At 69.6% G+C, this 86,185-nt stretch carries 68 protein-coding genes, 1 tRNA gene and 3 pseudogenes; 38 read left to right on the forward strand and 34 right to left on the reverse strand.

Translation table 11 applies throughout. The annotated features are described in order from the left end of the window. Positions 1–230 precede the first annotated feature (230 nt). The 3 genes from ACFYZJ_RS20535 to ACFYZJ_RS20545 form a co-directional block, all read right to left on the reverse strand. Positions 231–1,109 carry a metallophosphoesterase gene (locus ACFYZJ_RS20535; protein ID WP_388570022.1) on the reverse strand — a complete coding sequence of 293 codons (879 nt, stop codon included), beginning with the start codon at positions 1,107–1,109 and terminating at the stop codon, positions 231–233. A gap of 105 nt (positions 1,110–1,214) precedes the next feature. Then, a complete protein-coding gene (locus ACFYZJ_RS20540) occupies positions 1,215–2,108 on the reverse strand; it encodes a hypothetical protein (RefSeq protein ID WP_388570025.1) in 894 nt (297 codons plus the stop codon). Positions 2,109–2,459: 351 nt separating this feature from the next. Continuing rightward, the gene (locus tag ACFYZJ_RS20545; protein WP_388570028.1) at positions 2,460–2,804 is read right to left on the reverse strand and encodes a MerR family transcriptional regulator; all 345 of its coding nucleotides are present in this window, start codon (positions 2,802–2,804) and stop codon (positions 2,460–2,462) included. Between the two features lie 643 nt (positions 2,805–3,447). Between ACFYZJ_RS20545 and ACFYZJ_RS20550 the strand changes: the two genes are divergently transcribed. Beyond that, positions 3,448–3,822, forward strand: coding sequence for a hypothetical protein (locus ACFYZJ_RS20550; RefSeq protein WP_388570031.1), 375 nt, complete (start codon positions 3,448–3,450; stop codon positions 3,820–3,822). Between the two features lie 135 nt (positions 3,823–3,957). Here the strand turns inward: ACFYZJ_RS20550 and ACFYZJ_RS20555 are convergent, their stop codons facing one another. From ACFYZJ_RS20555 to ACFYZJ_RS20565, 3 genes are all read right to left on the reverse strand, one after another. Continuing rightward, positions 3,958–4,158, reverse strand: coding sequence for a hypothetical protein (locus tag ACFYZJ_RS20555; protein ID WP_388570033.1), 201 nt, complete (start codon positions 4,156–4,158; stop codon positions 3,958–3,960). 180 nt (positions 4,159–4,338) lie between these two features. Next, entirely contained in the window at positions 4,339–4,542 is a 204-nt protein-coding gene (locus tag ACFYZJ_RS20560; protein ID WP_388570036.1) for a cold-shock protein, read from the reverse strand. Positions 4,543–4,999: 457 nt separating this feature from the next. Further along, positions 5,000–5,659, reverse strand: coding sequence for a PadR family transcriptional regulator (locus ACFYZJ_RS20565; RefSeq protein WP_388570039.1), 660 nt, complete (start codon positions 5,657–5,659; stop codon positions 5,000–5,002). Positions 5,660–5,886: 227 nt separating this feature from the next. Here ACFYZJ_RS20565 and ACFYZJ_RS20570 point away from each other — a divergent pair, with 227 nt between their 5' ends. Continuing rightward, the gene (locus tag ACFYZJ_RS20570) at positions 5,887–7,083 is read left to right on the forward strand and encodes an FAD-dependent oxidoreductase (protein ID WP_388570042.1); all 1,197 of its coding nucleotides are present in this window, start codon (positions 5,887–5,889) and stop codon (positions 7,081–7,083) included. Between the two features lie 311 nt (positions 7,084–7,394). Further along, positions 7,395–8,009 (forward strand): hypothetical protein, encoded by a 615-nt coding sequence (locus ACFYZJ_RS20575; RefSeq protein ID WP_388570045.1) that lies wholly within the window; start codon positions 7,395–7,397, stop codon positions 8,007–8,009. Between the two features lie 269 nt (positions 8,010–8,278). Here the strand turns inward: ACFYZJ_RS20575 and ACFYZJ_RS20580 are convergent, their stop codons facing one another. After that, positions 8,279–9,145 (reverse strand): trypsin-like serine peptidase, encoded by an 867-nt coding sequence (locus ACFYZJ_RS20580; RefSeq protein ID WP_388570047.1) that lies wholly within the window; start codon positions 9,143–9,145, stop codon positions 8,279–8,281. Between the two features lie 361 nt (positions 9,146–9,506). Next, the gene (locus ACFYZJ_RS20585; RefSeq protein ID WP_388570050.1) at positions 9,507–11,300 is read right to left on the reverse strand and encodes a cellulose-binding protein; all 1,794 of its coding nucleotides are present in this window, start codon (positions 11,298–11,300) and stop codon (positions 9,507–9,509) included. A 243-nt stretch (positions 11,301–11,543) separates the two neighbouring features. Here ACFYZJ_RS20585 and ACFYZJ_RS20590 point away from each other — a divergent pair, with 243 nt between their 5' ends. From ACFYZJ_RS20590 to ACFYZJ_RS20600, 3 genes are all read left to right on the forward strand, one after another. After that, positions 11,544–12,518, forward strand: coding sequence for an expansin EXLX1 family cellulose-binding protein (locus ACFYZJ_RS20590; protein ID WP_388570053.1), 975 nt, complete (start codon positions 11,544–11,546; stop codon positions 12,516–12,518). 146 nt (positions 12,519–12,664) lie between these two features. Further along, positions 12,665–13,195, forward strand: coding sequence for a SigE family RNA polymerase sigma factor (locus ACFYZJ_RS20595; RefSeq protein ID WP_388570056.1), 531 nt, complete (start codon positions 12,665–12,667; stop codon positions 13,193–13,195). After that, positions 13,192–13,977 (forward strand): hypothetical protein, encoded by a 786-nt coding sequence (locus ACFYZJ_RS20600; protein WP_388570059.1) that lies wholly within the window; start codon positions 13,192–13,194, stop codon positions 13,975–13,977. Before ACFYZJ_RS20595 ends, ACFYZJ_RS20600 begins: the two co-directional genes overlap by 4 nt. Here the strand turns inward: ACFYZJ_RS20600 and ACFYZJ_RS20605 are convergent. Beyond that, positions 13,868–14,353 carry a hypothetical protein gene (locus ACFYZJ_RS20605; protein ID WP_388570061.1) on the reverse strand — a complete coding sequence of 162 codons (486 nt, stop codon included), beginning with the start codon at positions 14,351–14,353 and terminating at the stop codon, positions 13,868–13,870. The genes ACFYZJ_RS20600 and ACFYZJ_RS20605 overlap by 110 nt on opposite strands. Between ACFYZJ_RS20605 and ACFYZJ_RS20610 the strand changes: the two genes are divergently transcribed. Further along, positions 14,308–16,758 (forward strand): non-reducing end alpha-L-arabinofuranosidase family hydrolase, encoded by a 2,451-nt coding sequence (locus ACFYZJ_RS20610; protein ID WP_388570064.1) that lies wholly within the window; start codon positions 14,308–14,310, stop codon positions 16,756–16,758. The two genes, ACFYZJ_RS20605 and ACFYZJ_RS20610, sit on opposite strands and share 46 nt — an antisense overlap. Before the next feature lie 563 nt (positions 16,759–17,321). On the opposite strand, the gene ACFYZJ_RS20615 is transcribed toward ACFYZJ_RS20610, so the two are convergent. Together ACFYZJ_RS20615 and ACFYZJ_RS20620 are read right to left on the reverse strand one after the other, a co-directional pair. Continuing rightward, entirely contained in the window at positions 17,322–17,744 is a 423-nt protein-coding gene (locus tag ACFYZJ_RS20615) for a PIN domain nuclease (protein ID WP_388570067.1), read from the reverse strand. After that, a complete protein-coding gene (locus ACFYZJ_RS20620; protein WP_388570069.1) occupies positions 17,741–17,956 on the reverse strand; it encodes a type II toxin-antitoxin system VapB family antitoxin in 216 nt (71 codons plus the stop codon). The genes ACFYZJ_RS20615 and ACFYZJ_RS20620 overlap by 4 nt, the downstream gene beginning before the upstream one ends. Before the next feature lie 1,418 nt (positions 17,957–19,374). On the opposite strand from ACFYZJ_RS20620, the gene ACFYZJ_RS20625 reads away from it, so the two are divergent. Further along, positions 19,375–20,901, forward strand: a complete 1,527-nt coding sequence (locus tag ACFYZJ_RS20625; RefSeq protein ID WP_388570071.1) for an SDR family oxidoreductase — start codon at positions 19,375–19,377, stop codon at positions 20,899–20,901. 14 nt (positions 20,902–20,915) lie between these two features. Beyond that, positions 20,916–22,283 carry a cryptochrome/photolyase family protein gene (locus ACFYZJ_RS20630; protein WP_388570073.1) on the forward strand — a complete coding sequence of 456 codons (1,368 nt, stop codon included), beginning with the start codon at positions 20,916–20,918 and terminating at the stop codon, positions 22,281–22,283. 47 nt (positions 22,284–22,330) lie between these two features. Here ACFYZJ_RS20630 and ACFYZJ_RS20635 read toward each other — a convergent pair. After that, positions 22,331–22,401, reverse strand: a tRNA-Gly gene (locus ACFYZJ_RS20635). Between the two features lie 553 nt (positions 22,402–22,954). Here ACFYZJ_RS20635 and dcd point away from each other — a divergent pair. Continuing rightward, on the forward strand, positions 22,955–23,530 hold the full coding sequence (gene dcd / locus ACFYZJ_RS20640; protein WP_263231017.1) for a dCTP deaminase: 576 nt from the start codon (positions 22,955–22,957) through the stop codon (positions 23,528–23,530). A 7-nt stretch (positions 23,531–23,537) separates the two neighbouring features. Then, positions 23,538–24,038, forward strand: a complete 501-nt coding sequence (locus ACFYZJ_RS20645; protein WP_388570075.1) for a phosphoribosyltransferase — start codon at positions 23,538–23,540, stop codon at positions 24,036–24,038. A gap of 22 nt (positions 24,039–24,060) precedes the next feature. On the opposite strand, the gene ACFYZJ_RS20650 is transcribed toward ACFYZJ_RS20645, so the two are convergent. After that, a complete protein-coding gene (locus ACFYZJ_RS20650) occupies positions 24,061–24,201 on the reverse strand; it encodes a hypothetical protein (RefSeq protein WP_388570078.1) in 141 nt (46 codons plus the stop codon). Positions 24,202–24,639: 438 nt separating this feature from the next. Between ACFYZJ_RS20650 and ACFYZJ_RS20655 the strand changes: the two are divergent. Then, positions 24,640–24,756, forward strand: a pseudogene (locus ACFYZJ_RS20655) (hypothetical protein); the annotation flags it as partial. 267 nt (positions 24,757–25,023) lie between these two features. On the opposite strand, the gene ACFYZJ_RS20660 reads toward ACFYZJ_RS20655, so the two are convergent. Then, complete coding sequence (locus ACFYZJ_RS20660) at positions 25,024–26,001, reverse strand: YIP1 family protein (RefSeq protein WP_388570082.1); 978 nt, start codon at positions 25,999–26,001, stop codon at positions 25,024–25,026. 713 nt (positions 26,002–26,714) lie between these two features. On the opposite strand from ACFYZJ_RS20660, the gene ACFYZJ_RS20665 reads away from it, so the two are divergent. Continuing rightward, positions 26,715–28,436, forward strand: coding sequence for a sialidase family protein (locus ACFYZJ_RS20665; protein ID WP_388570085.1), 1,722 nt, complete (start codon positions 26,715–26,717; stop codon positions 28,434–28,436). 158 nt (positions 28,437–28,594) lie between these two features. On the opposite strand, the gene ACFYZJ_RS20670 is transcribed toward ACFYZJ_RS20665, so the two are convergent. Continuing rightward, positions 28,595–29,347, reverse strand: coding sequence for a WecB/TagA/CpsF family glycosyltransferase (locus ACFYZJ_RS20670; protein WP_388570088.1), 753 nt, complete (start codon positions 29,345–29,347; stop codon positions 28,595–28,597). A gap of 91 nt (positions 29,348–29,438) precedes the next feature. Beyond that, the gene (locus tag ACFYZJ_RS20675; RefSeq protein WP_388570091.1) at positions 29,439–30,566 is read right to left on the reverse strand and encodes a glycosyltransferase family 4 protein; all 1,128 of its coding nucleotides are present in this window, start codon (positions 30,564–30,566) and stop codon (positions 29,439–29,441) included. 286 nt (positions 30,567–30,852) lie between these two features. On the opposite strand from ACFYZJ_RS20675, the gene ACFYZJ_RS20680 reads away from it, so the two are divergent. The 3 genes from ACFYZJ_RS20680 to ACFYZJ_RS20690 all read left to right on the forward strand — a co-directional run bounded on the left by ACFYZJ_RS20680 (position 30,853) and on the right by ACFYZJ_RS20690 (position 34,799). Next, complete coding sequence (locus ACFYZJ_RS20680) at positions 30,853–32,235, forward strand: O-antigen ligase family protein (protein WP_388570094.1); 1,383 nt, start codon at positions 30,853–30,855, stop codon at positions 32,233–32,235. Positions 32,236–32,348: 113 nt separating this feature from the next. Continuing rightward, the gene (locus ACFYZJ_RS20685; protein ID WP_388570097.1) at positions 32,349–33,218 is read left to right on the forward strand and encodes a class I SAM-dependent methyltransferase; all 870 of its coding nucleotides are present in this window, start codon (positions 32,349–32,351) and stop codon (positions 33,216–33,218) included. A gap of 138 nt (positions 33,219–33,356) precedes the next feature. Further along, complete coding sequence (locus ACFYZJ_RS20690; RefSeq protein WP_388570099.1) at positions 33,357–34,799, forward strand: lipopolysaccharide biosynthesis protein; 1,443 nt, start codon at positions 33,357–33,359, stop codon at positions 34,797–34,799. 22 nt (positions 34,800–34,821) lie between these two features. Here the strand turns inward: ACFYZJ_RS20690 and ACFYZJ_RS20695 are convergent, their stop codons facing one another. Further along, the gene (locus ACFYZJ_RS20695) at positions 34,822–35,100 is read right to left on the reverse strand and encodes a hypothetical protein (protein ID WP_388570102.1); all 279 of its coding nucleotides are present in this window, start codon (positions 35,098–35,100) and stop codon (positions 34,822–34,824) included. Positions 35,101–35,185: 85 nt separating this feature from the next. Here ACFYZJ_RS20695 and wecC point away from each other — a divergent pair. Further along, positions 35,186–36,364: pseudogene (gene wecC, locus ACFYZJ_RS20700) on the forward strand (UDP-N-acetyl-D-mannosamine dehydrogenase); the annotation flags it as partial. On the opposite strand, the gene wecB reads toward wecC, so the two are convergent. Then, positions 36,266–37,582, reverse strand: coding sequence for a non-hydrolyzing UDP-N-acetylglucosamine 2-epimerase (gene wecB, locus ACFYZJ_RS20705; protein WP_388570320.1), 1,317 nt, complete (start codon positions 37,580–37,582; stop codon positions 36,266–36,268). The pseudogene wecC and the gene wecB overlap by 99 nt on opposite strands. Before the next feature lie 274 nt (positions 37,583–37,856). Between wecB and ACFYZJ_RS20710 the strand changes: the two genes are divergently transcribed. Both ACFYZJ_RS20710 and ACFYZJ_RS20715 read left to right on the forward strand, forming a co-directional pair. After that, a complete protein-coding gene (locus ACFYZJ_RS20710) occupies positions 37,857–40,127 on the forward strand; it encodes a bi-domain-containing oxidoreductase (RefSeq protein WP_388570104.1) in 2,271 nt (756 codons plus the stop codon). Further along, on the forward strand, positions 40,127–42,034 hold the full coding sequence (locus ACFYZJ_RS20715; RefSeq protein WP_388570107.1) for an asparagine synthetase B family protein: 1,908 nt from the start codon (positions 40,127–40,129) through the stop codon (positions 42,032–42,034). Before ACFYZJ_RS20710 ends, ACFYZJ_RS20715 begins: the two co-directional genes overlap by 1 nt. Here the strand turns inward: ACFYZJ_RS20715 and ACFYZJ_RS20720 are convergent. The 3 genes from ACFYZJ_RS20720 to ACFYZJ_RS20730 form a co-directional block, all read right to left on the reverse strand. Next, complete coding sequence (locus ACFYZJ_RS20720; RefSeq protein WP_388570109.1) at positions 42,013–43,275, reverse strand: hypothetical protein; 1,263 nt, start codon at positions 43,273–43,275, stop codon at positions 42,013–42,015. The two genes, ACFYZJ_RS20715 and ACFYZJ_RS20720, sit on opposite strands and share 22 nt — an antisense overlap. A 15-nt stretch (positions 43,276–43,290) precedes the next feature. After that, positions 43,291–44,763, reverse strand: coding sequence for a sugar transferase (locus ACFYZJ_RS20725; RefSeq protein WP_388570112.1), 1,473 nt, complete (start codon positions 44,761–44,763; stop codon positions 43,291–43,293). A gap of 237 nt (positions 44,764–45,000) precedes the next feature. Further along, on the reverse strand, positions 45,001–47,268 hold the full coding sequence (locus tag ACFYZJ_RS20730; protein WP_388570115.1) for a (Fe-S)-binding protein: 2,268 nt from the start codon (positions 47,266–47,268) through the stop codon (positions 45,001–45,003). Positions 47,269–48,136: 868 nt separating this feature from the next. On the opposite strand from ACFYZJ_RS20730, the gene ACFYZJ_RS20735 reads away from it, so the two are divergent. Next, positions 48,137–48,898, forward strand: a complete 762-nt coding sequence (locus ACFYZJ_RS20735; RefSeq protein WP_388570118.1) for a glycosyltransferase — start codon at positions 48,137–48,139, stop codon at positions 48,896–48,898. An 803-nt stretch (positions 48,899–49,701) separates the two neighbouring features. Here ACFYZJ_RS20735 and ACFYZJ_RS20740 read toward each other — a convergent pair. The 4 genes from ACFYZJ_RS20740 to gmd (ACFYZJ_RS20755) form a co-directional block, all read right to left on the reverse strand. Next, positions 49,702–50,493 carry a class I SAM-dependent methyltransferase gene (locus tag ACFYZJ_RS20740; RefSeq protein ID WP_388570121.1) on the reverse strand — a complete coding sequence of 264 codons (792 nt, stop codon included), beginning with the start codon at positions 50,491–50,493 and terminating at the stop codon, positions 49,702–49,704. Positions 50,494–50,496: 3 nt separating this feature from the next. After that, positions 50,497–51,531: a GDP-mannose 4,6-dehydratase gene (gmd, locus tag ACFYZJ_RS20745; protein ID WP_388570124.1), complete on the reverse strand. Its 1,035-nt coding sequence runs from the start codon at positions 51,529–51,531 to the stop codon at positions 50,497–50,499. Between the two features lie 150 nt (positions 51,532–51,681). Then, a complete protein-coding gene (locus ACFYZJ_RS20750) occupies positions 51,682–52,698 on the reverse strand; it encodes a glycosyltransferase family 4 protein (RefSeq protein WP_388570127.1) in 1,017 nt (338 codons plus the stop codon). A gap of 372 nt (positions 52,699–53,070) precedes the next feature. Continuing rightward, complete coding sequence (gmd, locus tag ACFYZJ_RS20755; protein WP_388570130.1) at positions 53,071–54,099, reverse strand: GDP-mannose 4,6-dehydratase; 1,029 nt, start codon at positions 54,097–54,099, stop codon at positions 53,071–53,073. A gap of 355 nt (positions 54,100–54,454) precedes the next feature. Between gmd (ACFYZJ_RS20755) and ACFYZJ_RS20760 the strand changes: the two genes are divergently transcribed. Beyond that, a complete protein-coding gene (locus ACFYZJ_RS20760; RefSeq protein ID WP_388570133.1) occupies positions 54,455–55,450 on the forward strand; it encodes a GDP-L-fucose synthase family protein in 996 nt (331 codons plus the stop codon). Between the two features lie 8 nt (positions 55,451–55,458). Here ACFYZJ_RS20760 and ACFYZJ_RS20765 read toward each other — a convergent pair whose 3' ends face one another. Next, the gene (locus ACFYZJ_RS20765; RefSeq protein ID WP_388570135.1) at positions 55,459–55,623 is read right to left on the reverse strand and encodes a transposase; all 165 of its coding nucleotides are present in this window, start codon (positions 55,621–55,623) and stop codon (positions 55,459–55,461) included. Positions 55,624–55,898: 275 nt separating this feature from the next. Here ACFYZJ_RS20765 and ACFYZJ_RS20770 point away from each other — a divergent pair, with 275 nt between their 5' ends. Together ACFYZJ_RS20770 and ACFYZJ_RS20775 are read left to right on the forward strand one after the other, a co-directional pair. Next, a complete protein-coding gene (locus tag ACFYZJ_RS20770; RefSeq protein ID WP_388570138.1) occupies positions 55,899–57,374 on the forward strand; it encodes a polysaccharide biosynthesis tyrosine autokinase in 1,476 nt (491 codons plus the stop codon). Then, positions 57,371–57,937: a low molecular weight phosphatase family protein gene (locus ACFYZJ_RS20775; RefSeq protein WP_388570140.1), complete on the forward strand. Its 567-nt coding sequence runs from the start codon at positions 57,371–57,373 to the stop codon at positions 57,935–57,937. The genes ACFYZJ_RS20770 and ACFYZJ_RS20775 overlap by 4 nt, the downstream gene beginning before the upstream one ends. Before the next feature lie 124 nt (positions 57,938–58,061). Here the strand turns inward: ACFYZJ_RS20775 and ACFYZJ_RS20780 are convergent, their stop codons facing one another. Then, positions 58,062–59,933 carry a DUF4012 domain-containing protein gene (locus tag ACFYZJ_RS20780; RefSeq protein ID WP_388570143.1) on the reverse strand — a complete coding sequence of 624 codons (1,872 nt, stop codon included), beginning with the start codon at positions 59,931–59,933 and terminating at the stop codon, positions 58,062–58,064. Positions 59,934–60,712: 779 nt separating this feature from the next. On the opposite strand from ACFYZJ_RS20780, the gene dnaK reads away from it, so the two are divergent. Genes dnaK through ACFYZJ_RS20800 form a run of 4 tightly spaced genes read left to right on the forward strand, consistent with a single transcriptional unit; the run spans position 60,713 to position 64,876 of the window. After that, positions 60,713–62,560 (forward strand): molecular chaperone DnaK, encoded by a 1,848-nt coding sequence (dnaK, locus tag ACFYZJ_RS20785; RefSeq protein WP_388570146.1) that lies wholly within the window; start codon positions 60,713–60,715, stop codon positions 62,558–62,560. Continuing rightward, positions 62,557–63,216: a nucleotide exchange factor GrpE gene (gene grpE, locus ACFYZJ_RS20790; RefSeq protein ID WP_388570149.1), complete on the forward strand. Its 660-nt coding sequence runs from the start codon at positions 62,557–62,559 to the stop codon at positions 63,214–63,216. Before dnaK ends, grpE begins: the two co-directional genes overlap by 4 nt. A gap of 39 nt (positions 63,217–63,255) precedes the next feature. Further along, on the forward strand, positions 63,256–64,419 hold the full coding sequence (dnaJ, locus tag ACFYZJ_RS20795) for a molecular chaperone DnaJ (protein WP_388570151.1): 1,164 nt from the start codon (positions 63,256–63,258) through the stop codon (positions 64,417–64,419). A 4-nt stretch (positions 64,420–64,423) separates the two neighbouring features. After that, positions 64,424–64,876, forward strand: a complete 453-nt coding sequence (locus ACFYZJ_RS20800) for a heat shock protein transcriptional repressor HspR (RefSeq protein ID WP_388570153.1) — start codon at positions 64,424–64,426, stop codon at positions 64,874–64,876. Positions 64,877–64,939: 63 nt separating this feature from the next. On the opposite strand, the gene ACFYZJ_RS20805 is transcribed toward ACFYZJ_RS20800, so the two are convergent. After that, the gene (locus ACFYZJ_RS20805; RefSeq protein ID WP_388570155.1) at positions 64,940–66,637 is read right to left on the reverse strand and encodes a PA14 domain-containing protein; all 1,698 of its coding nucleotides are present in this window, start codon (positions 66,635–66,637) and stop codon (positions 64,940–64,942) included. Between the two features lie 449 nt (positions 66,638–67,086). Here ACFYZJ_RS20805 and ACFYZJ_RS20810 point away from each other — a divergent pair, with 449 nt between their 5' ends. Together ACFYZJ_RS20810 and ACFYZJ_RS20815 are read left to right on the forward strand one after the other, a co-directional pair. After that, entirely contained in the window at positions 67,087–68,193 is a 1,107-nt protein-coding gene (locus tag ACFYZJ_RS20810) for a sugar ABC transporter substrate-binding protein (RefSeq protein ID WP_388570157.1), read from the forward strand. 366 nt (positions 68,194–68,559) lie between these two features. Beyond that, positions 68,560–69,597, forward strand: a complete 1,038-nt coding sequence (locus tag ACFYZJ_RS20815; protein WP_388570322.1) for a LuxR C-terminal-related transcriptional regulator — start codon at positions 68,560–68,562, stop codon at positions 69,595–69,597. Between the two features lie 58 nt (positions 69,598–69,655). Here ACFYZJ_RS20815 and ACFYZJ_RS20820 read toward each other — a convergent pair whose 3' ends face one another. After that, entirely contained in the window at positions 69,656–70,666 is a 1,011-nt protein-coding gene (locus tag ACFYZJ_RS20820; RefSeq protein WP_388570160.1) for a helix-turn-helix transcriptional regulator, read from the reverse strand. A 156-nt stretch (positions 70,667–70,822) separates the two neighbouring features. Between ACFYZJ_RS20820 and ACFYZJ_RS20825 the strand changes: the two genes are divergently transcribed. Together ACFYZJ_RS20825 and ACFYZJ_RS20830 are read left to right on the forward strand one after the other, a co-directional pair. Further along, entirely contained in the window at positions 70,823–70,981 is a 159-nt protein-coding gene (locus ACFYZJ_RS20825; RefSeq protein ID WP_388570163.1) for a hypothetical protein, read from the forward strand. After that, complete coding sequence (locus ACFYZJ_RS20830; RefSeq protein WP_388570166.1) at positions 70,978–71,313, forward strand: hypothetical protein; 336 nt, start codon at positions 70,978–70,980, stop codon at positions 71,311–71,313. Before ACFYZJ_RS20825 ends, ACFYZJ_RS20830 begins: the two co-directional genes overlap by 4 nt. A gap of 160 nt (positions 71,314–71,473) precedes the next feature. On the opposite strand, the gene ACFYZJ_RS20835 is transcribed toward ACFYZJ_RS20830, so the two are convergent. Beyond that, positions 71,474–71,887 (reverse strand): pyridoxamine 5'-phosphate oxidase family protein, encoded by a 414-nt coding sequence (locus ACFYZJ_RS20835; protein WP_388570168.1) that lies wholly within the window; start codon positions 71,885–71,887, stop codon positions 71,474–71,476. A 132-nt stretch (positions 71,888–72,019) separates the two neighbouring features. On the opposite strand from ACFYZJ_RS20835, the gene clpB reads away from it, so the two are divergent. Beyond that, on the forward strand, positions 72,020–74,617 hold the full coding sequence (gene clpB / locus ACFYZJ_RS20840; protein ID WP_388570171.1) for an ATP-dependent chaperone ClpB: 2,598 nt from the start codon (positions 72,020–72,022) through the stop codon (positions 74,615–74,617). Between the two features lie 147 nt (positions 74,618–74,764). Then, positions 74,765–75,289, forward strand: coding sequence for a YbjN domain-containing protein (locus ACFYZJ_RS20845; protein ID WP_103837862.1), 525 nt, complete (start codon positions 74,765–74,767; stop codon positions 75,287–75,289). 13 nt (positions 75,290–75,302) lie between these two features. Here ACFYZJ_RS20845 and ACFYZJ_RS20850 read toward each other — a convergent pair whose 3' ends face one another. The 3 genes and pseudogenes from ACFYZJ_RS20850 to ACFYZJ_RS20860 form a co-directional block, all read right to left on the reverse strand. Next, the gene (locus ACFYZJ_RS20850; protein WP_388570174.1) at positions 75,303–76,505 is read right to left on the reverse strand and encodes a mannosyltransferase family protein; all 1,203 of its coding nucleotides are present in this window, start codon (positions 76,503–76,505) and stop codon (positions 75,303–75,305) included. A 373-nt stretch (positions 76,506–76,878) separates the two neighbouring features. Next, a pseudogene (locus ACFYZJ_RS20855) lies at positions 76,879–77,013 on the reverse strand (ATP-binding protein); the annotation flags it as partial. Positions 77,014–77,375: 362 nt separating this feature from the next. Next, complete coding sequence (locus tag ACFYZJ_RS20860; protein ID WP_388570177.1) at positions 77,376–78,107, reverse strand: MerR family transcriptional regulator; 732 nt, start codon at positions 78,105–78,107, stop codon at positions 77,376–77,378. A 54-nt stretch (positions 78,108–78,161) separates the two neighbouring features. On the opposite strand from ACFYZJ_RS20860, the gene ACFYZJ_RS20865 reads away from it, so the two are divergent. After that, positions 78,162–78,467, forward strand: coding sequence for a hypothetical protein (locus ACFYZJ_RS20865; RefSeq protein WP_388570180.1), 306 nt, complete (start codon positions 78,162–78,164; stop codon positions 78,465–78,467). A gap of 177 nt (positions 78,468–78,644) precedes the next feature. Here ACFYZJ_RS20865 and ACFYZJ_RS20870 read toward each other — a convergent pair whose 3' ends face one another. Next, complete coding sequence (locus ACFYZJ_RS20870; protein ID WP_388570183.1) at positions 78,645–79,880, reverse strand: pyridoxal phosphate-dependent aminotransferase; 1,236 nt, start codon at positions 79,878–79,880, stop codon at positions 78,645–78,647. A gap of 231 nt (positions 79,881–80,111) precedes the next feature. On the opposite strand from ACFYZJ_RS20870, the gene ACFYZJ_RS20875 reads away from it, so the two are divergent. From ACFYZJ_RS20875 to ACFYZJ_RS20890, 4 genes are all read left to right on the forward strand, one after another. Next, positions 80,112–80,894: a hypothetical protein gene (locus tag ACFYZJ_RS20875; protein WP_388570186.1), complete on the forward strand. Its 783-nt coding sequence runs from the start codon at positions 80,112–80,114 to the stop codon at positions 80,892–80,894. A 1,822-nt stretch (positions 80,895–82,716) separates the two neighbouring features. Further along, positions 82,717–83,274: a DUF2617 family protein gene (locus tag ACFYZJ_RS20880; protein ID WP_388570189.1), complete on the forward strand. Its 558-nt coding sequence runs from the start codon at positions 82,717–82,719 to the stop codon at positions 83,272–83,274. Between the two features lie 199 nt (positions 83,275–83,473). Beyond that, the gene (locus tag ACFYZJ_RS20885; protein ID WP_388570192.1) at positions 83,474–85,129 is read left to right on the forward strand and encodes a polyamine aminopropyltransferase; all 1,656 of its coding nucleotides are present in this window, start codon (positions 83,474–83,476) and stop codon (positions 85,127–85,129) included. A gap of 75 nt (positions 85,130–85,204) precedes the next feature. Next, positions 85,205–86,062, forward strand: coding sequence for an SRPBCC family protein (locus ACFYZJ_RS20890; RefSeq protein ID WP_388570195.1), 858 nt, complete (start codon positions 85,205–85,207; stop codon positions 86,060–86,062). The last annotated feature ends 123 nt before the right edge of the window (positions 86,063–86,185 follow it).

The following is an 86,185-nucleotide window of genomic DNA, read 5'->3' on the forward strand; positions in this document are numbered from 1 at the left end:
CCCCGCGTCCGGCCCGACGGCTCTGGCCGTGACCTGCCGCCGGGGCCCTGGCCCGCGCCGCGCCGGTCACGGCGGACGGCCGCATTCCGCCCGCCGCGCCTGGCCTGGCCTTCCTGGCGGGTGCCTCTTGCCGACCGGGTGCCGCGCGACCCGGCGTTCGACAGCGCTCGCATGGCCGACAGGACAGCGCCGAGCGAGCGCGTCTGGCGCGCCGGTGAGGTCGAGAGCACTCAGTTCAGGGCCGCAGGAGCAGGGCCGAGCCTTTCGATGACCTCGCGCATCTCCTCCTCGTCGGCCTCGTAGACCGTCTCGCCCATGCGCGGGTCTCGTGCGTGGAGCGTATGGATGAGTGGCCCGTGGGGCGCTCCCAGGTGGACGAGGGAGGCTGACGGACCGTGGACGGCGCGCTCGGTGCCGGGGCGGGCGGTCAGGTCGATACGGCTGACGACGCCGGGCGTGACCCAGACGGTCGCTTGTTCAAGGCGGGCCAGTATCTGCAGGTGGAAGTGCCCGCACAGGATGAGCTGGACGTCGGTCCCGCGGATCGTTTCGGCCAGCTCCGCGCTGTTCTGCAGGCCGAGCGCCCGCTGAACGTCGACGTCCAGGGCAACCGGTGCGTGGTGGAAGGCCAGGACGGTGCCCCGTGGCGCCGGAGTGACGAGTAGTGCGCGGAGCCAGTCGAGTTGGCCGTGGTCGAGTCGACCGTAGCCCTTGCCCGGGACGAGCGTGTCCAGCGTGATCAGTCGCCACCCGTCGACGGTGGTTGCCCCCGCCCGCTCACCCGCGGCTCCTTCGTACACCGCCTCGGGCTGAACGTGACCGCTGCCGAGCACGTCGGCGAATGCGGTGCGGTCGTCATGGTTGCCGGTCGCGTCGAAGACGCTCGCCCCTCGTCGGTCGGCGTAGCGGGACAGGAGTTCACGCGCCCGCGTGTACGCCTCGTGGGAGCCGTCGTCCGCGACGTCGCCGGTGACCACCACCGCGTCGAGGTCGTCCAGATGGCCCGGTTCGCCGAGCAGGCGGCAGAGCGCCGCAGTGCCATCGGCCCCGTCCGCGTCGGGTCCGCCGGACCGATCCAAGTGGGTGTCCGAGAGATGCAAGATCCGCATCGTCCGACGTCAGCCGCCGGCATCGGCGCCGAGCCATGGCCATTCTCGCCATACGGTCCCCTGCGTCCGACGACCCCGGTCACACGCCCGGGGCCAGGTTCACGGTCAGCCTGCCTGTCGGGTGACCGGGTCTTTTCCCGGCCGGGCAGCGGTCCGGCGCTCCTGCACCTGGGAGTAGGCCATCAGAACGAACAGGATGGCGAGCAGGACGGCCGACGAGCCGGCCGTACCCAGGTCCAGGCCCCCCTTGGCGACCGGCTTGGTGAGGAAGTCGCCCGCAGTGGCGCCGAGCGGACGGGTGAGGACGAAGGCGATCCAGAACAGCAGCACGTTCGGCACCGCGGGCACCTTCATCAGTGCCACGAGCACGGCGAGCGCCCCGGTCACGAGTAGCGCGCCGCCGGCGTAGCCGAGGCCGGAACTGTCGGACAGGAAGTCGCCCATCGAGGTGCCGAGGGTGTTCGACACGAGGATCGCCGACCAGAACAGGGCCTCGCCCTTGAAGGTGACGATGTCGCGGATCTGGAACGTCATGCCGCTCAGCTTCCAGACGAGGAAGATCGCCAGGAGGATCGAGACGAGGATCGCCGCTCCGGCGGGGTAGCCGATGCCGAGGCCCTGCGGCCCCCACCCGAGCGAAGTGGCACCGTGCGGCAGGTACTTGGCGCTGGCGTCACGGTTCATGAAGTCGGACATCGTGGTGCCGGCCATACTGGTCGACAGGATCACGGTCCAGTAGAAGAACGGGTTGTAGTGACTGGACCGCAGCTGGACCACCAGCGTCACCACGAAGACCAGGAACAGCGCGACCGTGGTGATGAAGTAGCCCAGCTTCAGGGTCTGCGCGAAGAGGTCGCCCGCCGTCTCGCCCAAGGTCGTCGCGGCGATCTTCATGACCCAGAACGCCAGGGTGACTTCGGGCAGCTTCTTCATCACTGACGTGGTCGTACTCGACGTGCCCGCCACGTCGAGGTCGGTGCGGACCTCCGGTTGCTCCAACTCGACTTCTCCTGTCCGGCCGAACGACAGGACGCTCGCCCCCGTAACCGGGACGAGCGCCTTGTGAGGTGAGCCGGCCGCCGACGACGGCCGGTGTTCCCGACCGTGGCACAGAGAGCCCGGGGCATCCTCGATCTGGCCCCGGCGGCAGGTCAGGCCGCGTGTCGGGCGGTCCGCTCCGGTCGGCCGGGAGAGGTGGTCGCCGATCGACGCACCGGCCGGACGGGTGAGTTCTCGCGGCGCGCCGCGACCGACACGCCGGTGGCCGGATGGCTGCGGCGCCCGTGAGGACGCGGCGGCATTCCCCTGAACGGACGCGAAGGGCGTACAAGGGCGGCCCCGCCCGCGTGTTCAGCCGGAGACGGAACTGCCCGCCGATTCGCCGACAGCACGGCGGTACTCGGCGTTGATGCGCTGCGCTTCCTCCAGCTGGTCCTCGAGGATGACGATGCGGCACGCGGCCTCGATCGGGGTCCCCTTGTCGACGAGCTCGCGGGCGCGCGCGGCGATCCGCAGCTGGTAGCGGGAGTACCGGCGATGTCCGCCCGCCGAGCGGAGCGGAGTGATCAGACGAGCCTCACCGATGGCTCGGAGGAAGGCCGGGGTGGTGCCGAGCATCTCGGCTGCCCGGCCCATCGTGTACGCGGGGTAGTCGTCGTCGTTCAGACGACCGTTCAGAGGGTTGTCCGATGTCATGTCACCTCGCTGTGCAACGCGTCGAGGGGCCCTGGTGCCATACGGCACCAGGGCCCCGAAGGAAATTCAACACCATCTGTCGGCCCTATTGCTGTGCCGACCTTCTGTGTCCGCTACCCGGCCCGACAGGGCGGAGCGGGGGATCGCAGCTGCGTGACCGGGGACCACCATCCATTCCGGGGTCTTGCGGTACCCGGGCCGAGTGCCGCTCGGGCCGGGCGATCCTGATGGCGTCTGCTCCTCCGTTCCTCTCGGCACCAACCATTGAATGAACCGGTACCGCTGCCGGCGGCTCCTCGACGTGCGAGCCGCCCAGTGCGGCTCTCGGTCCCGTCACCGTTCTGGGAACGTTGTGGCTTCGAGGCTCGAAAGCCGCACTGGCCTGCGTACTTCGTATTCAGCCACCCGCCGGTTCGTGTCTGGCGGGTCTCGTTCGACCGTTTCTACGAGAAGAAGCGTATCCACGCCAGAACGAAAATCTGCTCCGGCAAGAGCAGATTTCACTCTTCCGGTGGAGGAAGAACCCTCTCGCGCCTGTCGCGACCGGCATTCACCGGTCGGCGGCCCGCCTCGTGTCGCGCGCGCAACCGTTTCCGCCCCGCGGGGGGTTCGGGTACGGGTGGGCCGCATAAGCTCTGCTGTCATGTCGAACCCTGATGAGCTGCTCGTCGCCATCTCCGCCGCGGTGGAGTCCGAGCGAAGCAATCAGATGTCGCTGACCGTGGTCGTCGGCGGCGCCGTCATCACCGGCCGGCTGGCTCCCGAGGCCGTGTGGAGGGAGCGGGTGGCGGAGGTCCTGAAGGACTCGGACCGTCTCGGCCCGTTCTCGGACGTCTTCACCCGCGGCCTGCGAGGCAACCGGCCCGGTCGCGGCGAGGCGCCCACGCATCTGCACTTTCATCTCGCCCGGATCCTCCAGGGAAGCCTCGGCATCCCGGAGACGGGCGGCATGTACCGCGTCGCGATCAAGGACGTCAGCGCCTGGACCGTAGGTGATCTCAGCTACGTCGACCGGTGACGACCGGTGAGACGCTGTCTCGCTCCGTGGCCCGCCGGCGGTTTCCGAGCGGACGGCGACACAGCGGTGGGGGCCCTGCCGACGCGCGTCGGCAGGGCCCCCACCGGGATCCTGAAGGCGGTTTCCCGCCCGTCCTCATACGGCCACGAGGCCGGTGCCGCCGAGCGGTGCCGATGCGGTCCGGAGCGGAGTGGGCGCGTCCAGGCCCACGGCCGCGGCCCCCGGGCGGTCGTGGCAGGCGAAGCCGAGCCGCGTCACGGCCCGCCTGCAGTGCGAGAGGGTGAGTACACCCGCAACCCGCCCGTACTCACCGATGCCGCCGGGGCGGGCGCGCATGCTCCGGCGCGAGCACGTCCGGGACCTGTCAAGGAATTTCCGCAGCAGAACCAGCGGCGCAGAGAATCGCGACAACGGGCCGAGATTGACAGGGTCGAATCACCCTGGGAATGAAGCGAGCCGGGGCCCGCACCCGAAGGCGCGGGCCCCGGCTGCGAAGTATGCGGCCGTGCCGGTACGTCAGGCGGGAACGATGTTCTCGGCCGTCGGACCCTTCTGGCCCTGTGCGATGTCGAACGACACCTTCTGGCCTTCCTGCAGCTCGCGGAAGCCGCGGGTGGCGATGTTGGAGTAGTGGGCGAAGACGTCGGCCCCGCCGCCGTCCTGCTCGATGAAGCCGAAGCCCTTTTCCGCGTTGAACCACTTCACAGTGCCGGTAGCCATTTTGTTTCTCCTTCGGAGGGCGGTGTCAGGAATATGCCCGGTGCGTATTCCGTGTCGCCGTATGACCGGCCGTCGGAAAAACCTTTTGGGCAACCACACCTGCAACTGATGGCGACAGTAGCACGTGGGTATCGCCCCTGCGTGGTAAATAATTCTGCGCCGCCTGTGGTCGCAGAAATGTTTATCGGGCGCCACGTTGATTTCTTACGCGGCGACTGCAGATATTGACTTCCGGGGATGCATCATTACCGCCGAGCGTTTCTGCTCACAGCGCTGTGACCTGCTACGACGGTCTGCACGCGATCCCTGCCGCCATCGGCGGACGGGATGCCGACGAGTGCGCCGGGCCCCGGAAGGAGGAGCCGTACGCCAGGGGTCGCGCCTGCTCGGCTTTACGTGGGTCGGCGGCGGACGGGCCGCTGCTGACCGTGGTTGTCCGCTCCGAAGGGCACCCGGCTCACTCCAGGTCCTGGTCCGACTTCGAGGGCGTTTGTCCGGCCAGGGCCTGCTGTCCCGTGCTCTGGGCGAAACCGATCAGCTCTTCGAGAGTCCAGCTGAGCCGACCACTGCGCAGGTCGTCCGTGACGGCTCGGACCCAGCCCAGTTCTGCGGCGGTCATCGCCCGCAGATACTCCTCTTCGAGCATGGTCACCCGCGGCAGGCCATGGACCTCCGTCTGCTCCGCCAAGGACTTGTCGTGCGCGTCGAGGGTCTGCGCGAGGGCCGCGGCGCGCTGTTCCAGTACATCGAGGGCCTCCTGCGGGGCGAGCATGAGGACGAAGGACAGCGCGGCGGGGAACTGGGGGAACTCCTGCTTCGGTGCGGCCAGCATCTCGCCCAGCCAGACGCGCATGGTCGAGCGCCCCGCGTCGGTCAGCTCGTACACCGTCCGCTCGGGGTACTGCTGGTCGCGGCCGGTTTCCCGGACCGTGACCAGGCCCGCCGCGAGCAGCCGATCGATCGTCCGGTAGAGGCTCGCGCGCTGGCCGACGTTGACGACCTCGTCCTTCCCCCACTGCTTGATCAATCTCTGGATGCCGTACGGGTGCAGCGGCTGGAAGTGCAACAGGGCCAGCACGGTCACGGCCAGCGGGGAGCTGCGGGGCGGGGTGCTCATGCCCGCATACTACCCGCACCGAAACTAGTTGACTTAAGACTAGTCTCAGTGCAACTATCCCCTCAACGGGAGTGAGCGGGGCCCACGTTCGGACGGAGGCCACGGCGACGACCACCACCGGCACTGCGTGCCTCGCCCACCGGGCGGGTGGTCACCCGACCGCGGACGACCCGGCACGCGCGCACGGCCACTGGACATCCGACCAGGCTCGGGAAAGGGGTAGACACATGACTGGGATCAAGACGGCGGCCGTCATCGGAGGCGGCATAGCCGGACCGGTGACGGCCCTCGCACTGCGCAGGGCGGGCATCGAGGCGACCGTCTACGAGGCTTACGAGAACACGGCGGACGGCCTCGGCGGCATGCTGATGGTCGCACCCAACGGGCTCAGCGCCCTGGAAGTCGTCGGTGTGGACCTGGGCTTGGTCGGTCAGCCGATCCAGCGCATGGTCATGACCGACGGACGGGGCCGGCGGATGGGCGAGTTCGGCGGGCTGGCGGGCCTACCGCCCAGCCAGGTGATGTGGCGCGCCGACCTGTACCGGGCGGTACGCGAGCGGGCCGCCGCGATGGGCGTACGGACCGTGTACGGCAAGCGCCTGGCCGGAGTCGAGGAGACTCCGGCGGGCATCACCGCCGAGTTCACCGACGGGACCCGGGTGACCGCGGACGTGCTGGTCGGGGCGGACGGTATCCGGTCGACGGTCCGGCAGCTGATCGACCCGGCAGCGCCCGGCCCCCGGTACACCGGCCTGCTCGGTTTCGGCGCGCACTCGAAGGCGGAGGTCCCACAGGCGCGGCCGGACACCATGTACTTCGCCTTCGGCGAGCACGCGTTTCTCGGCTACTGGCCGGTGCCCGGTGGAGGCACCGCCTGGTTCGGCAACCTGCCGCACGACGAGCCGCTCAGCGCGGAGCAGGCCCGTGCGACGCAGCCGGCCGCATGGATGCGGATCCTGCGGGAGAAGTACGCCGAGGACGTGCCCGGCCGCGATCTGCTCCGGGGCACCGGCGACGGCGAACTCCTCACGTTCGGAGCGCTGGAGATCCTGCCTTCGGTGCCGAAGTGGTACCGCGGCCGGATGGTCCTCGTCGGCGACGCGGCCCACGCGCCGTCCTCCAGCTCCGGACAGGGCGCGTCCCTGGCGGTGGAGAGCGCGGTGCAGTTGGCGCGGTGTCTGCGGGACATCCCCGACGTGGGCACGGCGTTCGCGACGTACGAGCGGCTGAGACGGGGCAGGGTGGAGAAAGTCGCAGCCCAGGCCGCGAAGACCAACAGCCAGAAGTCGATGGGGCCCGTCGCGACGAAGGTCATGACCTTGCTGATGCCGCTGGCGACGCGGACGTTCCTGACGCCGGAAAAGATGTTCGGTTGGACGCACCGGTACCGGATCGACTGGGACGCGCCCGTGGTGCCCGCCTGACGCGCAGGGGACGTCTGACAGCGACCACCCGACCCGAGCGCCCGGGCCGCCGCGTGCACCGCGCACCGCGCACCGCACGCCACACCCGCACGGCCCGGACGCGGAGCGCCGCACATCGCTCGATCGAGGCCGCTATAGCGCCTGACATCGCCGAGTCGGCCGGACCCAGCGGCGTGGAGCGTACGGGTGCGACGATGAAGCAGCCACCGAAGAAACCCCCAGGTTTCTGGCCTGGGGGTTTCGCCTGGAGCGGGTGACGAGAAGCGAACTCGCGGCCCGGGATCGGGAAGTGACGGCACGAATCCACGCCCATGACGTACGTGACCTGCTTCTTCGACACCGACGTCGCACCTGGCGCCACCGTGGAGCTGCCTCAGCCGCTGCGGCTCGGCGTCACCGACCACGCGCTGTACGAGCGGTTCGACTACGAGGTCCAGCCCCGTGGCGACGCCACCGACCTCGACGGCTCGGACAACGGCCGCTCCTGGCGCATCGACGCCGACAACACGGCCGACTTCGCCATGCGCGGCACCGAGGTGAGCGGCGCGGCCGGCGACACCGTCACCGCCGCCTTCCGCTTCGTCAACAAAGGCCCGGCCTGGGTCGGCAACGTCAGCTCCGGCGACCCGGTCGCCGTGATCGACTTCTACCTTCCGCAGGGCACCACCGCCACGTCCGTGCCCGACACCTGCCGCAACGCCTGGACGTCCGGCGACGACCCCACCATCGGCCACTACGCCTGCACCCTGCCGACGTGGGCCAAGCCGGACCTGAAGGTCAGCTTCCCGTTCCAGCTGCGCATCGACCGGGTCGTCCCCGACGCGACGGGCCGCGTCGTCGCCCGCCCCGACCACGGCACGTCCCTCGCCTTCGACCCGACCAGCAAGAACAACTCGGCCAAGGTGGTCGTCAACCCGTCCACCTGACGGCGGTCAGGGGGCGAGCCTACGCGGCTCGCCCCCTTCCGTTTCCGCCCCGCGGCGGATGCGACACTCACGCTTGTGCAACCGCGTATGTCGGTGACGCGACCAGCCGATCCGAATCCGGCACGGCTGCAGCCCTGTGCCTCGTGCGGGTGAGATGTGGCGGTAGTGGCTGGAGGGCTGAGCCGGAGCATGTGCTCGTTCGCCGTCGTCTCCGAGCCGGGCCACTCCGGCGAACATCGGCACGGGCGCTCCACCGCGAACGGGTCTGCTCAGTCCTCGTCCTGGGCCTTGCGGTAGAGCTTGGCGATGTCGTCGTCGAAGTACGCGGCGTAGGAGACATCGTCCTGGTCTCCGCCACCCTCGTGGCCGCCCAGGACGCCGATGACCGTGTCGGTGTGGCTCTTGGGGTCGTAGCCGGCGATCCAGGGGCTGCCGCTGGTCCCGTCCTCCAGGCCGGTGCACTGGATGCGCAGTTGGGTGTCGCTGAACTTCGTGGTGCGGTTCTGGCATGAGACGGGGGTGTCGCGGCTGGCGGGATAGCCGGTGATCTTCACCTTGTTGTCGAAGCCGCGGTTCATGCCGAGGGTGTTGCCGCCCAGGAGGTCCTGGATGTTCTTGCCGTCCTTCTGGTCGAGGATGAGGAAGGCGACGTCGAGGTCTTCGTCCTGCGACTTGGCCCAGCGGTCGTCGACGACCACCTTGCTGACCTTCCACAGGCCGGCGGGTTCGTCGCCGTTGCGGTAGCCGGGGGCGAAGACCAGGTCGTTCAGCGGCTGTCCGGAGTCGGCGTCGAAGGCGCAGTGAGCCGCGGTGATCAGCATGTTCCGGCCCGGACTTCGCACCACGCTCGCCGTGCAGAAGTGGGAGCCCTGGTCGTCCTTCTCGAAGACCGCGCCGATCCGGGCGTTCTCCTCGGTTCTGCGGGGGGTGTACGCGGTGCCGTCCTCAGCCGGCGCCGTCGCGGGGAAGTCCTGGTCCTGGCCCTGCGGGGACTGGCCCGGCTCGCCGGACTTGCCGAAACTGCTGCGCCCGCTCCCGGTCGTATGGGATTTCTCCGTGACGTCGCCCACCACTGCGGCCGCCCCGACGATGACCAGTGTCAGGGGCAGTATGGATTTCCTGGCTAGCGAGTGCACGAGGTCATTATTGACGCGGGCCGGGCATTCGGGAGGTGCGTCAACGGGAGGCTCCCGTCACAAGCCACCGCCCGGATCGGCCATCGACCCTCGTCGAGCGTGCCACCCGCTACGTCATGCTCCTGCACCTGCCGGGCGATCACGGCGACAGACGTCACGCGAGCCTCCGAACCATGTGCGAAGACCTTTCTCCTCCGGCTCGACCCAACCGAGACGAGGAAGAGATGGTCGCGCAGGAGGGTCACCGCCGCGCGCAGTTTCCCGGTGCCGTCGACACCGGCGCGGAGGCCGACGGCCCGGGGAGCACGCCGTGGGTGGGCGGCGGTGTTGCCGGGCCGTCAGCCGCTGGCGCGGCGGGGGTTCACCTGCCGTGCGAAGCCCTGCGGCGGCGTTGACGAAGCACCGGCACGGAGCCGGCGGCGAGGGCCAGCACGCCACCGAGGGCGCTGTAGGTGACGGCGTTGCTCATCCCGGTGGAGGCCAGGCCGCCGGCCGTGTCGCTCTGGGCGGGTCGGCTGAGGGGTGCGCCGGCCGCCGTGGCCTGCGCTCGGGTGCCGATCGTGCCTGAGGCGGAGGCCACCGCGGCAGCGGCGATGTGTGCGGCGGCGGTCGGTGTGGGCACAGGGGACGGGGTGTCGGTGCGGGTGGTCGCGGACGAGGGCTTCAGCTGGAGAGTCGTGATCGAGTAGGGGGGCAGCGTCTGTGCGGCCGCCGTTCCCCGTGTCGCCGTGGTCAGGGCGGTGCCGCCCTTGGTGTACGAGACGGTCCTGACCATTCCTGGGGCCGGGGTGTATCCGGTGTAGGAGAGCGACACCTGTGCCGCGTTCTGCGGGCTCTTGTTGATCAGCATGACGTTCAGGCCGCCGTTGCCCCTCCGCACCGCGTGCACGGCGACCGACGGGTTGGCCGAGGACGCCTTGACCATGGTGTCGCCGGGCCGGGCCAGTGCGGTCAGCGAGCGGATGCCCCAGTAGGTGGGGAAGGGCGTCTCAAGCGCCGGTTCGCATTTCCCGCCGACGCACTTTCCGCTGGAGAGCACGCCCTGGTCCTGGTAGTCGCTCTCGCCGTTGACGGTGGTGGGTGCTGTGCCCATGCCGTTGTGCAGGTCCCACCAGTCGACGCCGGCGGCGCCGTGTTCCAGCCAGTTCATGTACGTGTCCGACGCGAACAGGGCCGCGGCCTGGCTGGTCTGGGCCGGAGACATGGAGCTGTCGGTCTCGGTGACCGCGATCCCGACCGAGGCGGCGTGCGTACCCGCGTAGGTGTTGATCAGCGAGCGCACCGCGGAGGTGGCACCCGCGATCTTGGCGGGGGTGTTCAGCAGGTCGGCCGTTCCGGTGCCGCCCGGGTACCAGTGGATGATCACGAAGTCGATCGACTTGCCCGCGATGGAGAGCACGGTGTGGTTCCAGTCGGCTCTGTCGCCGGGAGCCGTCACCCCGTCCGGCCAGTAGCCGGGGGTGGTGAGCACCGCCCCGATCTTCACCGTCGGGTCCACGGCCTTCATCGCCTTCGCGTAGGCGAGCAGGTTCTTCGCGTACGCCGTCGGGCTCTTGTCGGCGTGGTTGTCGACCTCCCATTTGCTGCCGTAGTGCCCGTTGCCGGGGATCTCGTTGCCGATCTCCCAGTACTTCACGCCGTAGCCCTTGTCGACGTTGGCGTACTTGACCCAGTCGGCGGCCTCCTGCGGGGTGCCGGACCCGTAGTTGGCGGTGATGATCGGCTGGGCGCCGACCCTCTTCGCGGTGGCCATGAAGTGGTCGAAGTCGGTACCGGGCACGGCATAGGCGCCGCCTTCGAGGGTGTGGGTCTTCCAGTGGTAGGCGTCCGCGTACGAGCCGCCGGGGAAGCGCAACTGCCGGATTCCGGCGGCCTTCATCAGCGACGCCGCCGTGGTGTCGTTCATGTTGGGGTCGTAGACCGCGGTGTTGAGGCCGACCCCGGTACTGGGCACCGTGCCCAGCGAGGCGCCTGCATCGACGGTGACGGCGACGGTCGGCGCGGCGCCCGCGCTCAGCGCCAGGGCGCCCGCGCCGGCCCCGGCCAGCAGGGCCGCCACCGCCCCCACCACGATGCGGCGGCGCGTTCGGCTACGGCGGTGCGTACGGCCCCGAGGCATCGGCTGCTCGGTGGTTGTCGGGTCGTCAGGTGACACGTGTGGCTTCCGATCGGAGTGCGTGGATACGGGTGGCGCAGCGCAGCTGACTGCGCTCGCCGCGGTTGGTGCACGCCTAGGTGGCCGCTCGGGAGGGAAAGGTTGCCGCCGTGTCCGATGTTCTTCGGATCCCTTTCGTGCTGTGCACCGGTCGCCGAGAAATCAGCGTCAGGGCGGCAACCTTCTCGCCCCCTGCGGCAACCGGGAGCCGGAAGGCCGAGTCGAACTACCGGATGGACGGGCATGAGGGCAACGAAGCACGCCGCGCCGCAACCGTGGCGCAGGCGCGGACTGGTCACGGGCATTCCCTCGGGGCTGCTGGTCGTCGGTGTGCTGGCATGCCTGGCGCTGACCGTCATCACCGGGAGCGGAACCGGTGCCGGGCGGGCAGCCGACGCGTCCGCCACAGGCGCGCGGGCGGCCGCCCCGTCCGATGCCGGGTCTGCGGCGGGCGGCGGTGCGGGTGCGACGGCGCAGCCGACGGCCTCGGCCAGTCCGACGATCCCGGCCTCGGCCTCGGCCAGGCCGTCGCCTTCGGTTTCGGCCACTTTGACGACCTCGGCCACCAGTACCGCGCCCGCGAGCTCCAGGGCGGCGGCCCTGGCCGGACGGATCAAACCGGGCGTCGGCCACCAGGGAGTCGCCACCGCCTACGCCGCTGGTGACGGCAACGGCTCCTGCCTGTACGGGCCGTCCGACGACGTGATGATCGCGGCGATGAACGTCACCGATTATGAGTCGGCCGAGGCGTGCGGGGCCTACGTGCTGGTCCGCGCGGCCGGCGGAGCCACCATCACGGTACGGATCGTCAACGAATGCCCGTGGCCCTGCGCGCCGGGGCAACTCGACCTCAGCCGGCAGGCGTTCGCCAAGCTTGCCGACCTGTCGGTGGGCCGGCTCCCGATCACCTGGTCGCTGCTGAGCCCGGACCTGCCGGGCACGATCGCCATCCGGTACAAGACCGGGTCGACCAAGTGGTGGTGCGGGATCCAGGTGATCGGCCACCGAAACCCGGTGGCCGCGCTGGAGGTGCGGACCGCCGGCGGCTGGCGGCAGCTGCCCCGTACCGACTACAACTACTTCCTGTCCGCCGATGGCACCGGCTGCGGCGGGGCGCTCAGGATCACCGACATCTACGGGGAGCGGCTGACCGTCGACGGCATCGCCGTGCGGCCGGACGTCGCGCAGCCGACCGGCGTCCAGTTCGCCCGGCATTGACCAGCTCGCCGGCCGGCCTTCACCGGCCCGCAACCGTGCACGACCGCTGTTCGGATCCCGGGCCGGGCGCTGTTAGGCTGCGCCCCCCGTTGTTGTTAAACGCGCAACCAACGCGCACATCATTGCCAGGAGAGGGCGACGGAGGGATGCTCCTCGACGACGCGTCCGCGGAGTTCCACGAATTCTTCGAACGCCACTATGCCGAACTCGCCCGTCTGGCATACCTCCTGACCGGCGAGACCGACGCGGCGGACGACCTCGCGGCCGATGCCCTGGTCGCCCTGTGGCAGCGCTGGGACCGGTTGCGGCAGGCCGACCACCCGCTCGCCTACGCCCGCGGTGTGGTGGCCAACCTGGCGCGCGGACGGATCCGCAGCGCGGTGCGCGAGCGACGCCGGATCACGCTGTTCTGGTCCCGCAGCCCCCAGAAGGTGGAGGGCCCGGACATGGCGGACGTGCTGGACGTCCGCGCGGCGCTCGCCCGGCTGCCGTTCCGCAAGCGCGCCTGCGTGGTGCTGCGGCACGCCTTCGACCTGTCGGAGAAGGACACGGCGGTGGCGCTGGGCATCTCGGTCGGTACGGTGAAGAGCCAGACCTCGAAGGGAATGGCCGAGCTGGAAAGGATACTGGGCGCACGAGCGGTCGGGGACCTGGTGGCAGGGAGGAGGAACCGGTGAACGAGGACATCGCCCGTCGGCTGCGCGAGGCCGCCGAGACCCACCGGCCCGACCGTGCGAGGATGCTGGCCCGGGTCCAACGCGGCGTGGCCGGCCCCGCCGTCCGTCACCGCGCGCGGCCGTTCGCGCGGTCGGGGACCAGGGTCGCGCTCGCCGGGCTCGCCGCCGGCGGCATCCTGACCACCGGCGGCCTCGCCGTCGCCGCCATCGTCGCGAAATCGTCGCCGTCGGCCACCGTGACCGCGCCTGCCACCCCGTCCCCGACCGCCGGCTCCCCGCAACCGACATCGGCCCGCCCCACCCCTGTCGCGCCGGGCCCGGCCACCACCCCGGGCAGTGCGCGCCCGACCCCGCCGGCCACCAGTCCATCGCCGACCGCCGGCGAGAGCCAGGACGGGGCGCTGTGGTCGGCCGGCTCGGTGGACCCGCACAGCACCGTCTACTGGACGCAGAGCAACCTCGTCCTCAAGACGACCCAGCCGCTCACCTCGCTCGCGATCGAGATGCGGATCGTGCAGACCGGAGGGGTGAAGAACACCGGCACCTGGCAGACCCTGCCGAGTGCTGACTTCACCGTCACCGCCCAGGAGGCCGGCGGCACGCTGGTCTACCGCTGGGTCCTCAAACCGGGCCTGACCGTGCCGGCCGGGAGCTATGAGTTTGCCGCCCAGTTCAACCACGCCACCGGCGTGCGCAGTGCCGGGGGCGACGGCTACCGCGTCGACGCGCAGGGTTCGGGCGGCTCCGCGTCGGTCCGGGGAGGGTTCGTCCCGACCCGGTGAACGCCGCCGCAGTGTGGCAGGCGGAGGCCGGGATGACCGGCGCCCCGTCCTTGAGGTTGTCGAGGAAGGCAGAGGTCAGAGCCGTGGTGCCGACGGTGTAGTCGGGGAGGACGAGTACCGGAACTGCTGGTGCGGGGTCCAGTCGGCCGGGTCGGCGTTGGTCCCGATCGGCGTAGGTGGCCGCCACGGTGGCCGGCAGGTCGCCGTGGAACTGGGTGGGGATGGTGACGGCGGCCGTGATGATTCTTCCCTGCCGCGGCAACCTTTGTGTGCGTGGCGGCAACTGGTGGGTAACGGGGGCCGGATCAAGGCCCGTTACGCCAGAAGGACATGCCGTTGTCAGATCAGAACCGCTCTCATCGCCGCCGTCCGGCAACCCGCCGCGTGCTCGTCGCCGCCGTGGTTCTCGCCGCCGCGGGTGCCGCCGTGCCGCTGGTCGCCCAAGCCGCACACACGCCGAAGGCCCGCACGTCGAAGGCCCGCACGCCGACCGCGGCCGCCGAAGCGGCGGCCGGCAGCGGCCGCTATTTCGGCACGGCCGTGGCTGCCGGAAGGCTCGGCGACTCGACGTACTCCACGATTCTCGACCGGGAGTTCAACATGATCACCCCGGAGAACGAGATGAAGTGGGACACCACCGAACCCTCCCGGGGCGCCTTCAACTTCGGCCCGGCCGACCAGATCGTCGGCCACGCCACCGGGCACGGACAGCGGATGCGCGGCCACACCCTGGTGTGGCACTCGCAGCTGCCCGGCTGGGTGAAGTCCATCACCGACCCGAACACGCTGCGCAGCGTGATGAAGAACCACATCACCACCGAGATGGGCCACTTCAAGGGCAGGATCTACGCCTGGGACGTGGTCAACGAAGCCTTCGCCGACGGCGGCAGCGGCCAGCACCGCAGCTCGGTCTTCCAGGACGTGCTGGGCAACGGCTTCATCGAGGAGGCCTTCCGCACCGCCCGGGCCGCCGACCCCTCGGCCAAGCTCTGCTACAACGACTACAACATCGAGAACTGGACCGACGCCAAGACGCAGGGCGTCTACGCGATGGTCAAGGACTTCAAGTCCCGCGGTGTACCGATCGACTGCGTCGGCTTCCAGAGCCACTTCGGCGCAGGCGGCCCACCGGCCGGCTACCAGACCACTCTGTCCAAGTTCGCCGCGCTCGGCGTGGACGTGCAGATCACCGAACTCGACATCGCCCAGGCGTCGCCGACGGCGTACGCCAACACGGTCCAGGCGTGCATGAACGTCGCCCGCTGCACCGGCATCACGGTGTGGGGCATCCGCGACAGCGACTCCTGGCGCACCGGTGAGAACCCGCTGCTGTTCGACGCGGCCGGCAACAAGAAGCCCGCCTACAGCGCGGTGCTCACCGCCCTGGGCAGCAGCAGCAGCGGCGTCAGCGGCGGCACGCCGGGCGGGGACATCACCTCCGGCACCGTCTACACGCTCTCCGACGTGGCCGCCGGACGCGTTCTCGACGAGCCCGCGGGACAGAACGGCAACGGCACCCCGCTTCAGGTGTGGGACGCAAGCGGCGCGTCCAACCAGCAGTGGCGGGCCGCCCGGAACAGTGACGGTTCCTACACGCTGACCAACGTCGCCAGCGGCCGGGTACTGGACGAGCCGGGCAACCGGACGGGCAACGCGACGAGGGTGCAGGTCTGGGACTCCAACGGCGCCGCCAACCAGCACTGGCGGGCCGCCCGGAACAGCGACGGCTCCTACACACTGACCAACGTCGCCAGCGGCCGGGCGCTGGAGATCCCCGGCGGCCAGACCGCCAACGGCGCTCCCGTCCGGATCTGGGACTCCAACGGCGGCGGCGCCAACCAGCACTGGAACCTCAGGTCGATCGCGCCGACGGGCGGCACGTGTGCTCTTCCGTCGACGTACCGGTGGACGTCGACCGGTCCGTTGGCGCAGCCGGCGAACGGGTGGGCCGCGGTGAAGGACTTCACCGACGTTATGTACAACGGCAAGCACCTGGTCTACGCGTCGAACGTGTCGGGATCGGGATACGGCTCGATGATGTTCCGTCCCTTCACGAACTGGTCGGACATGGCATCGGCCGGCCAAACAGGGATGAGTCAGTCCGCGGTGGCGCCCACACTGTTCTACTTCGCGCCCAAGCACATCTGGGTGCTGGCGTCCCAGTGGGGTGCGTCGCCCTTCGTCTACCGCACGTCGAGCGACCCCACCAACCCCAACGGCTGGTCCGCGCCGCAGCCACTGTTCACCGGCAGCATCCCCGGCTCCGCCCCGATCGACCAGACCCTGATCGGTGACGACCAGAACATGTACCTGTTCTTCGCCGGCGACAACGGCAAGATCTATCGGGCGAGCATGCCGATCGGGAACTTCCCGGGCAACTTCGGCTCGTCGTACACGACGGTCATGAGCGACACGACGAAAAACCTGTTCGAGGCGCCGCAGGTCTACAAGGTCCAGGGCCAGAACCAGTACCTCATGATCGTCGAGGCTCGGGGTGCCAATGAGCAGCGCTACTTCCGCTCGTTCACGGCCTCCGGCCTGAGCGGCTCGTGGACCCCGCAGGCCGCCGGCGAGTCCAACCCCTTCGCGGGCAAGGCCAACAGCGGTGCCACCTGGACCAACGACATCAGCCACGGTGACCTGGTCCGCAACAACCCCGACCAGACCATGACCATCGACCCCTGCCACCTGCAGTTCCTCTACCAGGGCAAGTCCCCCACCGCGACCGGCCCCTACGACCAACTGCCCTGGCGGCCGGGCCTCCTCACCCTGCAGCGCTGACCTGCCTGATCCACGGTGATCGCGATGAGGTGCGGTCTGCCGGCACGTGGACAAGCGGAGATGCGGGCCCGGTGACGAGTGACGCGGGCATTGCTGGTGGCCGACCGGGCGGGCGGCCTCCGAGTAGGCACCTCCGCGTCTCCTGCTGGACCGGATCCGCAGGGGACCATCCGGCCGACCTCGCCCAGCTTTGCGTAGGCGACTTCACGCACGCAGCGTCGCCATGTGGCGCAGATCGCGCAAGACACGTCTCGGGATTCGAGGAACGGTCCAGACAATAAACAAACCCCAGGTCACTGACCTGGGGTTTCTACATGGAGCGGGTGACGAGAATCGAACTCGCGCTCTCAGCCTGGGAAGCGACGGCGCTTGGGGAGCCGGGTAGCCTTCTGACTTGGGCGTATGTTCTCCGGTGCAGCGCCAGGGGCGCGGGATCGCACCGCTGTTGACCGCGGTTGTCCGCTCTTACGGGCACGCCATGGGCACGCGTCGCGAAGAGCCCGTTCGATGCCACAAGACCGAAGGCCGTGGCTTCTCCGGAGCGACCGACGCCTGTCCCTGGTTCATTTTCCGGCTTCGGGGCCGTACCAGTGGAGCGGCTGGCCGGTGACGGCGGCGATGCACTCGAAGTCCCGGTCGCGGTGCAGCAGAGTGAGACCCTGCAACTCGGCCGTGGCGGCTACCACGAGGTCGACGGCTCCGGCGCTGCGGTGCTGTCCGCGCTGGGTGAGGACCTCCTGGACCCGCCAGGCGCGGTCATAGGCGCGGTCGTCGACCGGCACCCGGCCGAAGAGCAGGCGCATGTCTTCGATGCCCTGTGCGCGGTCGGCAGCGGAACGCGCGCTGTAGAAGAACTCCAGCTCGGTGATGGGGCAGGTGGCGATGAGCCCGGCGGCTGCCGCCTGGTCCCATCCGTACTGCTCGGCGTCCCCGCGCAGCATGCGGGCGAGCGCGCTGGTGTCGATCAGGTACTGCGCGGCGTTCACCGGCGGTAGTTCCCCTTGTCCTCGAAGAGGCCGAGGTCGAAGGCGCCCTCTTCCGCCGACGCCCGCAGGCGGGTGAGCGCCAGGGCCCGCCGCCGGTTCTCCAGCACCTCGCGCAGCGCGGTGTTCACCGTCTCCTTTTTGGTGCTGGTGCCGAGGGCCTTGGCCACGTCCGCCAACAGCTGATCGTCAAGGTCGATCACTGTCCGACTCATGGTGCACCACCTAAGATATAAACGATGGTGCTCATTATATCTTCTCAGGTGTATAGCGTGGTCGCAGGCGCCGGCGGTTCTCGGACACAGCAGTGGCAGAATCGGCCAGGGGGAGCGGTGTACGGCTCTGCGTGAGGTGTTCGCCGGGGTGCTCGGCCTGGCCCGAACGGCAGACACCGCTTCCGGTCGGTTGCCCCTCTCGCCATGCATGGGTGTCAGTGCCCGATCCTGGGGTGCCCACGTGACCACGTTTCGATCTGGCTTTACGCTCCGCGGCCAACATCAAGGACCTGGTCATACGACGCTCCGGCCACCTTCATGCTGGGCGCCCCGGCCCACCGCGCCGTCTCCCCGGCGCAGAACTACCTCCGGGCGCTGGATGAGAACCGCCCGAGCATCCTGGCTGAGCACGGAGTGGGCACCCGCCGGGCCTCGGCGACGGTCGTGATCGGGCACCCGCCTTACGTGACCGGGGATGTCACGCCCCAGGAGATCGCGGAGACGCTGCGGACCTACAACACGCACCAGGGACGCATAGAAGTGTTCACCTACGAAAGAGGAACTCGTGTTCGCTCAGCGTCGGGGCGAGAAGACCGCCCGGCTCTGGCACAGCGACGCGGACTGGGGCATGTTCCTTGTCGGCGACCACTCGATTCGGCTCGACTTGCCGATGGTCGGGATGATCACAGCCGTCGGACTGATCATCAACCGCGAGGAGGCGACAGGCCGTCCTCCCGTCTCGCCGCCTCCCGCCACCTCCGGCGTGGCCGCGCCTGAACACCTCCTGAGGCTGGTCACGAGACATGGGTCGTGGACGCGCCGACTGCACCAACTCGCTCTGCTGCAGCAGTTGGACGTAGGCGGGGGCAGCTCACGCCCGACACCGTCTCGCGGAAGCGCACCCACCTGCCCGGACAACGAAGAACCCCCGGGTCGCTGACCTGGGGGTTTCGCATGGAGCGGGTGACGAGAATCGAACTCGCGCTCTCAGCTTGGGAAGCGACGGCGCTTGGGTGGTGGAACGGCCTCTGACCTGCGCGGATTCGTTGTGTCGGCATTGTTGTACAGGGGGTCGGGCGCCCATGGCTGACCGTGGTTGTCCGCACTTACGGGCACGGATAGGGCACGTCCCTGCCGTACCCCCGTCTTCGCCGTCCCCACCCACCTCGGTGCATGACGGCGGGGCCGGCACCGGGGCGCCCCGGGACGGGTTGGCACCCAGGTGTGCGCCGAACCCGTCGTGACCACCCTCCGGCCCGGGACGGCGAGGTTGCGGTGTTCGTCCGCGGCCCCAAGCATGGGTTCAGGGAACAGCGACAGGGCGCATCAGAAGGCACCTCCCAGGAGGACATGAGAGCCATGACGTTTCCTGCGCCTCGGTCCGCCGGCCGACGCCGGACAAGGCGCACGCGACAGGCATGCGTGCGACCGGCATGACCGACGACGACCGGCCGCTGCGCTGTCTGGTCACCGGCGCCACCGGTTACATCGGCGGCAGGCTGGTGCCGGAGCTGCTCGCCGCCGGGCATTCCGTGCGCTGCCTGGCCCGCGCCCCCGGCAAGCTGCGGGACCATCCGTGGGCTGGGCGGGCGGAGACCGTGCGTGGGGACGTAACGGACGAGAGGGCCGTGCGCGCGGCCATGGAGGGCATGGACGTCGCGTACTACCTGGTGCACGCCCTGGGTACCGGTCGGGGCTTCGAGGAGACCGACCGGCGCGCGGCCAGGGTCTTCGGTGAGCAGGCGCGTGCCGCAGGAATCCGCCGAATCGTCTACCTCGGCGGTCTGAGCCCTTCCGGAGTACCCGAGCACGCACTGTCACCTCATCTGCGGTCCCGCGCCGAAGTGGGCCGCATCCTCCTGGCCTCGGGCGTGCCGACCGCCGTACTGCGGGCAGCCGTGATCATCGGGTCGGGTTCGGCCTCGTTCGAGATGCTGCGATATCTGACCGAGCGGCTGCCCGTGATGGTGACCCCGAGCTGGGTGCGCACCCGCATCCAGCCCATCGCCGTCCGCGACGTGCTCCGCTTCCTCGTGGGATGCGCGAGGCTGCCGTACGACGTGAACCGCGTCTTCGACATCGGTGGACCGGACATCGTCACGTACGAGGAGATGATGCGGCGGTACGCCGTCGTCGCCGCGCTGCCGAAACGCCTCATCCTCCCCGTTCCCCTGCTCACCCCCCGGCTGTCCAGCCTCTGGGTCGGTCTGGTCACCCCGGTGCCGGGCGCTCTCGCCCGCCCGCTGGTCGAGTCGCTGAGGCACGAGGTGGTCTGCGCCGAGCGGGACATCGTCCGTTACGTGCCGGACCCGCCGGAGGGACCGGTCGGTCTCGACCGGGCGATCCGGCTGGCTCTGAGGCGCGTGCAGGACGCGGACGTGGCCACCAGGTGGTCCTCGGCCTCGACTCCGCGCGCCCCCAGCGACCCGCTGCCCACCGACCCCGACTGGGCGGGCGGGAGCCTCTACACGGATCACCGCGAGCGTACGGTCGCGGCGTCGCCGCAGGCGCTGTGGCAGCTGGTGGAGGCGATCGGTGGCGAGAACGGCTGGTACTCCTCGCCGCTGGCCTGGTCCTTGCGGGGCCGGCTGGACACCCTGGTTGGCGGTGTCGGTCTGCGCCGGGGCCGCCGGGACGCGAACCGGCTGCGGGTCGGCGACAGCCTGGACTTCTGGCGAGTGGAGGAGATCGAGCCGGGCCGGCTGCTCCGGTTGCGCGCGGAGATGCGGCTGCCGGGCCTGGCCTGGCTGGAGATGGCCGTCGACCGGGATGCACAGGGGCGCACGGTGTACCGGCAGCGGGCCCTGTTCCATCCGCACGGCCTGGCTGGGCACGTCTACTGGTGGGGCGTGGCACCCTTCCACGCCGCGGTCTTCGGCGGCATGGCCCGCAACATCGCCGCCGCGGCCGAATCGGCCGCCCCTGAGCCGGCCCGTACTCACTGAGGGGCTCGAGAACCGTGCGCGTCTCGGTCGCCCTGTTCACCGCCGACCTGCGGGTGCACGACAACCCGGTCCTCCAGGCCGCTCTGAAGGACGCCGAACGCGTGGTCCCGCTCTTCGTCGTCGACACCGGCATCCGCCGCACCGGCTTCGCCGGACCCAACCGCGCGGCGTTCCTCGCCGACAGCCTGGCTGATCTCGACAGGGCCCTGCGGGCTCGGGGCGGTCGGCTGGTGGTGCGCCTCGGCGACGTGGTCGAGGAGACCTGCCGGGTGGCGGCGGAGACCGGGGCAACTGTGGTGCACATCGCGGGCGGGGTGAGCCGCTACGCGGCACGGCGCGAGGACCGGCTGCGCGCGGAGCTGGCCGGCGACCGACGCGAACTACGAGCCCACGACGCCTCGTTGACGGTCGTACCGCCGGGAGCGCTGACACCGGCGGGCAAGGGCCACTTCGCCGTCTTTACCCCCTACTTCCGCCGATGGGAGAGCTTCTCCGTGCGCGGCGTCCTGCCGGCACCGGACGTCGTACGGCTACCCGACGTGGGCTCGGCCGACCTTCCTCGCGCAGAGTCCATCGTGTCGGGCTCCGCTTCGCCGGGCCTGCCCGCCGGCGGGGAATCCGAGGCCCGCCGCAGGCTGCGGTCATGGCTGGCGGGCCCGCTGTCCGCATACGACGAACGGCACGACGACCTGGCCGCCGACGCGACCTCCCGGCTCTCCCCCTACCTGCACTTCGGCTGCCTCTCACCCACCGAACTGCTGCACCGGGTCCGCGCCCAGGACGGTCCCGGTGCGCACGCCTTCGTCCGCCAGCTCGCCTGGCGGGACTTCCACCACCAGGTCCTGGCGGCCCGCCCCGACGCCGCCGACCACGACTACCGGCCCCGGCACGACCGCTGGCGCCGCGCCACGAAGGAGTTCGAAGCCTGGCAGGACGGCCGCACGGGCTACCCCGTCGTCGACGCCGCCCTGCGACAGCTCCGCCACGAGGGCTGGATGCCGGGCCGGGCCCGCCTGCTCGCGGCAAGCTTTCTCACCAAGACGCTGTACGTGGACTGGCGGGCGGGAGCCCGCCACTTCCTGGACCTCCTTGTCGACGGCGATGTGGCCAACAACCAGCTCAACTGGCAATGGGTCGCCGGGACCGGCACGGACACCCGCCCGAACCGGCTCCTCAACCCACTCGTCCAGGCGCGCCGGTACGACCCCCGCGGGGAGTACGTGCGCCGCTGGCTGCCCGAACTCCGCCACCTCGACGCCACCGCGGTCCACCGCGTCGCTCACCTCGACGCAGCCACCCGGGCGGGCCTGGACTACCCCGGCCCGATCGTGGATCTCGCCGCGGCCGCCGCCCGTTTCAGGGAGCGGCGGGGAGCCGACTGATCGGACAAAAACAAACCCCAGGCCGTTGACCTGGGGTTTCTCTCAAGAGCGGGTGACGAGAATCGAACTCGCGCTCTCAGCTTGGGAAGCTGATGTTCTACCATTAAACTACACCCGCGTAAGATCCGGGCCGGTGATCCGGTTCCGGAACGCTCGCTCACTCTACCTCATCCGGGGCCCCCGGTGCTCACGCCCTGGGGTCCTGTGTCGTTTCGGGGGTTTGGATGTGGGTGCGGGGAACCGGAGTTGGGGCGTACGGTGGTGGGGGAGCGGAGGGGCTGTGCCTGGTCGGAGTGCCGCCTGGAGGGCCGTCCCTTTCATCCCGTAATGTGGCTTTCGTCGTCCGTCACGGCAGTGAGACGAAGGTTCTTGGGGAAGGGACTCAGAGGACTTGATGGAGCGCACCGTCGTCCGTTGTGCCGAGGGGCACGTGTTCAGCACCGCTTCGTTCCCGATGCAGCAGGCCGAGCGCCTCGGCCCCGGCCGGCTCGTCCGGTGTCCCCGCTGCGCCCGGCTCCGCAGTGCGGTGCCGGTGACCTTGCAGAAGCAGTAGCGGCAGAAGTGGTAGAAGCCGTGGCGGCAGGAGCGGAGAAGCCGTAGCGGCCAGCGGTTCGGGCGCGTGGAGTCGTCGCGATTGTGGTGGCTCCGCGTGCCTTGCGTATTCTCAGGGCGTGCTTCTCTCAGACAAGGACATCCGGACCGAGATCGACAAGGGGCGGGTCGTGATCGATCCGTTCGATCCGAGCATGGTGCAGCCCTCGAGCATCGACGTGCGGCTCGACCGCTACTTCCGGGTGTTCGAGAACCACAGGTACCCCCACATCGACCCCTCGATCGAGCAGGTCGACCTCACGCGGCTCGTCGAGCCCGAGGGCGACGAGCCGTTCATCCTGCATCCCGGCGAGTTCGTGCTGGCCTCGACGTACGAGGTCATCACCCTGCCTGACGATCTCGCCTCGCGGCTCGAGGGCAAGAGTTCCCTGGGGCGGCTCGGCCTCGTCACCCACTCCACCGCCGGGTTCATCGACCCCGGCTTCTCCGGGCACGTCACGCTCGAGCTGTCCAACCTCGCCACCCTGCCGATCAAGCTCTGGCCGGGCATGAAGATCGGGCAGCTGTGCATGTTCCGGCTCAGCTCGCCGGCCGAGTTCCCCTACGGCAGCGAGCGGTACGGTTCCCGCTACCAGGGGCAGCGTGGTCCCACGCCTTCCCGTTCCTTCCTGAACTTCCACCGGACGCAGGTGTGAGCGAGACATGACCAGCGACGCACGGGAGAACCTGACCTACGAGGACTTCGGACGCGCCGTCCGAGAACTCGCCCAGACCATCGCCGACGACGGCTACGAGCCGGACATCGTGCTCAGCATCGCGCGCGGCGGGGTGTTCGTGGCCGGTGGGCTCGCCTACGCCCTGGACTGCAAGAACATCCATCTGGTCAACGTCGAGTTCTACACCGGTGTGGGCACCACGCTCGACATGCCCGTGATGCTCGCTCCCGTTCCCAACGCGATCGACTTCACCGACAAGAAGGTGCTGATCGCCGACGACGTGGCCGACACCGGCAAGACGCTGAAACTCGTGCACGACTTCTGTGTGGAGACCGTGGCCGAGGTCCGCTCCGCGGTGATCTACGAGAAGTCCCAGTCGCTGGTGAAGTGCGAGTACGTGTGGAAGCGGACCGATGACTGGATCAACTTCCCGTGGAGCGTCGAAGAGCCCGTCGTGAAGCGCGTGCGGCAGGTGCGGCCCGCGTAGGGCGCGGCCGGCCGGTGCGGGGTCACTTGTACGTCACCTGGTACTGCTTGCCGGCCGTGTTCGCGTTGCAGATGTTCGGGGCGCCGGCTCCGTGGTCCGCCACCGTCACGCACACCTCGTACTTCGCACCGTGCGTGAGGTCCGTGCCGACGACCGCCTCCACCCATTCGCTGCTGTGACTGCGGGGTCGGCGAGGCGGGCCGGGCGGGGAACTGCTTGCCGTGGGGCTCGTCGTTACCGGGGTAGACCGTGGTCCTGCCTGTCACGTCCCTCAGCCAGTGGTACACGTCCGCCGACTTCGAACCGGTCGTCGTACGCCACTCGGCGATCATGTACAGGCGGCCGCCCCGGACACGCGCAGACGGCTTGACCAGCACGTCGGACGCGCTGGTCGATCTCCCGCCGGCGCAGCCGTCTGCCGGGTTGGTCGGCGGCGCGGGCCGCGACGCGCCGGGTGCCGCCGACTCCGTCGTATCCGTGGCCGCGGTGGCCGTTGCACTCGGTGACGGGCTCCCGGACCTGGACTGCGACGGGCTCGGCCCGGGAACCACCCGATGCGGGGTCGGGGGCGAAAACGCTCCGGGAGGAATGGGCGGGCACCATGTACCTGGCGATCCGGTACAGCCCGGCCTGTCACAGGGTGTGGGGCAAGCTCACCGGAGCCGAGGTCGGCGACACCGTCGAGATCCGGACCCCACCCGACCGTCGGCAGGTCGCGGAGGTCGCCCACGGTCACACGACGTACACGCCCATGCTCGCGGCGCCGGAACCACGGGTCTCTTCACCGCCCAGGCCACCGCCGTCGCCGTCAATCCGAAGAAGCGCGAGGTCGCCCACGGCCATGTGATGACGGTCGGGGCCGACGCCGCGGATCCGCCCTCCACGCCGCCGGCTCCGACCGGAACCCGGCCCCGGGCCGAGGCGCGGACGTCACCGGCCGGCGACGAGGCCACGGACGTCCCCGGGCCCGGGACGAGCCCCTGACCTAGAACGTCCCCAGCTTGATGATCGACAGGATCGCGATCAGCTGGATCGCCGACGCGCCCAGGGCCTTCGGCCACGGCAGGTCGTGGGACGTGGACACCATTCGGGTCAGCAGCGCGCCCGCCGCGACCCAGGTCGCCCAGCCCAGGAGCTGGACGAAGGACGCGTCGCCACCGAAGAACATGGCGACGACCAGGCGCGGCGCGTCCGTGATGGACATGATCAGCATGGACAGGCCGACCGTGGGCTGCCAGGCGCCGTCGCCGCCGAGCTGGCGGGCCAGGGTGTGGGTGACCACGCCCAGGACGAACGAGCTCAGGACGATGGCGACCGCGGTCGTCAGGACGATCGGGATCGCGTTGGAGAGCGTGGCGTTGATCGCGTCCTGGCGGGCGCCGTCGAAGCCGAAGACCGCGAGCAGGCCGTAGAGGAACGTCACGATCAGGGCCGGGCCCCACATCGTGTAGTCCCGCATCTGGAGGAACGTCCGGGTCGGGGACATCACGATGCCCCGCAGCAGCTCCTTCCAGTGCAGGCGCGGCCCGGCCGGCGGTGCCGAGGCCTGGCCCGCGCGGTATGTCCCGCCCGCGTTGTAGGGGTCGTCGCCGACGGAGAACGCCTGGGTGTGGCCCGGGTTGTCGGCCGCGTACGGATCCCCGGTGTGCGGGTGGCCCTGGGCGTCGTCGCCGAAGTACTCCGGCTCCCCGTGGCCCTGCGGCGCCTGCCACTGCGGCCGACCGCCGTAGGGCTGCGCACCGCCGTACTGCTGCTGCGGCGGCGCAGCGGGGTAGCCGTACGACGCGCCCTGCGGCGCCTGCCGACCGTATGGGGGGTGTTGCGGTCGCGCTTGCGGGGCGCGGTTGTCCCGGCCGCCGCGTCCGATCCTGAATCCAGCCACGTCATCGAACGTACCCGGTCCAGGAGAGGGACGTGCCGGACCAGGCCATCCGGGCCCGGGTTTGCTGCCGAGCTGTGACATCCCCTAAGGGCCCCCTAAGGGGAGCGACGCGTGGTCATCCGTGGTTGCTCAGGGGACTCTCGTACCAGGGCCGCATTGCCAGTCGTACGAGTGCGCGACGGCACCGGGGCTCGGTCGCAGCGCCGGCGAAATGCGCGCCGACGTGCGGCATGCCCATGGCGGACACGCCCGGGTCGCCCGGCGGCTGCCGCGCGCGTCGCGTTGTCGTGATCTTCGTACCGTATCGACGGCGGAAAGAGGACCGCTCTCCCGCGCTGTTCTCGGCCGAGCCGGGGTGGTACTGCTGGTCGAGACAGCTCGCAGACTGCGTAACCTGCCCCTGCACGAGGCCGTGCAGAACCAGGTCTGGCGTGTGGAACCCGGCGCCACCCGGCGCGACAGCCGGGCCGCCAGCCTGCCCGCGAGCAGAAACCTCCCCATCTGAACGAGCAGGATGGGTCCGTCGGAGAGCTGACAGATCCTCATACAAGACCGATGTCAGGCCGTTGGTCCAGAAACCGCTCCAGGACAAACCCTGGTCGGCTGAACGGGTGCCGCCTGTGGGAGTGATTGCATTTCACTTCTTCTGCGAAGACGCCGAGATGTGAAACCGATAAGGAAGTCCCAGCAAAGGAGTGACCGCATTGTATTTCCTTGCGGGTCCCGAAAGGCGCCCACGCAGACGTCGTGCAGCAGTCACGGGACTACTGGCCTCGTTCGTCACCGTGGTCGGAATGGCCGCGACGCCGGCGATCGGTCAGTCGCAGCCCGAGGCCGCCCTCTCTCAACTGCATGAGCTGGCTGCGAAGATGAAGCAGTTCGTCCCCGCCCAACAGCAGCGGTTCCTGTCGAGCTCAGGCCAGATGCTGCTCAATCTGCCGGACAACCAGCAGATGCTGCAGAAGCTGCGGGGCCGGGCGTCCCAGCGGCAGCCTGCGGCGCCACGGTCGGCGCCCCAGGGCTACGCCAACGACCCGAACGCCCCGGAGGACTTCCTGTCCCGGTTCGGCGGCAACACGCAGAACGAGCCGAGCACGGCTTGGTGCGGGAAGACGGCGGTCACCGGCTACGTCGACACCGGAAGTCTCATCTCATCGCTTGTCAACCCCAATCCAAGCCACAGCATCAGTATCGTGGGATGGTCCCGCACCACCGACCCGGACAAGAAACAACCGTCGTACACCGACATGGGCGCCCTGGTCGCCGATCCACCCCCGCCCGGCGTGACCCGCCGGGACATCATCGGTGACCCGACGCTGGGCTGCTCGAGCAGCAGCAACTTCTACTTCGGGACGACGGCCGCAGAGTTCCCGACCAGCGGCGGCTTCAGGACCGGTGTCTCGGTGTCCCGTTCCACGGACGGCGGTCAGAGCTTCCACTCGGTCATGGCGGCCAGCGCGGACGGAGGCAGCCACTTCTTCGACAAGCCGTGGATCGCCGTCGAGCCGGGACCGACCTCGTCCGCCTCCGACGACATCATCCACGTGACGTACACCGACTTCGACAACTCCGGAGTCAACTGTGGCGGCGTCTTCTGCACGGCGATCGAGTACGTCAAGTCGACCGACGGCGGGGCGACCTGGACAGCACCACAGGTGATCGACAAGGCCGTCGGCTTCGGCATCTCCGTGTTCGGGTCCCTGGTGGACGCGGGCTCGGGCGGCAACGTCTACGTCGCCTGGGAGCGCTTCGACCCCGACTACCAGACCCGGTCCATCAGTATCCGCCGATCGGTCGATGACGGCGCCAGCTTCGGCGCCACCAGCGTCGTCAGTTCAGTGGTGCCCACCGGCAACGGGACGACTATGCAGGGGCTGTTCCGCAACTTCGTGGATCTCCAGGGCCTGAAGGTCGATCCGTCGAACAAGGCGGTGTACGTCACCTGGAACGACGGTCGTTTCGCGCAGCAGCTGGACATCAACAGCGACTGCCAGCACCAACAGAAGTACTGCTTCGCCAGTGCGCTGTTGGCCAAGTCGACGGACGGCGGCGCCACTTGGAGTGCCCCCACCCGGGTGGACAACGGCCCTGTCGGACAAGAAGTCGACCGGATCCAGCCGGCTTTGGACGTGGACTCGCACGGAAAGCTCTGGAGTCTCTACTACGACCGGCTGGGTGCCTTCGAGGGTGTTGAGAGGAACTTCAGAATCGAGGCCGTGGTCGCCCAGTCCTCCGACGGGGGAAGCAGCTGGACGAGGAAGCCGGTGAGCTCGCGGTTCTTCCCGACCAAGGTGGATGAGAACACGCCACCGTTCTACATGGGCGACTACAACTGGATCACCACGGACAAGCTCAACATGTATCCCGGTGCCATCGCCTCCTGGGGAGACAACGACCTCGGCGACGCGAACGTGCGTACGGTGCACGTGCTTCCTGACCAGCCGAAGCCTTCGCCGAAGCCCGACGAGCACCACCACGAGCACAAGCCCCCCAAGCACGAGCACCACAAGGACTAGTAAAAGCACCTGGCTCAGCGCGTGAGACAGCGCTCGCCGGAAGGCCGATGAGGAGCATGTTCCGCATCGGCCCTCCGGCGGCCTGCGGACCAGGACCTGACGGCTCACAGGTGACGGGCCCCTGTCGGACGGTGAGGACAGCGGCGTACCCGGCACGCTCAGCCGCCCTGCGCGCCACCCCCGCGGCCGGCCAGCCGACGCGCCCAGCAGGCGGCAACGAGGGCGACGAACCGGGCATTGCCCACCGCGTAGCGCAGGAACATGCGGCGCGGCTCCTGGACCAGCCGGTGGAACCATTCGAGGCCGGCCCGCTGCATCCACCGCGGCGCCCTGCTGCGCACTCCCGCCACCACGTCGAAGGATCCGCCGACGCCGACCATCAGCGCGCAGCCCAGGTCCTTCTGCCGACGCGCGAGAAAGTACTCCTTGCGCGGACTCGGCACGGCGAGGAACAGGATGTCCGGACGGGCTTCGCGGACGGCCGCAACCACTTGGGGCTCCTGGGTCTCGTCCCAGTAGCCGTCCCGGTATCCGACGATCTCGACGCCCTGGGCTGCGGCGATGCGCGCGGTTTCCTCGACCACCTGGGGTGCGGCGCCCAGTAGGTAGACGCGGTATCCGCGGCGTGCCGAGCTGCGCCAGAGCGCCAGCATGAAGTCGATGCCCGCGACCCGTTCGGGCAGAGGGCTGCCGAGGAGGCGGCCCGCCCACACGACGGACTGCCCGTCGGCGTTGACGAGCGAGCACGAGCGGATGATCCGCGCCAGCTCCGGGTCGTCGTGGGCCTGGACGATCTTCGAGGCGTTCAGCACGACGTGCTGGTGAGGGCCGCCGTCCGCGATGAGTGCCTCGGCCGCCGCCACCGACTCCTCAAGGGTGAGCGGCTGGACGGGCAGTTCGCACACCGTCACTGGCCGGCACAAACCCGTCGTCCGCTTGGTCGTGGATTGGTCGGGGAGCCCCGGCGTGCGCGGTGTGTACACCTGTGCCTCCAACGCGTCGTCAGCCTTGACCGAGAAACGCAGCGTTCCAGAACCGCGCGAACGACTCCTCGACGCGATCGTGCGCGTAGAGCGGCCGCAGTTGATGCCACGCCTTCTGCTGGCGGTCCCGGACACCGTCGAGGTCGGTCCGGCACGCCTCGAGGAAACCGGTGACGGAGGCGACCGTGGGTTCGACGTCGTCCACGCATCCGTGACGGAAGAGTTCGGCGCAGCCGGGGGACGGGGTCGCCGCGACGGCGCAGCCCGCCTGCAACGCCTCGAGCAGGACGAAAGGGAGTCCCTCGGCCCAACGGGCCGGGAGGACGAACACGTCGACAGCGGACCAGAACGCGGGGACGTCCGCCGACCGGACCACACCGAGGTCGTGGTCCACACAGCCCATCCGGGACTGCGGCACGTCCCGGCGCATCCCGGCGACGGAGAAGTCCACGGCGGCGCCCGACCGCTTCATCCGGTCCACTGCATCGCACACGATGTCGAATCCCTTGGCTCGGCACATCGTGCCGAGCCATGCGACGCGCAGGGGACGCGCGGCATCCGATGCCGTTGACGACGTGCGGTTCCACGGAGGAAGCGCCCCGGCTTCGAGGTGCACCTCCGGTGCCGGGTTCCGGATCACCGTCACCGACCTGGTACGGCAGCCAGTGGTCCGCAGTGCTGTGGCCACGTCCTGGCTCAGGACGATCCAGTGGGCTCCGCCCAGTGCCTTCCGCAGGAGTGGGGCGGCGGAGAGCTTCGCCGGCAACTGGGCGCCGTGGAGGTGCAGCACCGGAGTGGACCGGCTGGCCCTGGCGAGGGTGACGACGAGGGCGTCCCGCAGCAGGGGGAGACCCCACTGGGAGATCGGCAGATAGACGGCGTCCGGACGTTTCGAGACCAGCGCCCAAGCGCAACGTCGCATGGCGGAGGCCGTGGCGCCGGCCTTCGAGGCCCAGGGCACCTCGAAGCGGTCGGACACGCGTTCCGCGGAAAGGGAGATGACATCCACGACATCACACACGCGCCGAAGCACCGGGGTGAAGAATTCGGCGGCCCTGCCCATGCCGCCGAGGCTCGCACTGTGCCTCAGTGCGAGGACGGTCGGCGCCGAGCGCTGCCGCGGATTCCTCGGGCGGATCTGGAACATGCCCCCTCCCTCCATACGGAATGAATCGGAACCAGGGGACCGCCGGTGACCTGGGGAGCGATGAAAGCCGAGGGATACCTGGGGATCAGGAAAAAATTTACCTGGATATTTTCCGGGCTTTCACAGCATCATGCCCGGGTCGCAGAGTCCAGTGCGACACGTTGGTCTCTTGTTATTCATAGGATATGTCGATGCCTGAACAGTGGTGACTCACGCGGCAGGCTCTCCAAGTTCGGTGCTCGGCGTGATAAAGATGCTCCTGGCCTGACGAAAGGGGGTGTCAGAAATGACGCCGGGCGACGCCGATCAGCTGTTCTGGTTCGCTTTTGTCGCGGTGTGCGCCGCGGGGGCCGTGCTTCTGGCAACCTGCATCCGGGGCGCGGCCTGGTTTCTGTGGACTGCCTGCCTGGTCCCCCTTTTTCTGCTGGGCAAGAACTTTGCGACTGTAGGGGCCGCGCCGGTCTATCTCATGGACGGCCTCGTCGCTTTTGCGTTGCTCGCGGCGGCAGGAGTCTGGGCGCCCCGGGCCTTCTCGGAAGATCGGCTGAGAGGATTCCGCTGGGTCGCATTGCTGCTCGCCGTCGTCACCGTCCCCGCAGTGTGGAGAGGAGTCGCGGCGGGATATCCCGATCCCCTCAAGGGCGTGATTCTCGGCCTGTACCCCGTCGTCGGATGGCTTGCGGCGACCTGGCTGCTCACCCGGACAGACCGGGAGTTCGTCCGCCTGCGCTGGGTCCTGTACGTACCGGCGCTCGGCGTGCTGCTGCAGGTGGTGCTCCACATTCCGCTGGTGCCCGCGGCTGCGGGGCTGTACCTGGCGATCGCGGGAGCGTTCGGCGTCCGGATGCGGTATCTCGGGGAAGGCCGCCTGCTGCTCGTCACGCTCGTGGGGCTGGCCCTGCTCACGGCCGATGACAGCAAGCGCGGCCCCTTGCTGACCGTGCTCGCCTCCCTGGTTGCGACGGCCGTCGCCCTCCGGTCCGGCGGCCTGCGCCTTCGGCGGTGGCCGCTCCTGTCGTGGTCCGTCGTCACACTGGGGCTGGTGGCAGCGATCAGCTTCGCGCCGCAGGGCAATCTTTCGGACATGCCGGTGGTGGGGGGCCTGGTCAGCCGGCTGGAGGCCGACGCGCACGATTCCGACAGCGAAGCCGCCAACAACGTCGAACTCCGGTACGCGATGTGGCGGAAAGCGCTGAAGGAGGCCGGGGAGCAGCCGCTTCTGGGAGCGGGCGCGGGACGTCCGCTCGACGTGCGGTTCGAAGGACAGGTGCTGCACGACCGCCGGTCGGGCCCGCACAACTCGTTCGTCGGATACATCTACTACCTCGGGTGGCCTGCCGGAATCGCCCTGGTGTTCCTGGTCGCCGCGACCCTGCGCCGCACATGGCGGGCACGCCGCCATCCGGTCGCCTCGGCCTGGTTCGGCGCGACTGTCGCGGTCTGCAGCACCGCCTTCACCAACGTCGCGCTGGAGTCCACCTTCATCGGCCTGCCGTCGTGGCTGGTGCTCGCCTGCGCCTACGCACTCGTCGGCGTCCCGCGGGAGCCGGGTACCGCCGAGAGGCCTCTGCTCACGGCCGCCTGCCGCCACGTTCCCGTCCCGCGCGGCTCCGGTGCCGCAACCGGGCGCCCGCCGGTCACCTCCCCGTCGGTGCCCGTCTTGTCCTGATCCAGTGCGCGGCCCGCGGACCACGGCCCACGAAACGCCGCGTCACATCCCCCTCTGGTCACCCGCCCCAAGCGACCCCATGGGTACGCATGCGAAAACGGCAGGAGAATCCCGTGCTTGAGCCGGACATCAAGGAGTTCTGGTCCGCGCACCCCTGCGGCGACAACATCTTCGGAGCGCCGAGCGGAGACGAGCGGCAGGACTACGAGGAGTTCTTCTCGCGGTACGACGCCGCGAAGTACCGGCTCGAATCTCACATCCCAGCATGTCTGGACCGGCTGAACGTCTCCGGCCGGCGGCTTCTGGAGATCGGGCTCGGACAGGGCTCGGAGGCCGAGCAGCTGATCCGGCGGGGCGCCCGGTGGACGGGGGTCGACCTGACCGAGACGGCGGTCAGGAGAACGGGGACCCGGCTCGCCCTGCGCGGACTGCCGTACGAAGGGCTGCACCAGGCCAGCGTTCTCGATCTTCCGTTCCCGGACGGGTCCTTCGACATCGTCTTCAGCCACGGGGTGCTCCACCACGTCCCCGACATCCACCGGGCCCAGAGGGAGGTCCACCGGGTCCTGAAACCCGACGGGGAGCTGGTGGTCATGCTGTACGCCCGCTGGTCGCTCAACTACCTGGTCTCGATCGGGCTGCTGCGGCGGGCAGCGCTCCTGGCGGCCCACCCTCTGGCGCGGGTGGGTGCGCTCCCCGCGCCCCGGGGGCTCCTCGGTGCCCACTTGGACAACGCCCGCAGGATCGGGCTCGCGCGGTATCTGCGCATGCGGAGGTTCATCCACAGCAATACCGACGGTCCGCACAACCCTTATTCGCGAGTCTACGACCTCTGGCGCGTCCGACGGGACTTCCCGGATTTCGACGTCCGCCACGCCGAAAAGAAGTTTCTGCACGCCCCGCCGCTGCCCGTTCACGGACTCGGCAGCGGGAGAGCACTGGGCTGGCACTTGTGGGTGCGCTTGACACCGCACGCGCGTTGACCGAGACCCTGCGGAGAATACGGCCGCACGGGGTAGCCCCGGCGCCCCTGCTGCCGTCCGTCACGGTCCGCTCCGCGCCCCGGCACGGCCGTCACCGATGGCTCTTGCGCTTTGACAGTCCAACCCTCAGGTGTGCCTGTGAAACAGTTCCGCCATCTGCGGTCCCAATCAACCGACGATATTCGACAGGTGAGTTCGACCTGTGAGCCCGGATCCGGCAGCTCGGTTCCGTGCGAGTCGAGCGACAGCTACCGATGGCGAAGGATCTTCGCCGTCGGCGCCACGACGATGGGCGCAGGAGGCATTTCCCGCATTGCCAACCTGCTGGTGCTTCCGTTCGTCGCCCGTGCTCTCGAAAAAGGGGAGTTCGGACTCTGGCTGAACCTCACCACTACCTTCACCCTGCTTTCCGCACTCGACTTCGGCGTCGGGCCCGCTGTGATGGGACAGGTATCCGAGGCTCGTGGGCGCGATGCCGTCTGCGCGGTACGCCGAGTGGTGACCACGGCCTTGGCCCTGCTGAGCGGTGTCGCTCTCCTGCTGCTCGCGATCTCCGGCATCCTCTCGCTCACACTGCCCTGGAACGATCTCCTTGGAGTGGGACACGAGGTGCCTGCCACAAACGTCGACCTGCTGGTCTTCGCGGCAGGGGCGACAGCCGCGCTGAGCCTCCCTCTGGGGATCGCCAACCGCGTGTACTACGCCCGTCAGCGTGGTCATGTGGTGGCGCTCTCGACGGCGTTCGGAGTTCTGGCGCAGGCGGCAGGACTCGTGGGCGTGGCGGCCCTGGCGCCGGACCTGCGATGGTTCTCGGCCGTGTATCTCGCCACCTCTCTGCTCGCCGGCGTCACCACGACACTCCTACTGGCCCGGTCTGTTCGCGAGTTCCGCCCTCGGCTGCGTGACGTGGACCGGTCGACGTGCGGCAGGCTCGGCCGGGAGGGTGTGCAGCTCTTCCTGTTGACGGTGATCGGGATCGTGGCCTACAAGTCGGACGCCTTCGTCGTCGGGCACTATCTGGGTGCGAACCGAGTCGCCGAATACGTGCTGCCGTTCACCGTGTACGCACCGGTGCTCACCGCCGCCGAAGGGTTTCTCACACCGTTGTGGGCGACCTACCGGGAGGCATGGGCGCGCGGCGACCACGCCTGGGTACGGAGGGCGTTTCTGCGGTCGGTGGTTCTGTCGGCTGCCGTCGGCGTGGTGGCCGCCAGTGTCCTCGCGCTGATCACCCCGTGGCTCCTGCGCCTCTGGATCGGTGACGGGGCAGTCGTTCCGTCTCGGGGGTTGCTCGTGGCACTGGGAGGCTATGTCGTCGTGATGTGCGTGAGTGCCGCGGTCGGGGTGTTCCTCAACGGAGCCGGAGCGCTGAGGCCACAAATGATCGCCGGCGGCCTCATGGCCGTGCTGAATGTGATGGCATCGATCTGGTCCGTCGGCCACCTCGGTCTGGCGGGGCCGCTGTGGGCCACAGTCGCCACTCAGACCCTTGTCGTCCTCGTGCCGTGCATGCTGGTTGCGCGTCGACGGCTGACGCGTCCCCGTGCCATCGCCAGGGGTATGCTCCGGACCGTCGGCTGAGGCACTGCCGCCCCGCTGTAGGTCATTCGGGACCGGAGAGCGGTGCAGGACGCATTGAGTCCACGTGCTGTACGGCGCGGGGCATTGTGTACGGCGTTCCACCGGCCGGGTCGACATCTTCATCACCGAGCCAGGCCATGTACGGGTCCCGTTGTCGCCGATATTCATCGAGATGTTCGGGGCACTTGCCGTTGGTGAGCACCACCATCGGCACGCCTGATGACGCTGCCGTACAGAGGAAACAGGTGAGTTCACTGTCGGCGCGGCGCGGCTGTAGGTGATGCATGTTCTGCCGGTCCATTCTGTGAGGTGCCCTCAGGAGAATTCGCAGGGCGCCTTCAGCCTGGTTTTCACCTGTTGCATACCCTGGAAAAGGAGTCCTCCCGGTGTTCTCCACAGTCTGCGTCGTCGGCCTCGGCTACATCGGTCTCCCCACCGCCGCTGCCCTCGCCACCAACGGGATCGACGTCATCGGCGTCGACATCAACCCCGCCACCGTCGAACTCATCAACGCCGGCCGTGCCCCCTTCGTCGAACCCGACCTCGCGGTGGCCGTCAGCGGCGCCGTTGCCATGGGGCGGTTGCGGGCGACGGGCGTGCCCGAGCCCGCCGACGCCTTCATCATCGCGGTGCCCACGCCGCTGCGGGAGGACCGCACCGCGGACCTCTCGTACGTGCGCAGTGGTGCTGCCTCGGTCGCCGAGGTGCTCAAGGCGGGCGACCTCGTCATCCTCGAGTCCACCTCGCCGCCCGGCACCACCGTGGAACTCTCCCGGTGGCTGAGCAAGCACCGGCCCGATCTGACGTTCCCCCACGAGGTCGGCGACGCCCCCGACGTACGGGTCGCCCACTGCCCCGAGCGTGTCCTGCCGGGGCGGACGATGATCGAGATCGTGACCAACGACCGGGTCGTCGGCGGGGTGGGCGAGGGCTGTGCGGAGCGGGCACGCACGCTTTACGAGGTGTTCACCAAGGGGGAGTGCCTGCTCACCGATGCCACCACGGCGGAGATGGCGAAGCTCAGCGAGAACGCCTTCCGGGACGTGAACATCGCCTTCGCCAACGAACTGTCCATGGTCTGTGACCACCTCGGCATCGACGCCGGCGACGTCATCGCCCTGGCCAACCGGCATCCCCGCGTCGACATCCTGCGTCCGGGACCGGGCGTGGGCGGGCACTGCATCGCCGTGGACCCGTGGTTCATCGTGTCCACGGCCCCGCAACAGTCGCGGTTGATCCGGCTCGCCCGTGAGGTCAACGACGAGCGGCCCGGCTATGTGCTCGGCGAGGTCGTCCGGACCGCCGAGCGATTCAAGGACCCGGTGATCGCGTGCCTCGGCCTGTCCTTCAAGGCGAACATCGACGACCTGAGGGAGAGCCCCGCCCTGCACATCGTCACGCAACTGGCCGATCGCCGGGTCGGCCGGCTGCTGGTCGCGGAGCCGCACATCGCAGAGCTTCCGGAGTCACTGGCACGTCCGGGCGAGGTCGCACTTGTCGACGCCGTCACCGCCGTGCGGGATGCCGACGTCGTCGTGCTGCTCGTGGACCACGATGCCTTCCGCGGCGTCAAGCGGGCCGCCCTGCGTGGCAAGGCGGTGTTCGACACCCGCGGCCTCTGGCGCTGAGGCGGAATCGGCCGCGGTCTGTGGCGGGGAACCGAATTGCGCGGGGCGTTCGCACAGTCCCATCCAGTGCCCGATCGCCCGTACGGTACGGTCCGCGGCGCGTCCGTCGCCGTACGGGTTGACGGCCTTCGCCATCGCGGCATACGCCTCCCGGTCGTGCAGCAGCAGGCGCACCTGCTTCACGATGTGCTCGCGGTCGGTGCCCACCAGGCGGCTCGTGCCGGCCCGCACGGCCTCCGGACGTTCCGTGGTGTCCCGCATCACCAGCACCGGCTTGCCCAGGCCCGGCCCCTCCTCCTGAATGCCGCCGCTGTCGGTCAGGATGAGGTGCGCGCGGTTCATCAGCCGGGCGAACGCTCCATAGGCCAGTGGATCCGTCAGGCGGACGTTGTCGAGGTGGGCGACCTGGGGCAGGATCGCCGCCCGCACCACCGGATTGGGGTGCAGCGGGAGCACGATGAGCAGCTCGGGCTCGGTACGGGCCAGGTCGGCGAGGGCGCCGCCGATGGACTCCATTCCGCTGCCCCACGACTCGCGGCGGTGGGCCGTCACCAGCAGGACTCGGCGTGCGGTGTCGTCGAGGTCGGCCAGAGCTGGATCCCCGTAGTGCGTCTTGCGCCCGACCGCCCAGTGCAGGGCGTCGATGACCGTGTTCCCGGTGACCACGACCGAGGACTCCGGGACGCCGTCCCGCAGCAGGTTGTCGCGCGCGTGCCAGGTAGGCGCCAGGTGCAGGGAGGCGAGCTGGGTCGCGAGCCGGCGGTTGATCTCCTCGGGAAAGGGCGCGTACCGGTCGTCGGTGCGCAGCCCCGCCTCCAGGTGGACCACGGGGATCCGGTGGTAGAAGGCGGCGAGAGCCCCGGCGAACGCGGTCGTGGTGTCGCCCTGGACCAGCACCGCGTCCGGACGCTCGTTCCGCAGCAGGGGGCACAGCCCGTTGAGGACGCGGACGGTGATGTCGGCCAGGGACTGGCGCCGGCTGAGGATGTCCAGGTCATGGTCGGGGCGGATGCCGAACAACGCGTGCACCTGGTCGAGCAGGCCGCGGTGCTGAGCCGTCACCGCCACCGTCGGACGGAACAACCGGGACCGGTTGAGTGCCTCGATCACCGGAGCCATTTTGATGGCCTCTGGTCTCGTTCCGTAAACGACCATCAATCGCTTCACCCGAGTCTCCTTCCGAGCGGCTCCGGACCGCAGCCGGGCCGACCACCACCGGTGGCCGTATTCTCCGGAGCGGAAGAAGCGCTCTCCGGCCATCAGCGAATCGGTATTCCGCGACCATGCCCGCCATGCCAAAGGCGTGTTCACCCCTGCGTATGGAGATGTTCGTCCGTCTGGTCCGCTCGGCAGGAAAGGCGCGAGTGCGGGTCAATCGCCCTGCCTACAATGCGCCGTGGATCCGCATTCCCTCCTGTAAGGCAGGAAATTGAAAACAGTCCTCCTGTCCCCGCGCACCGGTGCCGTCACAGTGGGGGAAATTCCCGCACCCGAAGCAGCCGCCGGCACGGTGCTGATCCGCAACGACTGGTCGCTCATCAGCGCGGGTACGGAGCGGGCCACCGTCTCTACCGGTGCGCAGAGCCTGATCGGCAAGGCGCGACAACGGCCCGACCAGGTGGCGCAGGTGCTCGACAGTGTGAAGCGGACAGGCCTCGTCGAGACCTACCGGACGGTCCAGGAGCGTCTGGATCGTCCGGTGCAGCTCGGATACTCCTGTTCGGGCACGGTCCTGCGGACGGGTGAGGGAGTCAGCGACATTCGCCCCGGGATGCGGGTCGCCGCAGCCGGTGCCCGCTACGCGTCGCACGCGGAGATCGTCGCTGTGCCATGCAACCTTGTGGTGCCCGTACCGGACGGCGTGGACACCCAGTGGGCCGCCTTTGCCACAGTCGGCGCGATCGCGCTCCAGGGCATCCACCAGGCCGAGGCTGTACCTGGTTCCCGGATCGCCGTCATCGGTCTGGGCCTGGTCGGTCAGATCACGCTGCATCTGCTGCGCGCCTACGGGTACGACGGGCTGGGCATCGACCCCGACCCGGCCATGGTGGAGCTCGCGGAGTCGGCAGGGCTCGTGGCCTACCCGCGTGATGCCGACGGCCTGCCCGGCGTGCTGTCCCGGCGGTGGGCCGGTGCCGGGGCGGACGCGGTGCTCATCACCGCCGCCACGTCCAGCTCCGACCCCGTCGAGTTCGCCGGCCGCCTCGCCCGTGACCGTGCCACGGTGGTGGTCGTCGGCGACGTGAAGGTGGCGCCGCCGCGGTCGTCGTACTACCACAAGGAACTGTCGATCCGCTACGCGCGGTCCTATGGCCCGGGCCGGTACGACCGGCGCTTCGAAGAGGACGGCCAGCCCTATCCCGAGGGCTACGTCCCCTGGACGGAACGCCGCAACCTCGCCGAGGTGCTGCGGTTGCTGGCGACCGGCGCGGTGGACTTCGCCCGGCTGGAGCCACGGGTCTTCCCCGTGGAGGAGGCGGCCGACGCGTACGAGGCCCTGAACCCGTCCGGCACCGGCCGGAGCGTCGCCCTGCTCCTGCGCTACCCCGGCACGGCGCAGCTCCCGGCCCAGCCGGTGCCCCCGGCCGGCTCCCGCACGTGGAGCACCCCACAGGGAACCGTTCGCATCGCGGCGATCGGGGCGGGCAACTTCGCGACGCGGACGCTCTTCCCCGAGCTGGAGCGAGAGCCTGGCGTCACGTTCTCCTGGGTGGCCGGCGGACGGGGGCTGTCCGCCGCGCACCAGGGCCGGCGGTGGGGCTTCCGTACCATCGCGCAGAGCGTCGACACCGGCCTCGCCTCGGGTGACGCGGACTGCGTGATGGTGCTCAGCCGCCACGACAGCCACGGCCGGTACGCGGCGCGGGTGCTACAAGGCGGCGCCGCCCTGTACTGCGAGAAGCCGCTGGGCCTCACGGAGGCGGAACTGGAGGACCTCGCGGACGCGTGGCTGCGCTCCGGCGCCCCGGCGATGGCCGGGTTCAATCGGCGGTTCGCCCCCTCGGTGCGGGACCTGCGCGCCGCACTCCCCACCGGAGCGCCCCTCCAGGTCGTCCACCGGGTGTTCGCCGGCCGGCTCCCGGCCGAGCATTGGTACTTCGACCCGCACCAGGGCGGTCGGCTGCTGGGCGAGGTGTGCCACTTCATCGACACCGCAAACTTCCTGGTCCCCGGCAGACCGCTGGCCGTGCGGGCGGTCGGCGTGGACGCACGGGACTCGGCCGCCGCGCAAAGCGTCACCCTCCAGATCACGTACGACGACGGGTCTGCCGCGTCCGTCGTGTACGGGGGTCTGACACCACCCGGAGCCCCCAAGGAACTTCTGGAAGTGGCCACCGACGGCGTGGCGGCCCGGATCGACGACTTCCGTGCGCTCACCGTGTGGAAGGGCGGCAGGGCGGCCACGACGAAGTACCGCGGCGCGCCCAAGGGCCATGCGGCCGAGATGCGCGCCCTGGTCCGCCTCGTCCGCAACGAGCCGTTGGACGAGGAGACCGCTGCCGCCGCCGACTTCGCGTCGGCACTGTGGAGTTCGCTCGTCGCGTGCCGCGCGGCCCAGTCGCTCACGGAGGACCGTGTCATGGAGAACGCCCCCTCTACACCCGCTCTGGCCAGGGCCCTCGGATGCGCGCAGGCGGCCGCCGTGCCGAAACCGGGTCGGCAGGCCAATGGCTCCGCATCGGCCACGGCGGCCCTGTGATGTGCGGCTTCGTCGTTCTGCTGAACGGGGCCGGGCGGGACCGGCGGCCCTCGTACCCGGACCCGTGCGCGGCGATCGCGCACCGCGGCCCCGACGCGAGCGGACACCTGGAACTCGGCGGGGACACCTGGCACGCGGCGCTTCACTTCCGCCGCCTGGCCGTCGTGGACCTCGACCCCAGAAGCGACCAGCCCTTCGGGTCCCCCGAGCGGGGCGTGATGGTCTACAACGGCGAGCTCTACAACACCCCGCACCTGCGCGAGGTGCTGCGGAAACGGGATGTGAGGTTCACGACCGAGGGCGACACCGAGGTCCTCTACGAGCTGCTGCTGCAGCCGGACGCGCCGCGGCTGCTGGACCAGCTGGACGGCATGTTCGCCTTCGCCCTCGTCCTGCCCGACGGCGAACTGCGCTACGGGCGTGACCGGCTGGGCGTGAAGCCGCTGTACGCGGCATCGGACGGGGCGGGCCGACTGGTCGCGCTCGCCAGCGAGATCGAACCGCTGCGCGCCGCGGGACTGACCGGCGACGCCGACCCGGTCGCGGTGGCGCAGGGTGCCATGTTCCTGTGGACGCCGCCGCCGCGAACCGGCTGGGATCGCGTGCGTGCGGAGTCGGCGGGAACGGTGCTGTCCCGGCGCGCCCCGGAGTACGACGAGCCCTCACCCTGGTGGCGGGCCGGTGTCGCTCAGCCCGCTGAGGACATCGGTGCCGCGGTCCGTGAGTCGGTCGCCCGGCAGGTGTGCGCGGACGTGACGGTGGGCCTGCTGCTGAGCGGCGGTCTGGACAGCACCTGGCTGGGCGTGGAACTGCTCAGGGAGGGCTTCGCCGGGCCCGCCTTCGCCGCCCGACCGGGGGGCGGTGCGGCCGCCGGGGAGCCGTTCGAGGACGACGCTCCCTACGCGGGCCGGGTGGCCCGGCAGCTGAACCTGCCGCTCACCTGGGTCGACCTGGACGTCGACGTGCTGCGCCGGGTCCCGGAGCTGGTCAGCACCATGGAGCTGCCCTTCGGGGACCCGGCCGCCGTCGCCCTCATGCAGTTGTCGCACGCCGCACGCGGCAAGGCCACCGTGCTGCTGTCGGGGCTCGGTGTCGAGGAACTGTTCCTCGGATACGAGCGCTACCAGGCCGTGTTGCTGCTGCAACGGCTCCCCGCGTGGGCGCGCCCCGCCCTCGGCGCCGGCGCCCTCGTACCCCCACCCCGGCGCTACCGGGGACGCGCGGACAAGTTCGGGCGGCTGCTCCAGCTGGGTCCACGCGACTGGTCGTGGGCGACGCAGGCGTATTACTCCGGGCGGGAGTGGGCGGCACTGTCGCCGCTCGTCGGTCTGGACGCGGTCACCGAGCGGCACCGTGAGGTGGCGGGCGCCGTACTCGACGGGGGTGGTACGCCCCTCGCGGCGTTGGTGGAGTGCGACCGGCGGCTGTTCCTGCCGGGGCTGAACCTGCTGTACGGCGACCGCGCGTCGATGCGGGCGAGCGTGGAGCTGCGGGTGCCCTTCCTGGGGGAGCCGGTGGTGGCCGCCGCCCTCGGCGCGGTCGCGGAGGAGCAACTGCGCCTGGGCGACGGCAAGGCGCGCTTCCGCGCGGCCGCGGTGGCCTCCGGCGTACCGGAGTTCGTCACCCGGCGGCCCAAGACGGGGTTCGGAGCTCCGGTACGGTCGCTGCTGCGCGAGCATGGTGCCCGGCTGTGGACCGAGGTACGGCGCTCCCCGGTTTTCGACGATGTCTTCGACCGGCGCACCGCGGACCGAATCGTCGCCGAACACGTGCAGGCGCGGCGGGACCGGGGTCTCGCGGTATTCGGGTTGTTCTGCGCGGCCGTGTGGTGGGAGCGGAACGCGGTGGGGGGCTCCGGGCGGACCGCTGACGTCCTGGCGAACTATCAGGCGGCCGGGGTCCGCTGACCGACCGGGGCTGCGGGCCCCCGTCCGTCCGGCAACACGGCGTGCAGGGCGGTCAGCGCGTCCAGCATGGGCGCGGCGCTCCACCGGGGCGACTCCCACAGGGCCCTGTTCCCGTGGGACCCGCCTGCCCGCGGCTGCGTGCCGAGGCCGGGGTAGCGGTCCACGACGGCGGACAGTACGGAGCGGGCGAAGCCGGCCCCGACGAATCCGTGCCCGGCCGCCCAGGCCGCCATCCGCACCGCTGTCGCGTCGTTGTTCGGGTCGCGTCGGGTGCGGCCGTCCGCGAAGTAGCGGGGCAGGGGGCCGTCGAACAGGTGCCGCAGGTAGTGGCCCGTGCCGCGTTCGAGAGGGCCCCGGACGTCCAGGTCGAGCAGCGTTCCCGCCTGTTCGAGGCGCAGCAGTACGTATCCGGTGTGGAAGCCGTCCACCCAGTCGAGCCGCGGGCCCCGCCCGTACGGCCACGAGCCGTCGGGACGCTGGCCCGCCAAGCTCACCTCGACCGCACCGCGGGCGGCGTCGGTCAGCCGGTCCTCCAGGCCGTCGGGCAGGGCCACGGTGCGCGCCAGGCGGGCGGCGAGCGCGGCACCCATGAGGTTGGCGTTGTGCACGAGGACGCCACTGGTCGGGGTGTAGGTGAAGAACGCGCCGTTGTGCAGGTGCTCCAGCAGCCCGTGGGCGAGAGACCGTACGGCCTCGGGGCCGAGCGTCCCGGTGTCCAGGCAGCCGTCCGCGCAGAAGGTGGTGGCCACCAGGTTCGGGACGGAGGCGGGGTAGTACGCCCAGCGGGTCTGCACGTCGAACTCGTAGCGCCACAGACCGGCGTAGCGTCCGGACATCTGCTCGGCGGCCGTCGACAGGCCGAGCCGCAGGGCGCGCTCCTGCCACACGGGGTGGGCGGAGAGCCGGGCGCAGGCGCCGGCCGCGGTCCCGGTGGCCGTGGCGGTGCGCAGCGGGCGGATGCCCAGGATTCCTCGCAGGTCGACCCGGCTGCGTTTGACGGCCTGCAGGATCGCCTGGCGGAGCACGCGGTGCACGGCCAGCCGCGCCGCCGGGCCGGTGAGCCCGTCGTACGGATCGGGGCCGGCCCAGTCGCGGGCGTCGGCCCACCGGAAGAGCCGGTCGGCCAGGGCGAGCACGTCCATGGCGTCGCGGGGCTCGCGGGGGGAGCCCTCGGCGGTGCGCCGGTGCGGTCCGGAGCGGTCCTGGGGTGAGGGGACGGTGGGGGTGGTTCTCGACGGCACGGGTACTCCTGGTGATCAGTAGGCCCCGGTGCCCGCGAGGACGGCCCTGACCGTCCGCACCAGCACCTCCAGGTCGATGGACGGCGACCAGTTGTCCACGTACCGCAGGTCCAGGGCGACCGTCTCGTCCCAGGAGAGGTCGGAGCGGCCGCTGACCTGCCACAGGCCGGTCAGTCCGGGTTTGACGGCCAGCCTGCGCAGCTCCACCTCGTCGTAGTCGGCGACCTCGTCGGGCAGGGGCGGCCTCGGTCCCACCAGGGACATGTGTCCCTGCACCACGTTGAACAGCTGGGGCAGCTCGTCCAAGGAGTAGCGGCGCAGCACCCGGCCGACGCGGGTGATCCGGGGGTCGCGGCGGATCTTGAACATTCGGCCGTCCTGTTCGTTGGTCGCGGCCAGCTGGTGCCTCAGCCGCTCAGCGTCGGCGACCATGGTGCGGAACTTCGCCATGGTGAAGGGCTTGCCGTCGCGTCCGATGCGCGTCTGCCGGTACACGACGGGACCCGGGGAGTCCAGCAACACGGCGAGAGCCACGGCCGCGAACAGCGGGGCGAGCAGCACGATCAGCAGTGCCGCGCCCAGCCGGTCGGTCGCCGACTTCAGCAACGCCGCGCATCCCCGCCGTAGGGGCGGGGCCACGTCCAGCAGTGTGAGCCCGGCCACCGAGGAGACGCCCACCCGGCGCCGGGCCACCTCGGTCAGGCCGGGTACGACCACGAGCGGGCAGCCCTCGTTGTGCAGTGCCCACGACAGCCGCCTCAGGCGCGGTCCGGTCATGCACGGCCCCGGCACGATGAGCACGACGTCCACGTCGAGCTGCCGGGCGGCCTGCAGTACCGGGCCGGAGTCGGCCGCCATGAGCGGTGGCGCCTGCCGGTCGAGCCGAGCGGCGACCGGGGCCAGCGCATGCGGGTCCTCGTCGCCGATCGGGCACACACCGACGACGACGAACTCGTGGTCGGTGCGCTTGGCGAGGTGGCTCACCGGACCCTCGACGGCGTTCGCCTCACCGATCACCAGGGCCCGGCGGACGGCCCGGCCGCCGCGGCGGCGGCCCATCAGATGACGGTGGATGAGCGTGTGCACGGCGGCGCTCGTAGGGGCGCAGGGCACCAGGGCGGCCAATGCGAAGAGAAACGGGGACTCCTCGCCCGTCGCTGCCCGCACAACTGCGAGCAGTCCGACCAGCACCAGCCAGTCCTGCAGCGCGGGGACGAGGTTGCCACGCTCACCGAGACGGCGTTGGGCGTAGCGGTCCCGTGCACCGCGCACGAGGAGCCAGGCCGTGGCCGCCACCAACGCGTGGGCGATGGCATGCCTGCTGTCGGCCAGCGCGAAGGCCAGGTAGACCGGAACCAGGGCGCCGGCCGCGTCGCCGAGGACGGCGACCGACCCGTACCAGGGCGGTTTGCCGGTGCGGCGCCCGGCAGGGGGCTGCTTCCGGATGACCTGGGTCTGCGCGGGTCTCGGCACTGGTACGTGGGGCATTGTCTCCCCAAACAGCCACATTCGCCCTCCAAGCTGATCAAAAAGGACTAATCGAGTGTGTCTGGCGGACTGCGGGGATCGGGGCGCGACGCTGGGCCAGGGGCGAACTCTCACCCGATGAGCAGAGTTTTATGACTCGCATACCCGAACCAGGGGAATCGGGAGAGGTCGGAGCACAGATGAGGGGCCGGGGCCGCGTTCTGCGGCCCCGGCCCCTGCATTGCGTACGAACGCCGGTTACTTCACCGGTTCCGGCTCCGGCTCGCTCTCCGTCTCCGCACTGCCCGCCGGGTCGACAGGCGTCTTGACGGAGTCGAGGAGCAGCTGGGCCACGTCCACGACCTGGATGGACTCCTTCGCCGAGCCCTCGTTCTTCTTGCCGTTGACCGAGTCGGTCAGCATGACCAGGCAGAACGGGCAGGCGGTCGAGACGATGTCCGGGTTCAGGGACAGGGCTTCGTCGACGCGCTCGTTGTTGATGCGCTTGCCGATCCGCTCCTCCATCCACATCCGCGCGCCGCCGGCGCCGCAGCAGAAGCCGCGCTCCTTGTGGCGGTGCATCTCCTCGTTGCGCAGGCCCGGGACCTTGCCGATGATCTCGCGCGGGGGCGTGTAGATCTTGTTGTGGCGGCCCAGGTAGCACGGGTCGTGGTACGTGATGATGCCCTCGACCGGCGTGACCGGGACCAGCTTGCCCTCGTCGACGAGGTGCTGGAGCAGCTGGGTGTGGTGGATCACCTCGTAGTCGCCGCCGAGCTGCGGGTACTCGTTGCCGATCGTGTTCAGGCAGTGCGGGCAGGTGGCGACGATCTTCTTGGCGGACTTCGGCTTCTTGGTCGAGGGGTCCTCGTCGTCCTCGCCGAAGGCCATGTTCAGCGCGGCCACGTTCTCCATGCCGAGCTCCTGGAACAGGGGCTCGTTGCCCAGGCGGCGGGCGGAGTCACCGGTGCACTTCTCGTCGCCGCCCATGATCGCGAACTTGACGCCCGCGATGTGCAGCAGCTCGGCGAAGGCCTTGGTGGTCTTCTTGGCGCGGTCCTCCAGGGCACCCGCGCAGCCGACCCAGTACAGGTACTCGACCTCGGACAGGTCCTCGATGTCGCGGCCGACGACCGGGATCTCGAAGTCGACCTCCTTGGTCCACTCCAGGCGCTGCTTCTTGGCCAGGCCCCAGGGGTTGCCCTTCTTCTCGAGGTTCTTGAGCATCGTGCCCGCCTCGGACGGGAACGCCGACTCGATCATCACCTGGTAACGGCGCATGTCCACGATGTGGTCGACGTGCTCGATGTCGACGGGGCACTGCTCGACGCAGGCGCCGCAGGTGGTGCAGGACCACAGCACGTCCGGGTCGATGACGCCGTTCTCCTCGACCGTGCCGATCAGCGGACGCTCGGCTTCGGCGAGGGCGGCGGCCGGGACGTCCTTGAGCTGCTCCTCGGACGCCTTCTCCTCGCCCTCCATCGTCTTGCCGCCGCCGGCGAGCAGGTACGGGGCCTTGGCGTGCGCGTGGTCGCGCAGCGACATGATCAGCAGCTTGGGGGAGAGCGGCTTGCCGGTGTTCCAGGCGGGGCACTGCGACTGGCAGCGGCCGCACTCGGTGCAGGTGGAGAAGTCCAGCAGACCCTTCCAGGAGAACTGCTCGACCTGGGAGACGCCGAAGACGTCGTCCTCGCCCGGGTCGGTGAAGTCGATCGGCTCACCGCCGGACGTCATCGGCTGGAGGGCGCCCAGCGCGGTGGAACCGTCCGCGTTCCGCTTGAACCAGATGTTCGGGAAGGCGAGGAAGCGGTGCCAGGCCACGCCCATGTTCGTGTTGAGCGAGACCGTGATCATCCAGACCATGGTCGTGCCCAGCTTGATCATGGCGAAGAGGTAGGTGAGGTTCTGCAGCGTCGTGAGGCTGAGCCCCTTGAAGGCCAGGATCAGCGGGTACGAGGCGAAGTACGCCGCCTCGTAGTGGTCCACGTGGTGCAGCGCGCCCTCAAGGCCGCGCAGGGCCATGATCGCCAGACCGATGATGAGGATGACGTACTCGACGAAGTACGCCTGGCCCATCTTGGAGCCCGCGAAGCGCGACTTGCGGCCGGGCCGGGACGGCAGGCTGAGGAGCCGGATGACCATCAGCGTGATGATGCCGAGCGTGGTCATGGTGCCGATGAACTCGATGTAGAGCTCGTACGGCAGGAAGTCGCCGACGACCGGCAGTGTCCAGTCGGCCTGGAACAGCTGGCCGTAGGCGTTGATGATGGTCGGCGGCAGGGTCAGGAAGCCGATGGCCACGAACCAGTGGGCGACACCTACCACGCCCCAGCGGTTCATGCGCGTGTGGCCGAGGAACTCCCTGACCAGCGTCACGCTGCGCTGGTAGGGGTTGTCGGTCCGGCTGCCGGCGGGGACGGGCTGGCCGAGCTTGAAGTACCGGACGAACTGACCGATGGCGCGTGCGAGAAGGGCAACGCCGACCACGGTCAGGACCAGCGACACGATGATCGCGGCGAGTTGCATTGGGGGCTCCTCGGGCCTGCGAGGGGGTTCCGTCTCCTCCGATGTACTTCCTGTGTACTCCGAGGAGTGATTACTAAGCGGTAACTTATGCAGTCCTCTGAGACTACCCACTTACGTTGCCGCACTGTAGTGGCGCGAGCGGTGATCTGCGTCGCTGTGGAGCCGTCCCTCCGGCTCAGCCGCCGAAGCTGCCCGTCTTTCGGAGCTCTCGTGCGCCCGGAGCTCTCGTGCGCCGCGGTGCCCTTCGGTGGGGATCGTGGTCGCGCAGCAGGGTGGAGGCGCCGATGCCAGTCGTTACCGCGCCGGTGGCAGGATCGAAGTGCGGTATCCGTCTGCTGGAGGGTACATCTGCACGAGGCACCGACGCACTCCAGCGCCTTTGGCTCCCTCGCCACTCCTTTTTCTATGCCGGTGCCTTCGCGATATCGGCAGCCGTGTCCCGGGAGTCGTTTCGCCGTCACCTTTCTTTCACTCGGCCTCAAGCGGCTTTGATCCCGTCTGAGCTCGTTAAATACAAGTCGTTCCGTATCCCAGCGTTTATGCTGCTCGGACGTAAAGGGGCCTCGCGTTCTGCTGCGTCGATCTCCGCGAACAGGTCGAATAGTGTGATCGAATGGTGAGTGATGAAATGAGTGAATCGGTAGCTCGGTGGGGTGGACACCGGCCACCTCCCCTTCGCGTTTCTCTGCCTCCGCCCTCAGGTCGTGTGTTCCATTCCGCGGTCCGATACTTCGTCAGGGCTCTGGCGGAGCAGGGTGTCCGGGTCCAGCCCCAAACGATGGGACGGAAGGTCGGGTACGCTCTCGCAAAGCCTGGACTACGTCTCCCTGCCCGGCTTCGCCGCCGTAACGGGCCGATCATCGTGCCCATGATGGGACCAAGCTTCGGTCGGCTTTATACAGCTGCCCTGGTCGGAGACGTCGTACCGTTCTGCTGGGACGTTTGGCAGCCGCAATGGGAGATGTGGGCGCGCCACCTGCGTCGCTTGCGGCCTCCCGCCGTCTTCGCGACGGCAGAACAGTCCGCCCGCTTCCTGGCGCATGCGTTGCCGGAATCCCGAGTGGTGCACATCCCGGAAGCAACACGACTGTCCCTGCATGATCCCGGACGCCCCCTCGCGGCCAGGAGCATCGGCGTGCTGGAACTAGGGCGGCGCTATCAGAAGTGGCATGACGCTGTGCGTGACGCTATCACGTCCCCTCCGGGTCACTGTCACCTCTATGAGAGTCGGCCCGGCCAAGTGGTATTCCCTCATGAGCCAGATCTGTATCGCGCTTTTTCGAACACGGTGATCTCCGTCTGCTTCCCGCGCTCGCTCACCCATCCGCACGTCGCAGGAGATGTCGAGACCACGACCCAGCGCTACTTCGAAAGCATGGCCTCGGGATGCCTGGTGCTGGGACACGCACCCAAGGAACTGGTCCGGCTCATGGGGTACAACCCGGTGGTCGAGGTCGACTGGACAGCACCTGCCGAGCAGGTTCGGGACATCCTCAACGCACCGCATCGGTGGCAGTCGCACGTTGATGAAGCACTCAGTCGGGTGCGCGAAGTGGGTGACTGGAGCCTGCGGGTCCCTGAAATCAAAGCCACGGTCGAGGCCACCGTGAGGGAACAGCGACTCCGGTAACTCCGGCTCGCCATCGTCAAGGCAGCGGCGAACTCCGCTTCCCGGACTCCTGCACGGTCATGCGCCGGCGGCGACATCCTGGGCATCGTCGTCCACCCGGGCGAGCGTGCGCACGAGGGCGGTAGCCACTGGCAACCGGCCGCTTTCGGCGCTGAGGACCCTGAGCCCGGACAAGACGTCGGCGCATTACCCGCCCGCCCAGCGGATCAGGCTGCGCACCGAGTGGACCAAGCGACCGGTCGAGCAGCATGCGTGTGCCCAGGCGCTCGGTTTGTGGAACGGCACCGGGCGATCGCCTCGAGCAGTGAGGGGAGACGTTCGGAGTGCGCAGCCTCCCGCCATGGTTCCAAGCTGCTCGGTGAGTTGGCGGGAGGCGGGCAGGGGAGTGCAGGGTATGCAGGCGTGGACTTCTCAATCATGCTGAGTGGCATCACCGTGATCACGGACGACCGCGCCCTTCGCCTGTTCACCCGGCCCCCCATCCCCGGCCCAGATACAGACGCCGGTCGTGGAAGGTGGGCGTGGCCTCCGGCAGTTACGGGCATTCTCGGTGGAATCGCCAGTGCTGGCCGACACCCAGGTCATCAAGAAGGGGACTGGTCGGTCAGGCCAACCCACCGGCACTCTGCTGCCGGTCCCTCGATCGGGTCCGCGGAGACCTGCTGCGCTTTCCGGCGGGCGAACCAGTGGCCGTTCCTGGCGGTGAGCCGAGGCGACGGTGGTCGCCCCGGCCTGGTCGCGTGGGGGAACGCGACCTGGCTTTGGGCGTCCGCTGCCACTGATCGAGGGCATTTCCGGCTGCGTCAGCCGGTGCAGCAGGCCTGGCCGATGAGGAGTTGGTGGTCTTGCATGACCCGCGACCGCAGCCGGCGCCTCAGCAATGGATAGGAGAGACGGTGCAGGCGCGCGGCCCGGGCGAAGGCTCCGTTACGGAACGCCTGCTTTGTCAGCAAATGCAGCGTGCCGGCGGCGTGGTAGGTCATGCCGAGCCGCTCAGCAAGCGTATGCATCGTCCGGGGGGCGTAGAAGGAGATGTGCTGGCCGGCTTGCGGAGCCAGATACCACCAGGACGGGTCGGCGGTGAGGTCGTGCAGGTGCTGCGTAAAGATGAACGAGTGGGCGCCCGTTTCCCGCATGCTTGTGTCCACGAACGCGACCGGATCCGTCACGTGCTCCAACACCTCCACGGCAGTCACCGCGGTGGCGGCACCGTGCCGAGTCCCGTCCCACTCGAATCCCCGCGCGAAGAGGTTCTCGCAGTGGGCGTCATGCCAGTAGAAGTCGAGGCCGACATCGCGCATCAACCTCACCAGCATGCCGTACCCGCCTCCATAGTCGACATAAAGGCCGGTGGGGTCGAACATACGGGCCAGCACGCAGGTCAGCATCGGGTACAGATGCAGATTGCGTTGCACGACTCCGGTGTCGATGGCCGCGATCGCCTCGGAATAGGCCTCGTCCAGCCAGTGAGGCTCCTCGACGAACCAGTAGGCGCAGTCGCCACACATACGGTAGGTCGCTTCGTGCCGTCCGAGCACAGTGCCGCGATGGGTGATGCGTGTCGTTCCGCCGCAGATTTTGCATGCTGATGCCATGGGTCACCCAGCCGTAGGAGCCAGGGACGCCCGCTGGGGCGTGCCGGGGATCGAGGACCGCAGCAGCGGTTTGAGTTCGGCGTCGACCATGAGGCGGGCGAGTTCGGGGGTGTGGGTGGTGGGTTTCCAGCCGAGCATGCGGTGGGCTTTGGAGGCGTCGCCGACGAGGTCTTCGACTTCTGAGGGGCGGAGGTAGCGTTCGTCGAAGCGGACGTGGTCGCGCCAGTCGAGGCCGACGTGGGCGAAGCAGTGTTCGGCGAAGTCGCGGACGCTGTAGCTGGTGCCGGTGGCGATGACGTAGTCGTCGGGTTGTTCCTGTTGGAGCATGAGCCACATTGCTTCGACGTATTCGGCGGCGTAGCCCCAGTCGCGTCGGGCGTCGAGGTTGCCGAGGTAGACGCTGTCCTGGAGGCCGGTTTTGATGCGGGCGGCGGCGGTGGCGATCTTGCGGGTGACGAAGGTGGGGCCCCGGCGTGGGGACTCGTGGTTGAAGAGGATTCCGTTGACGGCGTACATGCCGTAGGCCTCGCGGTAGTTGCGGGTGGCCCAGTAGGCGTAGACCTTGGCGACGCCGTAGGGGGAGCGGGGGTGGAAGGGGGTGTCCTCGTGCTGGGGTGGTGGTGCGGCGCCGAACATCTCCGAGCTGGAGGCCTGGTAGAAGCGGCAGGGCAGGCCAACGGTCCTGATGGCTTCCAGTAGCCGGATGGTGCCCAGTCCGGTGGTGTTCCCGGTGAACTCCGGCTCGTCGAACGACACGCGTACATGGGATTGGGCGGCGAGGTGATAGATCTCGTCGGGCTGCACCTGTTCCAGCAGACTGACCAAGCGGGTGCTGTCGCTGAGATCGCCATAGTGCGTGAAGAGCTGGATTTCCTTGTCGTGCGGGTCCTGGTAGAGGTGGTCGATCCGCTGAGTGTTGAATGTCGACGCACGGCGAACGATTCCATGGACCTGGTAGTTCTTTTGCAGCAGCAGTTCCGTGAGGTAGGAGCCGTCCTGGCCGGTGATACCGGTGATGAGAGCCTTTTTGACGGTCACGCGCACTCCCTGCGGATCGGTTCTGGGGTGGGTGGCGGATCTCCTACCGTTGAAAGTAGGGGACCACGCTCATTTCAGGTTAGGTAACCGGCCCACGGTTTCCACGCATTGCGACGACGTGTCCGCTGCGACTGTTTGTTCCGGATCGGATCAAGAGAGGAGATCTTGGTAGACGTCGATCGTCTGCCGAACGGTTCTGCTCCAGGGGAACATCCTCGCTCGGGCGGGACCACGCTTCTCGAATACTTCGCGGGTCGCGGTGTCGAACAGGCTGCTGACGGCGTGAACGAGAGCTTCCGAATCCTTCGGGTCGAAGAGTAGCGCGGCATCACCGACGACCTCTGGAATGGAGGATGCATTGGAAGCAACCACTGGAACTCCCCGAGCCATCGCTTCGAGTGGAGGCAGGCCAAACCCTTCGTAAAGGGACGGGTAAACGAGAGCGACAGCCCTTCGATAGAGTCGGTCCAGGGTTTCTTCGTCGGCTTGCAAGAAATCAACGCGGTTCTGTAGACCGCGGTCTTCCAAAAGCTTCGTCTCTTGGCCTGTTGGATGGTTGCCGCCGCAGCAGATCAAGCGTAGACCGGCCAGTTCGGGCGCCCTTAGGGCGTCGATCACGATCCGCCAGTTCTTGTAGCCGTCCCGGGCACCCACGTACAGCAAGTAGTCGTCCGGGTTCCTTCGCGGCTGCTGGTGCGGGATGTGCGTGCCCAGATGAACGACGATGATCTTGTGTCGAGGCACGTGCAACAGGTCGGCCAGATCCTCGGCGGTCGCGTGCGAGATTGCGATGATCTTGTCGGACCGCCGGGCCCAGAACCGCTGCCGGTCAATAATGCCGTCCTTGGGTGCGAATCGAAGATGAATCAGGTCGTAAAAAGTGCATACGTGCGGAAACTTGCCGGGGACCGGTTTTGCCGTGTAGTAAGTCGGGTGAATGACGGGATGATCCCGTTGGGTGATCGCGTAGGCCGTGAAGGCCGCATGGCTGAGGGCGAGCCGGGGGTAAGAGGGGATTCGCTGCAGGTGCTTGGCGGCATTACCTCCGATATACTCGTTGCTGTGCAGCCCGGCAAAGATACGTGCGTCGACGCCGCCCTCTTTCAGCCCTGCATGAAGTTCCGAAAAGTATCGGGTGATCCCGCCGACTCTCTGCTTGACGAACATGTCCGGTGAGAACAATACCCGCATGTATACCTCTTTTGCGGTGTTGGTCTGGTTTACTTTCGGGCGCCGGGATCAGGGTTGCATGAATCACGGTGCTTCAAGCGCACACACCCCGTCGTTGCCATGTGTTCAGCCAAATGGATCAGGTCACCAGCCATGGCAAAAATCTTCTGTTCTTTTGACGGTCCCAAGGGTGATGACCGTGAACGGTTGCGCTGCTCTTCGGAACCTTCCCCATTGCCTCGCTCGCCGCCGGAACGGCGGCGACCGCACCCGTGATGTCCCGATCCGGATGCGAACTCCGCCCCAGGTGGCCATGCCGATGGGGAACGTCCCAGGAGGCGGATCGAACTGCCGCCGCCCGCCGCACGGTCAGCTGCGGGCGTGAGCGTCGTCCGCCGGCCCGACGGCCCCGCTCGACGCGGGGGGCAGGGCTGCCAGTTCGGCGTCGACCATGAGGCGGGCGAGTTCGGGGGTGTGGGTGGTGGGTTTCCAGCCGAGCATGCGGTGGGCTTTGGAGGCGTCGCCGACGAGGTCTTCGACTTCTGAGGGGCGGAGGTAGCGTTCGTCGAAGCGGACGTGGTCGCGCCAGTCGAGGCCGACGTGGGCGAAGCAGTGTTCGGCGAAGTCGCGGACGCTGTAGCTGGTGCCGGTGGCGATGACGTAGTCGTCGGGTTGTTCCTGTTGGAGCATGAGCCACATTGCTTCGACGTATTCGGCGGCGTAGCCCCAGTCGCGTCGGGCGTCGAGGTTGCCGAGGTAGACGCTGTCCTGGAGGCCGGTTTTGATGCGGGCGGCGGCGGTGGCGATCTTGCGGGTGACGAAGGTGGGGCCCCGGCGTGGGGACTCGTGGTTGAAGAGGATTCCGTTGACGGCGTACATGCCGTAGGCCTCGCGGTAGTTGCGGGTGGCCCAGTAGGCGTAGACCTTGGCGACGCCGTAGGGGGAGCGGGGGTGGAAGGGGGTGTCCTCGTGCTGGGGTGGTGGTGCGGCGCCGAACATCTCCGAGCTGGAGGCCTGGTAGAAGCGGCAGGGCAGGCCAACGGTCCTGATGGCTTCCAGTAGCCGGATGGTGCCCAGTCCGGTGGTGTTCCCGGTGAACTCCGGCTCGTCGAACGACACGCGTACATGGGATTGGGCGGCGAGGTGATAGATCTCGTCGGGCTGCACCTGTTCCAGCAGACTGACCAAGCGGGTGCTGTCGCTGAGATCGCCATGGTGCAACGGCGAGCGGGTCTCCGTCTTCCGGTCGCCATCCCGCTGGTTGTCGCGCTGGCGAATGAGGTCCGGCGCGCGACGGGAGGTGCCGTGGACCTCGTATCCCTTCTCCAGTAGCAACTCCGCGAGGTAGGAGCCGTCCTGGCCGGTGATACCGGTGATGAGGGCCTTCTTGGCTGTCACACGCGCTCCCTGCTGGGCGTAGACGTCGTATCCGGTGCCGCCGAGGGGAGCCTTCGAGAGAAGGACTCCCCAGCTACCAGAGTAGGGAACCTGCGTGTGTTTCTTGGGTATTGTGGCAATGTGTCTGAATCAAGGAATTAGGTAATAGTCTGAGGCGGTCTGGTCTCTCCGCAACGGACGGGGCCCGCGATTCCGGCCGCCGGCGTTGTTGCCGGTGTTGTCGTTCAGTTCTGGGCTCACACGATCCGCGCTGTCGAGGTCCTGACACCGAAGTGGAGAGGTATGCAATGGCCTGCGGCCACCACCCATGACCCGACTCATTCCTCTCCCAACTGCCCACCAGGAGCGACTGCTCATGAACACGACCATCGCCGCGGCACCAGCCGTCACAAGCCACCGCCCCCTTCGTCGTTCGGACCGAATCTTCGTCGCCGGCCGACGGGGGCTCGTGGGCTCTGCGGTATGGAGACATCTCAGCGCAGAAGGATTTACCGAACTTCTCGGACCTGACTCGTCGGAAATGGACCTGAGGAACCGAACGGCTGTCCGCGACTGGTTCTCGCTTCACCGGCCGCGCGTGGTGATCCTGGCCGCGGCGCGCGTGGGAGGAATCAAAGCCAACGCGACCTGGCCCACAGACTTCATCTCCGACAACCTGCGGATCCAGGTGAACGTCATGGATGCCGCGTTGCAGCACGGTGTGGAGCGGTTGCTCTTCCTGGGCTCCAGTTGCATCTACCCAAGAGAAGCCTCCCAGCCCATCAGGGAGGAAGCCCTGCTGACCGGGCCCCTGGAAGAGACCAACGAGGCCTATGCCCTCGCCAAGATCGCCGGCATCATGCAGGTCCGGGCGGTGCGGAGGCAGCATGGTCTGCCATGGATCTGTGCCATGCCGACGAACCTGTACGGTCCCGGTGACAACTTCCACCCCGAGCGCTCGCACGTACTTCCGTCACTGATCAGGCGCTTTCACGAGGCGTGCGTCCAGCAGGCACCGAAGGTCGTGAACTGGGGAACCGGCACCCCGCGCCGCGAACTTCTGCACGTGGACGATCTGGCCCGTGCCTGTCTTCTCCTTCTCGAACGATATGACGCGGACCTACCCGTCAACGTGGGCACCGGAGAGGACCTGACCATCCGGGAAATCGCGGAAATGGTGGCGTCCGTAACCGGTTACGAGGGAAGAGTCGAGTGGGACCCGTCGCAGCCGGATGGGACGCCGCGCAAGGTTCTGGACATCTCGCGGATCACCGCGCTGGGATGGAAGCCCGAGATCTCGTTGTCCGACGGGATCCGTGACACCTACACCTGGTACACATCGATGGGTGTCGGCTCCGCCGGCCGGGGCTAGGACGTCGTTCAGTTGGTGAGTCGGCGGTAGCTGATCAGGGCTGCGGCGATGCCGACGAAGGCGAGGAAGTGTTCGGCCGTGCGCTCGTAGCGGCGGTGCAGGCGCCGGCAGCCGGCGAGCCAGGACACGGTTCTCTCGACGACCCATCTGCGCGATGCTGCCACCCTCTTCACTCTCCTCCACTTCCGTAGGGGCCAGGCCTGCGGCGTCGGCTGTCATCAACGATCCGGGTACCGAGATCGATATACACGCAATAAATCAGACTTACCGATATCTATTGCGAGGCGGCGTCAAGGAGTCACCGGATGGGGGAGCCTTCGCCGCTCGGTGGGCCGATATGGGGGTGGCTCCCCCGCTCGAAGGGTCGGAGTCCCTATGGTCAGCTGGGTGCATAGGGAACAGAACATCCCGATTTGGGTGGTTCCCTCCATTCTATGAGGGGTGCAGCTTGGATCTCCACGGATTCCTGAAGGCTCTTGCCAGACGCTGGCCGACGGTTGTGGTCTGTCTGGCGCTCGCGATCGGGGCGGCGCTTGCCGCGACGGGCTTGACCACTCCGGTCTACGAGGCCCGGACCCAGCTCTTCGTCGCCACCCGCACCGGTGACGACACCGCCCAGCTGAACCAGGGACAGACCTTCTCCCAAGCACGTGTGCAGTCGTACGCCGCCATCGTGACGACCCGGCAGGTGACCGAGCATGTCGTGAAGCAGCTGCGGCTGCGCACCACACCGGAGGAACTCGCATCCCGGATCACCGCCGATGCCCCACTCAACACCGTGCTCATCAACATCACCGTCCGTGACACGGTGCCCAGGCGGGCGGCGCTCATCGCCAACGCCGTGGGGGAGCGATTCAGCGCGGTCGTCGAGCAGCTGGAGACGCCCAAGCGCCCGGCAGGGTCGAAAAAGCCGAGGAAGAACTCCGAGGGAGACGGTGCCTCACCCGTCTCCCTCGGGATCACCCAGGAGGCCGTGGCCCCCGTCGCTCCGGTTTCGCCCCGCCCCCTGTTGAACCTGGCCGCGGGAGTGCTCGGCGGTCTGCTGCTCGGCGCCGGCGTCGTGGCGCTGCGCGAGACGCTCGACACCACCCTCAAGTCCAGTGAGGCGCTGGGCGAGTGCACCGCTCTGCCGGGGCTCGGTACGATCCCGTACGACAAGAACGCACCCAAGCAGCCGCTCGTCAGCGCCGACATGCACTCCAGGCGCGCCGAGGCGTTCCGGAAGCTCCGCACCAACCTGCAGTTCTCCCAGGTCGACGACCCACCGCGGATCATCGCTGTGACGAGTTCGGTGCCCGGCGAGGGCAAGACCAACACGTCGGTGAACCTCGCCCTGTCGCTCGCCGAGGCGGGAGTGTCCACGTGCCTCGTGGACGCCGACTTGCGCCGCCCCTGCGTGGCCTCCACCTTCGGCCTCGTCCAGGACGCCGGTCTGACCACCGTGCTCATCGGGCAGGCCCGTGTCGACGACGTGATGCAGCAGGTCGCCGGTGGGCTCTCGGTGCTCGCCAGCGGTGCCGTACCGCCGAATCCCACGGAGCTGCTCGCCTCGGCGCGTATGGAGGAGGTGCTGCGCGAGCTGGCGGACACCTACGAGATTGTGATCGTCGATACCGCTCCGCTGCTACCGGTCGCCGACACCCTCGGACTCGCCTCGCTCACCCAGGGCACGTTGCTCGTCGTGCGCGCCGCGAAGACCAGCCGCGACCAAGTGCGCACCGCTGCGGAATCGCTCGAGCGCGTGGGCGTCCGTGTCCTCGGCACCGTCTTCAGCATGGCCCCCGTCCCCAAGGGCAAGCGCTACGGCCGCTACGGCCATTACGGCGCCTACGGACGATACGGCGAGCTGCCCGCTCCCCGTACGTCACGCTCTCGCGAGGAGGCCGCCGAGTTTGCCGTGACGCAGCACGCGAGTGAGCAGTGACCCGGGTCCTCTTCGTCTGCACGGGCAACGTGCACCGCTCGGTGCTCGCCGAGCGGCTGCTGGCCGCCAGGCTTCCGACAGGCTCGGCCGTACGGCCGGAGAGCGCCGGTACGGAGGCCTGGCACCGCTCCGGCATGGAGAACACCACCAGGGCGGTGCTGGAGGAACTGGGCGGTGACGGCTCCGGCTTCGAGTCCCGCCCGCTCACCGATCGCCTCCTCGTGGGAACGGCGCTGGTCCTCGGGCTCGCGCGCGAACACCGGGAGGCGGCCGTGCGCCTTGCGCCGTCGGCGATGCGACGCTGCTTCACCCTGAAGGAGTTCGTACGGCTCGCCGCCGAGGTACCGGACGGCGGCGGTTCGGGGTCGGAGGGCGGTTTCGATGCCGTGGTGACGGCCGCGGCTGCCCGTCGCGGCGTCGCCACTCCGGTCCCGCCGGCCGAGGACGACATCGCAGATCCCTGGGGCATGCCGCGCGACGTGCTGTACGAGTGCGCCCGCGAGATCGATGGGGCGGTCGTCAGGCTCATCCAGCTGCTGGAGAGGGGCCGGGTGGGCGCATGAGCCCGTGACCCCGGATCAGGGACGATTGACGCACCAGAGGGGCGTCACGCGGTGGGCCCTCGGTTTCGCCACCACCGGACAACGGAACCACAGAGCCGCCCCTCACCATGGGCGGCACGGCCGCTCAGGGGCCGCACGGAGCCGCCGGCTTCACCGTGGCCAGCATCGGCGTCACCAGGGCCTGCCGAAGAATCGTCGGGGGGCGGTCTGCCTGTGGCTCCTGGAGGTGGAGTACCAGCGTGCGGCTGGACTGCCGGGGCAGCTCAAGGTCGAGGGTGTACACCGGGTGGCCGCGTTCGACACCTGGGATCAGCTCGACCTGGTGGCCGTCCAGAGTGGCCCCTGTCAGGCTCGCGCCCTTGCCCGCGTAGTAGGACACCAGCAGCCGGTTGTCACCGGGTTGAGTGCGGTACTCCGGGCGGTCTTCCCGCAGTGTGACGTAGCCGGGCAGGCCCGAAGCCGGCGCCCGATTGGTGAGCCTCACGGTCACGGTGACCGATCGGCCGGTGGCCGTGCAGGCGCCCGGCGCCCAGACCAGGCTCCGGTCGAGGTAGTAGTCGAGCTTGGAGCCGGCCGCGTTGTTCACGACGAGCCCGGCGAAGGGGCCGGGACGGTCGGGGAGCGCCCCTCCGAACGGCCGCGACTCCAGCTGCCGCTGCTCGGCCGCGTGCGCGCTCCACACCTGCAGGCGGCCTTCGCGCTGTACGTCCCGTACGGCACTCAGGAGCGCGGGGAGTGTGCGGGGGTCGTCGGCCGCGTGCATCAGCTGTCCGGCGGCGGCGCGCGCCGCTTCGACGAAGAACGCCTTGCGCGCGGCGACATCCGCATACTTCGCGTAGCTGTCCCGTTCGGTGAGGTTCACGGCGTTGTCGGCGGTGAGTGCGGTGCCGTCGGGCATCCGGGCCGGTCCGGTGGCGCGCAGCAGAAGGCCCAGCGAGGCGGGGTCGATGGCGAACGCGCCGTCCAAACGCTGGCCGGTGAGCGTGCGCCAGTACGCCGTCCAGAGGCGGGCCGCGTACGGGAAGTGCGGGCTCATGTTGGAGTTCGCCCAGACGCTGCCGGGTCCATTGTCGCCGTACTGGGTTGCGAACTCGGCCCCTAGGTCCACGTCGGCGTGAACGCCGTCCATCTCGGTGTTGTTGCCGAAATGCTCGAAGGACAGTTTGCCGCGGTCGGCCCGTAGCACGGCGAAGGCTCCCGGAAGGCCACCGGTGCCCCGCGCTTCGGCCAGGTTCTGGAAGGCGAGGAAGTAGCGCCGTGGCCCGTGCGCCCCGAGCATCGACGGCGCCATACGCGCCGCGACGACGACGTCGCGTGTCTGCGGGACGAGGCGGTCGAGCTGATCCGACAGCTGCGCGCGGGCCCGGTCAGCCGCAGGCAGCCAGGTGGAACGGGGAAGGCGGTGGGCGTCGTCCCGCACCTCGGCCGCGACACGCGTGGCCCGTTCGAACGCGGGCGCCTGGCTCTCCAGATCCGTGAGGACCCGCGGAATGCCGCCTGCGTGGGCATCCGCCGAGAGCCGGGGGACGACACGCACCAGCGGGCTCAACACTTCGCCGATCAGTCGGTCTGCCGCCTCTGCGGTGCCGCGCACGGTGTGGAGGGGCTCGCCGAGAAAGGGCAGACAGGCAGCGGTGTACCAGGCCGGTCCCGTGGTGAGGTGATGGGCGCGCGCAGCGTGCGCCGCCGCGGAGCGCAGCAGTCGCTCCTGAGCGGACTCTGCCGGGGACCCCGCGGCGACCGCCCCGGCAGGGTGGGTCCCCGCCGCGGTCGAGACCGACGCTCGCAGTGCGGTCAGGTCGTGCTGGACGGCGAGAAGCTCGGAGCGGGCGAGCCAGCCGGTGACACCGATCCAGGCAGCCGCCGCCGCGGGGAGCGCGGCGGCGGCCAGAAGAACGTTTCTGGTCAGAGGACCGTGGACGCGCCGCCGTGCCCGGCAGGCGTCCCGGGCACGCCCGGGACGCTTGGGGAGTGTCCTGCGTAGGGGCACCGTCATGAGCTACGGCGACGGCGTGCGACCGCCATGGTGCCGGCGCCGGCCGCGACCAGGCCGGCTGCCGCGCCGCCCAGGGCCAGCTTCCTGCCGTCGTTACCTGTGCGCGCGAGGTGCGGTGCATCCCGGTGGTGCGAAATGTGGTGGTGCTCTTGGTGCTCTTTGTGTTCGTGGTGGGGTTTGTGGTGCTTCGGTGGCTTCGGCGGGTAGGGGGGGTAGTGCGGCTTCGGCGGGTACTCCGTCTTCGTGGGGTGCGGGTGTGGGTGCGGGTGCGGACGCGGGTGGTCCTGGGCGTAGGAGGCCCCCGCACCCACCAGCGGTACTGCGATGAGCGCAGCGGCCGTGGCGGCTGAGGCCAGGACCGATCGCCATCTCGGCGATGTCGTCATGTTCTCTACTCTCCTCGACTTGAGCGGGGTCAGGCGGCGTGGGCAGTGTTCAAGATCTAGATAGACGAATAAATAGGAAATCTCGGGCATAAACCACGTTGTGGCGCGGATAAGCCACCGGATGGTGTAGCGCCAGTTCTGTGTGGCTCCCGAGTGACCCCTGAGGCGTTCGGCTGAAGCGGTGGTCCAGGCGAGGGGTCCGTGCGGTGCTTCCAAGGCCGATTGCGAGGGGCTTCGAACGGGCCTGAAGGCGGCCCTGACCTCGGACGTTCCCGCGGTTGCCGTGTTGCGTCGGAAAAAAGTTGAGTCGATCGGGCTCAGCTCTGTTGACGCCGCGGCGGCCCTCAGGCATCCTTGAGCCTGTTCCACTCAAGTCAGCTGGAGGAATTCACCATGGCACGTGCGGTCGGCATCGACCTGGGCACGACTAACTCCGTCGTCAGCGTTCTGGAGGGCGGCGAGCCCACCGTCATCACCAACGCCGAGGGTGCCAGGACCACGCCGTCCGTCGTCGCCTTCGCCAAGAACGGCGAGGTGCTGGTCGGCGAGGTGGCCAAGCGCCAGGCGGTCACGAACGTGGACCGGACCATCCGCTCGGTGAAGCGCCACATGGGCACCGACTGGAAGATCTCGCTGGACGGCAAGGACTTCAACCCGCAGCAGATCTCCGCGTTCATCCTGCAGAAGCTGAAGCGGGACGCCGAGGCGTACCTGGGCGAGAAGGTGACCGACGCGGTCATCACCGTCCCGGCGTACTTCAACGACTCCGAGCGGCAGGCCACCAAGGAGGCCGGCGAGATCGCCGGTCTGAACGTGCTCCGCATCGTCAACGAGCCGACCGCCGCCGCCCTGGCCTATGGCCTCGACAAGGACGACCAGACCATCCTCGTTTTCGACCTCGGTGGCGGCACCTTCGACGTCTCCCTCCTGGAGATCGGCGACGGCGTCGTCGAGGTGAAGGCCACCAACGGTGACAACCACCTCGGTGGTGACGACTGGGACCAGCGCATCGTCGACTACCTGGTCAAGCAGTTCCAGTCCGGTCACGGCGTGGACCTGTCCAAGGACAAGATGGCCCTGCAGCGTCTGCGTGAGGCTGCCGAGAAGGCGAAGATCGAGCTGTCCTCGTCCACCGAGACCTCGATCAACCTGCCCTACATCACCGCGTCCGCCGAGGGCCCGCTGCACCTGGACGAGAAGCTCACCCGGGCGCAGTTCCAGCAGCTGACGGCCGACCTGCTGGAGCGGTGCAAGACGCCGTTCCACAACGTCATCAAGGACGCCGGCATCTCCATCAACGACATCGACCACGTGGTGCTCGTCGGTGGCTCCACCCGTATGCCCGCGGTCGCCGAGCTCGTCAAGGAGCTGACCGGCGGCAAGGAGGCCAACAAGGGTGTGAACCCGGACGAGGTCGTCGCCATCGGCGCCTCGCTCCAGGCCGGTGTCCTCAAGGGTGAGGTCAAGGACGTCCTGCTCCTCGACGTCACCCCGCTGTCCCTCGGTATCGAGACCAAGGGCGGCATCATGACCAAGCTGATCGAGCGCAACACCACGATCCCGACCAAGCGGTCCGAGATCTTCACCACGGCCGAGGACAACCAGCCGTCCGTGCAGATCCAGGTCTACCAGGGCGAGCGCGAGATCGCGGCGTACAACAAGAAGCTCGGCATGTTCGAGCTGACCGGTCTGCCGCCGGCGCCCCGTGGCGTCCCGCAGATCGAGGTGTCCTTCGACATCGACGCCAACGGCATCATGCACGTCACGGCGAAGGACCTCGGCACCGGCAAGGAGCAGAAGATGACCGTCACCGGCGGCTCCTCGCTCCCGAAGGAAGAGGTCGACCGCATGCGCGAGGAGGCCGAGCGCTACGCGGAGGAGGACCACAAGCGCCGCGAGGCGGCCGAGGCCCGCAACCAGGGCGAGCAGCTGGTCTACCAGACCGAGAAGTTCCTCAAGGACAACGAGGACAAGGTCCCGGGCGAGGTCAAGACCGAGGTCGAGGCCGCCGTCGCCGAGCTGAAGGAGAAGCTCAAGGGCGAGGACACGGCCGAGATCCGCTCCGCCACCGAGAAGGTCGCGGCCGTCTCGCAGAAGCTGGGCCAGGCCATGTACGCCGACGCCCAGGCCGCGCAGGCCGCCGCCGGCGGTGCCTCGGCCGGTGCCGGTGAGACCAAGGCCGACGACGACGTGGTGGACGCCGAGATCGTCGACGACGAGCGGAAGGACGGTGCCGCGTGACGGAGGAGACCCCGGGCTTCGAGGAGAAGCCTGACGTCCCCTCCGGCGCCACCCCTGATGACGCCGAGCCGCAGGCCGCCTCCCCCTCTTCGGAGGAGGCGGCGGCCCCGGCGGGGGACGCAAGCGAACAGAACGCCGGTCTGGTGGCCCAGCTGGACCAGGTGCGCACGGCGCTGGGCGAGCGCACGGCGGACCTCCAGCGCCTCCAGGCCGAGTACCAGAACTACCGCCGCCGCGTCGAGCGCGACCGGATCGCGGTCAAGGAGATGGCCGTCGCCAACCTCCTGACCGAGCTCCTGCCCGTGCTCGACGACATCGGCCGCGCACGCGAACACGGCGAACTGGTGGGCGGTTTCAAGTCCGTCGCCGAGTCGCTGGAGACCGTCGCGGCCAAGATGGGTCTGCAGCAGTTCGGCAAGGAGGGCGAGCCCTTCGACCCGACCATCCACGAGGCCCTGATGCACAGCTACGCGCCGGACGTCACCGAGACGACGTGCGTGGCGATTCTGCAGCCCGGGTACCGCTTCGGCGAGCGCACCATCCGCCCCGCGCGGGTGGCCGTCGCCGAGCCGCAGCCGGGGGCGCAGACGGTCAAGGCCGAGGAGACCGGCGAGGCGGGCGACGACAAGGAGAACGGTGGCCCGGACGAGGGCTGACGTACACCACGAACGCACAGGGAAGGAGGGACGTCGGGGATGAGCACCAAGGACTTCATCGAGAAGGACTACTACAAGGTCCTCGGCGTCCCCAAGGACGCCACCGAGGCCGAGATCAAGAAGGCGTACCGGAAGCTCGCCCGCGAGTTCCACCCGGACGCCAACAAGGGCAACGCCAAGGCGGAGGAACGTTTCAAGGAGATCTCCGAGGCGAACGACGTCCTCGGCGACCCCAAGAAGCGCAAGGAGTACGACGAGGCCCGCGCCTTGTTCGGCAACGGCGGCTTCCGTCCCGGCCCCGGGGCGGGCGGCTCCTTCAACTTCGACCTGGGCGACCTCTTCGGCGGCCAGGGCGGCGCCGGGGGTGGCTTCGGCGGCGGTATCGGTGACGTCTTCGGGGGCCTGTTCAACCGCGGCGGCGCGGGCACGCGTACGCAGCCCAGGCGCGGCCAGGACATCGAGTCCGAGGTCACGCTGAGCTTCATGGAGGCGGTGGACGGCGCGACCGTACCGCTGCGCATGTCCTCGCAGTCACCGTGCAAGGCCTGTTCGGGCACCGGCGACAAGAACGGCACGCCGCGGGTGTGCCCGACCTGTGTCGGCACCGGGCAGGTGGCGCGCGGCTCGGGCGGCGGCTTCTCGCTGACCGACCCGTGCCCGGACTGCAAGGGCCGGGGGCTGATCGCGGAGCACCCGTGCGAGGTCTGCAAGGGCAGCGGCCGGGCCAAGTCGTCCCGGACGATGCAGGTCCGCATCCCGGCGGGCGTGTCCGACGGGCAGCGCATCCGGCTGCGCGGCAAGGGTGCGCCCGGTGAGCGGGGCGGCCCGGCCGGCGACCTGTACGTGGTCGTGCACGTCAATCCGCACCCCGTCTTCGGCCGCAAGGGCGACAACCTCACGGTGACCGTGCCGGTGACGTTCGCGGAGGCGGCGCTCGGCGCCGACATCCGGGTGCCCACCCTCGGCGGGCCCCCGGTGACGCTGAAACTGCCCCCCGGCACGCCGAACGGGCGTACCATGCGCGCCCGTGGAAAGGGCGCGGTCCGCAAGGACGGCACCCGCGGCGACCTGCTGGTCACCGTCGAGGTGAGTGTCCCGAAGGACGTGTCGGGGAAGGCTCGTGACGCGCTGGAGGCGTATCGCGAGGCGACCGCGGGCGAGGACCCGCGGGCGGAGCTGTTCCAGGCCGCGAAGGGAGCATGACCAGATGGACGGCCGTCGACGCAACCCGTATGAGCTGACCGAGGACACCCCGGTCTACGTCATCTCGGTGGCGGCCCAGCTCTCCGGACTGCACCCGCAGACCCTGCGCCAGTACGACCGCCTGGGGCTCGTGTCCCCGGACCGCACCGCGGGCCGGGGCCGGCGGTACTCGGCCCGCGACATCGAACTGCTCCGCCAGGTGCAGCAGTTGTCGCAGGACGAGGGCATCAACCTGGCCGGCATCAAGCGCATCATCGAACTGGAGAACCAGGTCGCCGCGCTCCAGTCCCGCGTCGCGGAACTCCAGGCCGCCCTCGACGGCGCGGCGGCGGCGATGCGCCAGCGCGAGGCGGCCGTCCACGCCTCCTACCGCCGTGACCTGGTGCCCTACCAGGAGGTCCAGCAGACCAGCGCCCTGGTGGTGTGGCGCCCGAAGCGGCAGCAGCAGACGGACTGACCGGCGCGCAGACCGACCCGCACACAGAGGGGCCCGGAGACTGCTCCGGGCCCCTCTGTGTGCTCAGGGCGCCAGGGCCACCCAGCCGTCGCCGGGCGCGGACTCGGTGCCGTCCGCGTACCCGGCGGTCACCCAGTAGAAGTGGGTCGTGCCCTTGGCGGCGGCGGTGTCCTCGTAGGAGGTCCCCGTCGTGGCGGCCAGCTTCTCGTACGCCTTGGTGTCCGGGTTCCAGCGGTAGACCTGGTAGCCGGTGGCGTCGGTCACCGGTGACCAGGACAGCTCGACGCCCGCCTCGGAGGAATCCGCCGTCAGCCGGACCGGGGAGCCCTCGGGCGTCGCCACGCTCGGCGTCATGTCGACCTCGGTCGCGGTCACGATCTCGGGTGAACGGGTCCACTCGTAGTGCGAGTTCCAGTCGTCGTCGACGGCGTCGACGAAGAAGCACCGCTGCCGGCCGTCCGGGAGCGTGGTGTACGTGTACGAGGTGGTGGCGGTCGACAGCCACTCCACCTGGTGGGCGGAGCAGACCTGCTCCTCCTCGTCGCCCATGAGCTCGCCCGCGTAGACCACGTACCGCGCCAGGTCCGGCGTCGGGTTGGCGTCCCAGTGCAGCTCGAAGCCGTACTCGGTCGGGGTGGCGGTCAGCCCGGTGACGGCGGACGGCGGGGTCTGGTCCCGGCGCCGGCCGCTGACCGCGGCGGACTGCGCGGACTCGTTGCCGGCCGCGTCGACGGCGCTCACGCGGTAGTAGTAGGTGACACCCACCTCGGCCGAGGGATCCCGGTACGACAGCTGGTCCGTGCTGCCGATCCTGCTGTACACCCCGTCCGCGCTCGCCGCCCGGTACACCCGGTACGACGCCGCTTCGGCGACGGCGCTCCAGCCGAGGCCCAGCCCGCCCGTCTCGGAGGTGTCGGTGACGGCCGGATCCCGGGGCACGGCGGGAGCGATCCGGTCGACCGTGGTGACGGCCTGGTCGGCGGTGCCCGTCGACTCGTTGCCGGCCTTGTCGTAGGCGCGGATCTCGTAGTAGTAGGTCGCGCCGTTCACCGGGAGCGTCGAGTCGGTGTACGACGTGGAGGTGGTCGTGACGAGCGGGGTGCTGCCGAAAGAGGCGCCCTTGAGACGGCGGTAGACGCGGTAGCCCGCGAGGTCCATCTCGTTGTTCTTCGCCCAGCTGAGCCTGGCCTTGCCGGTGGTCTGGTCGTAGGAGACCGAAGTGCCGGCCGGGGTCAGGGGCTTGACCGTGTCGACGGTGGCCGACGTGCGCGGTGTGTAGGCGAAGGCGACGTTGGCCGTGCCGGTCCAGTTGACGTAGTCCACCCGCAGGGTGTGCTTGCCGGACGGGATGGTGACGTTGACGGTCTTCTTCTGGGTGGTGGAGACGTTCTTCCAGATGTCGATCCTGCGGGTGCCGTCGAGGTGGACGCGGATGCCGTCCTGGGTGGAGGCGGTGAAGGTGAAGGGGCCGCCCGAGCCGAAGTCACGGGTGAGAGACCAGCGGACGGAGAAGTTGTCCCTGGGCAGGCCCGAAGTGGGCGCGCCCGTGCCCCAGTTCTCGTTGACCGTGCTGTCGCAGTCGGTCTTCTTCGGGGTGCCCGAGAGGCTGGTGTTCGCGAAGAACTGCCGCTTGAACACCGGTGAGGTGCAGGTGGTCGCGGCGGACGCGGGGGTGGTGAGGGCGGCGAGCAGGCCGCCCGCGGTGGCGAGCACGACGGCGGTGGCCGCGGCGGCGGTCGTGCGTCGTCTGGCTGGGTTCATTCGGTCCTCTGATCGGATCGGGACGCGGCAAGGCGTTTGTGATCACGACACGTGAGGCGTGGAAGAGGTTGTACAGGAACTTTACTTTCCGCTGACTCTTCGGGAGGTCGGGCGGCCGACGCCTGTTTGTGGATGGGTGACGGATATCACGTTTCACAGGATTTTGGTGAAGGTCTCGGCGCGGTAAATGAATTGACTGAACGTCAGTTATCGATCGCTCCAGGTGACGGACTGAATCAGCACCAGGCGGGGGCGGGGAAACGGCCGCCACACAACACGCTCTTGGTTTTCACTTGACTCGCACAGAGATCCTGTTGCCATCTCGTTAACCGGTAGTTCTTGACGCTGCCCACCGTCCCCGCGTTGGCTTTCAGCCACCTGGGTCGCAACGCTGCTCCCTCGCCCGGAAGGCACCTGATGTGATTGCTCGTACCACCCGTAGGACCGCTGTGCGTCGTACCGCCATGGCCCTGGCCGCCTCGGCGTCGGCCGTCTCGCTCGCCGCGTGCGGTGTCATCGACGGAGTCGGCGGCAGCAGCAGCTCCGCCACCCCGAAGAAGGGCAACGACATCACGGTCGGTCTCCTTCTGCCCGAGAAGGAGAACCCGCGGTACGACAAGTTCGACTACCCCATCATCAAGAAGCAGGTCGCCTCCCTCACCGACAACAAGGGCAAGGTCGTCTACGCCAACGCCGACGCCGACGCGGCCACGCAGAGCAAGCAGCTCGACCAGATGGTCGCCGACAAGGTGGACGTGCTGCTGGTGGACGCGGTCGACGCCAAGGCCATCGCGCCGGGCGTGCAGAAGGCCAAGGACGCGGGCATCCCGGTCATCGCCTACGACCGCCTCGCCCAGGGCCCGATCGACGCCTACATCTCCTTCGACAACGAACTGGTCGGCCAGGTGCAGGGCCGCGCCCTCATGGACGCGCTCGGCGCCAAGGCGCCGAGCAGCAAGATCGTGATGATGAACGGCTCGCCCACCGACCCGAACGCGGCGCAGTTCAAGGCGGGCGCGCTCAGCGAGCTCCAGGGCAAGGTCAACATCGTCAAGTCCTACGACACCAAGGACTGGAAGCCGGAGAACGCCAAGGCGAACATGGCGGAGGCGATCCGCGCCGTCGGCCTGAGCAACATCGCCGCGGTCTACTCCGCGAACGACGGCATGGCCGGTGCCGTCATCGACGCGCTGAAGGAAGCGGGCGCCGGCAAGGTCCCGCCGGTGACCGGGCAGGACGCGGCGCTGGACGCGGTGCAGCGGATCGTCTCCGGCGAGCAGTACATGAGCGTGTACAAGTCGTACCCGCAGGAGGCCAACAACGCGGCGGAGATGGCCGTGGCGAAGGTCCAGGGCCGTTCGATCGAGTTCGACGCGCTGACCCGTGACCATGTCGACAGCCCGACGGAGAAGAAGATCCCGTCGATGCTCGTGCCGGTGGTCGCCCTCACGAGGGAGAACATCAAGGACACGGTGATCCAGGACGGCATCTACACCGTCAAGGACATCTGCACCGGGAAGTACAAGGCGTACTGCTCCGCGATCGGCCTCCACTGACCCGGCTCCGGGCGTAGCCGGCGGCCGGCGTGCCCGGCCCGTGACCCGGTCCTGCCCTCTGCGGCCCGCGCCCCTCGAAGAGGCGCGGGCCGCAGTCCGTTGCCCGCCCGTGCCGATCGACGGCCCTCGTCAGCTTGGTGCAGCGGAAAGTTCCGGAGGCGGGGCGAAACAGGGAGGTTCGGGGGCAAGGTCGGGCGTGGTGACGAGGGAGCCGTGTTGCGGTGGCGGGCGGCTCCGCGCATAGTTGCGCTGCGAAGGCGTGCGCGGCGCGGCGCGGACGGCGCGCGTCCGTGTGCGTGAGGGAGCCGCCGGCGGGCCGCGTCGCGCGGGACGCGGGAGTCAGGAGTCGTGAGCCAGGGGTGGAAGATGGCCGGGCACGGGACGGACGCGCATCCGCACGGCGCTGACCGGCTCTGCGAGGCCGGGACCCGCGTGTACTCCCGGGCCGTGCGTCGTGGCCGGGTGCCCCGCGCCGACGCGGCGAAGGTGCCCTGCCTGCTGGAGCTGGCGCTGCTGCACCCCGACCCCGACGACATGGACTGGCTGGTGCCGACCGCCCCGCAGGAGGTCATGACGCGGCTGCTGCGCGGTGTGCACGAGGAGGTCTCCGCGAGCAGGGCGCGGGTCGGCGCTGCCGTGGCCGCCGTCGAGTGGTACGCCGGGCTGGACGGTCGTGAGCAGGGCCCCCAGGAGGGCGTGGCGATCCGGGTGCTGGACGGGCTGACGCGGATCCGCGCCGCCATGGACGAGGCGACGGAGCAGTGCACGACCGAGGTGCTGACCGTGCAGCCGGGCGGTATCCGCCGCGAGGACGAGCTGGCCGAGGGCCTGCCGCGGGCGCTGGAGATGCGCCGCCGGGGTGTGCGCATGCGCGACCTGTACACGCATGTCGCCCGGCACGGACAGGGCCTGCACACCTACATGGAGCTGATGGGCGACGCGGCCGAGGCGCGCACCCTGGACGAGGTGCCCGAGCGGCTGATCGTCTTCGACAGGACGGTCGCCTTCATCCCCGCGAACGCGGACCGCACGATCGCGCTGGAGCTGCGCCATCCGGCCATCGTCGAGTACCTGGTGACCGTCTTCGAACGCCTGTGGCGTCTGGCGATCCCGCTCACCTCGCCGCTGCCCGACACGGGCATCGACGGCATCACGCACCGGGAGCGCTCGATCGCGGCGCTGCTCGCCGAGGGCCACCAGGACGCGGTGGTCGCCGAACGGCTGGGCATCAGCGTCCGCACCTGCCGCGCGCACATCGCCCGGCTGTCCGAGACCCTGGGCGCGGCGAGCCGTACGCAGCTCGGGGTACGGATCGCCCAGGCGGGCCTGGACGGTCCGCCGCACGCGCCGGAGTTGCTGCGGGTCACCGCTCCGGGTGTTCCGGAATCCCCGACCGAGCTGTGAGCCGGCTCCCCTACGGGCCGGTCCCGGTTCGGGCTCGCCCGCGTCCCTCGTCGCGGCTTCAGTGCTCCCGCTTCAGGATGCCGGACTCGGCTATGAGGTAGCCGAGTTGGGCGCGGCTGCCGCTGCCCAGGGCCTGGGCCAGCTTGGCGATGTGGGCCCGGCAGGTGCGGACGTTCATCCCCAGCCGGCGGGCGATGGCCTCGTCGACGTGGCCCTCGACCAGAAGCTTGGCGATGGAGCGCTGGATGCCGGTGATGCCGTCGCGGGCGGGTTCGTAGGGCACTTCCTCGCGCAGGGGGGTGGCGCGGCGCCAGAGGTGCTCGAACACCTTGATCAGATACTTGACCAGGCCGGGATGGCGTAGTTCCAGGGCGACCTGCTGGTCGTCGTGCGCCGGAACGAAGGCAACGGTCTCGTCGCAGATGATGAGCCGTCCTATGAGTTCCTCCAGCGTGCGGATCTCCACCTTGCCGCGTGACATGACGTCCACGTACGCCATGGTCCCCAGGCTGTGGCGCACGGTGTGCTGGTAGAGCGTGCGCATGCGCACACCGCGCTCCATGAGGGGCCGGTCCCGCTCGAGGGCCTGCTTCAGGATGTGCTCGCTGCGCCCGCCGCCCGGCTGCACGGTCAGGACCTCGTGGCGGCATTCGGCCGTGGCGAGATTGAGTGCCGCGTTGATGCGATCGGAACCCTCGAGCACGGTGATGGCGTGGGTGGGGGCGGGGGCCAGGGCGCTGAGCGCCATGAACGGCTCGAAGGATTCGGTCAGTTCGATGGAGATCCGCCGACGGTCCAGGATCTCCCGCTCCAGCGGATGCAGCCGTTGGGCGAGCGCGACGGCGGGCGGAACCGGCCGCAACCAGTTCTCGTCGTCAGGATCCGGGTGCAGCAGGGCGAACTCGAGGAGGCAGGGGGCGTCCTTGATCTCCGACCGGGCTATGCGGCCCGTGCTCAACGCGCTCGCATAAAGCTGTGTCCCCTCCTCACAGAGATCGGTAATCGCGTGAGGATGTGTCCCTTTCGGATAGTTATTAGGCAAATCTCCACCCCCCAGGGTCCTGAACATGCAGGAACATGATGCATCGACCCTGTGGCATTGACGTGCCTGAATGAGCCATCGTTCTTCGTGGCACGGGGGTAGGGAACTCGTTGAGTGAGGACGAAGCCGACTATGTACAAGAGAATGCTTCGATCGGCGCTTGCCGTTGCCTTCTCTGCGGCCGTGGTCTTCGGTGCCGGGGCGGGGACGGCGCAGGCGGTCGGCGTCGCCAAGCTGGACACCGGCTGGGGTGCCAGTGAGCCGACCGGGGTCGTCGCGACGCCGGCGGACACCGGTTGGGGGGCGAGCGCGCCCCACGCCGCGACGGGGACGACCTCATGACCACCCCGCCCGACGACCGGTCCTTCCGCCGGGAGATGGCCACCGCCTACCGCTCGGGCTGGCACTTCATCGACCTGGCCACCGCCATCCCCCACAGCGGTGACTCGTTGATGGTGACCGTGTTCGGGGAGCCCGTGGTCGTCACCCGCGACGACGACGAGGACGTGCGGGCGTACCGGCTGCTGCGGCGGCCTCGGGGGGCGCCGCAGCCCGTACGGTGTGCCATCCGGTACGGAATGATCTTTGTGAACCTCGACCAGCGTGACCACCGGCTGTCCGAGGCGGACAGCCCGGACCTGAGCACCATCTCAGCCACCCCCCGCAGTGCCTGACGCGATTCCCCCGTCGTAACAGATCGCTCAGGTGCTTCCCCCCGCAGCGGCGTCACCGTGACCTGAACACGGTGACGCCGCTGCAGTTTTCGGGGGACATCTGCGGACATCGCCCGGATCCGACGGTGGCTGAAACCAGTCGCTGTGCCCGGGTCGGCGATCAGCCGCGCCCCAGCGCCCGGGAGAGCTCGATCTCGATCACCACGCGCGACGGGTTCGGCGCCGGCACCCTGCCGTAGCGCTCGGCGTAGCGCCGCTCCGCCTCCGCGATCCGCTCCGGATCGGTCGAGACGTGCGCGCGCCCCTCCAGCGTGGCCCACCGTCGCCCGTCCACCTGGCAGACCGCCACCGGCGCCCCCTCGGGCCCGGCCGCCGTCACGTGTCCCGCCTTCGCGCTCGCCTTGTTCGTGATCACCCGGGCCAGCCGGGCCTCGGGGTCGTACGTCACTCCGACCGGGACGACGTGCGGAGTGCCGTCCGGGCGCAGGGTCGTCAGTGTGCACAGGTGTCTTTCCCGCCAGAAGGCGAGGTACCCGGCATCCGGTGCGCCGGGGTTCTGGGGGTACGCGGCCATGGAACGGAACCTAGCCGTTCCCCCTCCCGCGCGCCGCCTTGAGTGGAATAGACTCAACTTTGTGTACGTTGACGTAGTCACAGTGGTAGGCAAGAGCTGAGCGCGGCTGACCCGCAGGAGGAGAACGCGAACGTGGACGCCGAGCTGACCAACAGGAGCCGGGACGCGATCAACGCGGCCACCCAACGGGCCGTGTCGGAGGGCCACCCGGACCTCACACCCGCCCACCTGCTCCTCGCGCTGCTCGAGGGGCAGGACAACGAGAACATCATCGACCTGCTCGTCGCCGTGGACGCCGACCAGGCCTCCGTACGGTCCGGCGCCGAGCGCCTGCTCGCCGGGCTGCCCAGCGTGACCGGCTCGACCGTGGCGCCGCCGCAGCCCAACCGCGACCTGCTCGCCGTGATCGCGGACGCGGACAAGCGCGCCAAGGACCTCGGCGACGAGTACCTGTCCACCGAACACCTGCTCATCGGCATCGCCGCGAAGGGCGGCGCCGCCGGGGACGTGCTGTCCCGGCAGGGAGCGGACGCCAAGAAGCTGCTGGACGCGTTCCAGAAGACCAGGGGAGGACGCCGGGTGACGACCCCGGACCCGGAGGGCCAGTACAAGGCCCTCGAGAAGTTCGGCACCGACTTCACCGCCGCCGCGCGCGACGGCAAGCTGGACCCGGTCATCGGCCGGGACCAGGAGATCCGCCGCGTCGTACAGGTGCTGTCCCGCCGTACCAAGAACAACCCGGTCCTCATCGGCGAGCCGGGCGTCGGCAAGACCGCCGTCGTGGAGGGGCTCGCCCAGCGGATCGTGAAGGGCGACGTGCCCGAGTCCCTGCGGAACAAGCGGCTGGTCGCGCTCGACCTGGGCGCCATGGTCGCGGGCGCGAAGTACCGCGGTGAGTTCGAGGAGCGGCTGAAGGCCGTGCTCTCCGAGATCAAGGACAGCGACGGCCAGATCATCACCTTCATCGACGAGCTGCACACCGTCGTGGGGGCGGGCGCCGGAGGCGACTCCTCCATGGACGCGGGCAACATGCTCAAGCCCATGCTGGCCCGCGGCGAGCTGCGCATGATCGGTGCGACCACGCTCGACGAGTACCGCGAGCGCATCGAGAAGGACGCCGCGCTGGAGCGCCGCTTCCAGCAGGTGTTCGTGGGCGAGCCGTCCGTCGAGGACACCATCGCCATCCTGCGCGGGCTCAAGGGCCGTTACGAGGCCCACCACAAGGTGCAGATCGCGGACAGCGCCCTGGTGGCCGCCGCCGCCCTGTCCGACCGCTACATCACCTCCCGCTTCCTGCCCGACAAGGCCATCGACCTGGTCGACGAGGCGGCCTCGCGGCTGCGCATGGAGATCGACTCCTCCCCGGTCGAGATCGACGAGCTGCAGCGTGCCGTGGACCGGCTGCGCATGGAGGAGCTGGCCCTCGACAAGGAGACCGACGCGGCCTCCCGCGAACGCCTGGAGAAGCTGCGCCGCGACCTCGCCGACAAGGAGGAGGAGCTGCGGGGCCTGACCGCGCGCTGGGAGAAGGAGAAGCAGTCCCTCAACCGCGTCGGTGAGCTGAAGGAGAAGCTCGACGACCTGCGCGGCCAGGCCGAGCGTGCCCAGCGCGACGGTGACTTCGACACCGCGTCCAAGCTGCTGTACGGCGAGATCCCGGCTGTGGAGAAGGAGCTGGAGGCCGCCTCGCAGGCCGAGGAGGAGGCCACGAAGAACACCATGGTCAAGGAGGAGGTCGGCGCCGACGACATCGCGGACGTCGTCGCCTCCTGGACCGGGATCCCCGCCGGGCGCCTCCTGGAGGGCGAGACGCAGAAGCTGCTGCGCATGGAGGAGGAGATCGGCAAGCGGCTCATCGGCCAGAGCGAGGCCGTACGGGCCGTCTCCGACGCCGTACGGCGCAGCCGCGCGGGCATCTCCGACCCCGACCGGCCGACCGGGTCGTTCCTCTTCCTGGGCCCGACGGGCGTCGGCAAGACCGAACTCGCCAAGGCGCTCGCGGACTTCCTCTTCGACGACGAGCGGGCCATGGTCCGTATCGACATGTCGGAGTACAGCGAGAAGCACAGCGTCGCCCGGCTGGTCGGCGCCCCGCCCGGTTACGTCGGCTACGAGGAGGGCGGCCAGCTGACGGAGGCGGTGCGCCGCCGCCCGTACAGCGTCATCCTGCTCGACGAGGTGGAGAAGGCGCACCCCGAGGTCTTCGACATCCTGCTCCAGGTGCTCGACGACGGCCGCCTGACCGACGGTCAGGGACGCACGGTCGACTTCCGCAACACCATCCTGGTGCTGACCTCGAACCTGGGCAGCCAGTTCCTGGTCGACCCGCTCAGGAGCGAGGCGGAGAAGAAGGAGCAGGTCCTGGAGGTGGTCCGCGCCTCCTTCAAGCCGGAGTTCCTCAACCGGCTCGACGACCTGGTGGTCTTCTCCGCGCTGACCAAGCCGGAGCTGGAGCGGATCGCGCAGCTCCAGGTCGACCGCCTGGCCAAGCGGCTGCACGAGCGGCGCCTGACCCTGGAGGTCACCCCCGAGGCCCTGGCCTGGCTCGCCGAGGAGGGCCTGGACCCGGCCTACGGCGCCCGCCCGCTGCGCCGCCTGGTCCAGAGCGCCATCGGCGACCGCCTCGCCAAGGAGATCCTGGCCGGCGAGATCAAGGACGGCGACACGGTCCGGGTGGACCGCTTCGGCGACGGCCTGCTGGTGGGACCGGCGACGGGCAAGACGCTGTAGGCGATCGCACGGCTCCCGGGTACTCGACGTACGCCCGCCCGCGTGACCGGTTCGTGTCAGCCGACGGCTGACACGAACCGTCGGGGGTTGCCACCCCCCTCCCCGCATGAGGGAGGATGGCGGAATCCGTACGAAGGGAAGAACACGGTGAGCATCGACCCGTCCTCGATTCCGAATTTCGGGGGCCAGCCCGAGCCGCAGCCGCCGGCGGGCCCCGTGGTTCCGGATCAGGACCTCGTGAAGCAGCTCCTGGACCAGATGGAGCTCAAGCACCTCGTCGACGAAGAGGGTGACCTCGTCGCGCCGTGGGAGCAGTTCCGTACGTACTTCATGTTCCGCGGCGAGGGCGATCAGCAGGTCTTCTCGGTGCGGACGTTCTACGACCGGCCCCACAAGATCGACGAGAAGCCCCAGCTGCTGGAGTCCATCGACGACTGGAACCGGCGCACCCTGTGGCCCAAGGTCTACAGCCACACCCACGACGACGGCACCGTCCGCCTCATCGGCGAGGCGCAGATGCTGATCGGCACGGGCGTGAGCCTGGAGCACTTCGTCTCCTCGACCGTGAGCTGGGTGCGGGCCGCCATCGAGTTCGACCGGTGGCTCGTCGAGCAGCTCGGCCTCGCGGAAGAGGTCGACGACGCCGAGAAGCCCGAGGACGACGGCGAGTAGCCCCGGGCAGAGCCTAGAGGGGAGAGCGGGCCAGCACCACCAGATAGGCCCCATAGACGAACGAGAGCCCGGCCAGCGCGCTCGCCACCACAGCGGCGTGCCACGGCCGGGCTCGCGCTGTTCGCACCAGTGCCCGCGCCACCACGATCAGCAGAGGGAACGCCGGCAGCAGAAATCGCGGCTTGGACTCGAAGAACCCGGAGTCGCCGAGCGCGATCAGCAGCAGGAGGCCGCTGTAGACGACCAGCGGCAACGGGGCCCGGTCCACGACCAGCAGGGCGAACAGCACGGTGCTCACCCCGACGATCACCAGCGCCATCGGAAACAGCAGCCGGGTGCCGTGCAGCAGCATGTGCTCGGTGAAGCCCAGGGCGCCCCGCCCGAAGTCGAAGCGCGAGCCCCACAGCCGCTGCACGGTGAAGTAGCCGCCGAGCGGGTCGCCCCGGCGGCGGCCCACCCACACGACGTAGCCGGTCCAGCCGAGCGGTGCGAGCGCCGCGCCCGTCCACAGCCTGGGGGAAACCTCGCGCCCGCGCCGCCGCCACACCTCCAGGCCGGCCGCCGCGAGGACCGCCGCGGCCACCGCGACACCGCTCGGCCGGGCGAGGCCCGCGAGCGCCGCCAGCGCGCCCGCCCACACCCAGCGGCGGGTCAGCACGGCGTACAGCGACCAGGCGGCGAACGCGGTCATGACGGGTTCCGTGTAGGCCATCGACAGCACGACGGAGTGCGGCAGCAGGCCCCACAGCACGACGAGGACGACGGCCACCGCGGGACCGTACAGCCGCAGCCCGATCCGGTGGATGCCGTGCGCGGCGACCGCGGCCGCCGTCCACGACACCACCAGTCCCGCCGCGCCGCCGCCGAGTGGGACGATCGTGGTGAGGGCGTGGACCAGCTTCGGGTACAGCGGGAAGAACGCCAGGTCGCTGTGGACACCGGTGCGGCCGTGCTGGGTGAACCCGTAGCCGTGGGCGGCGATCCGCAGGTACCAGACGGAATCCCAGGAGCGCCCGAGCAGGAACAGCGGATTCTTGCCCGCAGACCGGGCGGCGACGGCGAGCACGAGCACGCCGCACAGCCGGGCGGCGAGGAACAGCCCGAGGGCGGTGAGGGCCGTGGCGGCGGCCCGCCGCCCGCCACCGGCCGGACGGACGGGGTCACGGTGGCCCGGGCGCTCGGCGGCCGGGGCCGGGATGGTACTGGCGTGGGTCACACCGGAACCATGCGTCGATCATGTCCGATTTGCGACCTTGCGCGTCCGCGCGCCGACGAATTCCCACGCCTGGCACGCCGCACGGTGGACGGGAGGGGCATCGGGCGGGGGAGCGGCGGCCGTGACGTCGCGGGAGCGGCAGTCGTCCGCCCGGAGATGCGGCCGGGGTTCCCCAGGAGTGACAGCTGCCCATCCGCGGACCCGGCCGGGGTCTCCCGAGTGACAGCTGCCCATCCGCGGACCCGGCCGGGGTCTCCCGAAGGTGGCAGACGTCCGTCCGGACGGAGCGGGCCTGTCAGGCCGTCGGCGTCCTCAGGCGGTGGACCCCCTGGCCGTGCGCGGCGGCTACGCCCCTTCCCCGCCGGATGGCGCCTCAAGAGGCACCTGGAGCCCATACCGTCTTGCCGACCGGGCGACGAGGCGTCGACCCCCAGCGCTCGGCCAGGACGTCCACCAGAAGCAGTCCTCGACCGGACGCGCCTTCGGGGTACGACGACGGCGGCGCCGCGGGTACGTGGCCGACGAGGAGTGGATCACCCACGGTCTCGGCCAGTCCTGGGTACCGCTCTCGAAAGACGGCCGGAGCAAGGCCGCGACCTGGAGATCCGGCCGGTCCCCGAGCGTGGGGCGGTGCGCTTCTACCTCGACCATCAGCAGCTACGCAGCGACGAGATGGTCGGGCGACTCGACCGGCACGGGAGGCGATCCATCGGGCCGTGGCCAGGGGCGGCCCTGTGGCCTACGCGGTCCGGCGATGCGGTGGGGGGCACCCAGAGCGCGGCCACGATCCGGTGCCGCCTCAGGCGACGTCCGCCTTGCAGTTCGTGCCCGATGCGCGGACACCGCCGGAGTCGGGTCCGGAAGGTCGAGTCACGTGTTGAGTTGCTCACGGATGAGCATGTCGAGTCGCTGCCATGCAGGGGACGAGGCGTTGACGGTGCCCTGGATGAGGGCGGGGATCTCGGATGCGGCATCCGGTTGGGGCAGTTCGTCGGGTCCGTAGCGTGCTCGGGTCGCCTCAGTGATCCGGCGGGCGAGGTCGACGATGCGGGGGTCGTCGGCGTCAAGGTCGTGCGCCTGGTCGTAGTCGAGGAAGAGCTGCCGCAGCGCAGGGTCGGCCAGGATCTCTTCCTGGTCCTGGAACAGGGTGATCGCCTGGTCCGGGTGGGTGGCGAACACGAGGATCCACAAGTCCCGTTGCAGTTCCACCCATCGAGGGGTGAATCCCCAGCGCGCCAGGTGCTCCAGATGGGTGCCGACCTCGGTGGGCAGCGGTGAAAGCCGCCCGGCGGCGAGTTGGCGCAGGCGCTCCTGGGTTGCCTGCAGGCCGCGGACGCGGGCGGTGAGGTCGTCGTCGATCTCGCGCAGCGCCTGCTGGAACTTCTCGGCGGTCGCTGATCTCAGGTCCCGGATGCGGGCCAGGGGGACGCCGGCTTCGGCGAGGGTCCGGATCTTGATCAGGGCGATGGCGTCGTGCGCGTCGTAGCGCCGGTAGCCGGACGCGTCGCGGCCGGGTTCGGGCAGCAGTCCCTTGTCGTGATAGACGCGAATGGTCTTGATCGACACTCCGGCGTATCTCGCGAGCTGCCCGATGGTGATCACAAGGCCATCGTCCCACTTGACCTTTCCCCAGGGGCAGGGTTGCACCCTGGCGTCATGGCGAACACGAACATCGATCGGGAGACCTTGCGTGAGCTGGCCGACGCCGGCAACGAGTCCGCTTTGGACCGGCTGGCCGACCTCGCCGACGCGGCGGGCGACCTCAAGGAGCTGAGCGAGCTGTTGGACGAGGGATCCATGCGCGCCGGGTTCCTGCTCACTCGACGCGCTGCAGCGACAGGCGACGTGCGCGAGCTGCAACGGATCTGCGACGCCGGGTACGACGACGCCGAGGCCGAGCTGAACCGACTGCTGAAGGCACCGGCCGACGGGCCTCGGGACCGAGAAGCCGAACGGCCGTAGGAGCATCCGGGCCACGGCCGTCGAGTCGGGCCCGAGACCGGAGGCTTTCACGCTGCCCGAGCAACGCGAGACCAGAAGGACCCCGACCGCGGCCCCGGCCCCGTCGCCGGGTGACGTACACCCGCCTGCACGGGGTCCGCCACCTGTTCCCGCCTACGACCTGGGCCAGGACAGACTCTACGGCCACACCGAGCCACACCTCGTTCGGGACGAGGGGGCCGCCGGTTCCGTGAGGCGTCGAAGGCGCCCGACAGCCTCGGTCAGGACGTCATGCCGCTTGCAGAAGGCGAAGCGGACGAAGGGCGCCCCGGCGTCGCGGTGGTCGTAGAAGACGGCGTTGGGGATGGCGACGACGCCCGCGCGTTCCGGCAGGGCGCGGCAGAAGGAGACACCGTCCTTCTCGCCGAGGGGACGGATGTCCGTGGTGACGAAGTAGGTGCCGGCGGGCCGGAAGACGTCGAAGCCGGCGTCCGCCAGCCCGGCCGACAGCAGGTCCCGCTTGGCCAGCATGTCCGCGCGGAAGCCCGCGAAGTAGGAGTCGGGAAGGGCGAGCGCCTCAGCCACCGCGTACTGGAACGGCCCGGACGCCACGTACGTCAGGAACTGCTTGGCCGACCGCACCGCTGAGACCAGCCCCGGCGCCGCCGTCACCCAGCCGACCTTCCACCCCGTGAACGAGAACGTCTTCCCGGCGGAGCCGATGGTCACCGTCCGCTCGCGCATCCCCGGGAACGTCGCCAGCGGCACGTGCTCGGCATCGTCGAACACCAGGTGCTCGTACACCTCGTCGGTGACGACCAGCAGGTCGCGCTCGACGGCCAGCTCGGCGATCGCCCGCAGCTCCTCGCGGGTGAGCACGGTCCCGGTCGGGTTGTGCGGGGTGTTGATCAGCAGCAGCCGGGTCCGGTCGGTGACGGCGTCGCGCAGCTCGTCGAGGTCCAGCCGGAAGCTTCCCTCGGAAGGCCGCAGCGTGACCGGTACGCGCCGGCCGCCCGCCATCGCGATGCAGGCGGCGTACGAGTCGTAGTACGGCTCCAGGGCGACCACCTCGTCGCCCGGCTCCAGCAGCGCCAGCAGCGCCGCGGCGATCGCCTCGGTCGCACCGGCGGTGACCAGGACCTCCGTGTCGGGGTCGTACGTGAGCCCGTACCGCCGCTCCTGGTGCGCGGCGATCGCGGTACGCAGCTCGGGGACGCCGGGCCCCGGCGGGTACTGGTTGCCGCTCCCGTCGCGCAGCGCCCGCACGGCGGCCTCGCGCACCTCCTCGGGGCCGTCGGTGTCGGGGAAGCCCTGGCCGAGGTTGATGGACCCGGTGCTCACGGCGAGGGCCGACATCTCAGCGAAGATCGTCGTCCCGAATTCGGCGAGGCGGCGGTTGAGGAGGGGGCGCGCGCTGGAGGTCATGGCCGCCATCCTGCGCCCAAGCTCCGGGGTTCCTCAACCTCCCCTCAACGGATGAGCAGGCGTTGGCCTCGCCGAAGAGCGCGCAGGCGGCCCATGCGACTGCTGCGGTTGAGTGACGAGGAGTACGGCTCCCCGAGATGTCCCCGATGTGACGAGTCGATTCCTCTTACCTTCTTCTGAGATTCCGATGTGCCGCGCAGCAGGCGGTCGCCTGCGTCCGCCACCCATGGAGGTCATCGAATGAACTTTCGCCCCTGGGTCGCAGCGCCGCTGGTGGGCGCGACCATCGCCCTCGTGGCTCCGGCGGCCGACGTCGCCGCGCAGACGTCCGCACGGCACGCGTCCGGCCCTCTGTGGCTCCACGAAGGGGACGGTGACCACGGGCACCGCAATCCCTGGCGTCACTGCCACAGCCGGCGCCGTGTCGTGCTCATCGACAAGGGTCTGAGGGCGATTCTGACCAATGGCCGGCGCGGGCCCGAGGCTCTCGTCCTCCAGGGCAGCTCGTCCTCCTCGGCCTGGCCGACGGCGCCGTGGGACACCTGGAGCGTCTCGACGTATTTGGACGTGAACTACCCGACCCAGACCACCAACCAGTATGAGTTCAGGATCAGAGGCTTCTTCAGGGTGCATCCGATCTTCGAGGTGAAGGCCTTCGACCGCCACGAGCGGGACTTTCGGTTCCCGGCCGCCCACTGCGTCGACGACGAGGACGGCGGTGACCGCGGTCACCGCGGGGACCGTGGTCGCCCGCATGGTGGTGGACGCGCCGAGGGAAGAGGCTCGTCCGGCTCCGTGGCGCCCCAGGAGGGGGACCACCGTGAGAACGGCGGGAGCGGGCAGGGGAATCCTGCCGGCGGGGGCGCCGCTCCCCCCGGTGCCGCTCCACGTGACACTGCGGCTGCTGCCTGCGGCGTCGGCCTTCTGAGCGTGAAGAACATCCTGATCGCGGCCGGCGGTGTGCTGATGATTCTGGGAATGGCGGCCACGGCCTGGCTTCGCCGTCGTCGTTCTGCCGCGTGACACTCGGCCGGCGCGTGACACTCGGCCGGAACAGCCTCGGCAGCGCCTGCGGTGCGCACCCGCCGACCACCGGCAGGCGCGCACCGCAGGCGTCACTCGTCGTCGAGGGTCTCGGCGGACTGGTCGGAGGAACTGTCGCTTGCGGCGGAGGCCGATGTGCTCGAAGGACTGGGTGTGTTCGAGGGGCTTGCGGTGCCTGAAGGGCTTGCGGTGCCTGAAGGGCTTGCGGTGCTGGCGGTGCTGGAGGGACTGGACGTGGCGGAGGGACTCGGGCGGGGGTCGTGGGGGCAGATCCAATAGGGGCTCTTGATTCCGTAGCTCAGGCCCCACTCCCTGTCGCAGCCGCCCCAGTAGATTCCCACCCAGCCGCAGTAGGGGCCCCCGTAGCTGTAGCAGGGAGGCGTGCGCATCCACGGGCCCGGATCTGGGCTCGTGGATGCCCACGGGCCGGGTTCCGGGCTCGTGGATGCCCACGGGCCGGGCTCCGGGCTCGTGGATGCCCACGGGCCCGGATCCTGGAAGGGCGGCTCGGGTGATGCGGTTTCGCTCGGCGAGATGCCGGAGGCGCTGACCAGGCGGACCTGCGTGGCATCGGAACTCCGGGCCGTCCAGCCCGCGACGGGGAGGAACAGGCCGATGGCCGAGGCGGCAGCCGCCACCGTCGCAGCAGCGGGACCGCAGCGGATCAGACGCATGACTGTTCCTCTCGGCTCTTGTGGTCTGTGGCGGGCCTGGGCGACCTCTGTGCACGGGCTCCACCGCTGTGAGCGCCGGAGCCGAACGTATGGTTTGCAGATCACCCCAGCAACCAGCGAACCGCCAGTCGGGTGGCCCGGCTCCGGGTTTTTCACTCGAAGAGTCCTCCTGAGGGACCCTCAGAACTTGCTCAACTCTGCTTTGGCCGTCCACCGGCGCGGGCATCCCCCGACCACTCAGGACGACTCCAGGCGCCCACGGGGGGCCGCTTCGGGGGATTCGAAAGGGGGACGGCGCCATGGTCACCGGCATCTTTCTGGTCATCGTCGGCGTGGTTGTGGTCGCGCTGCTCGCGTCGGCACGGCGTCGCGCGAAGCAGGGGATGGTGCGGTCGAATGGCCGCTCCGGAGTGCGGACGCGGACGAGTGGGGGGCGCGGCGGCGGCCACCGGGGCAGCCGGGACACCGGGGACAGCAGCTGGTGGGTGGCCGGGGCCGACGGCGGTTCGTCGGGCGGTCACCACTCCGGGGGTCACCACTCCGGCGGTCACCACTCGTGCGGCGGGGGCCACTCCTGCGGCGGCCACTCGTCGTGCGGCGGGGGCGGATGCGGCGGAGGCAACTGACACGGGGCAGTCGAGCTCCGGACGCATCCGGGCCGCGCGCACCGGGTGTCCGCCGGGATCCCTCCCGGCGGACCCCGGCCTTTGCGCTCACCCGTCAACACATCAGCGAAGGACCCCTCTCGCGGGGGAGCGCGACGGCGTATCGAGAGGGCGCTTTACGCGGGACGTGCGCTCATTGCCGCGTCGTGGAGGGGCGCACGGTTCCCACGTCAACGCTCCAGGCGCACGCGGTAGTTGAACAGTTGCGCTGAGGAGCCCTCGGTGGGATGGAAACCCTACGAACTTGGGTAAAAACGCTGTGGCGGCGCCACTGTTCATGATTCCCTCTCAACCACCAAAGCAGCCCGCGGACGCCCTTCGGACACCTGTCCGGCAGGAGTCCCTCCCCACCGGGCCGACCGGACGCATTACCCGACTGGCTGAGCCGGCCTTGTCCCCGGCGCCAGGACCGGGGTGCTCCGGATCACCACTTCTCACTTTGCGTGCTAGCGGAGCCGATCCATGCTCACGACCCTGAACACCTCCTACACCGACACGCGCGCGGCCGATCTGGCCTGGACCCTGGGCCGCGAGCCACTGCCCGCACTCGCCACCCTCGACCTCGAACTCGCAGGTGCCCAGCTGCAGTTGCGCCTCCTTGGCGCATCCCACCAGGTGCTCCTGGAGGAGGAGCGGGGCGTCTGCTCGGAGACGGTGGCGTGCATCGCGGGCTCCAGCACCCCGCTGCCCCTGGGTGTCGCCAAGCGCGTCGGCGACTGGGAGTACGAGTTCGCGGCCCGCGTGGAGGTGCTCTCCCCGGGCAGCTTCGCCGGCCGTGCCCAGGAGCTGCTGGCCCTGGTCTCCGACCACCCCAACGGCCTGGCCGGCGTCTTCCCCGGCAGCCCGCACGCGTTCACCGCGTTGCTGGCCCGGCACCACGAGGGCCAGGTCCACTGGCGCACCTGGCACGCCTACCCACAGGACGGCCAGTTGGTGGCGACCCGGACCCGGGTCGGGGTGAGGCAGCGGACGAAACGACGGGACGACGCCAGGGAGAAGTCGCTCCTGTCGGGCAGGTGAGGACGATCGACGCCCCTTCAGCCGTGGCGGCTGCGCACCACCGGCCTGCCCGGCCTTCGAGGCCGAGGCCGTTCAGGCCGGAGCGGGGGTCTGGGGCCGGCAGCCGCCGACCGGCCACACCACCCCCTGGTGCCGAACAACCCGGCGCCACACGTGTGGGTGACAAAGCTCAGCGCACGTCTGACGTAGCGTTCCGGACGTGATCGATCCGCACGCGCCCGCACCACCCGGCGCCACCGCCTCCTGGGGCGACGGCCGGAGCCGGGCGCGGCTGCCCGTGGGCCCGGGCGCCGGACGGTTCCTGGTCCTCACCGGCGTGTTCGTCTGCGCGGCCTGCGGACTCGTGTACGAACTGGAACTCGTCGCGCTCGCCTCGTATTTGATGGGCGACTCGGTCACCCAGGCCTCGGTCGTGCTGTCGGTGATGGTGTTCGCGATGGGTGTCGGCTCGCTCGCCGCCAAGCGGCTCCGCTGCCGCGCCGCGGCCGGGTTCGGCGCGGTGGAGACGGCGCTCGCACTCGTCGGCGGCCTGAGCGCGATGGCCCTGTACGCGGCCTTCGCCTGGACCGGCGACTGGGACGGCGTCCGGTCCGGTGGCCCGCGCTGCCTGCTGGTCGGGTTCTCCCTGGCGATCGGGCTGCTCACCGGCGCCGAGGTGCCGCTGCTGATGGAGCTGATCCAGCGCATCCGCCGCCAGGACGCGGGCGGCGCGGTCGCGGACCTGTTCGCGGCCGACTACGTGGGCGCGCTCGTCGGCGGCCTGGCCTTTCCCTTCCTGCTGCTGCCGCAGCTCGGCCAGCTGACGAGTGCGCTGCTCACCGGCGCGGTCAACGCCGTCGCGGGTGGCGCCCTGGTGCTCGGCCTGTTCCGGCGCGACCTGTCCCGGCGCGGACGCCGGGTGCTGCTGGTCGCCAACCTCCTCGTCCTGGGCGTGCTCGCCGCGGCGGCCGTTCTCGTCGACGACTTCGAACGGGCCGCGCGCCAGGCGGTGTACGGCGGTCACGTACGGGTCGCGCTGCGCACCGGCGGCCAGGAGGTGGTGCTGACCGGCGGTACCCCCGGACGCCCCCTCGACCTGTTCCTCGACGGCCGCCTCCGTGTCGACGGCCGCGACGAACCCCTCTACCACCAGGCACTGGTGCACCCCGCGATGAGCGGTGGCCCGCACGCACGCGTACTGGTCCTCGGCGGCGGCGACGGACTCGCGGCGCGCGAGGTGTTGCGGCACCCGGGGGTGCGGCGGGTCGACGTGATCGACCCGGACCCGGCGCTGTTCCGGCTCGCCCGTCACGACGCCGCCCTGTCCGCGCTGAACGGCCACGCCTTCGCGGACCCGCGCGTCCACGTCCACGCGGAGGACACGTTCCACTGGCTGAGGCGGACACGGCGGACGTACGACGTGGTGATCGCGGACCTTCCCGACCCGGGTGGCACGGCGAGCGCGAAGCTGTACTCGCAGGAGTTCTACGGCCTGACCCGGCGCGCGCTCGCCACGGGCGGGCGGCTGGTGGTGCACGCGGGACCGGTGACCGCCCGGCCGCGCGTGTTCTGGACGGTGGAGGCGACGATACGGGCGGCGGGCCTCGGCACCACCCCTTACCGCGTCGACGGCCGCGCCCAGGGCGGTACGGCCCGGGCGGCCGGGGGCCGTACCGCCCGGGAGGCCGGGGCGCCGCGAGACTGGGGGTTCCTGCTCGCCGCCCGCACCCGGCCCACGCTGACCCTGGCCCCGCGCGGGCCGTGCCTGGGCGCCCTGACCGGGGCGGCCCTGCGGGCGGACGCGCGGGCGGCGGCGCGGACCCGGGTGCCGGGACTGCTCCCGTCGACGCTCGTGCACCCGAGGTACCAGGAGTGATCATCTCGGCCTCGGCCGTGCGAATCCCGGCATGTCCGGGTGAGGTTCGCGCGCTGCTGGGTAGGCTCGTCAGACATGGAGCATGAGGTGTTCGTCGCGGTTCCCGCCGAGCGGCTGAGCGAGGCGCTGGCCGACCCGGCCCGGGTGGCCGACGCGATTCCCGGGCTCCAGCAGGACGCGGGCTCGGAGCCCCCCGCCGGCCGGCTGAAGGTGCGCGCCGGCGGCCATACGATCACCTACCGCGGTGCCCTGCGCATCGAGGAGCGGGACGACGGCTCGTTCACGGTGGAGGGCGAGGCCGCCGAGGCCCGCGGCACGGGCACGGCGAAACTCTCCCTGGCCCTGCGCCTCACCCCGGCCGAGGGCGGCACCACGGTCACGTTCACGGGAACCGCCACGGCCGACGGCCGGATCACGGAGCTGCCGGGGGAGACGGTGGCGTCGGCGGCGACGCGGCTGCTGGGGCGGTTCGCGGAGAACCTGGGGGAGAACGTGAGGGAGGCGGAGGAGGTCCGTGGGGCGGTGGACGAGCCCGGCCCTGCGTCCGGCCCCCTGGTGGAAGAGGAGGAGCCCGCTCTTCCGTCCGGCACCTTGGACGACGAGGGGGAGCCTGCTCTTCCGTCCGGCACCTTGGACGACGAGGGGGAGCCCGCCCGCCCTCCGTCCGGCACCTTCGACGACGAGGACGCATCCGCCTTCCCGTCCGACACCTTCGACGAGGAACCGCCCGCCGAGGCGGCGCACGCGCGTCGCACGATGATCGGCCGCAGCGCCGAGGAGGTCGACCACGCGCCCCCGCGCGGCCGCTACGCCCCGGTCCCGCCCCCGGAAGCCGCGGCGGCCACCGCCACCCTCCGCTGGGCGGCCCCGGCGGCGGCCCTGCTCGTGGCATCGGCGATCGTGGCGGGCCGGCTGCTGCGGCGGCGGCGCTGAGGGCCACGGGCAGGCCCCCGAGCCACCGTCGCACGATGATCGGCCGCAGCGCCGAGGAGGTCGACCACGCGCCCCCGCGCGGCCGCTACGCCCCGGTCCCGCCCCCGGAAGCCGCGGCGGCCA

The organism is Streptomyces sp. NPDC001848, assembly GCF_042891915.1.
Lineage (GTDB): Bacteria > Actinomycetota > Actinomycetes > Streptomycetales > Streptomycetaceae > Streptomyces.

Bases quoted from the DNA above. Each gene is read 5' to 3' on its own strand.
- ACFYZJ_RS20665 (WP_388570085.1), top strand. From the start codon at position 26,715: ATGGCCGCGACGCCGGCGATCGGTCAGTCGCAGCCCGAGGCCGCCCTC.
- ACFYZJ_RS20890 (WP_388570195.1), top strand. From the start codon at position 85,205: ATGGAGCATGAGGTGTTCGTCGCGGTTCCCGCCGAGCGGCTGAGCGAG.
- dnaK (WP_388570146.1), top strand. From the start codon at position 60,713: ATGGCACGTGCGGTCGGCATCGACCTGGGCACGACTAACTCCGTCGTC.
- ACFYZJ_RS20675 (WP_388570091.1), bottom strand. From the start codon at position 30,566: ATGTTCCAGATCCGCCCGAGGAATCCGCGGCAGCGCTCGGCGCCGACC.
- ACFYZJ_RS20750 (WP_388570127.1), bottom strand. From the start codon at position 52,698: ATGTTCGTCAAGCAGAGAGTCGGCGGGATCACCCGATACTTTTCGGAA.
- ACFYZJ_RS20870 (WP_388570183.1), bottom strand. From the start codon at position 79,880: ATGGCGGCCATGACCTCCAGCGCGCGCCCCCTCCTCAACCGCCGCCTC.
- ACFYZJ_RS20780 (WP_388570143.1), bottom strand. From the start codon at position 59,933: ATGACGGTGCCCCTACGCAGGACACTCCCCAAGCGTCCCGGGCGTGCC.
- ACFYZJ_RS20535 (WP_388570022.1), bottom strand. From the start codon at position 1,109: ATGCGGATCTTGCATCTCTCGGACACCCACTTGGATCGGTCCGGCGGA.
- ACFYZJ_RS20625 (WP_388570071.1), top strand. From the start codon at position 19,375: ATGCGTGCGACCGGCATGACCGACGACGACCGGCCGCTGCGCTGTCTG.
- ACFYZJ_RS20545 (WP_388570028.1), bottom strand. From the start codon at position 2,804: ATGACATCGGACAACCCTCTGAACGGTCGTCTGAACGACGACGACTAC.
- ACFYZJ_RS20660 (WP_388570082.1), bottom strand. From the start codon at position 26,001: ATGTCACAGCTCGGCAGCAAACCCGGGCCCGGATGGCCTGGTCCGGCA.
- ACFYZJ_RS20820 (WP_388570160.1), bottom strand. From the start codon at position 70,666: ATGTTCAGGACCCTGGGGGGTGGAGATTTGCCTAATAACTATCCGAAA.
- ACFYZJ_RS20555 (WP_388570033.1), bottom strand. From the start codon at position 4,158: ATGCGCGCCCGCCCCGGCGGCATCGGTGAGTACGGGCGGGTTGCGGGT.
- ACFYZJ_RS20620 (WP_388570069.1), bottom strand. From the start codon at position 17,956: ATGAGTCGGACAGTGATCGACCTTGACGATCAGCTGTTGGCGGACGTG.
- ACFYZJ_RS20800 (WP_388570153.1), top strand. From the start codon at position 64,424: ATGGACGGCCGTCGACGCAACCCGTATGAGCTGACCGAGGACACCCCG.
- ACFYZJ_RS20725 (WP_388570112.1), bottom strand. From the start codon at position 44,763: ATGCCCCACGTACCAGTGCCGAGACCCGCGCAGACCCAGGTCATCCGG.
- ACFYZJ_RS20570 (WP_388570042.1), top strand. From the start codon at position 5,887: ATGACTGGGATCAAGACGGCGGCCGTCATCGGAGGCGGCATAGCCGGA.
- ACFYZJ_RS20875 (WP_388570186.1), top strand. From the start codon at position 80,112: ATGAACTTTCGCCCCTGGGTCGCAGCGCCGCTGGTGGGCGCGACCATC.
- ACFYZJ_RS20805 (WP_388570155.1), bottom strand. From the start codon at position 66,637: ATGAACCCAGCCAGACGACGCACGACCGCCGCCGCGGCCACCGCCGTC.
- ACFYZJ_RS20565 (WP_388570039.1), bottom strand. From the start codon at position 5,659: ATGAGCACCCCGCCCCGCAGCTCCCCGCTGGCCGTGACCGTGCTGGCC.
- ACFYZJ_RS20550 (WP_388570031.1), top strand. From the start codon at position 3,448: ATGTCGAACCCTGATGAGCTGCTCGTCGCCATCTCCGCCGCGGTGGAG.
- wecB (WP_388570320.1), bottom strand. From the start codon at position 37,582: ATGGTCGTTTACGGAACGAGACCAGAGGCCATCAAAATGGCTCCGGTG.
- ACFYZJ_RS20575 (WP_388570045.1), top strand. From the start codon at position 7,395: ATGACGTACGTGACCTGCTTCTTCGACACCGACGTCGCACCTGGCGCC.
- ACFYZJ_RS20695 (WP_388570102.1), bottom strand. From the start codon at position 35,100: ATGGACCGGCAGAACATGCATCACCTACAGCCGCGCCGCGCCGACAGT.
- ACFYZJ_RS20735 (WP_388570118.1), top strand. From the start codon at position 48,137: ATGATGGGACCAAGCTTCGGTCGGCTTTATACAGCTGCCCTGGTCGGA.
- ACFYZJ_RS20680 (WP_388570094.1), top strand. From the start codon at position 30,853: ATGACGCCGGGCGACGCCGATCAGCTGTTCTGGTTCGCTTTTGTCGCG.
- ACFYZJ_RS20730 (WP_388570115.1), bottom strand. From the start codon at position 47,268: ATGCAACTCGCCGCGATCATCGTGTCGCTGGTCCTGACCGTGGTCGGC.
- ACFYZJ_RS20740 (WP_388570121.1), bottom strand. From the start codon at position 50,493: ATGGCATCAGCATGCAAAATCTGCGGCGGAACGACACGCATCACCCAT.
- ACFYZJ_RS20815 (WP_388570322.1), top strand. From the start codon at position 68,560: ATGGCCGGGCACGGGACGGACGCGCATCCGCACGGCGCTGACCGGCTC.
- ACFYZJ_RS20880 (WP_388570189.1), top strand. From the start codon at position 82,717: ATGCTCACGACCCTGAACACCTCCTACACCGACACGCGCGCGGCCGAT.
- dnaJ (WP_388570151.1), top strand. From the start codon at position 63,256: ATGAGCACCAAGGACTTCATCGAGAAGGACTACTACAAGGTCCTCGGC.
- ACFYZJ_RS20645 (WP_388570075.1), top strand. From the start codon at position 23,538: ATGACCAGCGACGCACGGGAGAACCTGACCTACGAGGACTTCGGACGC.
- ACFYZJ_RS20760 (WP_388570133.1), top strand. From the start codon at position 54,455: ATGAACACGACCATCGCCGCGGCACCAGCCGTCACAAGCCACCGCCCC.
- ACFYZJ_RS20590 (WP_388570053.1), top strand. From the start codon at position 11,544: ATGAGGGCAACGAAGCACGCCGCGCCGCAACCGTGGCGCAGGCGCGGA.
- ACFYZJ_RS20610 (WP_388570064.1), top strand. From the start codon at position 14,308: ATGCCGTTGTCAGATCAGAACCGCTCTCATCGCCGCCGTCCGGCAACC.
- ACFYZJ_RS20830 (WP_388570166.1), top strand. From the start codon at position 70,978: ATGACCACCCCGCCCGACGACCGGTCCTTCCGCCGGGAGATGGCCACC.
- ACFYZJ_RS20560 (WP_388570036.1), bottom strand. From the start codon at position 4,542: ATGGCTACCGGCACTGTGAAGTGGTTCAACGCGGAAAAGGGCTTCGGC.
- ACFYZJ_RS20595 (WP_388570056.1), top strand. From the start codon at position 12,665: ATGCTCCTCGACGACGCGTCCGCGGAGTTCCACGAATTCTTCGAACGC.
- ACFYZJ_RS20715 (WP_388570107.1), top strand. From the start codon at position 40,127: ATGTGCGGCTTCGTCGTTCTGCTGAACGGGGCCGGGCGGGACCGGCGG.
- ACFYZJ_RS20865 (WP_388570180.1), top strand. From the start codon at position 78,162: ATGGCGAACACGAACATCGATCGGGAGACCTTGCGTGAGCTGGCCGAC.
- ACFYZJ_RS20835 (WP_388570168.1), bottom strand. From the start codon at position 71,887: ATGGCCGCGTACCCCCAGAACCCCGGCGCACCGGATGCCGGGTACCTC.